At 42.1% G+C, this 99,690-nt stretch carries 97 protein-coding genes, 1 other RNA gene, 2 pseudogenes and 1 riboswitch (2 of these 101 running past the window's edge); of the genes and pseudogenes, 77 read left to right on the top strand and 23 right to left on the bottom strand.

Annotated features, from left to right (window positions below; all coding sequences use genetic code 11):
- The 4 genes from IGK14_RS09090 to IGK14_RS09075 form a co-directional block, all read left to right on the top strand.
- Window positions 1-776, top strand: the 3' portion of a protein-coding gene (locus IGK14_RS09090; protein WP_010748453.1) for a hypothetical protein. 136 nt of this gene lie to the left of the window's left edge; only the last 776 of its 912 coding nucleotides appear in the window; its start codon lies beyond the left edge, outside the window; its stop codon occupies window positions 774-776.
- Window positions 748-1,809, top strand: coding sequence for a hypothetical protein (locus IGK14_RS09085; protein WP_010748452.1), 1,062 nt, complete (start codon window positions 748-750; stop codon window positions 1,807-1,809). The genes IGK14_RS09090 and IGK14_RS09085 overlap by 29 nt, the downstream gene beginning before the upstream one ends.
- A gap of 71 nt (window positions 1,810-1,880) precedes the next feature.
- Window positions 1,881-2,888: a zinc-binding alcohol dehydrogenase family protein gene (locus IGK14_RS09080; protein WP_438712089.1), complete on the top strand. Its 1,008-nt coding sequence runs from the start codon at window positions 1,881-1,883 to the stop codon at window positions 2,886-2,888.
- Entirely contained in the window at window positions 2,889-3,602 is a 714-nt protein-coding gene (locus IGK14_RS09075; RefSeq protein ID WP_010748450.1) for a methyltransferase domain-containing protein, read from the top strand.
- A gap of 132 nt (window positions 3,603-3,734) precedes the next feature.
- Here IGK14_RS09075 and IGK14_RS09070 read toward each other — a convergent pair whose 3' ends face one another.
- The gene (locus IGK14_RS09070; protein ID WP_010748449.1) at window positions 3,735-4,838 is read right to left on the bottom strand and encodes an SLC13 family permease; all 1,104 of its coding nucleotides are present in this window, start codon (window positions 4,836-4,838) and stop codon (window positions 3,735-3,737) included.
- A gap of 162 nt (window positions 4,839-5,000) precedes the next feature.
- Here IGK14_RS09070 and IGK14_RS09065 point away from each other — a divergent pair, with 162 nt between their 5' ends.
- From IGK14_RS09065 to dat, 20 genes are all read left to right on the top strand, one after another.
- The gene (locus tag IGK14_RS09065) at window positions 5,001-6,470 is read left to right on the top strand and encodes a helix-turn-helix domain-containing protein (RefSeq protein ID WP_010748448.1); all 1,470 of its coding nucleotides are present in this window, start codon (window positions 5,001-5,003) and stop codon (window positions 6,468-6,470) included.
- Window positions 6,467-7,831 carry an FAD-dependent oxidoreductase gene (locus IGK14_RS09060; RefSeq protein ID WP_005226235.1) on the top strand — a complete coding sequence of 455 codons (1,365 nt, stop codon included), beginning with the start codon at window positions 6,467-6,469 and terminating at the stop codon, window positions 7,829-7,831. The genes IGK14_RS09065 and IGK14_RS09060 overlap by 4 nt, the downstream gene beginning before the upstream one ends.
- Before the next feature lie 637 nt (window positions 7,832-8,468).
- Window positions 8,469-9,419, top strand: coding sequence for an iron chelate uptake ABC transporter family permease subunit (locus IGK14_RS09055; RefSeq protein WP_438712086.1), 951 nt, complete (start codon window positions 8,469-8,471; stop codon window positions 9,417-9,419).
- Entirely contained in the window at window positions 9,416-10,360 is a 945-nt protein-coding gene (locus tag IGK14_RS09050) for an iron chelate uptake ABC transporter family permease subunit (protein ID WP_438712084.1), read from the top strand. Before IGK14_RS09055 ends, IGK14_RS09050 begins: the two co-directional genes overlap by 4 nt.
- On the top strand, window positions 10,357-11,115 hold the full coding sequence (locus tag IGK14_RS09045; RefSeq protein ID WP_005226231.1) for an iron ABC transporter ATP-binding protein: 759 nt from the start codon (window positions 10,357-10,359) through the stop codon (window positions 11,113-11,115). Before IGK14_RS09050 ends, IGK14_RS09045 begins: the two co-directional genes overlap by 4 nt.
- Before the next feature lie 24 nt (window positions 11,116-11,139).
- Window positions 11,140-12,111 (top strand): siderophore ABC transporter substrate-binding protein, encoded by a 972-nt coding sequence (locus IGK14_RS09040; protein WP_010748446.1) that lies wholly within the window; start codon window positions 11,140-11,142, stop codon window positions 12,109-12,111.
- 189 nt (window positions 12,112-12,300) lie between these two features.
- The gene (locus IGK14_RS09035) at window positions 12,301-12,633 is read left to right on the top strand and encodes a PadR family transcriptional regulator (protein ID WP_005226229.1); all 333 of its coding nucleotides are present in this window, start codon (window positions 12,301-12,303) and stop codon (window positions 12,631-12,633) included.
- Window positions 12,630-13,589 (top strand): permease prefix domain 1-containing protein, encoded by a 960-nt coding sequence (locus IGK14_RS09030; RefSeq protein WP_010748445.1) that lies wholly within the window; start codon window positions 12,630-12,632, stop codon window positions 13,587-13,589. Before IGK14_RS09035 ends, IGK14_RS09030 begins: the two co-directional genes overlap by 4 nt.
- A 152-nt stretch (window positions 13,590-13,741) precedes the next feature.
- Entirely contained in the window at window positions 13,742-13,945 is a 204-nt protein-coding gene (locus IGK14_RS09025) for a hypothetical protein (protein WP_010748444.1), read from the top strand.
- 306 nt (window positions 13,946-14,251) lie between these two features.
- Entirely contained in the window at window positions 14,252-14,815 is a 564-nt protein-coding gene (ahpC, locus tag IGK14_RS09020; RefSeq protein ID WP_005226227.1) for an alkyl hydroperoxide reductase subunit C, read from the top strand.
- A 9-nt stretch (window positions 14,816-14,824) separates the two neighbouring features.
- Entirely contained in the window at window positions 14,825-16,354 is a 1,530-nt protein-coding gene (gene ahpF / locus IGK14_RS09015; protein WP_154694501.1) for an alkyl hydroperoxide reductase subunit F, read from the top strand.
- 348 nt (window positions 16,355-16,702) lie between these two features.
- Window positions 16,703-18,598 (top strand): endonuclease MutS2, encoded by a 1,896-nt coding sequence (locus IGK14_RS09010; protein WP_010748442.1) that lies wholly within the window; start codon window positions 16,703-16,705, stop codon window positions 18,596-18,598.
- 287 nt (window positions 18,599-18,885) lie between these two features.
- Window positions 18,886-19,061, top strand: a riboswitch (M-box (ykoK) riboswitch).
- Window positions 19,062-19,187: 126 nt separating this feature from the next.
- Window positions 19,188-20,342 carry an FtsW/RodA/SpoVE family cell cycle protein gene (locus IGK14_RS09005; RefSeq protein ID WP_074933644.1) on the top strand — a complete coding sequence of 385 codons (1,155 nt, stop codon included), beginning with the start codon at window positions 19,188-19,190 and terminating at the stop codon, window positions 20,340-20,342.
- Entirely contained in the window at window positions 20,320-21,513 is a 1,194-nt protein-coding gene (locus IGK14_RS09000) for an FtsW/RodA/SpoVE family cell cycle protein (protein WP_010748440.1), read from the top strand. Before IGK14_RS09005 ends, IGK14_RS09000 begins: the two co-directional genes overlap by 23 nt.
- Entirely contained in the window at window positions 21,510-22,163 is a 654-nt protein-coding gene (locus IGK14_RS08995) for a phosphatase PAP2 family protein (RefSeq protein ID WP_010748439.1), read from the top strand. Before IGK14_RS09000 ends, IGK14_RS08995 begins: the two co-directional genes overlap by 4 nt.
- A gap of 1 nt (window position 22,164) precedes the next feature.
- Entirely contained in the window at window positions 22,165-23,088 is a 924-nt protein-coding gene (locus tag IGK14_RS08990; protein ID WP_010748438.1) for an LCP family glycopolymer transferase, read from the top strand.
- Between the two features lie 211 nt (window positions 23,089-23,299).
- Window positions 23,300-23,716 (top strand): GNAT family N-acetyltransferase, encoded by a 417-nt coding sequence (locus IGK14_RS08985; protein ID WP_438712079.1) that lies wholly within the window; start codon window positions 23,300-23,302, stop codon window positions 23,714-23,716.
- 76 nt (window positions 23,717-23,792) lie between these two features.
- Entirely contained in the window at window positions 23,793-24,221 is a 429-nt protein-coding gene (locus tag IGK14_RS08980) for a hypothetical protein (RefSeq protein WP_010748436.1), read from the top strand.
- A gap of 162 nt (window positions 24,222-24,383) precedes the next feature.
- Complete coding sequence (locus IGK14_RS08975; RefSeq protein WP_010748435.1) at window positions 24,384-25,484, top strand: AI-2E family transporter; 1,101 nt, start codon at window positions 24,384-24,386, stop codon at window positions 25,482-25,484.
- Window positions 25,485-25,605: 121 nt separating this feature from the next.
- A complete protein-coding gene (gene dat, locus IGK14_RS08970; RefSeq protein ID WP_154694500.1) occupies window positions 25,606-26,463 on the top strand; it encodes a D-amino-acid transaminase in 858 nt (285 codons plus the stop codon).
- Between the two features lie 96 nt (window positions 26,464-26,559).
- Here dat and IGK14_RS08965 read toward each other — a convergent pair whose 3' ends face one another.
- Window positions 26,560-26,733: a hypothetical protein gene (locus IGK14_RS08965; RefSeq protein WP_005226215.1), complete on the bottom strand. Its 174-nt coding sequence runs from the start codon at window positions 26,731-26,733 to the stop codon at window positions 26,560-26,562.
- Window positions 26,733-27,398 carry an NAD(P)H-dependent oxidoreductase gene (locus tag IGK14_RS08960; RefSeq protein ID WP_010748433.1) on the bottom strand — a complete coding sequence of 222 codons (666 nt, stop codon included), beginning with the start codon at window positions 27,396-27,398 and terminating at the stop codon, window positions 26,733-26,735. The genes IGK14_RS08965 and IGK14_RS08960 overlap by 1 nt, the downstream gene beginning before the upstream one ends.
- 165 nt (window positions 27,399-27,563) lie before the next feature.
- Here IGK14_RS08960 and IGK14_RS08955 point away from each other — a divergent pair, with 165 nt between their 5' ends.
- Together IGK14_RS08955 and IGK14_RS08950 are read left to right on the top strand one after the other, a co-directional pair.
- Window positions 27,564-27,746 carry a hypothetical protein gene (locus IGK14_RS08955; RefSeq protein WP_010748432.1) on the top strand — a complete coding sequence of 61 codons (183 nt, stop codon included), beginning with the start codon at window positions 27,564-27,566 and terminating at the stop codon, window positions 27,744-27,746.
- Between the two features lie 244 nt (window positions 27,747-27,990).
- Window positions 27,991-28,152: pseudogene (locus tag IGK14_RS08950) on the top strand (MalY/PatB family protein); the annotation flags it as partial.
- 59 nt (window positions 28,153-28,211) lie between these two features.
- On the opposite strand, the gene IGK14_RS08945 reads toward IGK14_RS08950, so the two are convergent.
- On the bottom strand, window positions 28,212-28,382 hold the full coding sequence (locus IGK14_RS08945) for a hypothetical protein (protein ID WP_010748430.1): 171 nt from the start codon (window positions 28,380-28,382) through the stop codon (window positions 28,212-28,214).
- 185 nt (window positions 28,383-28,567) lie between these two features.
- Window positions 28,568-29,968, bottom strand: a complete 1,401-nt coding sequence (locus tag IGK14_RS08940) for a C69 family dipeptidase (RefSeq protein WP_010748429.1) — start codon at window positions 29,966-29,968, stop codon at window positions 28,568-28,570.
- Window positions 29,969-30,133: 165 nt separating this feature from the next.
- On the opposite strand from IGK14_RS08940, the gene IGK14_RS08935 reads away from it, so the two are divergent.
- The 3 genes from IGK14_RS08935 to IGK14_RS08925 all read left to right on the top strand — a co-directional run bounded on the left by IGK14_RS08935 (window position 30,134) and on the right by IGK14_RS08925 (window position 31,622).
- Entirely contained in the window at window positions 30,134-30,553 is a 420-nt protein-coding gene (locus IGK14_RS08935) for a DUF4430 domain-containing protein (protein WP_005226209.1), read from the top strand.
- Entirely contained in the window at window positions 30,537-31,082 is a 546-nt protein-coding gene (locus IGK14_RS08930; RefSeq protein ID WP_010748428.1) for a hypothetical protein, read from the top strand. The genes IGK14_RS08935 and IGK14_RS08930 overlap by 17 nt, the downstream gene beginning before the upstream one ends.
- A gap of 168 nt (window positions 31,083-31,250) precedes the next feature.
- Complete coding sequence (locus IGK14_RS08925; protein WP_005226207.1) at window positions 31,251-31,622, top strand: hypothetical protein; 372 nt, start codon at window positions 31,251-31,253, stop codon at window positions 31,620-31,622.
- Window positions 31,623-31,710: 88 nt separating this feature from the next.
- Here IGK14_RS08925 and IGK14_RS08920 read toward each other — a convergent pair whose 3' ends face one another.
- A complete protein-coding gene (locus IGK14_RS08920) occupies window positions 31,711-31,983 on the bottom strand; it encodes a hypothetical protein (RefSeq protein ID WP_005226206.1) in 273 nt (90 codons plus the stop codon).
- 246 nt (window positions 31,984-32,229) lie between these two features.
- Window positions 32,230-33,417, bottom strand: a complete 1,188-nt coding sequence (locus IGK14_RS08915) for an IS110 family transposase (RefSeq protein ID WP_010748702.1) — start codon at window positions 33,415-33,417, stop codon at window positions 32,230-32,232.
- Window positions 33,418-33,738: 321 nt separating this feature from the next.
- Here IGK14_RS08915 and IGK14_RS08910 point away from each other — a divergent pair, with 321 nt between their 5' ends.
- On the top strand, window positions 33,739-33,936 hold the full coding sequence (locus tag IGK14_RS08910) for a hypothetical protein (protein WP_010748426.1): 198 nt from the start codon (window positions 33,739-33,741) through the stop codon (window positions 33,934-33,936).
- Window positions 33,937-33,972: 36 nt separating this feature from the next.
- Here the strand turns inward: IGK14_RS08910 and IGK14_RS08905 are convergent, their stop codons facing one another.
- The 3 genes from IGK14_RS08905 to rsxC are packed head-to-tail and all read right to left on the bottom strand — an operon-like array spanning window position 33,973 to window position 36,970.
- Window positions 33,973-34,545, bottom strand: a complete 573-nt coding sequence (locus IGK14_RS08905) for a hypothetical protein (RefSeq protein ID WP_010748425.1) — start codon at window positions 34,543-34,545, stop codon at window positions 33,973-33,975.
- Between the two features lie 24 nt (window positions 34,546-34,569).
- Complete coding sequence (locus IGK14_RS08900; RefSeq protein ID WP_010748424.1) at window positions 34,570-35,640, bottom strand: RnfABCDGE type electron transport complex subunit D; 1,071 nt, start codon at window positions 35,638-35,640, stop codon at window positions 34,570-34,572.
- Complete coding sequence (rsxC, locus tag IGK14_RS08895) at window positions 35,633-36,970, bottom strand: electron transport complex subunit RsxC (protein WP_010748423.1); 1,338 nt, start codon at window positions 36,968-36,970, stop codon at window positions 35,633-35,635. Before rsxC ends, IGK14_RS08900 begins: the two co-directional genes overlap by 8 nt.
- A gap of 185 nt (window positions 36,971-37,155) precedes the next feature.
- Here rsxC and IGK14_RS08890 point away from each other — a divergent pair, with 185 nt between their 5' ends.
- Window positions 37,156-39,090, top strand: a complete 1,935-nt coding sequence (locus IGK14_RS08890) for a heavy metal translocating P-type ATPase (protein ID WP_438712072.1) — start codon at window positions 37,156-37,158, stop codon at window positions 39,088-39,090.
- 32 nt (window positions 39,091-39,122) lie between these two features.
- Here the strand turns inward: IGK14_RS08890 and IGK14_RS08885 are convergent, their stop codons facing one another.
- Both IGK14_RS08885 and IGK14_RS08880 read right to left on the bottom strand, forming a co-directional pair.
- Window positions 39,123-39,566, bottom strand: a complete 444-nt coding sequence (locus tag IGK14_RS08885) for a hypothetical protein (protein ID WP_005226200.1) — start codon at window positions 39,564-39,566, stop codon at window positions 39,123-39,125.
- A gap of 120 nt (window positions 39,567-39,686) precedes the next feature.
- Window positions 39,687-40,214 carry an HdeD family acid-resistance protein gene (locus tag IGK14_RS08880; RefSeq protein ID WP_005226199.1) on the bottom strand — a complete coding sequence of 176 codons (528 nt, stop codon included), beginning with the start codon at window positions 40,212-40,214 and terminating at the stop codon, window positions 39,687-39,689.
- 137 nt (window positions 40,215-40,351) lie between these two features.
- Here IGK14_RS08880 and IGK14_RS08875 point away from each other — a divergent pair, with 137 nt between their 5' ends.
- Window positions 40,352-40,846 carry a hypothetical protein gene (locus IGK14_RS08875; protein WP_005226198.1) on the top strand — a complete coding sequence of 165 codons (495 nt, stop codon included), beginning with the start codon at window positions 40,352-40,354 and terminating at the stop codon, window positions 40,844-40,846.
- A 63-nt stretch (window positions 40,847-40,909) separates the two neighbouring features.
- Here the strand turns inward: IGK14_RS08875 and IGK14_RS08870 are convergent, their stop codons facing one another.
- Both IGK14_RS08870 and IGK14_RS08865 read right to left on the bottom strand, forming a co-directional pair.
- On the bottom strand, window positions 40,910-41,506 hold the full coding sequence (locus IGK14_RS08870; protein WP_005226197.1) for a nitroreductase family protein: 597 nt from the start codon (window positions 41,504-41,506) through the stop codon (window positions 40,910-40,912).
- Window positions 41,507-41,618: 112 nt separating this feature from the next.
- Window positions 41,619-43,070 carry an NAD-dependent succinate-semialdehyde dehydrogenase gene (locus tag IGK14_RS08865; RefSeq protein WP_010748421.1) on the bottom strand — a complete coding sequence of 484 codons (1,452 nt, stop codon included), beginning with the start codon at window positions 43,068-43,070 and terminating at the stop codon, window positions 41,619-41,621.
- Between the two features lie 214 nt (window positions 43,071-43,284).
- Here IGK14_RS08865 and lepB (IGK14_RS08860) point away from each other — a divergent pair, with 214 nt between their 5' ends.
- From lepB (IGK14_RS08860) to pheT, 6 genes are all read left to right on the top strand, one after another.
- Window positions 43,285-43,833, top strand: a complete 549-nt coding sequence (gene lepB, locus IGK14_RS08860; protein ID WP_005226195.1) for a signal peptidase I — start codon at window positions 43,285-43,287, stop codon at window positions 43,831-43,833.
- Window positions 43,834-43,955: 122 nt separating this feature from the next.
- A complete protein-coding gene (locus tag IGK14_RS08855; RefSeq protein ID WP_438712068.1) occupies window positions 43,956-47,573 on the top strand; it encodes a PD-(D/E)XK nuclease family protein in 3,618 nt (1,205 codons plus the stop codon).
- On the top strand, window positions 47,566-51,243 hold the full coding sequence (gene addA / locus IGK14_RS08850) for a helicase-exonuclease AddAB subunit AddA (RefSeq protein WP_010748419.1): 3,678 nt from the start codon (window positions 47,566-47,568) through the stop codon (window positions 51,241-51,243). The genes IGK14_RS08855 and addA overlap by 8 nt, the downstream gene beginning before the upstream one ends.
- A 67-nt stretch (window positions 51,244-51,310) precedes the next feature.
- Window positions 51,311-51,631, top strand: coding sequence for a winged helix-turn-helix transcriptional regulator (locus IGK14_RS08845; protein WP_005226192.1), 321 nt, complete (start codon window positions 51,311-51,313; stop codon window positions 51,629-51,631).
- Window positions 51,632-51,984: 353 nt separating this feature from the next.
- Window positions 51,985-53,031, top strand: coding sequence for a phenylalanine--tRNA ligase subunit alpha (gene pheS / locus IGK14_RS08840; protein ID WP_005226191.1), 1,047 nt, complete (start codon window positions 51,985-51,987; stop codon window positions 53,029-53,031).
- Entirely contained in the window at window positions 53,032-55,452 is a 2,421-nt protein-coding gene (gene pheT / locus IGK14_RS08835) for a phenylalanine--tRNA ligase subunit beta (protein ID WP_010748418.1), read from the top strand.
- A 400-nt stretch (window positions 55,453-55,852) separates the two neighbouring features.
- Here the strand turns inward: pheT and trpS are convergent, their stop codons facing one another.
- Complete coding sequence (gene trpS, locus IGK14_RS08830; protein WP_005226189.1) at window positions 55,853-56,860, bottom strand: tryptophan--tRNA ligase; 1,008 nt, start codon at window positions 56,858-56,860, stop codon at window positions 55,853-55,855.
- 267 nt (window positions 56,861-57,127) lie between these two features.
- Between trpS and IGK14_RS08825 the strand changes: the two genes are divergently transcribed.
- The 8 genes from IGK14_RS08825 to cbpB all read left to right on the top strand — a co-directional run bounded on the left by IGK14_RS08825 (window position 57,128) and on the right by cbpB (window position 63,547).
- Window positions 57,128-57,865 carry an amino acid ABC transporter ATP-binding protein gene (locus tag IGK14_RS08825; protein WP_005226188.1) on the top strand — a complete coding sequence of 246 codons (738 nt, stop codon included), beginning with the start codon at window positions 57,128-57,130 and terminating at the stop codon, window positions 57,863-57,865.
- Between the two features lie 18 nt (window positions 57,866-57,883).
- Window positions 57,884-58,693 (top strand): transporter substrate-binding domain-containing protein, encoded by an 810-nt coding sequence (locus IGK14_RS08820; protein ID WP_005226187.1) that lies wholly within the window; start codon window positions 57,884-57,886, stop codon window positions 58,691-58,693.
- Window positions 58,694-58,704: 11 nt separating this feature from the next.
- Complete coding sequence (locus IGK14_RS08815; protein WP_005226186.1) at window positions 58,705-59,352, top strand: amino acid ABC transporter permease; 648 nt, start codon at window positions 58,705-58,707, stop codon at window positions 59,350-59,352.
- Between the two features lie 17 nt (window positions 59,353-59,369).
- A complete protein-coding gene (locus IGK14_RS08810) occupies window positions 59,370-60,026 on the top strand; it encodes an amino acid ABC transporter permease (protein WP_005226185.1) in 657 nt (218 codons plus the stop codon).
- A 230-nt stretch (window positions 60,027-60,256) separates the two neighbouring features.
- Window positions 60,257-61,072 carry a glutamate racemase gene (racE, locus tag IGK14_RS08805; RefSeq protein WP_010748417.1) on the top strand — a complete coding sequence of 272 codons (816 nt, stop codon included), beginning with the start codon at window positions 60,257-60,259 and terminating at the stop codon, window positions 61,070-61,072.
- Complete coding sequence (rph, locus tag IGK14_RS08800) at window positions 61,073-62,425, top strand: ribonuclease PH (protein ID WP_010748416.1); 1,353 nt, start codon at window positions 61,073-61,075, stop codon at window positions 62,423-62,425.
- Window positions 62,422-62,934 carry a metallophosphoesterase gene (locus tag IGK14_RS08795; RefSeq protein WP_005226182.1) on the top strand — a complete coding sequence of 171 codons (513 nt, stop codon included), beginning with the start codon at window positions 62,422-62,424 and terminating at the stop codon, window positions 62,932-62,934. Before rph ends, IGK14_RS08795 begins: the two co-directional genes overlap by 4 nt.
- A 109-nt stretch (window positions 62,935-63,043) precedes the next feature.
- Window positions 63,044-63,547 carry a cyclic-di-AMP-binding protein CbpB gene (gene cbpB, locus IGK14_RS08790; RefSeq protein ID WP_010748415.1) on the top strand — a complete coding sequence of 168 codons (504 nt, stop codon included), beginning with the start codon at window positions 63,044-63,046 and terminating at the stop codon, window positions 63,545-63,547.
- A gap of 35 nt (window positions 63,548-63,582) precedes the next feature.
- Here the strand turns inward: cbpB and IGK14_RS08785 are convergent, their stop codons facing one another.
- Together IGK14_RS08785 and fabI are read right to left on the bottom strand one after the other, a co-directional pair.
- Complete coding sequence (locus IGK14_RS08785; protein ID WP_010748414.1) at window positions 63,583-64,500, bottom strand: mechanosensitive ion channel family protein; 918 nt, start codon at window positions 64,498-64,500, stop codon at window positions 63,583-63,585.
- A gap of 147 nt (window positions 64,501-64,647) precedes the next feature.
- Entirely contained in the window at window positions 64,648-65,403 is a 756-nt protein-coding gene (gene fabI, locus IGK14_RS08780) for an enoyl-ACP reductase FabI (protein WP_005226179.1), read from the bottom strand.
- 206 nt (window positions 65,404-65,609) lie between these two features.
- Here fabI and fabZ point away from each other — a divergent pair, with 206 nt between their 5' ends.
- A complete protein-coding gene (fabZ, locus tag IGK14_RS08775) occupies window positions 65,610-66,050 on the top strand; it encodes a 3-hydroxyacyl-ACP dehydratase FabZ (RefSeq protein ID WP_005226178.1) in 441 nt (146 codons plus the stop codon).
- 50 nt (window positions 66,051-66,100) lie between these two features.
- Here fabZ and IGK14_RS08770 read toward each other — a convergent pair whose 3' ends face one another.
- The gene (locus IGK14_RS08770; RefSeq protein WP_010748413.1) at window positions 66,101-66,850 is read right to left on the bottom strand and encodes a peptidylprolyl isomerase; all 750 of its coding nucleotides are present in this window, start codon (window positions 66,848-66,850) and stop codon (window positions 66,101-66,103) included.
- A 182-nt stretch (window positions 66,851-67,032) separates the two neighbouring features.
- Between IGK14_RS08770 and IGK14_RS08765 the strand changes: the two genes are divergently transcribed.
- Both IGK14_RS08765 and IGK14_RS08760 read left to right on the top strand, forming a co-directional pair.
- Window positions 67,033-68,124, top strand: coding sequence for a DUF871 domain-containing protein (locus IGK14_RS08765; RefSeq protein WP_010748412.1), 1,092 nt, complete (start codon window positions 67,033-67,035; stop codon window positions 68,122-68,124).
- A 178-nt stretch (window positions 68,125-68,302) separates the two neighbouring features.
- Window positions 68,303-69,253, top strand: coding sequence for an alpha/beta hydrolase (locus tag IGK14_RS08760; protein ID WP_010748411.1), 951 nt, complete (start codon window positions 68,303-68,305; stop codon window positions 69,251-69,253).
- A gap of 50 nt (window positions 69,254-69,303) precedes the next feature.
- On the opposite strand, the gene gap is transcribed toward IGK14_RS08760, so the two are convergent.
- On the bottom strand, window positions 69,304-70,314 hold the full coding sequence (gene gap, locus IGK14_RS08755) for a type I glyceraldehyde-3-phosphate dehydrogenase (protein WP_005226174.1): 1,011 nt from the start codon (window positions 70,312-70,314) through the stop codon (window positions 69,304-69,306).
- 248 nt (window positions 70,315-70,562) lie between these two features.
- On the opposite strand from gap, the gene obgE reads away from it, so the two are divergent.
- The 7 genes from obgE (at window position 70,563) to IGK14_RS08720 (ending at window position 77,854) form a co-directional block, all read left to right on the top strand.
- A complete protein-coding gene (gene obgE, locus IGK14_RS08750; RefSeq protein ID WP_010748410.1) occupies window positions 70,563-71,876 on the top strand; it encodes a GTPase ObgE in 1,314 nt (437 codons plus the stop codon).
- A 180-nt stretch (window positions 71,877-72,056) separates the two neighbouring features.
- The gene (locus IGK14_RS08745; protein ID WP_010748409.1) at window positions 72,057-72,632 is read left to right on the top strand and encodes a DUF456 domain-containing protein; all 576 of its coding nucleotides are present in this window, start codon (window positions 72,057-72,059) and stop codon (window positions 72,630-72,632) included.
- 72 nt (window positions 72,633-72,704) lie between these two features.
- On the top strand, window positions 72,705-73,661 hold the full coding sequence (gene rnz / locus IGK14_RS08740) for a ribonuclease Z (protein ID WP_010748408.1): 957 nt from the start codon (window positions 72,705-72,707) through the stop codon (window positions 73,659-73,661).
- Entirely contained in the window at window positions 73,645-74,433 is a 789-nt protein-coding gene (locus IGK14_RS08735) for an SDR family NAD(P)-dependent oxidoreductase (protein ID WP_010748407.1), read from the top strand. The genes rnz and IGK14_RS08735 overlap by 17 nt, the downstream gene beginning before the upstream one ends.
- A gap of 12 nt (window positions 74,434-74,445) precedes the next feature.
- A complete protein-coding gene (locus IGK14_RS08730) occupies window positions 74,446-74,883 on the top strand; it encodes a lipopolysaccharide assembly protein LapA domain-containing protein (protein WP_005226169.1) in 438 nt (145 codons plus the stop codon).
- 146 nt (window positions 74,884-75,029) lie between these two features.
- Entirely contained in the window at window positions 75,030-77,330 is a 2,301-nt protein-coding gene (recJ, locus tag IGK14_RS08725) for a single-stranded-DNA-specific exonuclease RecJ (RefSeq protein WP_010748406.1), read from the top strand.
- Between the two features lie 11 nt (window positions 77,331-77,341).
- Complete coding sequence (locus IGK14_RS08720) at window positions 77,342-77,854, top strand: adenine phosphoribosyltransferase (RefSeq protein WP_005226167.1); 513 nt, start codon at window positions 77,342-77,344, stop codon at window positions 77,852-77,854.
- Between the two features lie 76 nt (window positions 77,855-77,930).
- Here the strand turns inward: IGK14_RS08720 and IGK14_RS08715 are convergent, their stop codons facing one another.
- Both IGK14_RS08715 and lexA read right to left on the bottom strand, forming a co-directional pair.
- Window positions 77,931-78,143 carry a hypothetical protein gene (locus IGK14_RS08715; protein WP_005236082.1) on the bottom strand — a complete coding sequence of 71 codons (213 nt, stop codon included), beginning with the start codon at window positions 78,141-78,143 and terminating at the stop codon, window positions 77,931-77,933.
- 129 nt (window positions 78,144-78,272) lie between these two features.
- Window positions 78,273-78,893 (bottom strand): transcriptional repressor LexA, encoded by a 621-nt coding sequence (gene lexA, locus IGK14_RS08710; protein WP_005226165.1) that lies wholly within the window; start codon window positions 78,891-78,893, stop codon window positions 78,273-78,275.
- Window positions 78,894-79,029: 136 nt separating this feature from the next.
- Between lexA and IGK14_RS08705 the strand changes: the two genes are divergently transcribed.
- The 16 genes and pseudogenes from IGK14_RS08705 (at window position 79,030) to IGK14_RS08630 (ending at window position 93,126) form a co-directional block, all read left to right on the top strand.
- Window positions 79,030-79,269 carry a DUF896 family protein gene (locus IGK14_RS08705; protein ID WP_005226164.1) on the top strand — a complete coding sequence of 80 codons (240 nt, stop codon included), beginning with the start codon at window positions 79,030-79,032 and terminating at the stop codon, window positions 79,267-79,269.
- A 100-nt stretch (window positions 79,270-79,369) separates the two neighbouring features.
- Window positions 79,370-81,367 (top strand): transketolase, encoded by a 1,998-nt coding sequence (tkt, locus tag IGK14_RS08700; protein WP_010748405.1) that lies wholly within the window; start codon window positions 79,370-79,372, stop codon window positions 81,365-81,367.
- A gap of 374 nt (window positions 81,368-81,741) precedes the next feature.
- On the top strand, window positions 81,742-82,620 hold the full coding sequence (locus IGK14_RS08695) for a glucosaminidase domain-containing protein (protein WP_010748404.1): 879 nt from the start codon (window positions 81,742-81,744) through the stop codon (window positions 82,618-82,620).
- Between the two features lie 198 nt (window positions 82,621-82,818).
- On the top strand, window positions 82,819-83,748 hold the full coding sequence (cysK, locus tag IGK14_RS08690; RefSeq protein ID WP_005226159.1) for a cysteine synthase A: 930 nt from the start codon (window positions 82,819-82,821) through the stop codon (window positions 83,746-83,748).
- Between the two features lie 170 nt (window positions 83,749-83,918).
- Window positions 83,919-84,359, top strand: a complete 441-nt coding sequence (locus IGK14_RS08685; protein WP_010748403.1) for a Fur family transcriptional regulator — start codon at window positions 83,919-83,921, stop codon at window positions 84,357-84,359.
- Window positions 84,356-84,742 (top strand): RidA family protein, encoded by a 387-nt coding sequence (locus IGK14_RS08680; RefSeq protein ID WP_010748402.1) that lies wholly within the window; start codon window positions 84,356-84,358, stop codon window positions 84,740-84,742. The genes IGK14_RS08685 and IGK14_RS08680 overlap by 4 nt, the downstream gene beginning before the upstream one ends.
- A 111-nt stretch (window positions 84,743-84,853) precedes the next feature.
- On the top strand, window positions 84,854-85,555 hold the full coding sequence (locus IGK14_RS08675; protein WP_010748401.1) for a DnaD domain protein: 702 nt from the start codon (window positions 84,854-84,856) through the stop codon (window positions 85,553-85,555).
- Between the two features lie 24 nt (window positions 85,556-85,579).
- The gene (gene nth, locus IGK14_RS08670; RefSeq protein WP_005226155.1) at window positions 85,580-86,236 is read left to right on the top strand and encodes an endonuclease III; all 657 of its coding nucleotides are present in this window, start codon (window positions 85,580-85,582) and stop codon (window positions 86,234-86,236) included.
- Window positions 86,237-86,833: 597 nt separating this feature from the next.
- Window positions 86,834-87,208: an LPXTG cell wall anchor domain-containing protein gene (locus tag IGK14_RS08665; protein WP_010748400.1), complete on the top strand. Its 375-nt coding sequence runs from the start codon at window positions 86,834-86,836 to the stop codon at window positions 87,206-87,208.
- 14 nt (window positions 87,209-87,222) lie between these two features.
- Window positions 87,223-88,026 carry a WxL domain-containing protein gene (locus IGK14_RS08660; protein WP_010748399.1) on the top strand — a complete coding sequence of 268 codons (804 nt, stop codon included), beginning with the start codon at window positions 87,223-87,225 and terminating at the stop codon, window positions 88,024-88,026.
- A gap of 40 nt (window positions 88,027-88,066) precedes the next feature.
- Window positions 88,067-88,879, top strand: a complete 813-nt coding sequence (locus tag IGK14_RS08655) for a WxL domain-containing protein (RefSeq protein WP_010748398.1) — start codon at window positions 88,067-88,069, stop codon at window positions 88,877-88,879.
- 13 nt (window positions 88,880-88,892) lie between these two features.
- Window positions 88,893-90,020 carry a DUF916 and DUF3324 domain-containing protein gene (locus IGK14_RS08650; protein ID WP_010748397.1) on the top strand — a complete coding sequence of 376 codons (1,128 nt, stop codon included), beginning with the start codon at window positions 88,893-88,895 and terminating at the stop codon, window positions 90,018-90,020.
- Window positions 89,995-91,587, top strand: a complete 1,593-nt coding sequence (locus IGK14_RS08645; RefSeq protein ID WP_438712056.1) for a pectate lyase-like adhesive domain-containing protein — start codon at window positions 89,995-89,997, stop codon at window positions 91,585-91,587. Before IGK14_RS08650 ends, IGK14_RS08645 begins: the two co-directional genes overlap by 26 nt.
- A pseudogene (locus IGK14_RS08640) lies at window positions 91,581-92,129 on the top strand (CHAP domain-containing protein); the annotation flags it as partial. The gene IGK14_RS08645 and the pseudogene IGK14_RS08640, both read left to right, overlap by 7 nt.
- A gap of 18 nt (window positions 92,130-92,147) precedes the next feature.
- Entirely contained in the window at window positions 92,148-92,585 is a 438-nt protein-coding gene (lepB, locus tag IGK14_RS08635) for a signal peptidase I (RefSeq protein WP_010748394.1), read from the top strand.
- Window positions 92,521-93,126 (top strand): hypothetical protein, encoded by a 606-nt coding sequence (locus IGK14_RS08630; RefSeq protein ID WP_225000867.1) that lies wholly within the window; start codon window positions 92,521-92,523, stop codon window positions 93,124-93,126. The genes lepB (IGK14_RS08635) and IGK14_RS08630 overlap by 65 nt, the downstream gene beginning before the upstream one ends.
- Before the next feature lie 78 nt (window positions 93,127-93,204).
- On the opposite strand, the gene IGK14_RS08625 is transcribed toward IGK14_RS08630, so the two are convergent.
- Complete coding sequence (locus IGK14_RS08625) at window positions 93,205-95,526, bottom strand: PBP1A family penicillin-binding protein (protein ID WP_010748392.1); 2,322 nt, start codon at window positions 95,524-95,526, stop codon at window positions 93,205-93,207.
- Window position 95,527: 1 nt separating this feature from the next.
- Window positions 95,528-96,154 carry a Holliday junction resolvase RecU gene (gene recU, locus IGK14_RS08620; protein ID WP_010748391.1) on the bottom strand — a complete coding sequence of 209 codons (627 nt, stop codon included), beginning with the start codon at window positions 96,152-96,154 and terminating at the stop codon, window positions 95,528-95,530.
- 70 nt (window positions 96,155-96,224) lie between these two features.
- On the opposite strand from recU, the gene IGK14_RS08615 reads away from it, so the two are divergent.
- The 5 genes from IGK14_RS08615 to IGK14_RS08595 all read left to right on the top strand — a co-directional run.
- Window positions 96,225-96,770, top strand: coding sequence for a DUF1273 domain-containing protein (locus IGK14_RS08615; protein WP_010748390.1), 546 nt, complete (start codon window positions 96,225-96,227; stop codon window positions 96,768-96,770).
- A 71-nt stretch (window positions 96,771-96,841) separates the two neighbouring features.
- Window positions 96,842-97,252, top strand: coding sequence for a cell division regulator GpsB (gene gpsB / locus IGK14_RS08610; RefSeq protein ID WP_005226142.1), 411 nt, complete (start codon window positions 96,842-96,844; stop codon window positions 97,250-97,252).
- Window positions 97,253-97,276: 24 nt separating this feature from the next.
- Window positions 97,277-97,642: RNase P RNA component class B (gene rnpB, locus IGK14_RS08605), an RNA gene on the top strand.
- Window positions 97,643-97,708: 66 nt separating this feature from the next.
- Window positions 97,709-98,872, top strand: coding sequence for a THUMP domain-containing class I SAM-dependent RNA methyltransferase (locus IGK14_RS08600; protein WP_010748389.1), 1,164 nt, complete (start codon window positions 97,709-97,711; stop codon window positions 98,870-98,872).
- Window positions 98,869-99,690: the 5' portion of a carboxypeptidase M32 gene (locus IGK14_RS08595; RefSeq protein ID WP_010748388.1), read on the top strand. Its footprint extends 693 nt past the window's final position; only the first 822 of its 1,515 coding nucleotides appear in the window; it begins with the start codon at window positions 98,869-98,871; the stop codon falls past the right edge of the window. The genes IGK14_RS08600 and IGK14_RS08595 overlap by 4 nt, the downstream gene beginning before the upstream one ends.

Genomic DNA, 99,690 nt, shown 5'->3' with positions numbered 1-99,690 from the left:
TGCAAGATTTTGAAGTAGCGATCGAAAAAGAGGATATTCCTGAAATTTATCGTATATATAATGGTCGATTGCATAAACAGATAAAAGAAACATCAAATCAAAATCATGAGATTGACGAATTACTATCAAGAAAGTTCCATGATAACTTCACCCAAACATTTCCTTTCATGATGCATTGTGCCAAAATATCTCCTACCGTGCATTACTATAAGTTAGGGACCTATTATCATGAGCGAGCGACGATTGGTATCGATGCGAGCATTCCAGAAATTTTTGTTATCCCTGAGATAGACGAAGAATGGGAGAAGTTTCAACGAGGCGATCGTGAGATGCTGACAGCCATCGAACAACAAATGGATAAGCTGGAAGCCAAACGGATCACTGCCCTATCAGAAGTAAAGGAAATCCAAAATCAGATCGATAAGCTTACGGCATCTGTAAATGAATTGAGTGAGTCAAAGGGCTTTTTCAATCGGACAAAAATCGATGAAGAACTAGAGCAGTTGACTTCTGAGCGAAAAGCATTAGAAGCCAAACGTCGGGAATGGGAAAGATATTCAAATAATGACGAAGAGGTTTTTGCTGAAAAAGAGCGTCTGCAACAGCAATACCAAACATTGCGCTTAAAGAAAGCAATCGTGGAAAAAGAATTCCGTCAAATTGATACCTTTTTTGGATCATTTGATGAATTTACGGCAAAAATAATGGCTTTCTTAGCTCACTATACTGGAAAGGAGCTGACTGAAGTTGACGAAAGAAACGCAGACGAATCCTGAGGAATCACAGCTGCTGGAGCAGGAACCGACTCTAGAGGTCCAAACAGAAGGAGTTAATGAAGTCGAGGAAAACGTATCAACAAATGCGACGGACTTAGTGAATGACGGTCCTTTAGTAGAAGATAGTGGAAATGTAGTGGATGATTCTTTTGATTCAGCAAAAGAAGAAACTGACTACGAAGATGATTATTATGCTGTAAAAGCGCAAGATCACCAACGAATCGAATCGCTTATTGAGCAAGCCGAAAACGAACTAGCTGATTTAAAATTGAGAAAATCAATTATGGAAGCTGATTTTTCTGGATTACTTGCTCATTACCGCCAGTTGATTTTAACAGATCAAGATATTTCGGTGATCGCCAAAAAGACATTGCTTGAATACTATGCCTATGAATTCTTGAAACCATTAAAAACGATTCATTTAACTGCTACTGATAACTATGACACATGGAAGACAAAGCATTTCAATGTCCGTTTTCGTTTAACAGAAACAAAGGAGCTCGAGTTTAGTTTCAAACTTAATCCAGTCAATTCTACGTATCAATCTAATTATTTGCCATTGTTGACTATCAATTCAAACTCCCAGTCGGTGGTTGTCAATGATGAACAGATATTGCATTTAATCAGTCAATGGCATGCGGAGAATATTTTCTCGGTCAATCAGCTTTCGCTCTTTAATTATGATGTCAACTTGGTATTGGCGCATTTAAAAGAATTAGGCTTTACGGTTTCACCAAGCTTGATCGACAATACCCAAACATTGGCTGTCGATATGGAGACGGACTTTGCTGTTGCAGCAGAAGTTCTCGATCAAATTTTCATTATTACAATGGAGAATCAGCAATATGATTTTATCACAGAAAACAAAGGCGAAATTCTTGTTTTACTTGATAAAAATCAACGATTGACGATCCATTTGTATACAGAGTCCACTTTACTAACGATTGATTCAGATCAATGGAAGCGATCCTTATTAGATTTCTTCACAAGCTATCCATTTTTGGTTCCGCTTGTCGTGGAAGGTGAAGAATAAATGTTCTAAATTCATTAAAAGTGCTAGAATGGTTTTTATAACTATTCAGCACTTTTTTTGGAAGGAGCAGTATGATGAAAAACAAAGCACTAGGTTTTTATGAAGGACGATCTTTAGATGAGTCAAATGTATTTATTGAAAAGGAAATTCCGGTACCCAATTGCCAAGCAAATGATTTATTGGTGGAAGTACAGGCAGTTTCGGTCAATCCAATCGATACAAAAAGACGGCAGATGACTGCTTTAAGTGAAGCGTTCCAGATCCAAGGGTATGACGCCGTTGGGATCGTTAAAGAAATCGGCTCAGCAGTTAATGGCTTTGCCGTTGGTGATCGGGTGTTTTATGCTGGAACCACACAACGACCTGGTGCGAATCAAAGGTTCCAAACAGTTGATTCTCGGATCGCAGCAAAGGCACCAGCCGGCTTTTCTGATGGCGATCTTGCAGCTATGCCATTAACGAGTATTACAGCGTGGGAATTGCTTTTTGAAAAATTTGGGTACGTGCCTGAAGAAAACGCGAATGAAGGATCGATTTTATTGGTCAATGCCAGCGGTGGTGTTGGCTCAATTGCGGCGCAACTAGCAAAATGGGCAGGATTGACAGTCTATGGCACTGCGAGTCCTAAGAACGATCAGTGGCTTAAAAACAATCAAGTGGATCAAGTACTTAATCATCGCTTGCCGTTAGCTGAACAAATCACTGAGCCTTTTTCAGCCGTTGCAATTTTTTATGACGCCTCGGCCTATTTGCCACAATTAACGAAAGCAATCTTGCCGTTTGGCAAAGTCGGAATGATCGTGAATACGAAAGAAGCGCTAGATTTAAATCCATATAAAAACCTCGGCATCGATTTTTATTGGGAGTATATGTTCGCAAAAACAGATGCTCAGTTGATGATTGAAACACAAGGGAGCATTTTGCAACGGATCGCCTCGTTACTCGCTGACAAAAAGATCCATACGACTGCGGTCCAAACGTTTGATGGAGGAATTACGATCGAGACCTTAAAGCTCGCTACAAAAGCGGTTGAGCAAGGAACAAAAGGAAAGACAGTGATCACTGGAGGCGTCCGCTAGATGGAAGAAGAGGAAGCGATGCTGTTTTGGGATGAATTTGCCCAAGAATATGCACAGATTCAAAGAGAATCTCAATTGAAAATTGCCGAAGAGGTAGCAGCTTTTTTGGTGGAGCAGAAAGTGTTCCCGATATCGGCCTTCGTTGACTTTGCTGCGGGGACTGGCCGCTACATTTCAGCATTTTATCCTTATGTAGATGAGTATTACGCAATTGATTTTTCAAAAGAAATGTTAAAAATCATTGAAGAAACGACGGAAGATCCGATGAACAAGCTCCATCTGGTTCAGCAGAGCCAAAAAGACTTTTTATCTGCAGACCAGCACTGGCCCTGTATTTTTATGGCAATGAATCCAGCAGTCAGAGACAAAGAAGCATTGCTTCAGTTTCAAAAAAAGGCCCATCAATTGATTATTCTAAGAATGATCGCAGAAGAAGAAAACGTGTTTCAGCCTTATGAAAAAAATCTTTCAGCGAAGAATGACCTGAACTTAAACACTTTGTACAAGAAGTGGTTTTCAGAAGAAGCGATCGATTGGCAGAGTCGGCAATTCGAGTATATTTTGAAGGAAGAGATCGATCAAGAAATATTTCATCTTTATTTTGAGGAGGAGTATTCATTGAAACAACGGCAACAAATGGTTCAACATGTCTTTGGTGAGGCATTGACTGTCGAAAGCCAAACGAAAATCACTTTTGAGCTTCTTTTAGCTTAAGTAAAATCACACAATGGGTATCAAAAAAACGAGATTCTGACATAAGATCAAGAAACAGGTACAGGAGCTAGGCTTCTTTTGGCTGCTGACTGGAAACATCTTATGCTGGAATCTCGTTTTACAGTGAATTTGCTACAATAGAAGGTATACGATGCTGCCTAATAACAGTAAAAAAACGATGTTGACGATAAAAAACAGCTTTTGAAACGTTCTCGCTTCTTTTGGTCTGGCTTGTTTCAATAATTTGTACCCAATCAAATTTGCCAAAGAAGCAATCAATGTACCCAAACCACCAACATTGACGCCCAAAAGAACGGCTTTTTCTAAATCGGTGAAAGGAGCAATCAAAATTGCTGCTGGAACGTTAGATATTCCTTGGGAGAGTAAAATACTACCTAAAAAAGCGCGATGCGTTTCTTGAAAATACGGTCGAATGTGATCGGTGACCAGAGATAGGTCTTGAATATTCCCGACGATCAAGAAGAAACAGAGAAAGGTAAGTAGTAACCGATAATCAACTTTTGCAAATAATCGTTTATTGCTAAACCAAACCACGGCTGCGACGACAAGCACGACGATTGAAATAGGGAGAACACTAAAAATACCAAGAATCATAAGGACAAATAATCCTGCATTAAGCAGCGCTGGCTTTTTTTCAAAGGGTTCTTCTTGCAGGGCGATTTCCAATGGAGTCTTTGGGATGAGCTGGATCGAAACAAGGAGTAATAGTAATGAAAGTCCCACAAAGGTGCCGGTAGTCCACATGAATTGTGGCAGCGAAATCTGATAGTAAGAAAATAAAAATAGATTTTGCGGATTTCCAAATGGAAACAGGCTGCTTCCTAAATTGGCTGCTACGATCAAATAGACAGCGCCTAATAAGACACTGGTGTGCTGTTGTTCTTTCCTCGTTAAGAGTAAATAGATGGGCAATAAAGTTAAGATAGCCACGTCATTTGTTAAAAACATCGAACTGAAGAAGCTTAGCAAGACGATTGCGCGGATCAAGTCACGCAGATTGCGACTTTTTTCCACTAATTTTTGTCCAAATGCTCGTAAAAGACCAGCTTCTTCTAACCCATTGATTACTAACATTAATCCAAACAGTGATAAAATCACTTTAAAGTCAATAAACGACCAACGGAAGGTGCCGAAAAAACACACAATAAGTGCTAGTAGCAGGGAAATCGAAAATAATCGATCCGTTCGAAAAAATGCTAACATTCGTTTTCCCATAGTTCACCACCTTTCTTCTCAAGAATTTTACCATTCCTATGCTTTAGGAACAATAAATAACGCTTTTTCCATCGAACTCAAAGACATTCAGGCAATTTTTATAGTTGACAAACGACTCATTAATTGGGAAATTAGTATGTGAAAGGTGAAGGAGGTTCAAGAATGAATGTGATGCAGCTGCTTGAAAAAAATCAGCAGGTACATTTTCAAATTTTGGCTGTTTTTTTTCAGAATGGCTCAGAAGTCTCTTATAAAAAACTTGCAAAAACGTTATCCATTTCCGCGCCCACTTTGCAAAAAGAACTTCAAAATCTTCATCAAAATTTAGCTGCTTTCCATGAAGACGCAGCTTTGATCTATTCAGAAAATGATCAAGTGCAATTGGTATTGCCTCTTGATTTTTCCCTGAAGCAATTTTTTTATGCGTATCTTTCAGAAGCAATCGATTTTCAGATATTGTCGTATTTGTTTTTTCATCGAGATGAGTCAACGACGAAAATGATGTTAGAACTGATGTTGAGTGAAGCTTCATTGTTTCGTCGATTCAAAGCGATCAATCAGTTATTGAAAGAATTCGACATCCAATTAAAAAATAAAAAATTGATTGGGGATGAAAAACAGATTCGCTTTTTCTATTATCAGTTTTTTTCACAAAGTTATCCCAATGAAGAATTGATCGCTCGCTTGAATGCACCAGCCATCAACAATTTGATTCGAGTCATTGAAAAACAGTTGCAGACAACGTTTAGTCAAGCAGAGCGTTGGAAAGTCGGGCTTTGGTTAGGCATTATGGAAGCCCGTTTTGATTATCGCGGCTCGCAACAGCATGAAGCCTCGTATCCATTGTTGAAGTCATTGGAAAATGAAGCGATGTTCCAGCTTTTGCGGAATATATTAGGGCGCTATCTCAGTCGTTTTGCCGTATCCTGGAGCGATTATGAAACGGTATATTTCTATTTATTTTTATTAGCTGAAGGCTTGATTCGCCCTTCACTGGATGACTCCTTGCAAAAATCACTTTTCTTCCAAGAGATCGATGCGTTAAATGGGGAGCTGCTGCAGGCCATTGGTGATAGTGAAAGAAAGACTACAGAAACTTCTACGGAATTACGCGTCTTCTTGACGAGTGTGACGATCCAAGCGTTGTATATTCATGGCGGCATTATTGCCTTTGCTGAATTTCAGCCGCAAAGTGTTGCGAATGAGAGCTTGATCGAAGTGGCACAGCAAGCAATCGAACAGTTGGAGAAAAACGTAAACCAGTCCTTTTCTCTTGAGAAAAAGCAGCATTTGACCAATGAATTGCTTTTGATCCGTCAATGGATTCAAGTAAAACAGGAAAAAGCATTTACGGTAGGGATTTTACTGACTCAATCACGATTACGCAGTGGCTTTTTACGGCGCTTTTTGATCAAAGAATTGGCTGGCTATCCGAATATTCACTTCGATGGGACGAAGGAGAAGGACTATGATCTATTGATCGTTGATCATTCTGAGATCTCGGAAGGCTATCGTTATAAAAAACGATTGATTTTAACAGGTGGTGCAACCCCATTTGAAGAAGAGCGGCTTCATCAAATCGTGGATGAAATACGAAATGAGAACCTTGAAAGCGAGTTGGAAAAGATATGAGAATAGTGATTATTGGAGGCTCTCATGCAGGAATTGCTGCTGCCCGTCATTTAAAAAAAGTTGACCCAAAAGTCGATGTGATAATTATAGAAAAATCAAGCGTTCTTGGTTATGTTGCCAGCAGTTTGAATTTAGTACTGGAAGGTTACATTCAGCGTTTGGAAGATTCCAAAACGGCAACTGCCAGTGAACTTCTTTCAGAAGGAATCAATGTGATGCTAAACAGTGAAGTCACAAAAATCTTTCCGCAAGAACAAACGGTTCATTTTGTCACATCAACGGAATCTTATCAGCAAGAAGATGAAGTGAGTTATGATGGCTTGATTTTGGCGATGGGATCGAGTACTTTCCGTTCGGAGTTTGCCTCAGATGTCGAAGCACATATAACGACCTACAAAACCATTGGTCAATCAAAGCAAGCATTAGAAAAAATCGAGAATGCCCAAACCGTTGCGATCGTCGGCGCTGGTCTGATCGGGTTTGAATTAGCGGAATCTTTAAGCGGACAACAAAAAGCCGTTCATTTGATCGATCGCATGGATACGCTGTTGTTCCGTTATTTTGATCATGAAATTGCCAAAATTTTGATGGAACGCTTTCCTAAAAATTTGCAGATCTATCTTAACAGCAATGTCGCTCATACGATCAAAAATGAGAAAGGCGATTATCAAGGAATTGAGCTGTCAAATGGAACGAAAATTCAAGCTGACGTGGTCGTTTATGCTGTCAATCCACGTCCAAATGTTGCGCTAGTAGAAGATTTTCTGAAATTAAATCTGGATGGCACGGTATCGACAAATGAGTATTTGCAAACGTCTGACCCAGCGATTTATGCAATTGGGGATCTTGTTTCGATCCCATTTAATCATTCGGATAGCTCCTTGTATATTCCTTTAGTAACAAATGCTTACCGCACCGGGATCGTTGCTGCCACCAATTTATTGGCAAATGAACGGGGAACAACGAAAATTCCTTTTCCAAAAATGCAACGGACCGTCGTCAGTAAATTGTTTGGCTATTTCGTCAGCAGTTCAGGTATTAATGAGACCGAGGCACCGTATTACGGCTTTGAAGTAGATTCAGTGACGCAAACATTTCATTCTCGGACATTTTTCGCGACAGATGAGGATTTTGAAGTAACGTTAAAACTGATTTTTGATCAGCAAACGAAAGTGATCATGGGGGGACAAATCATTACGAGTGATCGTGGAAGTTTGGAGATCATCAATACGATCTCAACCTTGATCAATAGCAAGACGACCTTGCACCAGTTAGCAACAATGGATTATTTTTTCAATCCAACCATCTCATTTCCACTGCACTTTTTGAATCAATTGGCCCTTGATGGCTTGTTAAAGTAAAATAGTAAGTCTTGATAAACCTGCGATGATCGCAGGTTTATTTTTTTGAATTGACGTTATTCGGAAGAAAATAGCGATGGCACGATGAAAGGTATCGCGTATTAAAAACAGGTGGGGTTGTGCTGAACTTCGATGCCAACTGGTATCGCTATCTTTTTGATGAAGAAACTCGTAAAATATGACGATGCTCATTTTATGACTGAACGATTTTCGGTAAAGGATTGTTATTGGCAGACGAATGTTCCTTGGATGGACACGTTAGCTCAACAGTACCCTTTATCTGAAAAGCTACACCCAGCTTGGGATGAGCATGTGTGAACTACACAGGGGTTTCAACAGATTGAAACGAATAAACGTGTGAATGATTTGTTATTGAATGAAACTCAGAAGTTGAATCTAACCTTCTCAAGTATTTATTTGATTAAAGCGATTAAATAGACTCCATTGAGAAAAAAAGACGTGCTCGCAGTCTTTTATAAGAGAAAAATATCACATAATCCCTTGCCTTCGCAGATTCGTTTTCACTGAAATTGCGTTGGTAAAGGGATTTTTTTAAAAAACTTCTTGTGATTTTAAGTGAAATACGGTACCCTATTAAAGAGAGTGAGAATCATTCTCAATAAGGAAGGGGCGGGGCATGTTGAAAAAAATCGGATTACTGCTGATCTTGATTCTTCTTGTGGGCTGTTCTTTACTGGTAGGTACCCATGAATTATCATTAAGTGGTTTACAGCAGGGTGATCCGAATCATTGGCTTGTTTTGGTAAAAGTTAGGCTCCCACGGACGATCAGTTTGATCATTGCAGGTGGAATCATTAGTTTATGTGGGAAAATCATGCAGCATATGATGCAAAATAAATTTGTGGCATCAGAGTCGATCGGGTTATCTGATAGTGCTCGTTTAGGAATTTTGCTAGTCATGCTTTTTCTGCCAAATGCTTCAAACTTGATTCGGACAACCGCAGCATTTGTGTTTGCTTATGCAGGTGTTTTGTTCTTTTTATTTTTAAGCCAATTTCTACCAAAGAAAGATCCAATGATGCTCCCTTTGACCGGGGTGATGTTCGGTAATATCATCGGTGCCATTAGCAGTTTCTTGGCCTATTGCTTCCAATTGGTTCAAAATGTCTCTTCTTGGCTTCAAGGAAACTTCGCTACTATTATGGCTGGCCAATATGAACTTTTGTATTTGACGATTCCAGTATTCGGTCTGTTGTATTTCCTAGCTTATGAGATCACGATTGCTGGTTTAGGAGAAAGTGCCGCCAAGAGTCTAGGGATCAATTATCTGTTTTTACGCTTTGCTGTGTTCGCTCTGGTGGCGTTTGCCAGTAGTGTCGTTTTATTGACCGTTGGACAAATCCCTTTTCTGGGGATCGTTATCCCAAATATGATCGGCATGGTGTTTGGGGATCATTTGAAGAATAATCTACTGCTGATCAGCTTTGCTGGAAGTGCATTTTTACTTTTATGTGATGTATTGGCACGCATCGTGATTGCTCCGTATGAGATGCCCGTAAGTGTGGTTGCCGGTGTACTAGGTGGTTGCTGCTTCTTGATTTTGCTGCTGGGGAGGAAGTTTCAATGAAGAAAAAACTCTTTCTTTTGTTCTTTCTGATCCTTTGTGCCGCTACTGCCTATCTGACCTATAACACCTATGGTAATTGGTCATTTGCTTTTGCATTGCGGGGCCGTCGGATCTTCGCCTTTGCTCTGGTGGCGATCGCAATTTCCTTTAGTACGATCACCTTACAGACTGTTACGAGCAATCGCTATTTAACACCAGGAATCTTAGGCTTGGATCAACTATATGTCCTGGTTCAGACCCTGTGTTTCTTTTTTATCGGCGGGATCCAGATGCTAAGCCAAGAAACAGCAGCGATGTTTTTATTCTCTGTCAGTCTGACTGCCATTCTAGGAAGTTTATTGATCGGTTTTTTCTATCAAAAAGCCGTCAACGGATTGTTTTTGTTGTTGATGGCTGGAATGGTATGCGGCACGATGTTCAGTAGTCTGAGCACGTTTTTGCAAGTCTTGATGGACCCGAATGAATATGGTTTACTGCAAGGACGCTTATTCGCTAGCTTTGGCAATATCAATACGCAACATCTCTTAATTGCTGCTGTGATCATTTTGATCGGTAGTAGCTGCCTGATTCTGTTGATTCCAGAATTGAATCTATTACATTTAGGAAGCGGGCAAGCCAAAAGTCTAGGCGTTCCTGTTCAATGGCTTCATAGAGGTATTTTATTTTTGATTGCGCTTCTGACAGGTACCGCTACGGCACTCGTAGGTCCAGCTGTTTTTCTCGGCTTTGTAGTGGCAACGATCACCTATCAGCTTTTTCCCACCTATCGCCATGGGTGGTTGTTTGCTGGTGGCAGCCTGATTGGTTTTCTCCTGTTAGTAGGAGGGCAGTTCTTAGTGGAACAAGTGTTTCAATGGCAAACGACCATTGGTACGGTGATTCAATTATTGGGTGGCGTCTTCTTTATAAGCAAATTGCTGCTGGAAAGGAAAAAATCATGATCGAAACAAAAAACGTATCCAAAAATTATGCGAAAACACAGGTGTTGACCGAGTGTTCTTTAGCATTACCTGAGCAGAAAATGATTGCCTTTATCGGGCCAAATGGTGCGGGAAAAAGCACCTTACTCTCCTTGGTCAGTCGGATGCTGGACCAGAGAACTGGTGATATTTATTTAGATGGAACTGAGATTCGCCAATGGAAATCCAAAGAGCTAGCCAAAAAAATGGCTTTTTTGCAACAAAGCAATCGCTATGCAGTCAATCTGACTGTAAGAGAACTGGTGGCATTTGGTCGCTATCCGTATAACCGCGGGCGACAATCGGCAGCGGATGATAGGATCATTGATGATTCTTTGGCTAAGCTATCCCTTACCGAATACGCCGATCAATCGATTCATGAGCTTTCTGGTGGTCAGCTACAACGAGTTTACTTGGCGATGATCTTGGCTCAAGATACAGATTATCTGCTGTTGGACGAACCGTTAAACAATCTAGATTTGAAGCACGCCAACCAGCTGATGAAGCTATTGACCACCTTGGTGGAAGACTATCAGAAAACCGTTGTGATCGTTTTGCACGACATTAATTTTGCCGCTCGCTACGCCGATCACATCGTTGCCATGAAAGACGGTCAGATTTTTAAAGCGGCCGACACTGAGGCTGTGATCCAGGAGCAAGTGTTGGCATCATTATATGAGATTCCAATCAAACTGGTACAAGTGGATGGTCGGCAATTTTGCTATACCTTCCAATAAAATGTATTTCTAAGGAGGAAAAAAATGAAAAAAATTGTAGTAAGCTTTATGAGTATTTTCGTATTAGCGGGGTTGACCGCATGCGGATCAAATAATACTGGTACAATCGAATCGACAGGGACACAGCAAAGCCAAACTGCTCAGAGTGAACAGACACCGACAGAGGTTGAAATCACTGATAGCAATGGAACTGTTACTGTTCCTTATGCACCAGAAAAAGTGGTGGTTTTTGACAATAGTGCCTTAGACACGATGGATGCGCTTGGCCTTGGGGATCGAATCGTTGCTGCTGCGACCAGCAATTTACCAGATTATTTATCAGCGTATGCAGATGTTGAATCAGCAGGGGGAATCAAAGAGCCTGATTTAGAAAAAATCAATCAACTGCAGCCAGACCTAATCATTATTTCTGGGCGACAACGTGATTTCCAAGAGGAATTGTCTGCAATCGCGCCAACCGTTTTCTTAAGCGTTGACAATAGTGATACTTGGGCATCGATCGAAGCCAACATTACGACCATTGGTCAAATTTTTGGTAAGGAAGAGGAAGCGCAAGAACAACTAGCATCGTTACAAGGTCAGATCGATACCTTGAAGGAGCAAGCGCAAAATGCTGACGAGAAAGCCTTGGTTGTTATGGTAAATGAAGGCAATCTTTCTGCTTTTGGGCCAGGTTCTCGTTACAGTATCTTGTATGATACGTTTGGTTTCCCTGCAGTAGATGAGGATTTAGAGGCGTCGACACATGGACAAAGTATTTCTTATGAGTACTTGCTTGAAAAAAATCCTGATATCATTTTCGTGATCGACCGGACAAAAGCGATCGGCGGCAATGAAAGTGAAAGTGAATTTGTTGCAAATGAAATCGTCCAAGAAACAAATGCTGGGCAAAACGATCAAGTCATTGAATTGGATGCTGCGGTTTGGTATTTAGCAGGTTCAGGCTTGGAGTCGATCCAACTAATGATGGACGATGTCAAACCAGCCGTTGAATAAATAGGTGAGAAAAGCAATCAAGTAATTAGGACACGCGTATCAGTTTACTGAGAATGCGTGTCCCTTTTTATTTTCCTATTTTCTAAGACCTACGACTGATTTTTGATAACTTTCCCTGCTTTACTTTACCTGTCGTAGTAATTGTTTTATAATTAGTACGACAGATGAAGTAATTTAGGAGGCGATTGCGTGATCTCGAGTGACGGAATTCGCGGCTATAACGACGCAATCATTTTATCCATTCTTTCCAATGAAGATTCTTATGGATATGAAATATCCAAGCGTATTCGCGAAGGAACAGATGCTTTATATGTGATCAAAGAAACGACATTGTATTCCGCTTTTACTCGGTTAGAAAAACAAGGATTGATCCGCTCATATCCTGGAGAAGTGACGCATGGCAAAAAGCGGACGTATTACCAGATAACTGCAGACGGAAGAGCAAGCCTTACGGAGAAACTATTGGAGTGGCAGCAGACAAAGATCGTCGTTGACCAGTTCTTACAAGGAGGAGACAAATGAAAACCATTCATGACTATCTAGACAGCTTATTTTTATCAGTACCCATCACACCGGAAACCGAAAAGGCGAAAGAAGACCTCTTAGCGATTATGGAAGACCACTACTTAGAACTGATTCACCAAGGGAAAAGCGAGCATGAAGCCATCGGTGCAGTAATCAGTGAGTTTGGTTCCGTAGATGAGCTGTTGCAAGAGTTAAATGTTTCAAAAGAAGAAGCGCCGATTGATGATTGGTCCGATGCCATCACAGAAGACGATGCGTTTGATTATTGGGGAACTGTGCGACACTTTGCTTTCTCGTTATCTATAGGAATCGGTTTTTGTATCGCATCCCTAGCAGCCTTGATGCTCTTTGTTAGTATATATGCTGAGACCTTTGGAATAATGGTGATGTTTCTTTTTATCGCCATCGGGGTCGGTTTTATTATCTCTAGCAGTTTGCACTTTTCCGGTGCTCGTAAACAGTTGGATGATCGACCAATCAAAAGAGATGCCAAACGAGAAGCCGCTCAGCAACTCGCAAATTATGAAAAAAGTTTTCGTATTGGTCTTGTTTTAGGAATTGGTGCCTGTATTTTATCAATTGCGCCTGTACTTTTAAGTGAAGTGTTTTATTATTCTGTTGAGTTTGGGATTTCCTTGTTTTTCTTGACGGTTGCAGCAGGTGTGTTCTTTATTATTTATGTAAGTATTATCCGTACAGGCTTTGCGAAGCTGGCAACTGAGACGTATTTTATTCGCGACGAAGACCATCCTGGGGATCGAGCAACACGTCATAAATATGGCGAATCCGCTGGTAGAGTTACCTTTTTTCGAACAGTCTACTGGCCAGTGATTTTGGTCGTTTACATGCTTTGGTCTTTCATGTTTCATGCATGGGCTTACTCTTGGGTCATTTTTGTTATTGGTGGTGTCTTAGAGGACTACTTTATCGGACATACGAAAGCTAAAAAATAGAAGACACTTCAATCGAGAGTGCTTTCTTTACTTTTAAAAAAAGGAAGATTATAATACGCCTTGTAACTGAACCAATCAAAATAGAACAGCGAGAAATATGGTTCTCTCAATGCTTTTTTAAAGTTCAGAATACAAGAAAAGAGGCAATGAATATGTTAGAAATTCATTATCTGAAAAATGGCAGCAAAGAAATAGCAACAGTCGAATCTCCGGAGCGCTTTCTCGCAAGTCAATACTTGGAAGTTCCACCTTTTCAAGACCATTACCCAGTCGAAGAAGTTTTTTTAGACGGTAAGCGGATTACATTGAGGGATCGAACGATCAGTGGATTGTTCAACTATTTAAATACTAAATAAAAAATTGCCTTTTTCTATGGCTCACTTTACTTGGTGAGGAATCATAGGAAGAGGCAATCTTTTTTATTTAATTGAGAATGAGAGGTGTAATTGAGAATCTAACAAGTAGGGAATTGAAATGGAAACGATTAGTCAAACTTACAACTATACTCTATTTGTATTGGATAGGAAATAAATATGCTCATTTCTGAGGAGGATAACATTTTTTTTGACTATTTCTGAATAAACTATTGCTTTTTATAGTTAGATATACTAATAATTAATAGAGATTATTCTCAAATAATTATTCTAATTGGAGGAAATGATATGTCATTAATTGGAAAAGAGATTGGTTCATTCGAAGCGAAAGCTTACCACAATGGAAAATTTATCGATGTTTCATCAGAAGATTTTAAAGGAAAATGGAACGTTGTTTGTTTTTACCCTGCAGATTTCTCATTTGTTTGTCCGACAGAGCTTGAAGATTTGCAAGATCAATATGCATCATTAAAAGAATTAGGCGCAGAAGTTTATTCTGTATCAACAGATACTCATTACACTCATAAAGCATGGCATGATCATTCTGATGCCATCAATAAAATCGAATATATCATGATTGCAGATCCTTCTCATGTGATCTCAGAGATCTTTGATGTACTAGATGAAGCTTCTGGGTTGTCTCAACGTGGAACATTCATCATCGATCCAGATGGCGTAGTCCAAACAGTTGAGATCAATGCGGACGGTATCGGTCGTGATGCTAGTGGCTTGATCGATAAAATCCGTGCTGCACAATATGTCCGTACTCATCCAGGTGAAGTATGTCCTGCAAAATGGAAAGAAGGCGAAGAAACTTTAACGCCAAGCTTAGACCTTGTAGGCAAGATTTAGGAGGCTCTCATGGCATTAGATAAGGCAATCAAAGACCAACTGACGCAGTATCTCGCGATGCTAGAATCAGAGGTTGTTTTTGCGGCAACTTTAGGTGAGGATGATTCTTCCACGAAAGTACGTGAATTCTTAGAAGAAATCGCAGAAATGTCGCCAAAAATCACTATCCAAGCTGTAGCAAGTGAACGGACACCAAGCTTTTCGATCAATCGTCCCGGTGAAGAAAGCGGCATCGCTTTTGCTGGTTTACCATTAGGACATGAGTTCACTTCGTTTATTTTAGCGTTGCTTCAAGTAAGCGGTCGTCCGCCGAAAATTGACGAAGCACTTCAAAAGCGCATCAAAGCGATCGATAAGCCATTACATTTTGAAACCTATGTCAGTTTGACCTGCCATAACTGTCCTGATGTTGTTCAAGCGTTAAATATCATGGCAGTGCTAAATCCTTCCATCAGTCACACCATGATCGAAGGTGGGATGTTCAAAGAAGAAATTGACAAGAAAAAAATTATGGCTGTGCCAACCGTCTTTTTAGACGGTGAAGAATTTGCAAGCGGCCGTCAAACGATCGAACAGTTGTTGGAAAAAGCAGCTGGTCCGACGAGTAAAGATGACTTTGCTGAAAAAGAGCTTTTCGATGTGTTAGTTGTCGGTGGCGGACCTGCAGGCGGAAGCGCAGCGATTTATGCAGCGCGTAAAGGCATCAATACTGGGATGGTCGTCGAAACAATGGGTGGACAAGTAATGGAAACCCTGGGGATCGAAAATATGATCGGTACTCCTTATACCGAAGGACCAAAATTAATGCGTCAGGTAGAAGAGCACATCAACGAATACAATGTAGACGTGATGAAAGGGCAGCGTGCGAAAGATATTCGTCGCAATGATGTCATCGAAGTTGAATTAGAAAATGGTGCAGTATTAAAAACCAAAACGGCCATTTTAGCAACTGGCGCTCGCTGGCGTAACATCAATGTTCCAGGAGAAAAAGAATTCAAAAATAAAGGTGTTGCCTATTGTCCACATTGTGACGGCCCGTTATTTGCTGGGAAAGAGGTTGCTGTCATTGGCGGCGGAAACTCTGGGATCGAAGCAGCGATCGATTTAGCTGGCATGGCAAAACACGTCTATGTTCTTGAATTTTTACCGGAACTAAAAGCGGACCTTGTGCTACAAAACCGTTTGAACACGTTAGAAAATGTGACTGTTATTACGAATGCGGCAACGAAGGAAATTGCTGGATCCGATCATGTCGAACAATTGACCTACGTTGATCGTGAAACGAGTGGTGAATTCACATTAGCTGTTGAGGGTGTCTTCATCTTGATTGGCTTGATGCCGAATACCGAATGGTTAAAAGATCGCATCGTTTTAAACGAACGCAATGAGATCGTCGTAGACAAACACGGCGCAACCAATATTGAAGGGGTCTTTGCAGCAGGGGATTGTACCGATAGTGTATACAAACAGATCATCACTTCAATGGGTTCAGGTGCGACTGCGGCATTAGGTGCCTTTGATCACCTGATTCGCTCGTAAGCGCCTTGCATCATTTAAAATCAAAAAACGTCTCAGGGGCTTCTAGGAGCTGCTGAGCGTTTTTTCTTTTTGTAAGGGCAGTTTGGGTGCAGTTGACAGAAGGACAGCTTCTATATTACAATGAAAAAAACTCGTTCAAAAAAGAAAGAGGTATATTGATGAGTGTCGTAGGTATCTAATCAGCCAATTAAAACAAATAAGCAAAAACAGACTGTTTATTTGTTGTGCCTGTAGATACCGATAAAAATCGTTATTGATGAATCAGGTGATGGGAGACTATCGCTTTTTTTGTACACTTTTTTGGACGGGGATCTGATCGGAATCCTCAGGCACAAGAAAGGATAACTCATGAAGATACCTCAAGCAACTGAATTTGAACAAATTAAAGAACAAGTAAGTAAAAAAATAATCAGCGATTACGGCAAAGCGCGCTTTGCGAATGAAAAACCAGCAGCGACGATCCACTCTGCCCAAAAACGAGTGACAGAGACCACTGAAGCGATGGCACTATTAGCTGCTGGTCGTCAAGTGCCTTTTATGGGGCTGCAGCATGTCTTACACCATACGGAGAAAATTGAAAAAGGGTTTGTTTTGGAACCACAGGAGCTTATCGAATATGGAGACTTTTTACGGTCTTTTCGAATCATCCGTCAATTGTTCGAAAAGAATCAATCGATTGCCCCAAGATTACATCAATATGCACAAGGTTTAGAAGACTTTTCTGAAATCGCCGAAATGATTTTCCAAAAGATTCGCAATGGTCAGGTTGATAGTAATGCCAGCCGAGAATTGCGGAAAATTCGCGGTACGATCGAAAAATATGAAGCTGATCTGAAAAAAGTTTTTGCAAAGTTTTTTAAGGAAAGTCGCTATTTACAAGAAAATCGTGTCATCAAAAAGAACGACCGATATACGTTACCTGTGCGTGCTGAATTTCAACAGCAATTTAACGGAACGATCATCGAACGTTCCAATAAACGAGCGACTGTCTTTATTGAACCGGAGGCAGCTGCCCGTTTAAATGATCGATTGATCTTGGCGCAAGCAGAAGAAACAGCCGCTCAATACCAAGTGTTGTCAGAGTTGACAGGGGCGATCGCCGAACAAATGAACGCCGTGTTTACCTGTCTTGACATTTTAGTTGTGCTGGATATTATTTTTGCTCGGGGAAAATATTGTCGAGAAATCAACGGGCAACCGATAACTATGACTGAGGAAGAAGTTTTGCTTCTTGATCAAGTCCGTCATCCTTTCCTGGGACGTGATGCGGTTCCTCTTTCTTTAAAACTTGGCGAAGAAAACCGCTGCATGGTCATCACGGGTCCCAATGCTGGAGGCAAGACCGTCGTCTTAAAAACCGTTGGACTTGTTTGCGCCATGGCTCATTATGGCTTATTTCCAGCGCACAATGGCAAAAGTACTGTTCCGTTTTTAAAAAGTCTTTGGATGGATATTGGCGATCAACAAAGTCTGGAAAATTCTTTAAGTACCTTCTCTGGACACATGTCGAACATTGCTCAGATTATGAAGAATGCTACCCGACACAGTATTGTTTTATTGGATGAAATCGGCAGCGGCACTGAGCCCAATGAAGGGGCTGCTTTGGCGATCGCCATCATGGAATCCATCTATCGCTCAGGAGCTTTAATGATCGCAACAACGCATTATGGTGAAATCAAGCAGTTTGCCGTCGATCATCAAGATTTCGAAACAGCGGCAATGGCTTTTGATGCCAAAACCTTGACACCAAAATATCGTTTGCTGACGAATGCAGTCGGTGATAGTAATGCGTTTTGGATTGCCGAGAAGATGGCGATCCCCGTTGACGTAGTCCAAACGGCCAAGGAATATTTAAAGCATAAAACCTATTCTTTTGAGAAGCAGCCTTTTGAAAAGGGGAAGAAACAACCCCCTCAACAAGAAGCCAAGATAGATTTTATTTTTCAAAAAGGAGACTTGGTCTTTTCAACAGAACATAACCAGCGCGGACTTTTTTATGAGTATTTGGAACAAGGACAAGCGAAAATTTCAATAGAGAAACAATTTTTTGTTGTTGCCGCACGTCGCTTGCAACTCCTCACAAAGCGAGAGGTGCTCTATCCCGCAGGTTATGATCTTGATCAGCTATTCGTTGAGTTTGCGCAGCGCAAGTTTACTCGAGATATTGAACGAGGATCTAAAAAAGCGCAGAAGCAGTTACGAAAAGCAGCGCAAGAACGGCAAACCAATCGACCAGTGGATTGATAAATCAAGAAAACTTTCAATCGATAGACCAAAATCAAGCAAGCAGTCCTTTTTCAGCACCTAGAAAAAGGACTGCTTTTTTAAAATGATCGTTTTTTTAATAACGTCCTTTATCGATGCCGTTCCTTTGTTTGGATGATTATTTTGGTTGTTTTTTCTTTATAGAGCAGAAAATATTCGAAATATCTAAATTCTTTAAGAAAAGTTAAAGAAAAATAAAAATAACAGAGAATTGGTTGTATCTTTATTCGAGGAAGGGTACCATTCATATTGGATTGAAAAATAACATATAACCTTGTTAGGTGAGGCTCCTATACAAACACAAGCTATTGCGCAGAAACGTCGAAAGACGCCAATGTGTAAAACAGGAATTGTCGGATTAAGGCTTTTCATAAAATAGCTAAGAGAGCAAATGACTTTCTTTACGTTGTATAGTGCTAAAACTCGGACGATGAGATTGCTGCTAAAGTCTGACGTCCTAAGAGAAGTGAGACTTTTTTGCTTTTCTTTCTGATGGATGACGAAGCTCATAGAGCAAAATAACTGGTACCGTCTGAACACCTACTCCAAGGCAAGAGGAGTGGAAGCAATGATAGAAAAAAAGAAGATCGATTGGCTGCTGATCATAGCTTATTTGCTATTGAGCCTTATCGGTCTTTTAATGATTTATAGTGCAAGTTCATACCGTTTATTAACGAGAGATCAACCACCAGCGTCGCTATTTATCCGTCAATTGGTCTTTTTGTTACTTAGCTGGGTTCTTTTATTCATTATTCAGCGGACGCGAAGAGAGATTTTGCTTAGCAAATACTTAGCGATCGGTCTGCTAGCATTTGGGATCTTTACCTTGCTCTTAGCTCGTTTGCCCTTTTTCGGTGTCTCTGTTAATGGGGCACAACGCTGGGTCTCGATCGCAGGGATTCAATTTCAACCATCAGAGATTGTGAATGTAGGGATGGTCTTGTACCTTGCTCATTACTTTCAAACTGCAAAAACCACCTTGCAGGAAATGAAACGTCCGCTTTTCGTTTTGTTTTTGTGCTGTGTGTTGATCCTGATTCAACCGAAAGTAGCCGGTGTGATGATTTTACTCTTTTTAGCATTTGTCATGATAACTACGGTACAAGTTCCCGTGAAGCTGACGGCTCTTTTATTTGGTGGCTTAGTGATCAGTCTATTCCTGGTTGCCCTGTTGATCATGTTTTTAGGTGACAATGATTTATTGCCCCACATGTTTATGCACGTATATAACCGAATTCGCTTAGTAGGCGATCCATTCTCCGACCCTTACAATCAGGGGTTCCAAATGATCCATTCTTACTATGCTTTATTTAATGGAGGGCTTACTGGTCTCGGTTTAGGAAACAGTATTACGAAAAAAGGCTTTTTACCAGTTGCGGAAACCGATTTTATTTTTTCCGTTTTAGTAGAAGAGCTTGGCTTGCTTTTCGGGATTTTTGTTATTGGCTTATTATTCGTAATCATCTTACGTTTATTTATTCGTTCCGCAGCTATTGAAAACCCTCAGATTGGGTTGATATTGCTAGGAACAAGTACATTACTTTTGTTGCAAACAAGTATCAATATAGCCAGTATTTTAGGGTTGATGCCGATGACGGGGGTACCGTTGCCATTTATCAGCTATGGTGGCTCCAGTTACTTTATTCTTTCATTTGCCTTTAGTATGTGCCTGAAATTAGAGCGAGAGGAGGGCAAACGAAATGAAGTTCCTCAAACGACATGATGCAAACTATGCCTTGCTGCTACCCGTTTTTCTACTTTTTTTGCTAAGCATTTGGGTCCAGCATCAAGCTTCTGTGATGGATGGCAATGATCCTTCTGAAATCGTTTTTCGACAGATCGTTTTTTGTGTTCTATCCGCCATCGCGCTCTTCGTTACAAGTTTGATCCCAACCAATTTGCTCTTACGCTTTTCGGGTCTTTTGTATGTATTGGCGCTAGGTTTGATGGCTTCTCTTCATTGGTTCTACGATCAAACGATGTTTGAGCAGACTTCTACCAAACGCTGGATCAGAATCGGCGACTTTACCATTCAGCCCTCAGAGTTTATGAAAGTGGCCTTTATGCTTTTTATGGTCTATCTCACCTTAGTGTATGAAAAGCGAAAAGCCGAACGGACCATTAAATCTGATTTGATCTACGTCACTAAGATCTTGCTTTATAGTATACCGACATTTCTATTGATGTTTATGCAACGGGACTTTGGTACGAGTTTAGTGTTTATTGTGATGTTAGGGGCTTTATTTATTATCTCGGGTGTTCATTGGAAAATTTTGACCGTAGTGATCGGTTTGATCGCAGCCCTCGGCGCTATTTTATTGCTACTCGTGTTTACGGAATGGGGCAATCGTGTCTTGTTTCGACTTCATTTCTCGCAGTATCAATTAGACCGAGTGCGAGCTTGGGCAGATCCCCTAGCGTACCAAGACTCTATCGCGTTCCAACAAGTTCGCAGTATGTGGGCGATTGGCTCAGGAGGCTTATTGGGAGCGCCTGACACCCATACGACAGTGTACGTGCCGGTTCGTGAATCAGATATGATTTTTACAGTTATTGGTGAAACCTATGGCTTTTTAGGAAGTACCTTAGTGATCTTCTTGTATTTTTATCTCATCTATCAAATCATCTTCGCTGCGTTAAAAACGAATAACAAGGCGTCGGTCTATATCGCCATCACGTACGTTTTTGGCTTAGTCTTTCAGATTTTTGAAAATATCGGCGCGGCGATTGGGTTGCTGCCATTAACGGGAATTCCTCTGCCATTCTTAAGCCAAGGAGGAACCTCGTTGATTGCGATCAGTATTGCGATGGGAATTATTTTCGGGTTAGAAAAATTCCCGACTAAAGCGAAGAAACGATCGTACGCATTAAAAGAAAGTAGGGGATTAACATGAGCAAGACAGCAAAACAAGGGGTGATAGGTGGACTGCTTTGTAGCTGTTTCGCATGGTTGTTTTTCCTTGTAGCATTAGAGCCGCAGTGGTTCCAAACGCTTGATACCCTGTTTTCCCACGTGCCTCAATGGCGGACGGCTACAGTAGAAGCGATTTTTGTTCCGCTTGCTAGCACGGCAACGATCGTCCCGATAGCAGCTATTCATTTTCTATTGGCAGCAATTTTGTTTTTTCGGAAGAAACGGATCGAGAGTTTTTGGTTGATGGGAAATATGATCATAATCAGTGGTGTTGGCCAAGTGATCAAGAAATTCGTTGATCGCCCAAGACCGGAGTTTGCTGACAGTATGGAACGGGCGTCCGCCAGTTTTCCAAGTGGCCATACACTATTAGCGACCACGCTAATTATTTCTCTCCTCTTTTTCTTCGCACAAACAGCGCCTGGCCAAAGAGGCAAACGTCCTATTAGCCAAAAACTAGCTATGTTTTTGGGATTGGTTTATTTACTGCTTATTATGATGAGCCGCTTGCTATTTGGGGTTCACTATCCTAGTGACTTGTTAGCGAGTATCTTGTTGGCAAGTGGAATCAGTTTTATCACATCTGCTTTTGTATTTTCGTTCAAAAAAAGTGTGCGTAGGGGGAAGTAAAATGAGTACAGCGAAAAAACTGATAATTGTCTTCTTAGTACTGTTGATGGGCATCGTATCCGCCGGAACCGCCTATGCTATTAGGGTGTATTTTCAAGTAGAGGATGTCGTGGAGTCTATCCATCGACCGATCGAAGGGCGAGAAGAGGCGGAGGTTATCGAAAACGCCGAGCCCTTAAGTCTTCTCTTGTTAGGGATCGCCAATGACTCTCGTCGCAAAACGGATTACCGGGCAAACACGATCATGGTAGCGACGTTGAATCCTGCTACACGCAAAACGACCCTCACAAGTATTCCTCGAGATGCTTATGTGGAGATCGTTGGGCAAGGCTATCAGGATAAGATCAATCATGCCCATTCATTCGGTGGCGCAAAAATGATGATCGAAACTGTCGAACAATACTTGGATATACCGATTCATCATTATTTCTCCTTAAACATGGATGGGATGGCAGATCTTGTCGATGCGATTGGTGGAATCACGGTTGAAAATGAGTTTGCTTTTACGGCAGAAAAAATCGATTATCCAGAGGGAACGCTCGAATTAGATGGCTGGGAGGCACTTCAATATACTCGTATGCGCAAAGATGACCCCGAAGGTGACTATGGACGCCAACGTCGTCAGCGAGAAGTGACAGAGATTTTGGCAAATGAATTAGTTTCTCTATCAAGCGTGATGCGGATTCAGGATCTGTTAACGATTATTGGGGAAAATGGTGAAACAGATTTAACGTTTTCTCAGATGAGTCAACTATTCACCCAATATCAATCGGCACTCGTTACTGTCGAATCTTACCAAATGGCGGGTACTGGGTTCACTGGCGATGGCTTTAGAGGTGAATACGGTATCTCTTATCAAGAAGTGTCGCCTGAAGAACAACAAGCGACGAGTCAGCGTTTAAAAAGCGAATTAATGCTTGATTAAGTAATCCTTAAGTTTAATTAGTAACAACACCACTTCCTCTTTGTTCCTCTAGTAAATCGTGATTAGAGTTGACAGCTGCTTTTCCTCAGGATACTCTTTAGTCAAGCAAAGCAATTCGGCTTGAAGGGTAGCAAGAGCCTGTTCGGAAAAGGACTGTTAACTCTTTATTTGTTGCTGCATCGTTTGGTTAAAAGTAACGAGGAGGAAAAGAATGACTATCATCTTTAAAGATCAATTACCAGAGGATTCAAATCAGATTCTCGCTTTATATAAATGTGTTGGCTGGGTCGCCTATACGAAAGAGTCAGAGCGACTATTAAACGGCCTAGCTCAGTCACAGGTGGTCACTGCCTATGTTGAAGAGCAGCTAGTCGGACTTATTCGATGTATAACCGATGGACAAACCATTCTTTATATTCAGGATCTATTAGTAGCGCCAGCGTTCCAACGTCAAAAAATTGGCCAGCGATTGCTCAAAAAAATGCTGGCGAGATATCCATCGATTCGACAAAAGGTTTTGATCACGGACAACACAGAGAAAACGCGCCGATTTTATGAGTCTTGCGGCTTTTCCTCTGTAGAAACACAGCAAATTGCAGCATTTATTTATTCACCTAAAAACGAGTGAATAGCCAGAAACCCCATAGCTAGTTGAAAATGGTCAATTTATTAACGGTTTTTTGTTTGATGAAGGAGTGGGAGAAATGAAGCTGCGATTTGCGTTATTTGTGTTAAGTTTAGTGATAGGTGTTGGCGCATGTGGAGGAAGCATGCTGGCGTTTATGAGTATTGAGCCATTAAGGAAAGGACAGTCATTTGCTGGGTTGGAATCGTCCATGCTCCAAGGAACGCCATTTACAACATTTTTGATTCCCGGGGTGTTTTTGCTAATTGTGTTAGGACTGGGCAATTTATTGGCAGCTATCCGATTGTGGCGCAACCAAGGGTATCATGGCGAATTGCTTTTAGGCATCTGTTTAATTATCTGGATCATTGTTCAAGTGATTTTATTAAGGGGCGGGAATGTTTTGCATCTGATTTTCTTAGTGTTAGGTTTACTCCAGCTCGGTGTGGCAGCTTACTGTATCAAACACTTGCAACTCTCGGTTCCTTTTTCTGCTCATCAAAATTGATTAGGCAGAAGGGTTTTATGGGGGAAATAATTAAATTACTCAAAAGTTTCCTATGTAAAACGTGGATTTTTGAAAAAATATTCGCAAAAGGATCATTCGCTTAAAAAATTATGATAAACTGAAAGAAGTGAACCTATTTTCTAGAATCAGGAGGATCAATTATTGGAGTTTCTTAAAAAATCAAAAATTTTTGCAGGTCTGGTGATCGTCTGCCTTTTAGGGATCGCCGTCTGGATCTATTCAAATATACTGTTTGTTTTTCGACCATTAGAAGCAATCTTTTCTAGTGTCTTTTTACCTGTACTGATATCCATTTTTATTTTTTATATCTTTTTGCCTTTCTTTAATTGGGTAAAAAGAAGGACGAAAAAGAAAAGCATTGCGCTGTATGCGACACTGTTGTTGATCGTTTTTGCAGCCTATTTGATCATTCAGGTGATTGGACCCGCATTAGCCTATGAGATGGGACGCTTTATCAATCAAATACCCGTTATCATCAATTTGGTGATCGATAACATCGATCATTCCTATTTGGAGGAACTTTTCGGTCCTTTCATTGATTCGATCGATATTTCGCAAGCGAGCAATTTCGCTTTGCAGTTTATTACAGGGGCAACGAATAGTCTGACGAGTTTGATCTCCATCGTTTCTCACTCAGCGATCGTCTTGTTTACGATCCCACTGCTCTTAGTCTATATGTTTAAAGACGGTGAGAAAGTGCCAGACTTTTTAGCAAACAAAACACCGAAAAAGTACCAAGGATTGATGCGTCAGTTATGCAGTGATTTCCACCAAGCAGCGTCTGCTTATATTGGCGGGAAATTGCTTGTATGTTCGTACGTTGCCGTTTCCAGTTATTTGATTTTTTCTTTGCTAGGTTTGCAGAATGCGTTGCTTTTAGGCCTGATTTGCGGTGTCTTGGATATCATCCCATACTTCGGACCATTTATTGGAGCGGCACCCGCATTTCTATTTGCTTTAAGTTTAGATATCCGGACTGCCATTTTATTGGTAGTGGGCATCACGATCATTCAATTGGGTGAATCGTATCTAGTTTCACCTCTGGTAATGAATAAAGTGTTGCATATCCATCCGATTATTGCGGTGTTCTTATTATTGATCGCCGGCAACTTGCTGGGATTTGTTGGTATGATCGTTGCACTTCCAGTGTATTCGATCATTATGGCGATGTCTGGCACGCTACTCCGTTTTTTCCAGGAACGCAAACTAGAACGTTCTGTGATCGATAAGGAGTCATTGTAACAATAAAACTTGCTGTTGAAGAAATCTTCATCAGCAAGTTTTTTGTTTTAGATGACACATAGCACGGTACAAAGACTCATGCTATACTGATTGAAACGAAAACGACGATAGGAGTGAGGAAATGAAGGTTTTGTGGAATGATCAGATCGTTGATCGAGAGGTAGTGAGAATTGATATCGAAGACCGTGGCTATCAGTATGGTGATGGGATCTATGAAGTTATCCGAATATATAATGGCCGCTGTTTTATGTTAGCGGAGCATATGGCTCGATTGGAAAGCAGTGCACAAAAAATTAAGCTAACGTTACCCTATTCGATTCCCCAATTGACTGAAAATCTAAAGTTACTCATTAAGACTGAAGGAATCACAGAAGGAGAAATCTATCTTCAGATCACCCGAGGAATCGCTTCTCCGAGAAATCACGAGTTTCCACCAGCTGGATCGGTCAAAGGGGTGGTGACGGCAAATGTGATCCCCTTTGAACGACCAGATGAAATGCAGCAAGCTGGGCTTTCGGCAACCGTCCTTCCTGATGAACGCTGGTTGCATTGTGATATCAAATCATTGAGTTTGTTAGGGAATCTTTTGGCGCTGGATCAAGCGATCGAAGCTGGTTTCGATGATGCGTTACTGCAACGAGATGGCTTTTTTACAGAAGCATCTGCATCCAATCTCTGGTTTGTCATTGATGGGATCGTCTATACTCATCCGGACGGGCGCTTGGTGTTACCGGGGATCACGAAAATGAAGGTCCTTCAGTTGTGTCGCCAATTAGAAATTCCCTATCGAGAAGAACCCGTCCCGATTGAGGCACTACGCGACACGCAAGAGTGTTTCTTGACCAACTCAGTTTGGGAAATCGTTCCGATCGTTGCCATTGATGGGAAACCCGTTGGCACTGGCGAATTGGGTTCAATCACGAAACAATTGCAAGCAGCGTATATCGCTGCCACAAAGAATAAAAGCGATTCATTGTGATTATGCAATAGAAACCACCTAAAAAAGCTTTGGCAACACCCAGTATTTTTAAGGCTGGGTGGGACCAAAGCTTTTTCTTGCGTTGAAAATTATTTCTTACCATTCACTAGGGTTCCACAACTTCCCGTCAAGTTCTCCTTGTTTCAATTCGATGCGGGTTTCTTGCTGCTGCAACAACTGTCCCAGCTCTTGCAAAAATGCTTTTTCATGGTAATCAGTGGTTTCTTGAATGGATTGTTCTATCAGCGGTGTTAGCCAATCATGCCCCATCAAAGCACCTCCAATTCAGCTAAAGCATCTTCTAATTCGGTCAATGTTTCATGGTTTTCCTGCAACAGGGATAGCAAAGGAGCAAGCTGCGGTTTTTTAGAAACCAAATGTGTCAGTTTCTCAGCAAACCATTGTTGCTTTTGGTCAAACGTAAAGGGAGCGGGCATCGATAATAATTGCTGATAGGCAATGACAAAGGCACGCTTTTCTTTTTCCGTTTTATACATCAGTTGGTCAAGGACAACGATGGGTAACACGGTCATTTGGTGTTTTTTTGCCATCAGTACGAGTGGATGCAAAATTTCGTTAAAGGTCGTATTTTCTCGACCGCCTAACTGAAATTCTTTGGCAGCAACACCAGTAGAAACGGCGAAACTGATTTCTTTTCCCATCAAAGCAGGCGCACAATTTTCCCAAACCGTATCGATCCAAGCTTTCATTTTTGCTGGAACACTGTACCAATATAAGGGGAATTGTAAAACCAAACGGTCACAGTTTTGCAGCAGCGCCTGTTCATCGGCAAGAGAAAAGTCAGAAAAATCATCAAGAAAGTGTATGGTGACATTAGAAAGTTTGGCACTTTCACTGAAAAAACGTTGGGAAAGAGAGTTGTGGAAATCTGGGTGGCTAGCCACCACTAAGGTTTTTATCATGAGATTGATCATCCTTTCCTACTACATGTACCATATTTTACCAGAAAGGGAAACTAGTCTGCTTTGCTTTTCGTAGTGTTGGTCCTCTTTTAGTTTGATTTAAGGTACCTCGTCTATATTCATTGTTAAGGAAGTGTCAGTAACAACTTACACGTGAAGGAAATGGGGGAATAGAGGATGGAACCAAACGATCCCTTGATCAAAGGTCTAGCAACTATAATAAAGTTCGTTGCAAATGCACTGAACTATGTCGAAAATGGACTTGCCAGTTGGAAACAACGAATTGGTGGAAAGCATCATACGAAAGAAAATGATTACGGCAACGGGCAAGAGTTTACAGAAGTGACTGTCTACAGATGACCGATGCAGAGAAAATAACTAAGATAGCTCACCCCTCATAGGGTGAGTCCTTTTTTTTCAGGATGGCAAGTTTCTTCAACTTGGGTGTTTGCTTTGATAAAGGTCGATAAAGAAGTAAAAAGAATCGTAGAGAGAAAATCGCTGAAGAAACAATGTGATGTGGAAATTCTTCTAATTATCATAGGAATTGAGCCAATGAATGTAGTCAGCCTTTTTAGTATCTTAGTCCAACTGAAAAAAACCGATGGCGGAATTGCAGCAACGAATGATTCGAAAGGGGAAAGTCGCGATTATGTCAGGAGAGATCTATGGGAAAGAGGGGAGAAATTTTTTGCGCCTAAACATTGGCTGTTCGCGAGAAAAACTCATTGATGGCTTGAAGCGATTCACATTGAGTTTGACATAAAAAAGAACCCACTGAGCGATCAGAAAGATCCTGTATTCTTTCTGATCGCCAGTGGTTTTTTAGTCTTTCGTCGTGCGGGGAGTCATTGCAGTAGTAACGGGGATTGGTTCAACGACATGGAAATAACCTTCTTTGTCTTGAATGATCAGCATATCTTGCTGACTCTTGCTCTTGATGATCTCACCTTTAACAATTTCGTTGGTGACAGTCCGATAAATGCTTGTAGTCATGTTCATTCCTCCCAACGGTTTTTACCAATTGATCTTCAATAGGGGGACTAGTACAAATCAATTGCTTGATTTGTACCAGCAAGGAAAAAGAAAACGAATTGGTATCTTTAGTATAGGAGAGCAATGTTTAGATTGCTGCAATTCCATGTAAAGTTTTTGTTAATCCTTTTATTTTCAGCGATTGACTAATCGGCTAAAGAAAAACGCAAGGCCATTTTATTACTGCCAGACTCCACCATTTTTCCTAGTAACGTTGTTGCATTTTTTAAATACAGTTCGGCCATCTCAGCGTTGGCTTCTTCAAGCAGACGAGTAGGCTGCTTGTCAACGGAAGCTTTACGATCAGTTTCTTGTTGGATGCGGCGACAAGCCGCCATCGTTTCCATTTCAAAACGGTTGGCAAGATCACTATAGCGATCGTAGTCGCTGTCTCCAATCAACGCCAAGGTGCGTCCTAACCAATAGCTATTTGATGGATCGTAGGTCTTTGTCGTATCACAATAGCCAAGTGGGGTCTTAGTGATAGCTGCATAAAAGGGCACAACGCCATTGAAGGTATTGGGGCCAAAAGCAAGCCAATGAATGCCAGCGATTGCTGCGGGCACGTGGTTGCGGATCTGTAAAATATGGACTTGCTGGTTGCGATTGAGAGCAATCGATCGGAATTGTGTTTTTTGTGTCTCGCTCCCTGTACCGTAAGGGTCAAAAGGCGTATTTTGGAAGTGGGAGCTCAATGCCCATTTTACATCTTCCACGGATAGCTTTTGTTTTGGGTAGCATACAAACGGGAGCTCTTGATCGATCGGTTCAGCGGCTGTTCCGCTAAAGTGTTTTTGAATGTACCATGCCCGCGGGTTATTGTAACGGGTATCTTTTTCTGAGGAGCTGCCAAAAATATGGCGTAGATTAATGCCTTCAAAATCAGGATTTAATTGATAGTCTTCAATCAACTGTTCGAGATCCTGCGAACACAACGTCATTTCTGAGGCGAAATCGAAGTGATCAATGTTTAAGCGATTTGGTGCCACGACATAGGCATCATCTGGTATGCGAACAGCTGCCCAGTGATGTCCACCGATGGTTTCCATATACCAGATTTCCTCGGCATCAGAAAAAGCGATCCCGTTGGCTTCATAGGTCCCATAGGTTTCTAAGAGTTCCCCTAAGCGTAAAACACCTTCTTTAGCGGAATGGATGTAAGGCAGTACGATGCTGACGAAATCAGCTTCCCCGATACCATCTTCCACATATGGATCAATAGCCAAAACGCGCGAATTGGTTGTGATCGTTTCTGTTGCAGTCATGGCGATATTTTCTTCATTGATTCCTGAGGCTGCCCAAACTCCTTGCGATTCATCTGCTTCAGGGGTTGAAGTATAGCGTAATGATTTTGCTGGCAAACTGATTCGACAGTCGCTTAAAACGGCGTAAAATTCATTTCCTTGCCGTTCTGGAGTGATGACGACGAATTTTTGCGGTTCCGAACCGCTTCCAGAATCTTCATTGCGGGCAATCATGGTCGAGCCGTCGATCGATGCTTTTTTTCCTACTAGTAAAGTGGTACAGGACGCTTTTTTTCTATCCATCTTTCCAACACTCCTTCATTTCTTCTTACGAATGATTGAAGCTAGTATACCCATAGTCTCATGGTTTTACAATGCTTTCTATAGAGAGGAACAAAAAAATTTCGCCTTTTTTATTAATTTTTAGTAGAATAAGGTGTTGTAAAAAAAATCAAAGGAGCCATTATTATGAAGAAAACAGTTGTTTTTAGTTATATTTTTTTACTAAGTCTGGTTTTTGCCGGCTGTGCCAAACCATCGATGGATGCGGGAAACTCCTCCAGTGAATCTTCGTCAGTCCAACAAAACGCCGAAGAGCGCACTGCCCAAATCAGCTTCAATAATAAAAGTGAAGAGCAAGACCAGGAGATCGAAACCAAAACGGTCACTTTTAAAGAAGGGGTTTCTTTGATGACTATCATGAAAGAGAACTTTGACTTGGAAGAAAATCAAGGGATGATCACCAGCATTGACGGTTTAGCGCAAGATGAAAAAGCTGGCTATTATTGGACATATACGATCAATGATGAAATGATTACAACTGGGGCAGATGATACCTTTTTAGGAAACAACGATAAAGTGGTTTTCACCTATGAAAAATTCGAATAAACCACTTGCATTTGCTGGAAAAGAAATTGCTTATTTAGGGCTGCTTGTGGCAGCGGCCGTCGTCGGCAGGTCACTTTTTCAACCCTTACCCAATGTTCAACCAATGACGGTGATCTTTTTATTAGTAACCATCCATTTAGGTCTTAGTCGTGGATTGATCGTTTGTCTGCTCTCGATGCTGATTACCAATTTTTACATGGGAATGGGAATATGGACGATTGCTCAATTAGTTAGCTATGCAATCATTATTTTGGGGATGTATCTGTTGTCAAAAAGCAAGCTGTTTATGAAACAGTTGCTTTTACAAGTCAGCTACAGTGTATTTGCAGGGTTTGCTTATGGCTTTGTGATATCTTGGATCAGTGTCAAACTTTATGGGTTTCCTAGCTTTTGGGCTTATTATTTTCAAGGATTGAGCTTTGATGCCCTGCACGCCATAGGCAATGGCATTTTTTATCTGTTACTAGCACCGATCTTTCTGCGGCTTTTCCAACACTACTATCCAAAGAACAACAGCGAAGGGCACTAAGCGCTTCGCTTTTTTTGTTGAGTTAGCTAGTGTAGGGCAAAACGTCCATGACTAGAGGAAAAGTCTTTGACGATCAAACGAGGTGAAAGGGGTTATGTGAGGAAACAAGCAGGCATATTGTTGTGCAAAAGCGGTTTCTGCAGGTATCCTTAAGGTATCTAAGGAAGGATGTGGCTTTTGATGAAATGGATCGTGAAAAAAGATGATTTAGAAAGCTACCGTGCGAAGTTCCATGGAAAACTGGCTGGTTATGCCGAGGAAGCCAAAATGATTGCCCTGCCAACACCAAAGTATTTTATCGTGGTGGTTGACGAAGAAAAAATCCACTTGATTCAGTTAGATCTGCAATTTCATGAAAAAGGGATGCAGACAATTATGATCCACGAGATCACAAAATTACAACTAGGCGGTGTGGTAAATAAAAAAGTCCAGATTCAGACACCTTCGACCACTGTCAAACTAATGATCAAACCGTTGGCGATCGGTATCAAAGAGGAGCAAAAAGCCTTGATCGATCGGTTTACTAGAATGTCGCGATAAACATCGGAGGAACACGCGGGAAAAATCAGCTGGATTTTTTCAAAAAAAAGCAAGGGCAGTTGTCTGCACTTGCTTTTCGTGAGTCCTGTTATTCTGGCGTACCGACGATTTTAATAAACTCATCGATATTCTTGATTTTCATATGCTTGATCACTAACTGTTCCCGCTTGTTCCATTTTCCTTCGACTTCTAATTGGTATTTATTTAAAGGAAGGCGTAAGACATAACTGGCTAAGTAGCGATCCTTAATAATGCAATTCACGATTTTGTGGTCTTCTAAAAGTTGGATACCTGTTAGCATCATTGGCGTTTCTTGAAAAACACGGCTATTGACTAACAATCCAGTGTGGGTTTCGTTCATGGGATCTTCCTTTCTGATAAACCTGGGATAAATCATCTTTCTGTCTGTTATGTTACCTGATTTGCATCAGAAAGGCAATTCCTATAATAAATCCTCGTTATTATGTGTCACGTAAAAAGAAAGACTAACTATATAGAGTCAAGTGAAAATTAGCTAAATCAAAAAAATATTTTATAACAGTTAAGTCCAAAAAATGAGTACAACAAATAGACCTTTCACTATTAGATTTTTTTGATTGTTCAATAGCTAATCGGAAACAATCTTATAAGGTTCATTTTTAGTTAAAATAGCATGAATCACATAACAAAGCTTACGAGAAACAGCACCTAAGGCCGTCAGATGATGCTTTCCCTCAGAAATTTTTTTCTGATAAAACGCGCGAAAAACAGGATCACATCGAGAAGCAACTAGAGCAGCTGAAAACAAGGCTTTTCGTAAGTATGGAGATCCACGCTTGCTCATAACATTATGTGTTGCTTCGTTTTGCCCAGATTGGGACACAGACGCGTCTATGCCAGCATAAGCAACCAGTTTTTTCGGATTAGAAAATTTGCGAATGTCTCCAATTTCACCAAGAATTGTCGCGCCATTTATAGGGCCGATTCCAGGGATTGTGAGAATAACAGAGTCTAAATTACTCATTATGCGCTTAATTTCTTTTTCAGTTTCTTTTACTTGGCTTTCGATGAATTTCAATTGTTCAATCATGGAGCGTAATTGAAATGTAAAAGCTTCTTGAGCAAATTTCACTCCAAAGGAGTTAGAAGCTGCTTGCTTCAATTGATCTGCTTTCTCTGGCTTTATTCGGTTCCTGCTTAACTCAGCTAAGTATTGAGCCAACGTTTCTGCCGAAATTTCTTCTAGCTCTATAGGAGAACTAAACTCAAGCAATAACTCTTTAGACGCTTTTCCGAAAATACCTTGTTTAGAAAAAATTGATGCATATTCAGGAAACACTTGATCTAGTACAGCTATGATTTTTCGTTTGAAGTCGCTTGCGGTACCTACTAAATAGGTTCGGTAACGTGAAAGTTGTTTTAACGAAAAAACATTTTCATCAGACAATACTGTTTCTACAAAGGAACCATAACGCATCAAGTCAGCAATCAAAACAGAATCAATAATATCATTTTTTCGTTTTCTGATTTCTGTTCCTTTGCGCCAGCCATCGGTTTGAAGAGGATTCACAACGTGAATCAAAAAGTCTGATTCGTGGAGGTATGAAAAGATGGAGAGCCAATAATGACCCGTAGCTTCCATTCCGACAATAAAGTCAGCGGGAGTCTCTGAATATTTTGAAAGCCGCTCAATCAGGGAATCAGCTCCTTCAGTAGTGTTAGGGAAAGAAAAACCTTTTAGGATCACTTTACCTTCTTCACTCATTAAAGAAGCCACGTGAGTTCGCTTGCCGATATCAATTCCTAAGAAGTACATACATTTGACCTTTCTAAAAAAATATTTTGGATTGAAACCCGCTCAACTGAAAAGCGTCACTACCTTGTACGAGATACGGAGTAAAGCAAAAACTTTCAACATCTAACTCATACGTAATCCACTTATCAGAGAGAGGTGCCAGTCTTTCGATTACGAGCTTCAAAACTCAAGGAGGCAACGGCATAGCCTCTCAATCCAATAAATATATTATCTCAAAATGAATGAGTTAATACCAAATTAAAATAACGATGGTTCATAGGGTTATCCAATCAAAACCGGAAGGTTAAAACCCTAACTCTAATATACAAGGAGGCAAAAGGAGTGGTTAGGTATAACCGTTTCTCAAAAGAGTTTCAAAAGGCTTCGAAAGAACTCCGTGAAGGGAAGAAGTCCAAAAATGCCAATAATGGGCTGCGAACACGACAAAAAATCGCTGCTGAAAAAGAACAAAAAGCACAAAATGCTTTTTCGACTGGTTTTTTGATCGGTTCCTTCAGAGAAATATTCCGCAAGAAATAAGCAAGTTCCGCTGCCAAAGCGGGACTTGCTTTTTGTTTAGAATAAATAATTGAAGAAGACACCGTTGAGAAAGGAAAAGCTCAGATAAAATAGAAAAAGTGTCACGATGTCCAGGGGTAGGCCTTTCAGAATTGGCGGAATTGCGGCAATTTGATTTCGTGTATGAACCCCTGACAAAGCACAGGAAAAGAGAAAATACATGCCTACAGCAACAAATAAATTGGTTAAATAATCGGTATAGGGAAATTGGGTCACAGTGGCGATCGTCAGCAAGATGACACTGACTAGGGTCGTCTTTTTTAGATCATTCGTCAAGAAACGTTTTTTTGCTGGAACGATCAGTAAGCATAAACTGGCAGTAATCAAGGCGATGATGGCAGCACTTACCAAATTGGTGACCACTTGATTGCCATAGACAAAGCGATTTTGAAGCAAAAGATAAAAACTTAAACCGCTCAACAAGTATGCGACTGCAATGATCCCTGACAGGAAAACCACCCGTGTCGTCACGTTCGGTTTTTTTTCTTTGACGGTCGGCGCCAAATTTTGACAGGCGTAATTTGTGAGTAGAATGACTAGGAAGACCACTAGTTGATTGGCGATCATCATATGAGAACGCTCCTTTCTTGCGTTTTAGCTCATGATTTTAAGGTTGAACGGGGTCTTTTTTCCTTCCCCTAAAATGCGAAGGCGTAAGAAGCGATCGATGAGTGGAGTAAAACAATTCATGATCAAGATGGCATAGCTCATGCCTTCGTTTGTGAAACCAAAGAAACGGAAGAGGACAACGAGAAGCCCCACGCCTAAGGCAAAAAGATTTTCTCCTGCTTTTGTTCCTGGAGTCGAAGAATAATCAGTCGCCATATAGATCGCACCCAACATGGCACCACCGCTGATGATATGCCCGATCACCGTTTGCCAACTGCCAGTAAAAAGTCCTTCTGGACCAAGGATAAAAGCAAAGAGCCCGATCGTTGCAAAAATAATCAGTGGGATACGAGGGGAGATGATTTTCTTGTAAACGAGAAAAATTCCACCCAGAAGTAAAAGCAAGGCACTGGTTTCACCGATTCGTCCCCCAGTAAATCCTAAAAAAGCATCCAACAGATCAGAACCGCTTAAGGTGTCCCCGGCCTTCATGACAGCTAACGGCGTAGCACCGGAAACGACATCGTTCGCCGTAGCTTGCGAAACCACATCAGGAGCAATGCTGCCAAAAGGTGGATCTGGCCAACTGATCAAAAACATCTGGTTATAAAACAAGCCAATCAACAAGGCGCGACCGCCAAGGGCTGGATTTAAAAAGTTATAGCCGATACCGCCAAAAAATTCTTTGACGATGATCACGGCAAACGCCACCCCGATCACTGGGAAATACCAAGGTGCGGTCGGTGGAAGATTCATAGTTAAAAGCAATGCCGTCACAACGATACTTAGATCGAAACGAAATGGCCGTTTGATGAGGTAAGACCAAATTCCGTCGGCGGAAAACGCCGTGGCTAACGCAATGAAAAACAACCCATATACCTTGAGCCCGAAAAGGTAGCCCGAGAATAAAACTGCTGGTAGTAAGGCTAGTACTACACAGCCCATGATTTTGACTGTTTCGTCATTGCTGCGAATATGTGGGCTTGGTGGTGTTTCTTGGTTTTTTCGTTGCTGAAAGAGGCGCTCGCTATCGGAATCCTTGTAGTAATCAGGCACTTTCCTTCGCCTCCTTCTGCAGCTGTGCAACCTTGCCTTTTGCGGCAGTGATGTTGGCAGCTAAGGAACGTTTGGCTGGACAGACAAAGGTGCAAGCACCACAATTGATACACGCTTCTGCCAGCAATTCTTCACATTTTTGATAATCGCCTGCTCGATAGAATTGATCGATCTCCATCGGCATCAGGCGCATCGGACAAGCTTCGACACATTTATTGCAGCGAATGCAGGGGTTTTCGGCATATAGCCAATCGGTTTCTTCATTAAAAACAACGATCCCGTTGCTGCCTTTGGTGACCGGAACCTTTAATGTTTTGACGGATTTCCCCATCATGGGGCCGCCAAGAATCAGCTTGCTGGGCGCACCTTGAAAGCCGCCAGCAAAATCGATCAACTCTCCTGCGAGTGTTCCTAAAGGATTTTTGACGATGCGTGGATGTTGAACATCACCAGTCACGGTTGTATAGCGTTCAATCAGCGGTTTGTCATAACAGACCGCTTCAGCGATGGCAAAGCTGGTGGCAACATTGATCAATACGATCCCAATATCGGCAGTCAAGCCGCCTAAAGGTACCTCCTGATCGGTCAATAACTCTACTAACTGCTTTTCACCACCGGTTGGATAAACAGTTGGGACAGTAACGACTTCTATCGTGTCATCCTCTGCACTTGCGGCTTGCATCGCTGAAATGGCTAGCGGTTTATCATCCTCGATGCCAATGATGATTTTTGGATTAGCTAACAATTTTTGGGCAATTTTTGCCCCTTGGATGATTTTTTGGGCTTCTTTTTGCATTAAGAAGGCATCACTGCGCAAAAAGGGCTCACATTCAGATCCGTTTAAGATCAAGGTATGGATTTTTTTATTTTCATCAATACTGAATTTGACATGGGTGGGAAACGTTGCACCGCCTTTGCCGGCGATACCGCCTTGACGGATTTTTTTGAGGATCGTTTCGTTAGCAGCAGATTGCCAGTTGAATGGGGTAGACAAAAAATCATTATCGAAGGCATAATCGTTTTCAATGATGATGGTTTTTCCTTCTTCATTGTTTTGATTTGGCCAATCGACAATATCGACGATTTTGCCCGAAACAGATGCATGGACTTTCGCAGATACAAAGGCATCTGCTTCAGCGATCACTTGCCCTTGCTTGACGTACTCACCAACGGAAACCGTCGGTTCGACAGGGGCACCAATATGTTGTGCCAAAGGGATAAAGACCATCGTGGGTGAAAAGGTAAGGATTTCATCTTGTTCGATCATTAATTTTTCTTTTAACATTTGTAACGGGGGACTTAGTGAAATTCCACCAGTAAATGTTCTCATAGCCAACACTCCTTTTTTCTCCTAACTTTATTCTAGCATGCCATCCGCATTCTCAAAACCATAAACGCTTACATTTCACAAGGAAAACTTATTTCGGTTGACATATGATTGTTTGTTCATATATAATCAGGGTATAAACATGATTGATCGTTCATATGTTCGATGGATTAGAGGAGGTTTTGATGATGGCTGAACATACTTGTCAACACGAGCACACAAAAACGAAGGGACATACGCATACCCATGATCATGGGACGTTTCCTCGTAAAGTTTACTTCGCGGGGGTAATCTTCTTTATAGTGGCGCTGTTTATTTCGAATCAATGGGTAAAAGACGGGGTTTATTTTGCTGCAGTTTTATTAGCGGGCTACCACATTTCGTGGGAAGGGATCGAGGATACCGTAAAAAGCACAAGAATCAATCGGCGCTTTACGCCAAATGTACATCTATTGATGTTATTAGCAGCGATAGGGTCAATGATCATAGGCAATTTTAATGAGGCAGCCTTACTGATTTTGATTTTTGCTGGTGCTCACTTTTTAGAAGAATACGCGGAAGGGCAAAGCCGACGAGAAATCACCAATCTTCTCAAATTGAATCCAACGGAAGCACGTTTGATGGGCCCAGATGGGAAAGCCAAAAAAATTGCTGCTTCAGAGATAAAAAAAGGGGATATTTTACAAGTTTTGCCTGGTGATCAGTTAGCAACAGATGGGGTGATTCTTTCTGGCACGAGTGCCATCAACGAAGCTTCCATCAATGGCGAGAGTATACCGCGAGAAAAAACAGCGGGAGACGAAGTTTATGGCAGTACCATCAATGGCAATGGAACATTTTTGATGGAAGTCACAAAAGACAGCTCGGAAACGGTCTTTGCCAAAATTCTTTCAGTCGTTGAAGCGGCACAGTCGAATCAGTCACCAACAGAAACACGAATCAAAAAAATCGAACCAATCTATGTAACCATTGTTTTCATTGCAGTCCCTTTGTTCATCTTAACAGCACCGTTTCTACTTGGTTGGGATTGGTATACCAGTTTTTATCGCGGGATCGTGATGATGATTGCAGCGTCTCCTTGTGCGTTAGCGGCAAGTGCGGTACCTGCTAGTTTATCTGCGATTTCAAATCTAGCGAAAAAAGGGATTCTTTTTAAAGGCAGCAACTACTTAACGAATTTTGCTCAGATCAAAGCGGTGGCATTTGACAAAACGGGCACGTTGACCGTCGGAAAACCAACGGTCACGGATGTCATTTTCGCTGAAGCCATCGATCAAGCAGAGGCCGCTTCCATCATCGTTTCGCTGGAAAAACAAGCCAATCATCCATTGGCAGATGCGATCGTTACTTATTTTGAGAAGAACAATAAAGAGCAGCAAAGCGAACAGCTGACGGTTACGAATGAGATTGGTTCCGGTTTAGTAGCCGTCTCAGGAACAAAAACCTATCGATTAGGAAAAAGAACCAAAAACTCCCAGTTAACAGGTTCGTTGGAGCAACAGTACCGTCACCTGGAGGCGCAAGGAAAAACGATGGTCGTTTTTTCCATTAATGAAGAGGTTGTCGCAATCATCGCTTTGATGGATGAGCCGAACGAACAGGCAGCTTCTGTGATTCGTTATTTAAAAAATGAAGGGATCCATACCGTTATGATCACCGGAGATAGTGCGTCTGCTGGGGAAGCCATCGGAAAGCGGCTAAATGTTGATCAAGTGGCGGCTAATGTGTTGCCTGAGAACAAAGCGGAAGCGGTTCGAGCACTCCAAGAAGCCTACGGACAAACCGCCATGGTGGGGGATGGCATCAATGATGCGCCCGCACTTGTTCAGGCAGACATCGGTTTTGCGATGGGGGAAGGGTCAGATGTTGCTATCGAAGTGGGGGACGCCGTGATCATGAAAAATGATCTTTCACGCTTCGCGTATGCCTATCGCTTAGCGAAGAAAATGGATCGAATCATTTGGCAAAATATTTTCTTCTCCATGTTTATCGTCGCATTACTAGTCGGGTTGAATCTATTTGGAAAAATGAATATTGGACTGGGGGTATTTGCCCATGAAGGAAGTACGTTGATTGTATTGTTTAACGGGTTGCGCCTTTTGCGCAAACTGCCAGATGCATAAAAAAAAGCGGCTATCGAAGGATAGCTGCTTTTTTAATGACTGAATTGTGTCGAAGTTGGAAAATCAAAGGCATCGATTTTTTGCAATCGATTTTCGATCCTTCTTAAAATCCCTTCAGAGGAATCCAACGGTTTGATTGCATGATAAGCAGTCAGTAACAGGTCTTTTTCTTTAGCGGGACGGTTTTCGATGCGGTAGATATTTGCTAGTCGTTCCACGTATTCATAATGACTATAGTCTGTTTTGTTGATCAAGAAATGCAAGAGATCTTTTGCTTTTGCGTAGTCTTCTTGAAGATAAAAACTGATTGCTTCACGATACAATTTGATATCAAGTTCTTCGATCTGGTCAGGGGTTGCTTTAAGCGCACGCCACTCATTGATCGAGATTTTTCGTACGACTTTGCCAGTTGCATCGGTCAAAAAAATTACCGGTACATCGTTTGGATGTTTTGCTTCTTGCTTGATTTTCTTCATGTCGCACCTCCCGCGTGTCAATGGACTGACTGTTTGATATCTCCTATTTTAAAAGGAATAGCGGGAAAAGTCTACATGTAGATGTTAGATTCGTAGGAAATTTTAAAACATTCTCATTTATTAGGCTCTTTTTCGTTGAAAATGGTTGACCGCATCGGAGGCACCCATGAAAATCAAGATCCCGCCAAAAATTTGGAAGAATAACAACCAAGTGGCGAAGGGATTCAATACTAGGATGATCCCTGCAGCAATGATCAATAGACTGATGATCAAGCTAGTGATATAAGGTAAACCAATGCGTTTTTGGTTAAAGCTTGCCATCAATCGGGTGCAACCGCTGATGGTGATCATGATTCCTAAGAAAAATGGCACGATGGCAAGTAATCCTTTGGCAAAAACTAAAATCGCAGCTGCCGCAATCAACAGTAAGATACCAGAGACGGATTGCACATTGCGATAGCCCTTTTGTTTTTCTTTGTAGCTCGTATACAAGCTAATGATCCCTAAACATGCAATATACCCGGCAACAAGATAAACGATCGTGTTGAAGACAGATCGTGGTGCAATCAAGATGATGAAGCCAAAGACGATATATACGACGGCACGAAGTAAATCATAGCGTTGTAATTTATCAAAAAATGCATTCATGATAATTCCTCCTTTTTTTCCTATTGTACCGAATTCTTGTTAAAATAGATATCAAAAAACCTACGAAATAGGCTAAGCCTTTTGTATCAGATGGTTTTTTGGTAGAATAAGGAAAAGAAAACAGAACGGAGAGTATTATGAGTGGGTTAACGCTAGTGATGTGTGCCTTTACGATCGTTTTATACCTTTATTTATTCGTGGTAAGGAAAGACATTCAATTTCTTGCTGTGGAGCGCAAACTAAGCAAGGTCGCCATTACGATTTTTTCAGTAATGATTATCCTATCTATGGTGATGATGGAAGAGGCACTTGATAATCGGGTGCGAGGGATCGTTTCGGGTTTGGTCTTTTTGAGCTTTGTTTTAGATAGCCGCGGCTTAGCACTTGATCGAATCATTGTCCATCCAATGAGTATCAAAGGGGTACTATACCAAGAGATCGATCGAGTCGTTTTATTTCAAGAAAAGGAAGGGCAGCCCATCAAGATGAACTATTTTCGAAGAGGGATGAGAGGCCCATTAATGAAATTCAAGCAGCCATTAGCAGAATTGGTTGTTTTCTTGTCAGAACACTTGAATGAAGGGACACCGATCGATATTTTAGTCGATCATGATCAAGGAACAAAGGACTAAAAGACCCTCGATTACTGCCAGTTTAAGGCGTAATCAAGGGTCTTTTTTTAGGTCGAAAATTGATTAATGGAACACGCGGAAGCGCTCATCGTCACTTAGAAATTCTTTTTCGTTCGGTTCGCTTTCTTTTGAACCAAAGACTAGTTGCGCCCGCAGTTGCCAATTTCCAGGAATTGACCATTCAGCTGCAACAGCGTCATCGATGACAGGGTTGTAATGCTGTAAGTTGGCACCTAATCCAGCTTCTTCTAAAGCGGTCCAAGCGTTCGCTTGAGCGATCCCATTCGATTGTTCTGCCCAAACGGGAAAGTTCTCTGCATATAGAGCAAATTGCTCTTGCAAATTTTTCACGGTATCCGTGTGAATAAAGAATAGAACGGTTCCGTAACCCGCTTTAAAACCAGCAAGTTTTTGTTTTGTCGCTTCAAACGCTTCGGGTGGTGTCAATGGTTCTAACGCAGCCTCTGTTAATGTCCACAATTTTTCGTGGGCTTCGCCAAATAAAATCACGGCTCTTGGTGATTGTGCGTTAAACGCAGTTGGACTATTTTTCACTGCTTCTTTCACAATGTCTTCGATTTCAGTGTCGGAAAGAGCCACATTTTTACCTAGCCCATAGATTGAGCGGCGCTGTTTGATTGTATCAAGAAATTTTGTCATCGTATTCCCACCTTTTCTATTGTCATAGAGTGAAGTATACATTCTTACTTAATGTTAGTAAAAGAAAATGCTTGGGACGTCAAAAAGTCAGGCAAACGCACCTGACTTTTTCTTATTGGGCATCGATAGCAATGAATTTAACGGTCACGTATTCTTCAGGGCCATATTTGCCGTTTTCACGACCAAAACCGGAATGCTTGACGCCGCCGAAGGGAGCCGCCGGATTTGAGATCGCAATGTCATTGACCCCAACCATCCCATATTGGAGGTTTTGGGCTACATTCGAGATCGTTTGCAAATTCGTTGAAAAGAAGTAGGAAGCTAGTCCAAATTCCGTATCATTTGCCGCAGCGATGACTGCTTGTCGATCCGTAAATGAGATCAATGGAATCACAGGTCCAAAGGTTTCTTCATAGTAGATAGCCATCTCAGAAGTAATCCCATCGATGACCGTTGGTGCGAAGAAGTTGCCTTTTTCGTATTCACCTTCAGTAAGCTTTTTACCACCGAGTAAAACTTTAGCTCCTTTATTTACCGCATCTTCCAACTGCTCGATGACTTTTTCAACGCCTGCTTGGTTGATCAAAGGACCAACAGTAGGGTTTTCCAGACCATTGCCGACCGTTACGGTTTCCATTTTCGCTAGTAATGTTTTGGTAAAGGCGTCTTTGATGGACTCTTCGACAAAAATTCGATTGGGGGATGTACAGACCTGACCGTTGTTGCGGAATTTTGCTGCAATTAATTTTTCAGCAGCTAAATCTAAATCAGCATCAGCAAAAACAAGAAACGGGGCATGACCACCTAACTCCAATGAAACTTTTTTCAGAGTTGGTGCTGCTTGTTCATATAATTTCATCCCAACTTTCGTGGAGCCGGTAAAGGTGATTTTTTTGACTTGTTCATTTTCGGTCAGTTCTTTCCCAATCTCAGAAGAATCACCTAAGACGATATTGACGACCCCGTCTGGAAGTCCTGCTTGTTGAAAAAGCTCGCCTAAAGCTAATGCGGATAGTGGGGTTTCTTTTGATGGTTTCATAACAAGGGTACAGCCAACGGCCATAGCAGGTGCAATTTTTCTTGCAATCATGTTAGAAGGAAAGTTCCAAGGTGTGATCGCGCCAACAACCCCGATCGCTTCTTTGCGTACCAGCCAATGATTGTGTTCAGGGGCTGGAATCACTTCGCCATAGACCCGTTGCGCTTCAGCTGCATTCCAACGGAAATTGTCAACGTTGGATTGGATTTCTGCCTCCGCTTCTTTTAATGGTTTTCCTTGTTCCATACTCATGATTTTTGCTAAACGATCGCTTTCTTCCTCCATCAAATCAGCAATGACGTTCATCAAATCGGCACGTTCTCGAGGGGAGCGTTTTGACCATTCGGGAAAAGCAATCGCTGCGGCATCGATTGCTTGCTTGGTTTCCTCGATCCCTCCTTGACTGACTTTTACGAGTTCTTCATTAGTGGCAGGATTGGTAACCGAAACCGACTCTTTTGTTCCTTCAAGCCATTTTCCGTTAATCAATAACTTTGTTGGTACTTGTGGTAACTGTTGGTTCATCTTGGCACTTCCTTTCAATAATGGGTTCTTATTTAACCCTAGCACGGATCAGAAAGGATGACAATTCATATGCAAGTCTCTTGATTCTCCAAATTTTTGTAAAGAACCAAAGGGGAAATGTCCTGCTCCTATCATTTTATGGTAGAATAGAAAAATAAGAATGTTTGTTCGATTCTTGGAAAATATAGTAAAATATTCAAGGAGTGAGGGACGCGTGCAACAAGTAAAAGAGCTTTTAAAAACAGTAGGATTTGTCGTGATCTTCACTTTATTCCTCTTGTTATTAAGACAGTATGTCTTTACTCCTGTGATCGTAAAAGGAGATTCGATGGACCCCACATTACATGATGGTGAGCGGGTGATTGCTTTGAAAAATACCGAGATCGAACGTTTCGATATCATAACGTTTGAAGCACCGGATGAAGCAGGCAAAAACTATATCAAACGCGTGATCGGTTTACCTGGCGATCAGGTTTCCTATCAAAACGATACCCTTTATATCAATGGACAAGCATATGATGAACCCTACTTGGATGAATTCAAAGCAGCTGTCACAGATGGCTTTCCATTGACCAGTGATTTTGATATGGGGTTATTTGGTGTTGAAGTCATTCCTGAAGGTCAAATTTTAGTGTTAGGGGATAACCGCCGAATTTCCAAGGATAGTCGTCAATTAGGTTTGATCGATGAAGCAACGATTTTGGGTGATGTAAAATTTGTATTCTGGCCAATTGCCGATTTTGGTATGCTAGGCAAAGAGTGAAATTCTGCGACCGTTTTTTTGTTTTTAAAGAGATTCTTTTAAAAACAAAGACGCATTTGAAGAAGCGTGTCGCTGATTTTTAGTGTTTTTTTTAAAAGACGATGGAGAGAAGGAGTCCTTTCATGAGTTTACGATTTATCCTTGGCGATGGCCGTTGTCGTCATGATCAAGCAGTGATAGAAAATGCAAAAAGTTGGTTAGAAAAAGACCATCAAGAAGTATTTTTTCTGGTACCTAACTACAACAAATTTGAACGAGAGCGCGAGATCCTTCAATTACTGAAAGAGGATCGCGTAGAAGATTTTGCTTCTATTCGCGCGCAAGTGTATAGTTTTCACCGTTTGGCTTGGTTTTATCTGCAGCAAACCGGCTTGCTTTCTCAAAATGCCATCACTGAAAATGGTGCCTCCATGATCATGCGTAAGCTGCTTTTGGAACTAGAAGAAGAACTCGTCTTATACCGTGATGAGATCAACAAAGCGGGTTTTATCCTGCAATTGTTGGCGTTCTATCAAGAAATGCATACAAGTCGATTGGGGATCGAAGATTTATTGGCAGGTGGTGCTGCACCAAGCGCAACCCAAGACGAGGAGAAAAAATACAGTGAATTAGCGAAAATATTTCAACGATTTGAACAAGAACTTCTGGAGCGTGCATTGCAAGTCGAACAACCGATCACCTTGTTGACACGCTTTCTTGAAGGTTCCTTGCTGGACGATTCTCCAGTGGAGCAAGCAATACCTAACGCGGTGTCAATGAACAAAGCACCAGATCTTTCCCATGCCTTATTTATTATCAGTGGGTTTTCCGCTTTTTCAACACAGGAACAGCAGCTGATTCAAGTGTTGATGAAAAAAAGTCATGTCATTATTGATCTTTTTCTGGATCGTGGGTATCCACAAGAGCTGCCTTCACCGTTAAATTTGTTTTATGAAGCAGGGCGAACCTATTATCAATTGATCAGTTTTGCCCGAGAAAATCAAGTGCCGATTTATTTGGATCAGAAACTTTCGGTCAACCAAGAGGTAGACAAGGAAGCGAAGGGATCGATGCAACAGGCGTATAATGAAATTGAAACATTTTGGCGGCAGACTCAGTCACAAGTCAACTATCAGCAACAGTCCTCTGTGAAGGACTTTCTGGCAATTTGGAAAGTTGGGAATCCAGAAGAAGAGATCCGTCAGATTGCAGCGTCGATCCGTGGGATGATGAGCGATAAGAAACGGTACCCAACATTACGATACCGAGAGATCCAATTATTGATCGCCGAACCAGAAATCTATCATCAATATATCCCTAAAATTTTTACTGAGTTTGAGATTCCTTTTTATATCGATGAAGAGCAGATGATGGCGCAACATCCATTGGTTGAGTTTTTGAATGCTTTTTTTGCTTGTCAATCCTATGGCTTTCGCTTAAATGATATTTTACGGTTGCTTAGAACGGAACTTTACTTACCGGCAGCCTATCGCTCCGAAGCAGATTGGCTCGTTGGGCGTGACCAGTTTCGTAAGTTGGTGGATATTACCGAGAACAAAGCGTTGGCTCATGATTTCCAAGGAGCGAGTTGGACGAGAAACGAAGATTGGGAACTGATCGAGTATTTACAATCGGAAGAAGAGCAGACGGATAAAGTGGATTTGACAGCGTATACCAACCAGTTGCGCAGGGCCTTTAAACAAGATGTTGCTGATACTCTAGACTGGCTGACGGCTGCTAGAACGAACCGCGATGCGGTCGAACTGCTGTATCGCTTTTTACTGAATACCGGTGTTGAAGAACAACTGCGGCATTGGCGAGATCAAGCGATCCAGCAAGGGAAGTTGGATCAAGCCCGTAATCATGAACAAGCATGGCAAGCCTTGATGGATTTGCTGGATGAATATGCTGCGATTTATGGGGAAGAGTCCTTTGATTTTGCGCTCTTTGAGGACGTCTTATTGACTGGCTTAGAAAATGTCACATTCGGGAAGATCCCAACAGCGATCGACCAAGTCAACATCAATCGCCTTGATCTGGCACGTCCAAAGCAAGCAAAGATCACATTTGCACCGGGATTGAATGAAACGGCGTTACCAAGAAAAATAGAGAACAAAACGTTGTTGACGAATGAAGAACGTCAGCATTTCAATCAGTTGTTCAATGGTGAAAAATACCTTAGAGATACAGTGGTGGAAGGCAGTGTCAAAGAGCCATTTGCCTTTTATTCTGTCTTGCTTTCAGCAACGGAACACTTATCACTGTCCTATGCCGTTAATTTTGATACCCAGCAAAACATCAAAATGTCGCCTTATTTAGATCGCGTGGTCAAACGTTTGGATGTCCCACTGCAAGAGCGAGGGATATTGACGCTAGTCAGCGATCCAAGAAACTATGTCGGCAGTTACCGTGGCCTGATCTATCAAATCAATAACCTCAGTCAGCAAGCGCAAAAAAACAAAGAGAATTTGCCTAGGGTCTGGGAGCAGCTGAAACAAGCACTGCTGCGTTCGGAATGGACAGATTTAGCTGCCCAAGTATTTGAAAGCCAAACTCATCAAAATATTCCGATTCCTTTGTCTCAAGCACAAGCTGCGGCACTATATGGACCATCGATCTACAGTTCCATTTCTCAGATGGAGACGTTCTTTCAGTGTGAATACAAGTATTTCGTCAGCTACGGATTACGGTTAAAAGAACGGGAAGTTTATGGCTTAAATCCAGCAATGACCGGTGAGTTTTTCCATGATGCGTTGGACCGCTTTGTCAAAGTCCTGATTGCTGAAAATATTTCCTTGACCCAGTTAACTGCTGACCAACGCGTGCAATTTGTGGAAGTCGTTTTGCAGGAAATTTTTGGCGAAAGCCGTTATCGCTTACTGACGAGTTCTGCTCGGATGAATTTTATTCGGTATCAATTAGGCAAGACGATTCAGCGAGTAGCGTGGGCATTAGCGAAACAAGGACAAAAAATGCATTTTAGTCCTGAAAAGACGGAGGTGCTATTCGGTCAGATCGCTGGCTCAAATGGGATCAATGGGATCGAATTGCCATTAAGTTCTGGCGGGAAACTGCATGTGCGGGGGAAGATCGATCGTGTCGATACGGCGAAAACGGAAGAAGAACAATGGCTTTCTGTTGTTGACTATAAATCTAGCAGCCGAGATTTTGACCTTTCTGAAGCATACTACGGACTTGCGATGCAGTTGATCACCTATCTCGATGTCGCATTGACGGATGCTGTCCAACTGGTTGGTTCGCCAAATGTGCGACCAGCGGGGGCTTATTATCTGCATGTGCATAATCCGCTTTTGGACGGACAAGAAGCCAGTGAAGAAGAACGTTTAAAACGTTTCAAGTATGACGGGTTGTTTATTGACGAACCGGCTGTTTTCCCGTTGCTAGATGAGGATGTTGAAGCCAGCAAAAATTCACCGATATTCCCTGTTCGAAAAGACAAAAACGGCAATTATCAAAAAACAACGCAGGCGAAAAACAAGTTTTATACAGAAGAAGAGCTTGAACTGTTAAGAAAACACAATCGTAAAAACATGCAGCAAAGCGGTGAGAAGCTGTTGAGCGGTGAAATCGCCTTAAACCCGTCTTATAAAATAAAAGACAAAAAACGGGCGTGTGAATTTTGTCCGTTTCGCAGCATCTGTGACTTTGATGTATTGTTGAAAGAAAATGAGTACCACCGTTTAGAAAACTTATCTAAAGATGAGATTATCCATCGCTTAAGGGAGGAAGAAGATGAGTAAGATCCCTTTAAAACCGCAAAATGAAACCTTTACGGATACCCAATGGCAAGCCATTTTTGATAAAGGGGATAATATCCTCGTTTCCGCTTCAGCGGGTTCAGGCAAAACCACCGTTTTGGTTCGGCGAGTGATCGAAAAGCTAAAAGCAGGAACGACGATCGATTCTTTACTGATCGTAACCTTTACCGAAGCAGCTGCTCGAGAAATGAAAGAACGGATTCAAGTGGCATTGCAACAGGCCATCAATCAAGAAAGTGACGAGCAAAAGCGCCAGCACTTCGTTCGTCAGCTGCAGCTGTTGCCGACAGCTAACATTTCTACCTTGCATGCGTTTTGTTTAACTGTGATTCGGCGTTTTTATTATTTGATCGATTTAGATCCCAATTTCCGCATGATGACCGATGAAACCGAAATTTTATTGATGAAAGAAGAAATATGGACACAGCTGAGAGATCAACAATATGAAGCCAATGATGAAGCCTTCTTTCGTTTGACGGAAAATTTTTCAAGTGATCGTTCTGATGAAGGCGTCGGGGATCTGATCCTGTCTCTTTATGACTTTGCCCGAGCCAATCCAGATCCAGTCAACTGGTTAGCCCATCTAAGTGATCACTATATCGGCAAAGAAACCTTTGCTGAAAATATCCTGTACCAATCGCAAATCAAACCGACTTTGCAAGAAAATTTGAAGACAGCGGCGCATTTGCTGCAGGCGGCGCAAGACTATGCCCGTTCTGATGAAGCGATGGAAAAAGCGGCACAGTTGATCGATACCGAATTGGGCATGGTGGAAACCTTAAAGGCTCTGCTGGATGCAGACGATGTCGATGGCTTCTATGAGCAGATCCAAACATTGCGTTTTGGTCGTTACCCAGCTTTTCGCAAACCAGAACAAAAGGAATTGTCCCAAGAAATCAAGCCCTTACGCGATGATGCGAAAAAATTGGTCGAGCAATTGAAAGCCACCTTCCCGTATCCACCAGCTGAAATGATGGAGCTGCTTCATCGATCAGCACCTGTCGTTGAAAAAATGGCAGCGATGACCGAAGCATTTATGAAAGCATTTCAAGAAAGAAAGCTTTCAAAAGGCCGTTTAGACTTTAATGATTTGGAACATTTCACCTTGCAGATTTTACAAGGAGATGGCAGTGGAAGTGAGGCGTCGACCTATTATCGTGATCGCTTTGAAGAAGTTTTAGTCGATGAATACCAAGACGTCAATCGGCTACAAGAGGCAATTTTATATTGGGTCAGACAAGTCGATCATAACCCTGGCAATATGTTTATGGTGGGGGATGTGAAGCAGTCGATCTATTCGTTTCGACTAGCAGATCCGACGCTATTTATCGAAAAATACTTGGCATTTGAAACAGAGAATGGTGGGCGAAGAATCGTCTTAGCAGAAAATTTCCGTTCTCGTTCCGATGTATTGGATTTTACGAATCTAGTTTTTCAACAACTGATGGATGAAAGGGTTGGACAAATCCCTTACGATGAGGCGGCAGCCTTGATTACCGGTTTTCCTGATTTTCCAGAAAGCGAGGCCTTTGCCACAGAGCTCTTGTTATATGAAAAAGAGCATGAATCCGAAGAACAATTGATCGATGACAAAACAGAAGGTGAAATGCAGATCACTGCCTTGAAGATTCGAGAGTTGATTGAATCAAACTTCATGATCTATGACAAAAAAGCCAAAACAAATCGACCAATCACTTACAATGACATCGTCTTATTGACCCCCACACGTAAAAACAATCTTGTCATTTTGGATGTCTTTAAGCAGTTTGGGATTCCGATGGCGGTCAATGATGCTCAAAACTATTTTCAGGCAACGGAGATCCAAACCGTCGTTTCTTTGCTGCAGATCATTGATAACCCGTACCAAGATATCCCACTTGTGGCCGTTTTGCGTTCGCCAATCGTCGGCCTAACAGAAGATCAATTGGCTGAGATCCGTTTGGCGAATCGTTCCAGCGACTACTACGATGCAGTATTGGATTACCATGGGCAACAAGAAGCGTCACCCTTGTGGCAAACGGTGGATGGGTTTTTAACAAAACTGGAACAATGGCGAGAGGAAGCACGACGATTACCAATCCCGACCTTACTTTGGCAAATCTATGAAGATACTGCCTATTTGGATTATGTCGTGGGACTGCCTGCAGGTCAGCAGCGCTATGCCAATTTAGCGGCATTGGTCCACAGAGCGGAGAAATACGAAAAGAGCAGTTTCCGTGGGTTGTACCAATTCATTCGCTTCATCGAAAAGATGCAAGAAAAAAACAAGGACTTGGCAGAGCCATTAGCTACACCAGTAGAAGATGCGGTTCGTGTGATGACCGTCCATGCAAGTAAAGGTTTGGAATTTCCTGTAGTCTTCTTATTGGATACAACAAAATTCTTTAATTACCAAGATTTTCAAAAACGCTATATCTTTGAAGAACAGCTGGGGGCTGGGATCCAATATGTGGAACCCGCAGAAAACCTTAAATTTGAAACACTACCGTTTCAAGCCATCAAGCAAGTTCGTTTGAAAAAAGCCTTGTCAGAAGAGATGCGAAAATTATATGTAGCATTGACACGAGCAGAGCAGAAGCTTTTCTTAGTAGGCTCCTATAAAAATCAAGCGGATGCCTTCAAGACATGGCAATCTGGCTTGACACAATCCGAGATGGTTCTTGATCCAGCGTTGCGCTTAGTGGCACGGGGGAGCTTGATGGATTGGGTCGGACGGACCCTGATGCGCCATCCAGATATGGAAGCAGTATTCTCCGAAGCGTCAGAGCGCAAGCGGACGATCGATCATCCTGCTCATTTTCGTCTGTCATGGTGGAATCAAGAAACGATCACGCAAGAAGTCCAAGAGACGCTTGCGCCAGTCGAGGAGCCTAAACGATTGATTGCGCCAGATAGCAATATCGATGATCTTTTGAAACGCCTAGCCTATCGCTATCCTTATCAAAAAGCGACCCAAACGACTAGTTATCAATCTGTTTCAGAATTGAAAAGACTCTATAACGATCCTGATGATCAACAGACCACTTTGTTGGAATGGCGGTCGGTTTCCGAGAAGACGAATCCTCAGCAATATCGCTACGTACAAGATGAATTGGCGAAACCCAAATTTCTGCAAGAAACGAAGCCTCTCGCCAGCAGTATCGGAACCGCAACACATACGGTTTTGCAAATGATCCCCTTAGGAATGAAGCCAACACAAGATACTTTGGCGCTCCTGATTGCTGAACTCGTGAAAAAGCAATTTTTTTCTGATGAAATCGCCAAAAAAATTGACCGATCGAGTATTTTATGGTTTTATCAAACTGAACTAGGTGAACTGCTGAACCAATCCTCTGATGTGGTGAAGCGGGAGCAGCCGTTTTCGATGCTAAAAGAGGCCGATACGATCTTTGAAGGGTTTGACGAACCAGATGCGCCGCTTTTGATCCATGGTATTATTGACGGCTATATTGAATTGGCGGATGAAATCATTTTGTATGACTTTAAAACAGATGATGTGTTCGGCAGTCAGGCTCAGATTGAACAGAAAATGCGCGAACGATATTATGGTCAATTAAAACTCTATTGCCAAGCATTGGAGAAAGCATTGAACAAACCAGTGAAACAGACCTATTTAGTGCTGTTAAAACCTAAGATGATCGTGGCATTCTAGCTGATCGATCCTAGTTTCTTACATTTCGTAAGTCATATGCTATAATAGGTAAAAGAGGTGATGGAGAATGATAAAAGTAGAATCGGATTATGCCCTTTGTCCTAAATTTGAAAAAGCTTTTTCTATTTTAGGCAAAAAGTGGAACGGCTTGATCATTGATGTCCTTCTTGAAGACGGCAAACAAAGATTTGTTGAGTTAGCAAACAAGATTCCTCAAGTGAGTGATCGGGTGTTAGTCGAACGCTTGAAAGAATTAGAGCGGGAAGAAATTGTCTGCAAAGAAAACAATCTTTACTGCTTGACGCCAAGAGGTATTGCTCTTGAAAAGAGTATGATGAGTGTGAAGCGTTGGGCAGAAACCTGGGTACGTGAGGAAGAATGCAGTTGATTTCTCAACGGAAATTAGGTAAACTAAGCTTAAATGAATAGTAAAAAAAGCGTTGATAGAAACTAGTAATTTGGCTGGATCAGAAAAAGGGAGACTTGTCACAGACTGAAAGCAAGTCCTGTATTCGAAAAATGAATTTCACTTCTGGAGCTTGCTGAGAACAATCAGTCGGCAGTGTTGCTGTCGTTAGCCGAAGTGAGTGCGCGGAACTTTCCGCGAATGAGGATGGTAACACGAGACGTCGTTCCTTTTTTAAGGGATGACGTCTTTTTTTTGTCTTTTTATCAAAAGATCGTCACTTTTTCCAGTCAAATCGTTTTTTACACTATTCACTGTATAGAAGGAGGAAACACATGTCTTTACAAGAAAAATTAGAAGCATTGAAGGAAACGACATTGCTTAAAATCAAAGAAAGTCCAACCATGAATGACTTGAATCAGATTCGAGTGGAAGTGCTTGGAAAAAAAGGTCCCATTACTGAAGTTCTACGGGGGATGAAAGATCTTTCGGCGGAAGAACGGCCGAAGGTGGGGAGCTATGCCAACGAGATTCGTGATATCTTGACAGAAGCGATCGAAGAAGCAAAATCGTCTATCGAAGCAGCAAACTTGGAAAAAGCCCTTGCTGAAGAATCCATCGACGTGACTTTGCCTGGTAAAAAGATGGACCGAGGAACACGCCATGTGCTAACGCAAATCATGGAAGAAATCGAAGATATCTTTGTTGGTATGGGCTACCAAGTAGTTGAAGGCTACGAAGTGGAAAAAGATCATTACAACTTCGAACGGATGAATCTGCCAAAAGATCATCCAGCCAGAGACATGCAGGATACTTTTTATATTTCAGAGGAAGTGCTGATTCGGACCCATACGTCACCAGTGCAAGCGCGAACAATGGAGACTCATGATTTTTCTAAAGGGCCGCTGCGGATGATCTCACCAGGGAAAGTTTTCCGTCGTGACACAGATGATGCGACCCATAGCCACCAATTCCATCAAATTGAAGGATTGGTGATCGATAAAAATATTACGATGGGTGACTTAAAAGGAACCTTAGAAGTCATGATGCAAAAAATGTTTGGTGAAGATCGCCAAATTCGCTTGCGACCAAGCTATTTCCCTTTCACAGAACCATCGGTCGAAGTTGATGTCAGCTGCTTCAAGTGCGGTGGTGCGGGTTGTAACGTTTGTAAACAAACTGGCTGGATCGAGATCCTCGGTGCTGGAATGGTGCATCCTAACGTCTTAGAAATGTCAGGGATCGATCCAACCCAATATTCAGGATTTGCTTTTGGTTTAGGTCCTGATCGAGTGGCAATGCTGCGCTACGGCGTAAACGACATTCGCCAATTCTATCAAAATGATGTGCGTTTCATTCGCCAGTTCAAGGGGGAACAATAAATGTTAGTATCGTACAAATGGTTAAATGAATACCTTGATCTGTCTGAGATCACACCAAAAGAGCTGGCGGACAAAATGTCAGTGACTGGGATCGAAGTCGAAGGTATTGACGTGCCTGAAGAGGGTTTAAAAAAAATCGTTGTCGGAGAAGTGACCGACTGCCGACCACATCAAGATTCTGATCATCTATCGATTTGCCAAGTAAATATTGGTGAGGAAGAAGACACGCAAATCGTTTGTGGGGCACCAAATGTCAAAAGTGGCATCAAAGTCATCGTAGCATTACCAGGCTCTCGAATCGTGGGCAATGTAAAAATTAAAAAGAGCAAGATGCGGGGAGAAGTTTCGAACGGCATGATTTGTTCATTGCAAGAACTAGGGTATGCTGATAGTGTAATCCCCAAGGAATACGCAGAAGGAATCTGTTATTTACCAGCAGAAGCAGAAGTAGGAACACCGGTTTTTCCTTATCTCGATATGGATGATCATATTATCGAATTATCGATCACACCGAACCGTGCGGATGCGTTGAGCATGCGGGGGGTTGCTTATGAAGTCGGTGCGATCTATCGGCAAACACCGAAGTTTCCTGAAATTGCGCTTAATGAAAGTGAAGTAGCTGCTGCCGATAAAATTCAGGTGAAGGTCACGGAAGCAACCGATGCACCCGCCTACCAAATTCGAATCATTGATGGTGTAACGATCGCCCCAAGTCCACAATGGCTGCAAAATCGCTTGATGAATGAAGGCATTCGTCCAATCAGCAATGTTGTGGACGTGACAAATTATATCTTGTTATTATTTGGCCAACCATTGCATGCTTTTGATTATCAAAAGCTAGACAGCAAGGAAATACTGGTACGTCGCGGCAAAGAAAATGAAAGCCTGGTTACCTTAGATGGAGAAACACGTCAGCTTTCATCAGAAGACATCGTTATCACCAACGGAACGACACCCGTTGCGCTCGCAGGCGTCATGGGAGGGCTTGATTCTGAAATCACGGAAACAACGACCACAGTCGCTTTAGAAGCGGCGTTGTTCGATCCATTAGCGATTCGTTTAACCTCAAAGAAATTCAATTTAAGAAGTGAGTCCTCTGCTCGTTTTGAAAAAGGGATCAACCAAGCAACGGTTGCAAAAGCTTGTGATGCAGCAGCAGCACTGATTGCAGAACTTGCTGGCGGAACGGTCTTAAAAGGGGCAGTAATAGGTTCCCAAGTAGCTGTAGAACCTGTGGAGGTTACAATCACTTTAGCTCGAATCAATAGCTATTTAGGCACAGAAATCACTGATGAAGAAGTGCAAGAAATCTTTGATGCATTAGGCTTTGGTCATCGTCAAGAAGCAGACAGCTATATTGTTTCTGTCCCACCTCGTCGTTGGGATATTACGATCGAAGCAGATATCATTGAAGAAGTGGCGCGTATTTACGGTTATGATCGTTTGCCATCGACTTTACCGCAAGGAGAAACGGTTGCCGGTCATCTAACCAAAGCGCAACGTCTGACTAGAGAAGTTCGGACGCTATTGGAAGGCAACGGGGTCAGTGAAGCCATCAGCTATGCTTTGACCACTGAAGAGAAGGCACAACAATTTACGGATAAATCGAGCCAAGTGACTCGATTGGATTGGCCAATGACCGAAGAGCGTGCCGTCTTGCGCTTGAATCTGATTTCAGGCTTGTTAGACGACGTTGCGTACAATTTGGCACGTAAAAACAATCGTGTTGCTTTGTATGAAATTGGTCGCGTCTTCTATCAAACAGGCGACAGTAAGCACGAGCTGCCAACAGAAGTCAATCACTTAGGGCTAGCTTTGACAGGAAATATCCATGAGAAAGACTGGCAAACCCAAGCTCAAAAAGTTGATTTCTTCCATTTGAAAGGCATTTTAGAAAATCTATTTGATTCGTTGGCATTAACCGACCGTATTCGTTATCAAAAAACGGCAGCTATCAAAGAGATGCATCCTGGCCGTACGGCAATGGTCCTGCTAGATGACCAAGAAATCGGCTTCTTGGGACAAGTCCACCCATCGATCGCCAAAGATTATGAAGTGAGTGAAACCTATGTTGCTGAATTGAACTTAGATCAACTGTTAGCAGCGAAAACAGAACAATTGGTCTATCAACCAGTTTCTAAGTTCCCATCAGTCACCCGAGATATGGCACTCTTGCTTGATGAAACGATCGATAACCAGTCCGTGATGGAGATCATTCGCGAAAGTGCCGGTCGCTTCTTAAGTGCGATTCGTTTATTCGATGTTTATCAAGGGAAAAACATCGAAGCAGGCAAAAAATCATTAGGGTACAGCCTGACCTTTAGCAATCCAGAAGCTACCCTGACGGATGAAGAGATCAATCAAGCAATAGCGAAAATTACTCGTAACTTAGAAGAAAAAGTTCAAGCAGAAATCCGCTAATCAAATAAGTAGAAAAACGTTCTCCACCATACAAAGAAGTTGGGTGGGGAACGTTTTCTACTATTATAATAGATGCTCAGATGACACAAGAATGTGAGGAGTTGAGTGAAAGCCGTAAAAGATTTCTCTATAGAAGGCAATCCAGCTTTTTTGGTACAACTTTTTTTAAACACTGGCAAGGTTGAAAAAAGGATTTTCTAATCCGCATTTTATGAGGTTATTTTTTAGGACAGCTCTCTTGGTTTTTGTGCAAGAAACAGCATCAAATCAATTTACACGAAGTGTCAGTCTGGGGAGGAAGGGTTCTCGTGAAATCTAACACAGAGTTGACACATAGGTTTTGTATGAAAGAATTCATTCCGATTTGTAAACAAAAAAACAAGCCGTAAAGGCTTGTTTTTTAGGCGAAGTAATTGATGCCCATTGCATTTTTGACTTCAGCTAACGTTTGGGCGGCAACTTGTTCTGCTTTTTCACTACCAATTTTTAATAAGTTCATCACTTCACCGGGATCTTTTGCAAAAGCTTCACGGCGTTCACGAATCGGTGCAAATTCGGCTTCTAGAACATCGATCAAATAGCGTTTGATTTTGACATCGCCTAATCCACCACGGGTGTAATGTTCTTTTAATTCAGCAATTTTTTCTTTTTCAGTGCCAAATACATCAAGATACGTAAAGACCATATTGCCTTCAACTTGTCCAGGATCGTTGACATGAATGTGATTTGGGTCCGTATACATGCTCATCACTTTCTTTTGTAATACATCGGCTGGATCAGCTAAGTAAATACCATTGTTCAGTGATTTGCTCATTTTCCCGTTCCCATCGATCCCCGCTAAACGTCCCATGCCTTTTGGCGGTAAAACCGCTTTTGGTTCGACTAATACTTCACTATACGTAGAATTAAAACTATGCACGATTTCTTGCGTTTGTTCCAGCATTGGTTTTTGATCTTCTCCAACGGGGACTAAATTTGCTTTAAAAGCGGTGATATCCGCTGCTTGAGAGACAGGATAGATGAAGAACCCTGAAGGGACGCCTTCGCCAAATTTTTTTTGTTCAATTTCGGCTTTAACGGTTGGATTTCGTCGTACTCGAGCAACACTGACTAGATTGAGATAATACATCGTCAATTCAGAGAGCTGAGGGATTTGCGATTGAATAAACATCGTTGTTTTTGCTGGATCCAATCCAACGGCTAAATAATCCAAAGCAACTTCTAGAATATTCGCTGAGACCTTCTCAGGTGTTTTCGCGTTATCTGTTAGTGCCTGCATGTCAGCGACCATGATATAAAGCTGATTTTCAGGGTCAGCTTGCATTTCGACCCGTTTTTTTAAAGACCCCACATAATGGCCAAGATGCAATTTGCCAGTTGGGCGGTCGCCAGTTAAAATCGTATTCACTTTTTTTCCACCTTTTCCTTTGTTATATGGTTTATCTTACCTTTTTTTAGCAAAAGAAACAACCGGTTCTCCTTGTGATCTGATGGGGTGAGAAAAATTTTCATGGACAAAAACCTCACATCAAAGTAAAATAGCACTTGTCTTTTCAGAAATAAGGGGGGAACATTGGAAAAGCACCTTTACAAATGAAAAAAGATTGAGCTATAATATGAATCAAATCTTTCCAATTACTCATTTAATTTTAAAAAAAGCTAGGAGTGTGAATCAATGGCAATGATCGAATTTAAGAACGTAGAGAAATATTACGGAAAGTTCCATGCATTAAAAAACATCAACCTTGAATTTGAAAAAGGTGAGGTCGTTGTTGTTATCGGACCTTCAGGATCTGGTAAAAGTACAATGCTCCGTACGATTAATGGTCTAGAAACCATTTCAGGTGGTCAATTATTGGTCAATGGCAAGAACTTGTTTGACAAAGATGTCAAAATGACAGAAATTAGAAAAAACATCGGCATGGTGTTTCAACATTTCAATTTGTATCCAAATAAAACCGTGTTAGAAAACATTACGTTGGCACCGATCAAAGTATTAAAACAAAATGAGCAAGAAGCCATCAATTTGGCGGAAAAGCTTCTTGATCGGGTAGGGATGTTAGATAAAAAAGATTCCTATCCTTCCATGTTATCTGGCGGACAACAGCAGCGGGTCGCAATTGCCAGAGGGCTTGCGATGAAACCAGAAATGCTGCTTTTTGATGAGCCAACGTCAGCATTGGATCCAGAAATGATTGGTGATGTCTTGGATGTCATGAAAAAAATTGCCAGTGAAGGCATGTCCATGATCGTTGTTACCCATGAAATGAGCTTTGCCCGTGAAGTAGCAGATCGAATCGTCTTTATGGCGGAAGGACAAGTCCTAGAGGATCGGCGCGATGTCGATGGATTCTTTGATGCACCAAGAGACGAACGTGCAAAACAATTCTTGAGCAAAGTCAGCAATCATTAAGCAATAGGAGGAACCCTTATGAGAAAGAAAATCTTTTCCTTTCTAGTCTTAGCCTTTGCCCTTGTGACTTTCTCAGGTTGTAAAGGACAAAGTGCCGCAGAGATCGATATTTTAGAAAACAGCAAAGAGACGAATCAGATCGTTTGGGGCGTAAAAAACGATACCCGTCTTTTTGGATTAATGGATATCGCGACCAGAGAAGTACGAGGATTCGATATTGATATCGCTCGTGCAATCACTGAGAAAATTTTAGGTCGTGATGGCAATGCCATCTTTGTTGAAGTTACCTCAAAAACCCGGATTCCTCTTTTGAAAAACGGCAACATCGATGCAATCATCGCCACGATGACTATCACGGAAGAACGTAAAAAACAGGTCGATTTTTCCGATGTCTACTTTGATGCAGGACAATCTTTATTAGTCGCAAAAGATAGTCCAATCCAAGGGATCGAAGATTTGACCGCAGACACCACTGTATTGGTCGTGAAGGGCTCTACTTCAGCTGTCAACATCCGTGAAGCAGCACCAGAAGCGCAAATTTTGGAACTTGAGAATTATGCGGAAGCCTTTACCGCTTTACAATCTGGTCAAGGGGATGCTATGACCACGGATAATGCGATCTTATTAGGGATGGCGAGTGAAAATCCCAATTACCATTTAGTTGGCGAAACTTTTACAGAAGAACCTTATGGTATTGCCATCAATAAAGGACAAAAGCCGTTTCTTGATGCAGTGAATCAAGCCTTGCGGGAAATGCGTGAAGATGGAACCTATGATGAGATTTACAACAAGTGGTTCCCTGAAGACGAATCAGGAAAAGTAGAGTAGGAGGAAACTGAATGGTTGAATTATTTCAAACGTATACCGGTCAGTTTATTGAAGGCTTTAAATACACAGTCATGGCGAGTTTGATCGCACTGTTTTTTAGTCTTTTGATCGGAACCTTAATGGCAATTTTTCAGTTGTCAGACAATCGCCTCATCAAAGGGATTGCCAAAGCGTATGTTGAGTTTTTTAGAAATATTCCCTTATTGATCATCGTGATGTTCTTTTATGTCGTTGTGCCAATGTATTGGGTTTCTTTTGACGGCTTTCAAGCAGGAACGATCGGCTTAACGATCTATACATCGGCATTTATCGCTGAGACGATCCGTTCAGGGATTCAAACGGTCCCTAAAGGCCAGATGGAAGCTTCCTTGTCTTCTGGTTTTACTTACAGCCAAGCGATGCGCTACATTATTTTGCCTCAAGCATTTAAAATCGTCGTACCGCCGTTAGGCAATCAATTTATCAATCTTGTCAAAAATTCATCAATTTTGGCGATGGTCGCAGGATTAGATATTATGTATCAAGGCGATTTGATCGCAAGTGAGACCTTCAATACATTTGATACGTATATCATTGTTGGTCTTTTCTATTTGATCATTACCCTACCATTGTCTTATTTGATGGTTTACTTGGAACGGCGTTGGGCTGTCCGCTCATAGAAAGGAGCTAACGAACTATGGACTTTTTTGAAGCTTTTTCAGCGATTAACATTCGCTTCTTGATCGATGGCTTGCGGGTAACAGTTGAAGTGTCGATCCTATCGATTTTATTTAGCTTTATTATCGGAGGGATCGCCGGTATTTTGCGCTTCAGCTCGATCCCAGTCTTTTCTAAAGTATTAGGTGTCGTGATCGATGTTATTCGTAACTTGCCTTTGCTCTTGATCATCTTTTTCACTTACTTTGCATTGCCGCAGATCGGTATCCGCTTTAATATTTTTTGGTCAGCGGTTGTGGCGTTGACGATTTTTGAATCAGCGATGCTCTCTGAAATCTTTCGTGCTGGTTTGAATTCTGTGCCAAAAGGGCAGATGGAAGCTGGTTTGTCTACAGGGTTGAGCTATGTCGAAGTATTGCGGAGCATCGTCGTGCCGCAGGCATTTAAAGCGATGCTGCCAGCGATCGTCAGTCAGTTGATCTCTTTGATCAAAGATACGTCATTAGCCGTGATTATTTCTTTACCAGAGCTGACTCATCATGCTCGAATCATTTATGGCCAAAATACAAACTATGTTTTGCCTATGTTTTTGGCAATGACTGTTTTATACTTTTTGGTTTGTTATGCCTTGTCATTGCTTTCTGGCTTTTTGGAAAAACGTCAGTACGATTACTAAAAAGAATAATCAACAAAAACATCCCCACGATCGGTCTTTTACCCATGCAAGTGCAACTTGTGGGGTGTAAGCCAATCGTGGGGGCTTTTTTCTTTTTGACCGTTTCGTGCTTTTTGGGAATGCTTTTTTAGCAAACGAAAGGAATACTTGAAAAATAGTCAAAAAAAGTCCAAAATGAATAAGAGAGAAAAATGCACCAAACTCTTTCTTTCATGTAAAGGATGGAAACTATGACAAACAACAGACCAATTGGTTTTATCGATTCTGGTGTTGGTGGGTTGACGGTCGTCAAAGAAGCAATCAAGCAATTACCCAACGAATCGATTCTTTATCTGGGAGATACAGCCAGATGCCCGTATGGTCCGAGACCTGCTGAGCAAGTCATCGAGTATACGTGGCAAATGACCCGTTTTTTATTAGAAAAAAATATTAAAATGTTGGTGATCGCTTGTAATACAGCGACAGCGGTCGCCCTTGAAGAAATCAAAGAACAACTAACGATCCCAGTGATCGGCGTGATCCTGCCTGGCAGTCGAGCAGCAGTCAAAGCAAGCAAAAACCAACGAATCGGTGTCATCGGGACAAACGGAACGATCAAAAGTGACTCTTACAAGCGCGCGCTTCATGGCAAAGCGCCCCATGCGTCCGTCGTCAGTTTGGCTTGCCCGAAGTTTGTGCCGATCGTAGAAAGCAAACAATACCATAGCTCGGTCGCCAAGAAAATCGTGGCAGAAACGTTGCGTCCATTGAAAAACAAACGGCTAGATACAGTGATTTTGGGTTGTACCCATTATCCTTTATTGCGTCCTTTGATCCAAAATGAATTGGGCGCTCATATCCAGCTGATTGATTCAGGGGCAGAAACGGTGGGGGAAGTCAGTACCTTGTTGGACTATTTTTCCATTGCTGCAACGAGTCAGGACGATCCGCATCCGCAACATGCATTTTTTACTACTGGTTCACCGAAAATGTTTGATGAGATTGCCAATGATTGGCTTGATTTAGACACGATCTCATCGATTCACACTGATTTAGGAGGCTTTTAAATGCGACATGATGGCAGAAAAGAAACAATGTTAAGACCAGTTAAAATTCAAACCAACGTCTACAAACACCCCGAAGGATCGGTTGTGATCTCTTTTGGTGACACAACCGTGATCTGTTCGGCAACGATTGAAGAGCGGGTCCCTCCGTTTTTACGAGATACGGGAAAAGGCTGGGTCACAGCCGAATACAGTATGCTCCCACGAGCGACCAACACTCGTAATCGTCGAGAAAGTGCCAAAGGCAAGCTTTCTGGTCGGACGATGGAGATCCAACGGCTGATCGCTCGTTCCTTGCGGGCAGTAGTCGATTTAGAAAAATTAGGGGAGCGCAGTATCGTGGTCGATTGTGATGTCGTTCAAGCAGATGGCGGTACCCGAACAGCTAGTATTACCGGCGCATTTGTCGCGTTGCGTTTAGCTATCGATACCTTGTTGCGTGACAAAGCGTTGACGGAAGATCCAATCAAGGAGCATTTGGCAGCAATTAGTGTCGGGATCTTACCAGATGGCACCTGTGTGACCGATCTCGATTATCAAGAAGATTCTTCAGCTGCTGTTGACATGAATTTGGTGATGACGGAATCTGGTCGATTTGTCGAATTGCAAGGAACTGGGGAAGAAGCGACCTTTGATGGTCAGCAGTTGAATGAGATGCTGATCTACGGAAAAACAGCTATCGAAGAATTGATCGCCTATCAAAAAGAGGCACTGTTTTTACCAGATGAACCCCCTTATGAGATTCCCGAAAAAACGATCGTCATTGCTACAGGCAATCCAGGAAAAGCCAAGGAATTTAAAGCCGTATTTGGCGCAGCAGGTTACGATGTCCGTACCTTAAAAGACTATCCTTCCTTACCAGATGTTGAAGAAACCGGCACCACCTTTGAAGAAAATGCCCGCCTTAAAGCGGAAACCATCGCCAGAATTTTGGGAAGACCGGTGTTAGCTGATGACTCAGGACTGAAAGTCGATGCACTAGGGGGACGACCAGGGGTGTACTCTGCTCGATTTGCTGGTGAGCAAAAAAGTGACGCTGCCAATAATGCAAAATTGCTCTATGAATTGACGGATGTCGAAGATGACAAACGCAGTGCCCAATTTCACTGTACGTTAGTTTTCGCAGCACCAGGAAAAGAGAGTTTGGTGGTTGAAGCTCAATGGCCGGGGAGAATCGGCCGCATCCCTCGTGGAGAAAATGGGTTCGGCTACGATCCATTGTTTATTCCTGATGGTTCAGAGCAAAGTGCAGCCCAAATGAGTCAAGAAGAGAAGAACCGAGTGAGCCACCGTGGTCTAGCAATCAAAAAACTGCAGGAACAGTGGCGGGAGTGGTTAGAAGGAGAAAATGTATGAAATACTTAGTTGTCAGTGACAATCATTCAGATCGTGAGATTCTTGTTGATCTTAAAAATGAATTCGAAAATCAAGTCGATTTGTTCCTTCACTGTGGGGATTCAGAACTTCCTGAAACGGATCCTTTATGGGAAACATTCCAAGTCGTTTGTGGCAATTGCGATTACGGTGGTGGTTTTCCGAATGAACGTATCGTTAAAACGCCACTGGATACCATCTATATGACCCATGGCCATTTGGCGGATGTTCGTTTTGGCGTAACCAAATTAGGCTTAAAAGCGCAACAAGCAGATGCTTCGATCGCTTTGTTTGGTCATACGCATCAAATTGCTTGTGAGAAAGTCGGGAATCGACTTTTCTTGAATCCTGGCAGTATTTCTCAACCGCGAGGGCAAATCCAAATCAAAAGTTTTGCGATTATTGAAAGTACACCAGAACAATGGGCAATCCAATACTATGATCGTTCCTTTCATAAAGTCCCAGAGCTAGCTTTCGTTTTCACACGTTAAGTAAGCGGAATCAAAAAGTAAAAATTTCATTATAATTTTGCAGGTTTCTACTTTCTATTCTCATTTTCAAGTAAAATAGAAGAGTAGCTGTGAAATGGAGGCAATTAGATTGATAGGACAGACCGTAGAAAAAATATTACTCGAGAATCAAGAAAATTTCTTGGTGCCGGCAGAGAATGTGGCATCGGTATTTTATAACCACCCTTTGAGTCACGCATTGCTTGTTTTATCAAAAGTGGGCTATTCAAAGATCCCAGTACTAGATAGTGAGGACCATTTAGTCGGCTTAATCAGCCTCTCAAACATCGTAGAACGAATGATGGATCTCACTGGCTTCAGTATGGAAAATATTGAAGGGCTGGCTGTGGCAGATGTCATGGAAGTCAATGTGAATTGCATCAAAGAAAACGATGAGTTGGAAAGTATGCTGCATCTGTTAGTGGATCAAGCATTCTTGCCGATCGTTGATGATGACAATGTCTTTGTTGGGATTATCACCCGCAAAGAGATTTTAAAATCCGTCAATCATTTGGCGCATGAAATCGAAAGACGCTATTTGCTGATTTCGAAAGAAGATGCCCCAAAGATGACAGATGAACTGCATGTGGTATAGAAAAAAGGTTATCCCAGTTTCGGGATAACCTTTTTTTAAATACCGACGATCGGCGCATTGGGGATCGTATAGCCTTTGGCAGTTAATGCATCAATCGATGCGGCCAAAAATTCCTCTTTGATTTTCCATTGCGTACCGTTGGTCACATACATGGTCGTGCGAATTGCAAAGTTGTTGTTTCCTAGATCCACCAGACCGAAGACCGTAGGGGCCGTTTGAATCTCTTCTTCGTGCTGCTGAGCAATCTGTTCATTGACTTCTTCAATGATGGCACGTATTTCATCTAAGCCTTCAGATGGTAGGATACGTACGTCTACCACGACTTGCATATTGGCTCTTGATGTATTACTGATGGTTGTGATGTTACGATTTGGGATATAATGAACGGTTCCATCAACGGATTTTAATTGAACAGTCCGAATACCGACGGCCGTCACCGTACCCTCAAGCGTCAGATTGGTCAAGCGGACGTAATCACCAACGTTGATTTGTTGTTCGGTAATAATAAAGAAGCCAGTAATCAAGTCATTCATAAAGCCTTGGGCACCGAGACCGAGGGCGACACCGACGACTCCGGCACCGGCTAGTAGCGAGCCTACAGGTACGCCGATGGTTGAAAGGAGTGCATAGACAAAAAAGAAGCCTAATGTGTAATGAACCGTATTGCGGATCAGGGTATGGATCGTGTTGATTCGACTCACATTGAAGGTGGCTTTTTTTTCATAGGACCGATAGATCCGGTCAATGATCATGTTGCTTATTTTTAATAAAATTCCGAATAAGATACACAAAAAAAGCAGCATCAGTGCTTTTTGGATCAGTAGGCCAATGATCGATTCCCAGTCGATCGATGCCCACCATTTTTGTAATGCATTGAGCTGAGCAGCTGCTGGTTCGGTAATGCTGGAACCACTTGAATCGGTCGTGCTAGCTGCAATTAGCAGTTGTTTCATAAAATCCCTCCAAGTCTTACTGCATCTATTTTAACGAAGATAAAATAGAAATGCAAAGGAGGTTTTCTGAAATATCTGTTTTTTTCAGAAAAAGCCTGCTTAGCCAACGGAGAGGCAAATAGCAGACTTTTCTATGACAATCATTGATTAAGATAAATGAACGCCTTTATCAACGAAAATCACTTCGCCGATAATCCCGCTTGATAATGGACTGATCAAGAAGGCACAAGTATTGCCCACTTCTTCAATCGTCACACCAATATGATCAGGTGTTCGATCCTCTGACAATTGGATCAGTTTTTGATAGTCTTTTACACCAGTTACTGCCAGCGTCTTGATGGCACCAGCTGAAATCGCATTGACGCGGATTTTTTGCGGTGAAAGTTCGGCAGCTAAATAGCGAACGCTTGATTCTAAAGCGGCTTTTGCAATCCCCATCATATTGTAGTTCGGTACTGCCCGTTCGGCACCTAAGTAGGAAAGGGTAACGATTCCAGCATTTTCAGCTAAGATTGGTTTGGCATATTTGGTGACGGCAATCAATGAATAACTGCTGATGTCTTGCGCCAAAGCATAACCGTCACGAGAAATATTTAAAATATCGCCAGATAGATCTTCTTTATTGGCATAAGCAACGGCATGGACAACACCGTGGATCTCACCTGCATATTCTTTGATCGTTTCAAAGGCGGAAGCAATGCTTTCGTCATTGGCGACGTCACATTCCACTACAAATTCATCAGATTCCAATAAGCGCTCTAAAGGCTTTTTCATGCGGTCGTTTTGATACGTGTAGATCACTTCGGCTCCTTGTGCTTTTAATGCTTGTGCACAGCCCCAAGCGATACTGCGTTTGTTAGCAACGCCCATGACGACAACTTTTTTACCGGTTAAAAAACTCATAATTCCACTCCTTAATAAATTCAACAATAATAAAATACGTATAATGACAAATAGTAAATCAAACTATCTTGATTTCTAATTATTAAGCATAATTGTTTGATTGTCAAACTATTTTTTTCTTAATAAATATTTAGTTGCGAATTTCGCTGAACTATGATACTTTGATAATCAAACTATAATAAATTCTTAAGCAAGGAAGGGAAACCATGAAAAAACTATTGACTGAAACAGAAGTCATGGATTTGATTCCAAATCGCTACCCAATTATATATATTGATTACGTCGATGAAATCGAGTCTGGCAAAAAGATTATCGCAACGAAAAATGTCACCATCAACGAAGACTTTTTCCAAGGACATTTCCCAGGAAATCCAGTAATGCCAGGTGCCTTGATTTTAGAAACATTGGCACAAGCAGGATCGATCCTGATCTTGAAATCCGAGGAATTCCAAGGTAGAACGGCGTATATCGGCGGCATCAACAAAGCCAAATTCCGTCAAAAAGTTGTTCCGGGAGATACCATGAAACTTGTTTTCGAGATCACTAAAATCAAAGGCTCTGTAGGAACTGCTGATGCGGTCGCTACAGTGGACGGCAAAAAAGCTGCGGAATGCGAATTCACCTTTATCGTTGGCGACCAAAAATAAAAGAAAACCGCTGAAATTCCCGATTAACGGAGACTTCAGCGGTTTTTTATTTATTCTTTGGCTTCTTGCAAGACCTTGATCGTTTCGATCTTCACTGGCTCAACCGGTTGAGAATTCTCACCATTGCCAGAGTCTTGGGTTTCTGCTTGCGCAATTTTATCTACGACATCCATGCCTTCGATCACTTGACCAAATACGGTATAGCTACCGTCCAATCGTGGTGTTCCACCATTTTTGTAGGCTTCGATGATTTTTTCAGGATAGTGTTGGATCGCTAGACCGTCAGATACATCCTGATCATTTTGAACGATGTAGAATTGACTGCCTTGGCTGTTTGGCGCACTTGATTTTGCCATTGCTAATGCGCCTCGCAAGTGATAAAGCTGGTTGGAGTATTCTTCGCCGAATCCTTCGCCCCAAATGCTTTCTCCGCCAGTGCCATCACCATTAGGGTCGCCCCCTTGGATCATAAACTCTTCTACGACACGATGGAAAGTCAAGCCGTCATAATACCCATCTTTGGCATGGGTCAAAAAGTTTTCGACTGCTTTGGGCGCGATCTCTGGGAAAAGTTTGATTTTGATCGAGCCTTCTTCCGTTACCATTTCAACTAAAGCTTCATTCTCTTGCACATCCGTTGATAATTGCGGCAATTCCAGGGCATTCAAGTCAACAGATTCTGAGGTTGACGTGCTTTCTGCCGAATTGCTTGATGAGGGATCGGTGGTACTTGAACCTGTACAAGCAGCTAATAATAAAAGGCTAGCAGCTGCTGTCAGTGTGAATAGGATTTTTTTCATTCTTTCATTCCTTCCAGTTTTCTTAATGATAATCATAACAAAAAAGAGACATAGAAGAAAGCGCAGATTTTGTGGAATGAGAAAGAAACAGACGGAAAGGTGTAGACCACTTTTTAGATGTTTGCTATAATGAAAGAGGATTCATTATAATAAACGGATAGAATTTACAGGAGGTTTTTTTGATGGGAAAATTAGGGATATCGATTTATCCAGAGCGCTCAACGTTTGAAAAGGACAAAGCGTATCTAGACTTGGCACACAAATACGGCTTTAAACGGGTATTTACCAGTTTGCTGCAAATCAACTATGACAAAGAAAAAGTCTTGGCAGACTTTAAGCAAGTCGTGGATTATGCCAATCAGTTAGGAATGGAAGTCATGGTAGATATCAATCCTGGTTTATTCGAACAGTTAGGTATTTCTTATGATGATTTATCCTTCTTTGATGAGATGGGGGCTTACGGTGTTCGGTTAGATATTGGTTTCACTGGTTCAGAAGAAGCCAAAATGACCCGTAATCCTTACGGGATCAAAATCGAAATCAATATGAGCAGCGGCACGAGCTACGTGGATAACATCATGAGTTATTCACCTAATACTGAAAATTTACTCGGTTCGCATAACTTCTATCCTCATCGCTATTCAGGGTTAGGCTATGACCATTTTGTTTTTTGTTCGGAAAAATTCCGCAAATACAATTTAAATACGATGGCTTTCGTGAATTCTCACGAAGCTGATTTCGGTCCATGGCCAACACAAGATGGTTTATGCTCTTTGGAAGACCATCGTGATCTGCCACTAGCTACACAAGTCAAACATTTAGTGTTGACTGGTTTGATCGATGATATCTCTATTGGCAATGCCTATGCTTCAGAAGCAGAATTGGCAGCAATGGCTGAAGCGTTTCATGCTGATTATCCGACATTAAGAGTCGATGTCGTTGACGGAATCACTGAAGATGAACGAATTTGTCTCTTCGATAATCTGCACAGCTATCGAGGAGATCGCTCAGAGTACATCTTGCGTTCAACGATGACGCGGATCTATTATAAAGACAAGGAATTTCCACCTCATGATACCCGTGATATGGTAAGAGGGGATGTCTTGATCGATAATGCTGGCTATGGACAATACAAAGGTGAGACGCAAATCGCCTTGAAAGCAATGAAAAATGACGGTCGTGTCAATGTCGTTGGTAAGATCGTTGATGAGGAACTATTCTTATTAGAATTTTTGAAACCTTGGTCAAGTTTTAAATTGGTCGAAAATAACTAATTATCACGAAAAATCAACCATTGCCAACAAAGCGTGTTGGCAATGGTTTTCTTTTTGGGCGCTTGCAATTGACAAACACGAGCAAAAAACGGTAATTTATGTAGTGGGTTCTTTCCATGAAGAACGATGAAACCATAATAATATTATGTAAACTATATAACAAGAGGACGTGACAAGTGTGAAATTGCGCTGGAAGATTGCCATCGGAGTGGCTGTATTAGCAATTGCAGGATTAGGGTATGCAGGAAACTATTTTTACGATTATGCGGTGGTTCCTTCAGAAAAAGATTTTTTGGAAGGAGATACCCCTGGTACGGATGAAAATCAGACAGGAAATGAATCGCAAAATTGGTTTACAGATCCCGCAAATCGTGAGATGTGGCAGCTGACATCTGAAGATGATTTAAAATTATCCGCCATTTATCTACCGGCGGAGGAGAAGAATCGAGGAAAAACGGCGATCATCGCGCATGGCTACATGGGGAATGCAGAAACGATGGCGGACTATGCTAAGATGTATCATGATTTAGGCTATAATGTCTTGGTTCCAGACGCTCGAGGGCATGGTCAAAGCGAAGGAGATTATATTGGTTTTGGGTGGCACGAACGTAAGGATTATCTGCAATGGATCGATGAAGTACTCGCAAAAAATGGTCCTGAAGAAACGATCACTTTGTATGGCATCAGTATGGGGGCTGCCACGGTAATGATGACCAGTGGGGAAGACTTGCCGAAAAATGTCACTTCTATCATTGAAGATTGTGGGTATACCAACGTCAATGAAGAATTGGGTTATCAACTCGATCAATTGTTTGGTCTACCTGCCTTTCCATTGATGAATGTCACTAGCCTTGTCACAAAAATCCGAGCGGGGTATTTCTTTGGTGAAGCAGATGCAGTCAAACAACTGCAAAAGAATACGCGTCCAATCTTTTTTATCCATGGCGATGCGGATACGTTTGTTCCTTATTCGATGCTGGAAATTTTGTATAACGCGACCGATGCACCAAAAGAAAAGTGGGTTGTTTCAGGTGCCGAGCATGCGAAAAGCTACAAAACAGATCCAGACCTTTATAAAGAAAAAATTGCAGCTTTTTTGGACAAATACGATCACCCAGCAAGTGAATAAAAAAGTGCCGGTTCAAAAAAAGAACCGGCACTTTTTGCTTGACCCTTGGCTTATAAACGAGCAAATTCTTCTAGCAAACGAATCATTTGGCAAGTAAAGCCATATTCATTATCATACCAAGCGACGGTTTTCACCAGTTGGAAATCGCCAGCCGTGGTTACTTCTGTTTGTGTCGGATCAAAGATAGAACCTTGAGTGGTACCAATCACATCTCCAGAGACGATCTCACGGTCATCGTAACCGAATGACGGATTATCGACGGTGTGTTTTCTGATCGCTTCATTGACTTCATCGGCGGTTACTTTGGTTTTCAAAATTGAGACTAATTCTGTTAAAGAACCATCGACGACAGGAACCCGTTGGGCGTGTCCTTGTAATTTGCCATTTAATTCTGGGATAACTAGACCGATCGCTTTAGCAGCACCCGTCGAGTGAGGGATCGTGTTATCTGCAGCGGACCGAGCGGCTCTTAAGTTTCCGCCTTTTACCGGACCATCCAATAGCATTTGTGTAGAAGTATAGGCATGTACCGTCGTCATCGTACCAACTTCGATCCCGAATTCCTCATTTAAGAAGTAGGCCATCGGAGCTAAGCAGTTGGTCGTACAAGAACCTGCGGATATGATAGTATCCTCTGGTGTTAACGTGTCGGAGTTGACATTGTAAACGATCGTTTTCATATTACCAGCTGGTGCGGAGATAACGACTCGTTTGACACCCGCATCAAGATGGGCTTGTGCTTTTTCTGCGGAAGTGTAAAAACCCGTGCATTCTAAAACGATATCGACGCCATTTTCTTTTGCCCAAGGGATTTTGCTTGCGTCTGGTTCAGCGTACACACGGGTCTCTTTGCCATCGACAACGATAGCATTATCCGTTGCAGTAACAGTTCCAGGGTACGTGCCGTGGGTCGAGTCAAATTGCAATAAGTGTGCTAACATGACTGGACTCGTTAAATCATTGATTGCCACAACTTCAATATCGGCAGAAACTTCTTTGATCCTACGAAAAGCCAAACGTCCAATTCGTCCAAAACCATTGATTCCAACTTTTACTGTCATTTCTTGTCTCCTCCTTTGATTGTGTCTGGTACACTTAAAAGTTTGCTACGATTTCAAGTGACTGTCAAAGAATAACCCTTAAGAATTCGCGATTTCTTACGGAAACCCATGAGAAAAGATAGACAAAAGACGTTTCGGTCGTTACAATAAAATAGACTTTCTTATTAGAGAAATAGTAACCACTTAAGGTGAGATAACTGATAATCAAAAAGTATAGAAGGTAGTAAAAAAAGAATGGAGGACAAATAATGTCCATGTTTTTAGATCAAGTGACAATCGATGTCAAAGCAGGAAAAGGCGGCGACGGAATGGTTGCTTTTCGCCGAGAGAAATATGTCCCAGACGGCGGACCCGCAGGTGGTGACGGTGGACGTGGTGGTGATGTCATTTTAGTCGTAGACGAGGGTCTGCGTACATTAATGGATTTCCGTTTTAATCGTCATTTTAAAGCGCAACCCGGGGAAAACGGCATGAGTAAAGGAATGCACGGTCGTGGCTCAGATGATACCTACATCAAAGTACCACAGGGAACGACCGTTCGTGACGCTGAAACAGGTGCCTTATTAGGTGATTTGATTGAGCAAGGCCAAACATTAGTGATTGCTAAAGGTGGCCGTGGCGGCCGTGGCAACATTCGGTTTGCCTCTCCGAAAAACCCAGCCCCAGAATTAGCTGAGAATGGAGAACCTGGTCAAGAAAGAAAAATCGAGCTCGAATTAAAAGTTTTAGCAGATGTTGGTCTAGTTGGTTTCCCTTCAGTTGGGAAGTCTACATTACTCTCTGTGATTTCCTCTGCTCGACCAAAAATTGGTGCATATCATTTTACCACGCTGGTACCAAATTTAGGTATGGTAACAACTACTGATGGCCGTAGTTTTGCGGTCGCTGATCTGCCTGGTCTGATCGAAGGAGCCTCACAAGGGGTTGGTTTAGGGACTCAGTTTTTACGCCATATCGAACGGACCCGCGTCATTTTACATGTGATCGATATGAGTGGCATGGAAGGACGCGATCCATACGAGGACTATTTGTCCATCAACAATGAATTGTCGACCCATAACTTGCGCTTACTAGAGCGACCACAAATCATCGTTGCCAATAAGATGGATATGCCGGATGCTGAAGAAAACCTAGCCTTTTTCAAAGAGCAGCTGGCAAAAGAAAAAACGGATGAGTTCGCGGATGAACCATTGATTTTCCCAATCTCTGGTGTCACTCGTAAGGGAATCGATGCCTTGTTGAATGCGACAGCGGATCTATTGGAAGTCACCCCTGAGTTTCTTTTATACGATGAAGAAATGGAAGAAGATGTAGTTCATTATGGCTTCCAATCGGATGAACCAGAGTTCTCAATTGATCGCGATCCTGATGCAACTTGGATCTTGAGCGGTGAAAAAATCGAGAAACTATTCCAGATGACGAATTTTGATCATGATGAGACCGTGATGCGTTTTGCTCGTCAGCTGCGTGGTTTAGGTGTCGATGAAGCGTTACGGACGCGCGGTGCCAAAGACGGCGATATCGTTCGGATCGGCAACTTCGAGTTCGAGTTTGTCGAATAATCGTTTAAAAGAACATCATTTGCCTAAAAAATACCTTTTTAGCTGCAGTGTATTTGACTACTGATCATTGATTTTCACTAAGAAATCAATGATTGGTAGTCTTTTTGGTTTCTTTTTTCATTTAAATGATTTACTGTTAAAATAAAGAAGAGAACAAATAAACCAAAGGGAGCGATTTTTATGTCAAAACGTGTCATTGTAATGAATTTTGATGCCAGTGCCAAAGCGTACCAAGCCTTTTCGGAAGTGAAACGGATGCATATGGAACGGAAGATCAAAGGGGAACAAATGGCAGTTCTTACCCACACCAATGAAGGCGTGCATCAATTTAAAGTCGAGGACTTTCTCGATTTTACTGGGAACAATAAGACATCAACTGGTGGATTGATTGGGATGCTCGTTGGTGTGCTAGGCGGACCTTTAGGAATCATGCTGGGCTGGTTTGGTGGCAGTATGATCGGTGCTACTCGTGATGCAAAAGAGATCCAAAATGCGCAAATGCTTTTTGAACATGTCGGAAACCAAATTGGTGTTGGTGATACGGGGTTATTATTGATCGCAGATGAAGAAGACAATCGTCCTTTGAATCAATTGATCATGAATGAATTAGGCGGTGACATCACGCGCTTTGACTACGATGAAGTGGAAGCAGAGATTGAAACGGCTAAGAAAGTCGAAGAATCCACCAAAGCACGCGTTCAAGAAGACTGGAAAAACTCTCATAACGACGCAGAAGATCGCCAATCTGAGAAATAAAATCCACAAGCTTCAATTGCAACTTGATTTCTTTTCCGCTAAAATTGGAAAGAGATGAAAGGAAAGAAGCTTATGGAATTAGAATTTTTAGGAACAGGCGCGGGTGTGCCTGCGAAACATCGAAACGTGACCAGCATTGCGTTACGACTTTTAGATGAACGGAATGCCGTTTGGCTTTTTGATTGTGGCGAAGGGACGCAAATGCAGATTTTGCATTCTACGATTCGTCCACGAAAGATTGAAAAAATCTTTATCACTCATCTTCATGGTGACCATATCTATGGGTTGCCAGGATTGATCAGCAGCCGCTCCTTTCAAGGAGGCGACACGCCTCTAGAGATTTATGGACCCAAGGGGATCAAAGCATACGTTCAAACCGTTTTGCGGATTTCTCAGACCAAAGTCAGCTACCCCTTACATTTTTTCGAGATTGAAGAAGAAGGGATTCTTTTTAAAGATCAGCAATTTGAAGTATCGTGTCTGCGTCTTGATCATGGCATTGACAGTTTTGGTTATCGGATTGTTGAAGCAAGCCATCAAGGGGAATTGCAAGTGCAGGCTTTACTGGAACTTGGGTTGAAACCTGGGCCGCTCTTCGGTCGTTTGAAAAAAGGTGAAGTAGTTACCCTTGACGATGGACGTCAAATCAATGGGGCTGATTTCTTGGGCCAAGCGAAAAAAGGTCGGATCGTGGCGATATTAGGTGATACGCGTAAATGTCAAAACGCCGTACTGCTAGCAGAAGATGCGGATGTATTGGTGCATGAAAGTACCTTTAACAAAGAAGAAGCCAAGTTGGCTCGCGCTTATTTTCACTCGACGACGCGGCAAGCTGCCGAAGTGGCACAAGAAGCTCAAGCTAAGCGTTTGCTGTTGACCCATATCAGTGCGCGTTACGTTGGCAAAGATATTACAAATTTAGTAAATGAAGCAAAAGAAGTATTTCCGAATACGTTGATCGTCAAAGATTTTGATATTGTCGAGATCCATTTTGCCGGAGAGGAAGAAACAGATGAATTTAGAGAATAAAGTTGTCGTTGTAACAGGTGGCTCTGCTGGACTTGGCGAACAAATCTGTTATGAAGCCGCAAAACGTGGTGCGATCGTCGTGACTTGTGCCCGAAGAACGAATCTGATTGGAAAAGTCAAAGAACAATGTATGGAATTAAGCGGCAAAGAAGCGTATGCGTTTCAATTGGATGTAGCAAATCCTGAAAGTGTGGAGCGCTTACTAGAAAAAATCAATGAAAAAGTTGGTAAGATCGATGTCTTCGTCAATAATGCTGGCTACGGGATCTTTCAAGAATTTACAGAGATGGACCCGGCGGTCATCCGCAATATGTTCGAAGTCAATGTGCTTGGCATGATGGTTTTGACCCAGCAAGTAGCGATCCAAATGGCTGAACAAAAGCATGGTCATATCATAAATGTTGCTTCGATCGCAGGTAAGATCGCTACGCCAAAAACGGCCGTCTACTCTGCAACAAAATTTGCTGTGCTCGGTTTTTCTAACGCATTACGTTTAGAACTAAAACCATTAGGGATCAACGTAACAACGGTCAATCTTGGACCGATCGAAACGGCATTCTTTGACCAAGCAGACCCAAGCGGTAGTTACTTATCGTCGGTGGGCAGCCTAGTGCTCGAACCGAACAAATTAGCGCAAACGATCGTCAAAGCGATGATCCATCCAAAACGAGAAATCAATCGCCCACATATTTTAGGCGCTGCTGCGAAACTATATACCCTGTTTCCTTCAATCGGCGATTATATGGCGGGAACGATGTTCAACAAAAAATAGGAGTTGAAGCCCATGAAAAATCAATGGCGTGTTATCGTTGGTATTTTACTGATTTTAGTGATCGTTTTATTTGCCGTTGCAAACAATATGACTGTCCCGATCAACTTTGGCTTCACAACGATTCAATCGCCACTGATCTTAGTCATTATTGGTTCTGCTTTGTTAGGCGCATTGATTTTGCTGCTGGTTTCCACAAGCGCAATGTTCCGCCAAAAAAAAGAACTAAAGCAATTGAGAAAAGAGCTCTCAGATTATCGTTCGAATAACGAGAAGGTTCTCCAAGAACAACGAGAAGCTTTGGAACGGGAATACACGAACAAGCAGGCGGAGTTAGCGGCAAGACAGCAGCAGCTCGATGATCAAGAAGCCCAGCTTTCCTCACGTGCTGCGGGCGCATCCACGCCGCCAACGATCGATGAGGAAATGAAGTCTTTTGAATCGCAAGCCTAAAAGAGCGACATTTCACAAAAAAAGAGTTTGCTAGTGCAAGATTTGCTGCAAGCTCTTTTTTTGTGTTGTAAAACGAGTGCTGTTTCTCTCGTTGTTTTTCTTTTTTGCATAAACTTTGCTATAATATCCTAGTTAGGAGTGATTTGGTGAAACGTGCAAATTTTCATTGGGTGCGTCCGCAAGAAAGCGAAACGACCCCAGTATTTAAAGAGCTGATCCAAGAAAGAAAGATCCCTGAGCGGATCGGCGCTTTGCTATGGCAGCGAAATATTCGAACAGCAGAGGCGCTCGATGCTTTTTTATCAACGGACCTGCAATATCTTCATGATCCGTTTTTATTTCATGATATGGCTAAAGCCGTGGAACGAATCCATGAAGCGATTTTAAATGGCGAACGAATCTTGATTTATGGTGATTACGATGCGGATGGGATTACGAGCACTACCGTGTTAAAGGAAACGTTGGAATTGCTAGGGGCGGAAGCTGAGTATTATTTGCCTAATCGTTTTACAGATGGATATGGGCCCAATCTAACTGTCTATCAAGATAAAATTGCAGCAGGGACGCAATTGATCATCACCGTCGACAATGGGGTGTCTGGTCATGAGGCGATTGCTTATGCTCAAGGACAAGGAGTTGACGTGATCGTCACAGATCACCATGAACTACCTGCAGAACTACCGGAGGCGTTTGCTATTGTCCATCCCCGTCACCCTCAAGGAAACTATCCTTTTGGTGATTTGGCTGGAGTCGGCGTCGCATTTAAAGTGGCTTGCGCTTTGTTAGAAGAAGTGCCAGTGGAATTGCTTGATCTTGTTGCGATTGGGACGATCGCTGATATGGTTTCTTTAACCGATGAGAATCGGCTATTAGTCAGCAACGGGTTGAAAATGATTCAGCAATCGGATCGCATCGGACTGAATGAGTTGCTGTCAGTCAGCGGTTTAAAAAAACAAACAGTCAACGAAACAGACATTGGCTTCGCCGTTGGACCACGGTTAAATGCGATCGGTCGTTTGGAGGACCCCAATCCGGCTGTTCGCTTGTTGACTACCTTCGATGAAGAAGAGGCAGTCAGCTTAGCCAAAACCTTAGATACAATCAATCAGCAGCGAAAAACCTTTGTTGAAGAAATCATGAAAGAAGCACAAGAAAAAATCGATCCTGCGAACCATGTTCATTTGGTGGTGGGAGATCATTGGCACGAAGGCGTTTTAGGGATCGTGGCAGGGCGAATCATGCAAAGTACAGGACAACCAGTGATCGTTTTGACCAAAAAAGAAAATGGCTTAGCCAAAGGGTCGGGAAGAAGCATTGCTGCGTTGAATCTGTTTGAAATGCTGTCGACGATGAAAGACATGTTTACTAGCTTTGGCGGCCATCATGCAGCAGTTGGATTAAGTATCCCCATCGATCATTTAGATATGCTGCAAGCCCAAATGAATCGTTACGTTGAAGAAAATGCCATTGACCTCAGTCAGGGCATCCCATTAGCGATCGATGAGGAGCTACCGTTAACAGAAGTTTCGATCAGTTTTATTGAATCATTAAAAGTCTTAGCGCCTTTTGGAACGGACAACCCCTTACCGAAATTTTTATTTTCTAATCTGATGACTCAAAATGCTCGCCAGATTGGTTCAGAAAATCAGCATTTGAAGTTAGTGATGAGCGATGAGTCTAACACGCAGCTGGATGTCATTGGGTTTGGTTTTGGAAAAGATTTAGTAGCGTTTGAAAACGACCGCTTATCGATCGTTGGTCAGCTTTCCATCAATGAATGGAATGGCAACAAAAAACCGCAGCTCATGTTGGATGATTTTGCAGTGGAAGGGATTCAGCTATTTGATTATCGTTCGAAAAAAAGCCGTCAAGGTGTCTCTCTGGGCAGTCAAACACTAGGCGTTCTTTTCAAGCAGAAACTTCCTCGGGAATTGCAAGGCTTTTGTGGGCAAACCACCATATTTGACTCAGTTACAGCCTTGGAAGATACTTTTCGTGCTGGTCAGTTCCAAGAGATTGCATTTTTAGATTGTCCTGCTGACCCTGCATTGATCAAAGAGATCGTTCAAGCGCTCCAGGCGTCAAGAGTTGCTTTTGTTTTCTACTCGACAGAAGATGCTTATTTAGATGGGGTAGGGACAAGAGAGCAATACAGTCGTCTCTTTCAACTGATCAAACAGCAGCCTCGTTTGGACATTCGTTACAAACTAAAGATGGTCGCTGACTATCTAAAAATTCCACAAAAATTACTTATTTTCATGATTCAGGTGTTTTCTGAGCTGGAATTTGTTACAATACAAGATGGTGTTTTGAATAAAACTGCTGATCCTGTTTCCCGTCCATTGACGGAGAGTCATTTGTATCAGCAACGACAAAAACTGATCAAAACAGAAGAATTTTTATTAATGAGTGATTTATCAACCCTTCGTCAGTGGTTGACAGTCTAGGAGGAAAGAAAATGGATTTAAAAGAGTATATTGCTAGTATTCCTGATTATCCCCAAGAGGGAATTATTTTTCGGGACATCTCGCCATTGATGGCAGATGGAGAAGCGTATCGGTATGCGACACAACAAATCGTTGAGTATGCACAAGAAAAAGGCATCGATATGGTGGTAGGACCTGAAGCCCGCGGCTTTATCGTTGGTTGTCCAGTTGCCTATCAATTAGGTGTCGGCTTTGCCCCAGTGCGTAAAAAAGGCAAATTGCCACGGGAAACGATTGAAGCAGAATATGAAAAAGAGTACGGTGTGGATGTCTTGACGCTGCACGCCGATGCCATCAAACCAGGTCAACGTGTCTTGATCTGTGATGATCTACTAGCAACTGGCGGAACGATCAAAGCAACGATCGAACTCGTAGAAAAACTAGGTGGCATCGTTGTTGGCTGTGCCTTCTTGATCGAACTGATGGATCTACATGGAAGAGACAAGATCCAAGGTGTCGAAATCAAGACGTTAATGGAATACTAAAAAAGCAGAAACAAAAAAGGACTCGCTGGAGTCCTTTTTTGTTTCTGCTGCCTTATGGGCGTATGTAGGGGAAGGATCATGGTTCATAACGATAAAAATCATGATCGTGATAATAATGGCGGTTACGTTTGCGCTCTGCTTGGCGGAATTTCTTTTCATCCCAAAGCATGAACCAAAGCATCATTAGAGGGCAAAAAATCAGAACAGCACTTAAAACGCCAAAATAGCCAATAACAATTCCCATCAATAATACCCACAACATAAAACCAAATCGACGAACTGCTTTCATCTCATTCACTCCTTAAATAATACGAACTTATGTTTGTATACTTATTATACGAATGTTTGTTCGCTTTGTAAAGAGGAAAGAAAAAAAATCTTCGTAAAAACGAAGATTTCCTAGTCAGCTCGTTGAGCATCAAAGCAGATGGCGATACAATCCAACAACCAATCCTAAAATCGTTACGTCAGGCAAAATGATTGGTTCTAAATAATCATTTTCTGGTTGTAAACGAATGTAATTCTTTTCTTTATAGAATCGTTTGCACGTAGCTTCGTCTTCATCTGTCATAGCAATCACGATATCGCCATTTTGAGCACTTTGTTGTTTACGAACGATTACTTGATCACCGTCGAGAATGCCAGCATTGATCATACTTTCTCCTCGGATCGTCAACATGAATAAACTTCCTGTGCTATTCGCTAAATCTGGCGGAATCGGAAAGAAATCGGATGCATCTTCCACGGCTAAAATCGGTTCTCCAGCAGTTACGACACCAAGCATCGGAATGGATGCTGGTTGAACATCGATTTTTTCAAGACCGGAAGCAGTTAATTCAATGGCTCTGGGTTTTGTAGGATCTCGTAAGATCAGCCCTTTTTTTTCAAGTCGGGACAAATGGCCATGAACAGTTGAGGTAGAAGATAACTGAACGGCTTCGCCAATTTCGCGAACAGTCGGCGGATAGCCTTTTTCAGTGACACGTGTATGAATGAACTTAAGAATTTCGATTTGTCGATTTTCTGTTCGTTTTGCCAAAACTGACACCTTCTTTCATTTGATAACCTTAGTGTACCATAGCTATATCGATTATTCAAACAAATGTTCGCTTTTTGTGCTATTGTTTTTGCTCGCTAGTTTGTAGTAAAATCAAGATGGAAAAGGAGGAACAACTATGCTATCTCAAGAAAAATTAGCTCGAATCAATGAACTTGCCAACAAGAAAAAAACAGAAGGATTGACTGAGGCTGAGACCCACGAACAAAAAGTTCTGCGTGAAGAGTATTTAACCGCCTTTCGTGGAGGGATGCGACACCATATCGAAGGAATGAAAATCGTTGACCCTGAAGGTGCTGATGTAACACCAGAGAAGTTAAAAGAGATTCAAAAGAAAAAAGGTCTCCACGGCAGATAATTGTGAATTCCTTTTCATTGCTATTGAAATAAGCTTCTGAATCACGTATAATGAAAGATGTAATAAAGGTAAAAAAAACCTAAATTAGGAGGAACTACCATTGTTTGATAAAATCGATCAATTAGGAGTGAACACCCTTCGTACATTAAGTATCGAAGCCGTACAAAAAGCCAATTCAGGACATCCAGGATTACCGATGGGGGCAGCACCCATGGCCTATGCCTTGTGGACGAAACACTTGAAAGTCAATCCAACGACTTCTCGCAACTGGGTGGATCGTGACCGCTTTGTTTTGTCTGCTGGGCACGGTTCGGCGTTATTGTACAGCTTGTTGCACGTGTCTGGTTACGATGTGACCATTGAGGATCTAAAAAACTTCCGTCAATGGGATAGCCGCACGCCAGGACATCCAGAAGTCGATCACACAGACGGCGTGGAAGCAACCACTGGACCTTTAGGACAAGGGATCGCCATGGCAGTCGGTATGGCGATGGCCGAAGCCCACTTGGCTGCAACCTACAATCGCGACAAGTATCAAGTAATTGATCACTATACCTACGCTTTATGTGGCGATGGCGACTTGATGGAAGGTGTTTCGCAAGAAGCTGCATCCATGGCTGGTCACATGAAATTAGACAAACTGATCGTCTTGTACGATTCAAATGACATCTCCCTAGATGGCCCAACTTCAAAAGCCTTTACAGAAAATGTCGGTGCGCGTTTTGAAGCGTATGGCTGGCAACACATTCTCGTTGAAGACGGCAATGATTTAGAAGCGATCTCGAAAGCGATCGACGAAGCAAAAGCTGAAAGCGACAAACCAACTTTGATCGAAATCAAGACTGTGATCGGATACGGTGCGCCAAATCAAGGCACCTCTGCCGTTCATGGTGCGCCGATCGGTGCCGAAGGCATTTCTGCAGCCAAAGCGATTTATGGTTGGGAATACCCAGAATTTACAGTACCTGAAGAAGTTGCCGCGCGCTTCAAAGAAACCATGATCGATGAAGGGCAAAAAGCTGAAGCAGCTTGGAACGAAACCTTCCGTACCTATGAAGCAGCCTACCCAGAACTTGCTGCGCAATTCAAACAAGCCTTTGCGGGTGAATTGCCAGCAGATTGGGATGCAGCATTACCAAGCTACGAAGTTGGCAGCTCACAAGCTAGTCGAGTATCCAGCAAAGAGATGATCCAAGCCTTATCCCAAGCCGTCCCTAGTCTCTGGGGTGGATCGGCTGACCTTTCAGGATCCAACAATACGATGGTGGCAGCAGAAAAAGACTTTGAACCTGGCCAATACGAAGGCCGCAACATTTGGTTTGGCGTCCGAGAATTTGCTATGGCGGCAGCGATGAACGGAATCCAATTGCATGGCGGTACGCGAATCTATGGCGGAACCTTCTTCGTCTTCGTTGATTACTTGCGTCCAGCGGTGCGTTTGTCTGCAATCCAGCATGCACCTGTAATCTATGTCTTGACGCATGACTCCGTGGCGGTGGGAGAAGATGGACCGACGCATGAGCCAATCGAGCAATTAGCTAGCGTCCGTTGCATGCCAAATGTCCAAGTGATTCGTCCAGCAGACGGCAATGAAACCCGTGCTGCCTGGAAATTGGCTATGACAACAACGGATAAACCAACGGTCTTAGTCTTAAGCCGACAAAATCTACCAGTGATCGAAGGCACGCAAACCGGTGCGGATGAAAATGTCGCAAAAGGTGGCTACGTGATTTCAAAACAAGCTGGTGAAACACCAGCGGGGATTTTGATCGCCACAGGTTCTGAAGTGAATCTTGCGGTTCAAGCACAAGCTAAATTGGCAGAAGAAGGCATCGATGTATCGGTGGTCTCCTTACCAAGCTTTGATTTGTTTGAAGCACAAAGCTCAGAATACAAAGAAAGCGTCTTGCCAAAAGCAGTGAAGAAACGGGTAGCGATCGAAGCGGCTTCCCCATTTGGTTGGGAACGTTACACCGGTTGCCATGGAAAAGTGATCGCGATCGATCATTTCGGTGCATCGGCACCTGGTGACAAAGTCTTAGCGGAATTCGGCTTCAGTGTTGAGAATGTCGTGAATACTTTCAAATCAATCGATTAATTGATCGACAATCAATCAAAAATAGCACGTTCGAGAATCTTTTCGATTTTCGAGCGTGTTTTTTGTCTGGATTCTTGCCACTTTAAACGTGTTAGAGTGACTTATTTAAAGTAATAGTGGCTAAGATTTCCCAAAAATGGTTGTACCGCAAGGCACAAGCACTTGTGAATAGTAAGAGGGAATCGATAAAATAGCAATCTAACAGTTTTTAAAAAAACTTATCAGTAGTTAGCAAACCAAGCGGGATACCCATACAGTTTTTTAAAAGTCTTTTGTTGTTTGCGAAGTGATCATTGTTTGCACTGTTAGATGTTTTTCCGTATAATAGCTGTATTGATTTATTTGAAAAAACGTACAGTTACTGGAGGAAAAAAATGGGAAGTTATCAAACAAGAAGTGAAAGACATCATCAACCAAAGAAGACGATAAAAAGACCTACTAAAAAGGCGGTGGTCTCTTTGATGGGGGCAGGAATGATGTTAGCGCCAATGACGGTCACTTTCGTTCCTCAACAGGTACAAGCTGCTGAGAATCAATATGCGACGCAGGATATTTCAGGTTTTATCGAGCAAATTGGCTGGTCAGCACAAGATGTTGCTGCCAACAATGATCTCTATGCTTCTGTGATGATTGCTCAAGCGATTTTGGAAAGCGGCTATGGTTCTTCCGCGTTATCCAATGCACCCTATTACAATTTGTTTGGGGTCAAAGGCAGTTACAACGGACAAAGTGTCTATATGCCTACACAAGAGTATTTGAATGGTCAGTGGGTAGAGATGAATGAACCGTTTCGTCAATATAACTCTTACTGGGAATCGTTTCAGGATCATGCGAATGTCTTGCGCAGCACGAGTTTCGCGACAGGAACTGCTCATTACAGTGGTGTTTGGAAAAGCCAAACAACCTCATTTTATGATGCAACGAATTACTTGACGGGGCGCTATGCTACCGATCCAGGGTATGCACAAAAACTGAACTGGTTAATTGAAACGTATCAGCTCACACGCTTTGATACTGGGACAACGCAAAGTACCGCATGGACAAGTACAACGAGCACGACTAGCACGAGTACTACGCAAACTACAACGACGACTCAGGTAAACAGCGGATCTACAGCGCAGAGCTATCACGTTGCTTCAGGCGATACACTTTGGGATTTCGCCAATAAATTTGGCACAACGGTCGACGCTCTAATGGCAACAAATGGGTTATCTAGTGAGGTCATTGTTGTTGGCCAAGAATTAATCGTTTAATTATCTGATACCGCCTTAAGAATGATTGCTCTAAATGGCATCATTCTTAAGGTTTTTTTGTAATGGAAAAACAAAATCAAGAAAGTGAATACAAACAAATATAAAAAAATAAGAAAAAAATTGAAATTGCTTACTTTTTATTCGCAACTCGGGGTTATTTTAGGTAGAATGGAAGAATAAGAACGGGAGGGATTTTCAATGACAAAAATCTATCAATCGGTCAATGAGTTAGTTGGGCATACGCCAATCGTCAAATTAAATCACATCGTAGAAGAAGGTTCTGCGGATGTGTATCTGAAATTAGAGTTCTTCAATCCTGGGGGAAGTGTCAAGGACAGAATTGCTTTAGCCATGATTGAAAAAGCAGAAAAAAATGGCTTGTTAAAAGCTGGTGATACCATCATCGAACCAACTTCTGGGAATACTGGGATCGGCTTAGCCATGATCGGTACGGCAAAAGGCTATCGTGTCGTGCTGGTTATGCCAGAAACCATGAGTATTGAAAGACGTAAAATTGTTCAAGCTTATGGCGCAGAGTTGATTTTGACCCCTGGGTCTGAAGGAATCACTGGTTCTATCAATAAAGCAAAAGAATTAGCAGAACAAGACGGCTATTATATGCCATTACAATTTGAAAACCCAGCCAATCCAGAAGTCCATGAAAAAACGACAGGGAAAGAAATTGAGGATGCGTTTGAATCTAAAGGGTTAGACGCTTTTGTTGCTGGGATCGGCACAGGTGGCACGATCACTGGTGCGGGGAAGGAGTTGAAACGCGTCTATCCTAATTTGAAGATCGTGGGCGTTGAGCCTGCAGAATCAGCTATTTTAGGAGGTGGCAAACCTGGTCCCCATAAGATCCAAGGGATCGGCACGGGATTTGTTCCTAAAGTACTAGACACTGAGATTTATGATCAGGTGATTGCCATCGCTAGTGAAGATGCCATGGAAACTGCGCGTCAAGTTGGGATGAAAGAAGGAATCTTAGTAGGGATTTCTTCTGGTGCAGCGATCAAAGCGGCATTAGAGGTTGCTAAGGACTTAGGAAAAGGCAAAAAAGTCTTAGCGATCGTACCAGATAATGGTGAACGCTATTTGTCTACGGCACTGTATCAGTTTGAAGACTAGCAAAGAGGGAGAAAGCAGGCATTCGTTTGTCTGCTTTTCTTTCTCGAAAAACTGAGGGAAGACGGGCTGGGAAAATGCGCTATTCCTTTGAAAAAAAACAAGGAAAGCTGTTTGAATTTTTAGGTTTTACATAGTATGATAGGTAAGATAAGAGAAATGGAGGAACTCCTGTGAGTACGATCTACGATGAAGCGATCAAACGATTAAAACATGAAGATATTCGTATTACACCGCAGCGAGTAGCGATATTAGAATTTTTAGCCAGTCATGATGCCCATCCGACCGCTGAAGAGATTTATCGGGCGATCGAAGTTCATTTTCCTGGTATAAGTGTCGCAACGGTATACAATAACTTACGTTTGTTCACAGAAATTGGCTTTGTAAAAGAAATGAATTATGGAGATGCCTCCAGTCGTTTTGATTTTACAACGGAGCCTCATTATCATGCTATCTGCCAAAAGTGTGGAAAGATCGCTGATTTTTACTATCCAGGATTGGAAGATGTCGAAATGGCGGCTTCGAAATTAACTGGGTATCAAATAAATAACCATCGACTAGAAGTTTATGGTCTATGTCCTGAATGCCAAGTGAAAGAGGAGGAAACAAAATGAAGATAATTTCTACAGATCAAGCACCACAAGCAATCGGTCCTTATGTTCAAGCAAAAATCGCAAACGGCTTTTTGTTTGCTTCTGGTCAAGTGCCATTAGATCCTGTTTCGGGGGAAGTTGTCGGTACGACGATTGAAGTACAGACTCAGCAAGTATTGAAAAATATCAACGCGATTCTTGAAGCGGCGGAACTTACGCCAGATGACATCGTTAAGACGACATGTTTTTTAAAAAATATGAATGATTTCGTTCCTTTCAATAATACGTATAGCACATTGTTCAATGAAGCGTTACCTGCACGTTCTGCTGTCGAAGTTTCTCGCTTACCAAAAGATGTTTTGGTTGAAGTTGAGATCATCGCAGCAGTCAAAGAAAAAGCGTAACCAACAAAGAATCGTGGGACGTCCGCATTTGCGTCGTCCCCTTTTTATTGATTCGATCCTGATAGGAAGAATCTTAATGTTTCAAGTGAGCCAAGGAGAAGAGGATGTAGTATGGTTTCGTTAAAGGAATATTTGGCAAAAGGGCAAACGACGATTTCAAATTTGCTTTTAGAGAATTACCATCATCTTGGTTTGACGAATGATGAATTTTTGTTATGGCTGCAACTGTATCGCAGCCATGAGCAAGGCAATGATTTTCCAGATTTACGTGAGATCGCCTCGGTGATGGGCAGCGACCAAAAAGAGATCTATCATTGGTTGAATCAATTGCTGAAAAAAGATGTGCTGCGAATGGGTTCTAAAAAAGACGACGCAGGAAAAATGGTTGATTATTATGATTTCACTGGCATTTATGAACGGCTCGAGTTTCTTTTGCAGCAGCAATCCAAAAAAGAAGTCGCTGAAACAAATGAAGAGAAGATACGCGAGTTGTATCGCTTATTTGAAGGAGAATTTGGTCGCCCCTTATCGGCGATCGAATACCAACGGATCGGGCAGTGGTTGGATGAGGACCACTATGATCCCGAGCTGGTCCAGTTTGCTTTGCGAGAAGCGGTCTTGAATCAAGCGTATAGTTTAAACTATATCGATCGTATTTTGCTTTCGTGGGAACGCAAGAATATTACCTCAAAAGCGCAAGTAGAAGAAGAGCAAAAAAGAAGAAAAAAACAGTTTCTTCAAAATGAAACCACGCCACAAGAAGATGGCCCAATGCCCAAAATCCCTATGCATAATTGGTTAGAAGGAGAGTAAGATACAAGGAGTTTAATTCGTCCAATGATCAGTAAAGAAAAAACAATGACTGCGATAGAAATAATGTATGAGATGTTTCCTGAAGCACATGGAGAACTAGTGTCAAAAAATGCCTTTGAATTGCTGATTGCTGTCATTCTAAGCGCACAGGCAACAGACGTGTCAGTTAATAAAGTGACACCGGCACTTTTTGAAGCATATCCAACGCCGCAGGCTCTCAGCGAGGCGCCGTTAGAAGACATTATTGAAAAAATCAAATCGATTGGCCTCTATCGAAACAAAGCGAAAAATATCAAAGCTTGTGCCTCTGAATTGTTGCTGCGTTTTGGAGGCGAAGTGCCTCAAACCAGAGAAGACTTAATTTCTTTGCCAGGTGTCGGCAGAAAAACAGCGAACGTCGTTCTTGGCGATGCATTTGGCATTCCAGCAATCGCTGTCGATACGCATGTCGAACGGGTATCAAAAAGGCTGCGCATCTGTAAACTAGACGCCAACGTATTAGAAGTCGAACAAACATTGATGAAAAAGATTCCAGATACGTTGTGGGTCAAAACGCATCACACGTTAATTTTCTTTGGTCGTTATCATTGCACAGCACGGGCACCTAAGTGTGAGGTTTGTCCATTGTTGACAATGTGCCAAGAAGGAAAACTTCGGATGAAGGGGAAGAAAACCATTTAATGGTGAACATAAACCAAAAGTAACTAGGATCAAGACGCTAAGCGAAATCGCTTAGCGTTTTTTTTTGCACAAATTGATAAAAAAAACAGGTAATTAACGTAATACCCTTTATTAAAGCCCTTTCAAGCAACTGGAAAAACAGAAGCTTACCGAATTTTTTTGATTACACCACTCAAAATCAGGTGTTTTTTCACAAAGAGATCGTGTGAGGGGTGATGCTCGATGCGAAATGAACCTTCCGATACGCCTTTTTTTTGAAACTATTTGTAAGCTTAGTATGATGGGTTTTTTTCGCACAATTTTCATCCTTTCTTTTTATAAAACTGCTTATATTTAGTCAATAAAACGTAAAATTTATAAGAAAATTCACCTATTGGTGAAAAATAGTATTTCAAATCTGTGAAAATCATCAGTATAGTGAACTTTGTCAAAGGTTATAAGTCTTTCTCTGCTATTTTACGAATGACAGAAAAAGCGTTGCACAGTTCAAATGATTCTGTAACGATCTCAAAATCATTTTTTGTTAACGGGTCTTAGACAAACGCAGTTTTGAAAAGATCACTTATAAGATGTGGCAAGTATAGAGGAGGAGGGAGAATGAAAGGAGAAAAGGTATGGAAATTAGTTCGTATGGTTCTGTTTTGCACTCTTTTTTATGGGATAACTATTTCTACGGCAGCGGTGAATGCTCAGGAAGTGCAGTCGGTTGAAACAGAAAGCTCTGTGCTTTTTACCGGTGTTTATGAGCCTATTGGGCAACCCGAACCAGCACCGCCAGCAGGCCCTACAGAGAATATCTCGCCACCAAACGAGGTAGCAAAACCAGGTGGTATTTTACCAAAGACCAACGAGACAAGAACTTACGGCGTAATCTTACTTGGATTACTGCTCGTACTGGTTGTATTGTATGTGCAATATACCAAACATCGATCAAAATTTATGATGGTTAAAAAGAAAAGACAAATAATTTGAAAGCAGGGATGAATTTGAAATTCGTAAAATTTGCATCGGCAGCTGTTTTAGCTGCAACTTTATTTACTATTAGCGCGCAAGCCTTGGCTACTGAAAGTGTAACAAACCATGATACAGAAGGGAAAGTTCTCTTTGTACCAAACGATAGCGAAGCGACAGTGGTTCAACCACCAAATCCTGGTCCTAATGGTCCAGATGTAGAGATCGATCCAGTCGGCCCGGAAGGACAAACGGGACCATTGACGATTGCTTACGCACCTACGCTTAATTTCGGTGAGCAAGTGATTTCTAATACCGATCAAGAATATAAGCTAGTGGCTGAATTACACAAGCTAAAAGATGCGGAAGATAGTGAAGAAAGAGTTCCTTATGTTTCTTTTGCCCAAGTCCAAGATACGCGTGGGACAAATGCTGGGTGGGATTTAAAAGTTTCCTTAAGTGCTTTTGAATCAGGAACACAAAATAATGAACTGACTGGAGCAAGAATTCGTTTTAATTCGCCAAAATTGGAATATAACGGAAGCAACCAAGAAAATGAACCACAAATTCATGCGGATGGATTGATTTTAGATGCTACAAATAGTGAGCGTTCGGTTCTGACCGCTGCTCAAACAAAAGGTGCTGGTGTATCGTCAGTCGTTTGGGGCGATCAGGAAGAAATCAATCGACAAGTGGAAGCAGGCGCAGAGGTTGTTGAAAATGCTGGAATCGAGTTACTTGTTCCTGGATCAACAGCGAAAGACGCTGCTCTTTATGAAGCAACCCTTACTTGGACATTGGCTGCAACAGCTGGACCGGACGGAGAAACGGTTCAATAACTTGGTTTTGTACTGAATAAAAAGAAAGAAGGAACTAGAAATGAAAAAGATTCGTTTAGCTACGGTCGCTGTATTATCCACCACTTTACTAGCAGGAGGCGTTCAAGCCTTTGCCCAATCTTCATTAGAAACGACTACCGATAACGTTGTAGGGTTTACCTCAGACGGAAGCGATCTAACAGTGGTACAACCGCCAGTCGTGCACCCAGAAGTAGAAACGATCGAACCAACACCGCCAGGACAAACGGGTCCATTTACCATTGCTTATGCACCACAAACATTCGATTTTGGTCAGAATGCTATTTCTACCAGTGATCGTTGGTATTCAATCGTTGCTGATGAGCGTAATTTGGCTGATCAATCAGGTACGACACCGTATGTATCGTTTGCCCAAGTGCAAGATACCCGAGGAACGCATGCTGGTTGGACATTAAATGTTAGTCTAACTGATTTTACTTCTGAATCAGGGGATGTCTTGACTGGGGCAAAAATCAAGTTGGCAAACCCTGAGATCGTGTTCAACAAAGGCGAGGGTGATCCAGACTTACAGCCAAGTGCCGTTATCAATAATGAAGAACAAAATGCGTTGATCCTAGATGTCAACGATCAAGACATTCCTGTCATGCGTGCTTCGGTCGGTCAAGGCGCGGGCGCTTCATCGATTTACTGGGGAGATCAAGAAAAATTGACGGAACAAAATCTTAATAAACAAGAAGGCGAAATTATCAGAAATGATGATATTCAACTATTTGTACCAGGTTCTACCACGCAGCTAGCAACTAACTATACTGCGGAAATGACATGGACGCTAACTGCTTCTGTTGATAGTGGCGGCGAAACAGTAAATCCGTAAGAAGGATCATAGCTTGCAACAAGAAACAACTGGCGGGAATAGTAAATTATTCCTGCCTTTTTTGGAAGGAGAACCACTTTTGACTGAACAACGTATGAGAATGAAATGGATAAAAACGGTTACCTGTGCGGTCATCCTATTATCATTCTTTTTTTCACCAAGATTGAGCTATGCTCAGACAGAATCAGAATTAAACTTCTATGTGACGCCTATCTTACCGGAAAGTCAGCTGGAAGGAGGGGCATTGGGGTATTTCGATTTAAATCTTGGGGCAGGAGAACGTGATGAATTGGCTTTAGAGATCGGAAATGGTTCTGATCAAGCGATCGAAATAGAAATTTCTGCCCATACGGCATTTACGAATGTGAATGGTGTTGTGGAATATGGTAGGGATGCAGAATCCCCTGATCCGACTTTACCTGCATCAATTGATGAACTGGTAGAGGTGCCTGAAACCGTATCGTTCGATCCATTAGAAAAACGAATCATTTCTTTACCGATTACGATGCCAGAAGAGGAATTTAAAGGGGTTTTGGCAGGTGGCATTCGAATCAAAGAGGTTATTTCGGAAGAGGAGCAAACACAATCTGCTGAACAAGGATTAGGTATTCGGAATGCATTTTCCTATGTCATTGGTGTGGTAGTAAGCAACAATCGGTCCGCAACGGATCCGGGATTGGAACTGCTTGATGTTTTTGCCGATCAAGTAAACTACCGAAACGTATTTAGTGCTGTTATCCAAAATTATACTTCAACATTTGTCAATCAATTGGAAGTAACAGCTGAAATTCGATCTGTTGGCAGTGAGACAATTTTATATGAAACAAGTCAATCAGCGATGCAAATGGCTCCTAATTCACATATGCATTTCCCAATTCCCTTGAATGGCGATCGTTTTCGTAATGGGGAGTATGTATTGAATCTTACTGCGCGGTCAGGAGAGGAAGAGTGGTCTTGGGAACAGACATTTAGCGTAGAGGCAGAAGATGCTCGCCGCTTAAATGAACTCGATGTCACTGTAGATACGTCACTCAATTGGTGGATGATCGCCACGGCTGGTCTAATCAGCTTGTTTCTATTGCTTGCGATCATCCTAATTGTTCGTCAGAAAAAAAATGCAAAGGAAGGTGGGAAAAGTTGAAATGAAGAATACCCCACACAAGGTAATAATTGCGATCATTATTGGATTGCTAAGTGTGCAAACTTTTTTTCCAAGTCTGAGCAGTTTACTATTGCCAGAAATCCACGCCATCGATCACACGATTGAACCATTGGACGAAACGCATAACATGTCCTTGCTTGATAAAGCAACACAACCGATCCAAACAAAAGAATTTGACATCCATACCCCTTTTTTTCAGTTTCCAGTTAGTGTGATTGAAGGTGTCGTGGATCAACCGATCGATGTTTTCGTCGTATCAAGCCAACCGTTAGATGAGATTACGCTGGTTGTAGCGAAAGAAGCAGCGATCGCGGAAGAAGAATTTGCTGCAGAAGTGAAGAGTAAAAAGCTGTCTGAAGAAGAACAGGAATGGACGCTTACCTTTGATGAAGAGCTAATGGAGTTCGAGATTCCTATCGTCTTTAATAAAATAGGCGATTATCAACTGGTTATAGGTGAAGCGGAACTAACGATCGAAGTACAGGCAGAAGATGACGAGGAAGAGGACTCGGATGATGATGAAGATAATGAAACGATCGAGACAGAAGTCTCACCATCAGAGACGCCGCAGGAAGGGGAACGAACCACGCAACCTTCCAATGACGCGAACCTAAACGAGAATCAGCAAGACACAGAAGCTGATCAAGCAGAAGCGATTGCCCAATTGACAGAACCGGTCACACCGTTAAACGAAATCAGTCACCGGGATGTTTCCAACTGGCAAGAATTTATGGCGGCAATCGTGAACAAAGATGTAAATTATATCAATATCGTAAATGACTTTGAATCTTCGGATAATCCTACTCAAGGAGTTTCTGGAGTGGCTGCGGGAAGTGCAACTTCCAACCCTACAAATGGATTAGCCTATATTTGGACCAATGCTTCTGGAATTTCAAGAACGCTTGTGATCGAAGGCAATGGGTATCAAATCGACTTTAGAGCTGTTGCTGTCGGATTTTATGATAGTACCGTCAATAGTGCAACGCCGTGGGACATCACGTACCACAATATCGATATCGTTCATGGCAACTATTATGGCTTCATGAATTTTACGAATATGAGCATTCCACAACAGAATCTATCCAGAATGCGCTACCATAATTTGACCAATGCGGGAAATCAATTGATTCACTCGCACGCAACACCTGTCGTTATGTCTGGCGAGGTAACATCGCATCAATCACCGACGTATACGTCCCGATCAGGACGAGTACAAACGATCAACGCAACGAATCAGGTAAATATGGAAATAACCCAATTAGAAGTTCTCGATAACGCAGTAGTTGACATGTCAACGATTAATGCGGGAAATATTTATTTGTACTATGCAACGGGTCGAATGATTATTGGCGATGATGTGAAAATGACCTTGCGAACAGCTGGCACAGGAGGAGAAGCCTATGGGGCAAATATTTACATTCAAAATGGTCGGATCGATATCGGTAATCGATCAGAGCTTCATTTGAATGCTCGAGCCAACTCCCCCGCAATCAGTATGTACGCTAGCGGCGCCCACTTTGAAATGTCTGAGGATAGCATGCTTTGACGGGCACTTATGCGACCGATGTTAATTATAGTAAAAAAATCAATTCACTGATTGCGGTCTATGGATTGACGCAATATGACCAAGTGATCGCAACAGAAACAGGCTTGTTTATCCAAGGAAAAGAACAAATTCCAGAAGAGTATCGCTCCCTCATGACATTTCCAGAATACAACGGTCGTGACTACAATCTTTCTGGTTCGTATCCTGTTGGACAATGTACTTGGTATGTGTTCAATCGCGTGAGTCAATTAGGCGGTCAAGTAGATGACTACATGGGAAATGGTGGTCAATGGGGCAATACTGGACGACGTTTAGGTTACAACGTCAGTCAAACGCCTAAAGCAGGTAGTATGATCTCTTTTGCACCTGGAACAGCTGGATCTGATCCTCGTTATGGTCATGTCGCTTTTGTTGAAGCCGTTGGTCCAAATGGTATTTTGGTTTCAGAAGGAAATGTCTATGGTGGAACCACAATCTCTTATCGCGTGATCAGCAATGAATTGGCGCACTCATCAAGTGTTTCATATATTATGCCAAAATAAGGATGGAGGGCTGGCAATATGAGTAAAAGGCATAGACAAATAGGTCTTCCTATCAGCGGTATCTTTTTGATGGTCCTTTTGCTTATTGCGTTTCTTCAGCCGTATCGACTGGCGTTAGTCAGAGGAACGTCCATGCTGCCGACGATCGAGGATCGACAAGTTGTGCTGATTCATAAAAAGCACCAGCCAAATCGCTATCAGCTGATCGCTTTCGAACAGGAAGGAAAATTTTTGATCAAGAGAGTGATTGGTGTGCCGGGGGATTCCTTCGTTCGTACACAGGAGCGGTTGTTGATTGGGGCGGAGGATACTGACTTTGATTTTTCATTTATGATCACTGTGAAGGATGAAGCCGTTGAGGCGTTGCCGATTCGGGGGTACCTCAAAGAAGATGAGTACTTTGTCGTTGGCGATGCACTGCTCACTTCAAGTGAAAGTAGATACAGAAAAACTTGAAGTAAAAATCCAGCAATTAGAATCCAAGTTAGCTGTTCAGCAAGAAAAAGAGCAACAAGAGAAACAAACTTACGAAAAGGAACGCGCTGAATGGACCTTGAAGCGGCAAGAAATCCAGCAGCTGCAAGAGGTAATTGCTGATTTGAAACAGCAATTGGCAGAAAAAGAAGAGCTTGCTGCAAATGTATCAGCTAGCGAATCAAATGAAGAAGTCGCAGAGCTTCAGGCGACAATCGAAGCATTAAGGGAAGAAAATGCAGCCCTACAAATCGAAAACGAGCAGTTCCAAACAGAAATCAGTGAGGTCTTAGTCTTTGCTAGAAGAAAAGCGAATCGCACAATTCAGGAAGCGAAAATCGAATCTGAACGAATGATCCGTACAACAGAAATGCGGATCGATGGGATTCATGATCGTGCCAAAGAGATTCTTTTTGAAGTGAACGAGACGAAAGAAAATGTGATTCACTTGTTTGACGATCTGCATAATCAAGTTCATCAGCTTTCCGATAAAAAATTGCTGTTTGAAGAGCTTGAAAAGTAAGCTTCTACATTTATATGGCAGGAATCGCAAAAAAACAGTAGATCAGATTTTGATCTACTGTTTTTTTGCGATTCTCCATTATTCGACACTACCATCGTTTGGTTCCGGCGGGTCCGGTGGTGAGGAAGGATTATCCTCACTGCTGGAAGGTGTTGTTGAACCGGGATCCTGACTAGAAGTAGGAGGCGTAACGACCGATGATGAATCATCCTCATCAGGTGTTGTCACTGGTGGTGTTACTTCGCTTGATGATTCTGTTGTACTTGATGGTGTTGATTCGCTACTTTCTGTAGAAGGTGTCGTTGGTTCAACGTAGGAACTGCTGCTGGACGAACTTGGTGCTGAATAGCTTGGTTGGGTGTACGTCCCTTCAAGATAAAGCTCTCTTCCGATCCGTGTCAATCCGTCAGGCATTGTCCAGTCCGTGTTTTCTACAGAAGCAGAAACATAGCGCATCAATTCACGATAGACATCTGAAGCCACATGGGTACTACTATCAGTGATCGGTGTCATTTTGTCGTTGTAGCCTGTCCAAACCGCCAATGAGTAGGAGGGAGTATAGCCGGCAAAGGTAATATCAGGGTAGGCGCCATTCGATGTATCCAGTTGTGCTAACTGGTCATCGGTGTAGTTGGACGTTCCCGTTTTCCCTGCTTGGTACAAACCATCGATTTGCGCGTTGGTTCCAGTTCCGACAGAAATAACATCTTTCAAGATATCGGTCACCATGTAAGCTGTCGTATCATCCATTGCTTCTTGACCAGAAACTTTAAAGGATTCTTCGTCTTCTGTGCCATCTTGCATGACGATTTTATTGACGTACTGTGGTTCATAATAGGTGCCACCATTTGAAAACGCAGCGTAAGCAGCGGCCATTTTCAGACTGGAGATCCCATACTTTGTGCCATCCAATTTATCCGTATTGCTGGAAATCGCATTGGATTGGGTGATCGTATCATATTCGATTCCTAAACCACTGAGAAAGTCTGCGATATTGTCCGCGCCGACTTCATCAAACAGCTTCACTGCCGGCACATTTCTAGACTCTGCTAGAGCGGTCCGCAAGGTGATATTGCCCATATATTGGCGATCCCAGTTGTAAACAGGAATATTCGTCCCTTTATATGTGTAAGGTTCATCTAAAATCATTCTACCCGTGGAATCTTGTAGAAATTGAAAGGCAGGGCCGTAGTCTGTGATTGGTTTGACGGTCGAACCAAAGTCTCGTGCGACATTGACAGCCAGGTTATTTGCTAGAACATCATCAACATTACGGGCACCGATCTGAGCGGTCACCTTGCCTGTGTTAACATCAACTAAGGTAGCGGCAACTTGCATCTTGTCATCTGGGTAATCAACGTAGTCGTCACTGTTGACGATGTCATATAATCGTTTTTGTGCATCGATATCGACATTAGTATAAATATCTAAGCCGTCAGTATACACATCTTTCCCAGTTTTTTCTTTGACTTCAGCGATCACTTCGTTAAAGTAGTTGTCAAAGTATTTCCACTCTTGGTTTTCACGGGGATTGTCTTGCAAGCCTTCTTGAATATCCTCGGCAACGGCCGCATCATATTCCGCTTGCGTGATTTTTTCATTTTCCAGCATCGCACCTAAAACAACATCTCGCCGACTTTTCGCATTATCAGGATGCGCAAATGGGTCAAAAGCTGAAGGGGCATTTGGTAAACCGGCAATCAAAGCGGTTTGCGCAAGGTCTAGTTCAGCTAACGGCTTGCCGTAAAACTTCATTGCGGCCGTTTGCATCCCATATACACCATTGGACATATATACTTTATTGATGTAGTAAGTGAGGATCTCTTGTTTTGATTTCATTTGTTCAAGACGAACCGCCATCCATGCTTCTTGTGCTTTTCGACGTAGTGTTTGGTCTTCAGCGCTGGTAGAAAAGAAGGACAGCTTGATCAATTGCTGTGTCAACGTACTTCCGCCTTGCATACCGCCGGTTGTGGCATTGGATAATGCGGAACCGACGATCCGAATCGGATCGACTCCGATATGCTGGTAGAAGCGGCGATCTTCGACAGAGACGATCGCGTCTTCCAGCAGTTGAGGAATCTCACTTGCTGTAATTTTTTCTCTGGTTTCACTACCGAATTCAGTGATCAATTCGCCATTTGACGCATAGAAACGAGAAGAAACCGTTGAATCCAAACGTGTTTCATCAAGTGCAGGCGCATCTTTGGCATACCACCAGAATAGCCCCATCCCGGATAGAATCCCGATACAGCCCAAGAAAAACAGCCCCATAAATACTTTTAAAAGAATACTCCCAATGCTTCGTTTGCCTTTTGCCTTAGGAGGCTTTGGTGCTTTTTTAGCTGTACCTTTTTTAGAATCATGCCGAGAGGTCCTCGATTGTGATCCATTTGCCATACTAATCATTCTCCTTCATCGTTAAAAATTGATCAACTGCTTTTAAATAGGGAATACGCGGCGCAATTGAAGGGATGATTTCAATCCCATTCGTTTCAATATAGGCCAGTGTCATTGATTTTTTCCCCGTTTCTTTTTGCAGGTGCCATTGAGAAATTAAGCACTTGCTATCGAGAAAAAAGCAGCGTTGTAGACTAGAAAACCATAAAAGAACGAAACATAAACCCGCTTGTTCCAAACAGTCTTCCATATGCTTGATTTGGTGTGGATGAAAATTTTTAAAGGGAAATGACGTTTTGTTTTGAGTCTCTTTCGCTTCAAAGTCGATATATTGCCCTTGATAAACCCCATTGTAATCAGTGGTGGATGCCTCACGGAAATAGGCTTCTTTGATTACGGCGGCGCTTCTTCTTGGATAATCTACTTTCACGATTTGAATTGGTGTCGGTTTCTTATGAATGACAGCAAGTTTCCGATTCAAATAATAAAGGTTGCTTTCATTGATCGCTTCTTCAAAACGCATCCCACGATTGGCATACGTTTTTGGCTTTATTAGTTTCTCTTGCATTTTTTGTTTTTTGCCGTCATCATAGGTAGTAGATTGTCCATTCGGGTAACGAATAACCATGTTGTTCACACTCCTAGGCAACATTATACCAAAAAGTCGTTTGGAAAGAAAAGAGATGACCAGAGAAACAATGAAAACCTTATACTTTACTGGCTATCGTAATTATGAATTAGGTGTATTTCAAGCAAAAGATCCCAAGATTGCAGTTATTAAGAAAGTAATAATGTCGACTTTGACCAATTATGTCGAAGAAGGGTTAGAATGGCTCTTGATCAGCGGGAATCTTGGCGCGGAGCTGTGGTGTGCCGAAGCCGTTGAACAATTAAAACAAACATACCCAGAACTGAAACTAGGAATTATTTTTCCTTTTGAAGGGTTTGGTGAAAATTGGAACGAAACAAATCAGCAGGCACTGCAAACAGCGAAGTCATTTGCCGATTATGTCAATTCCACCAGCCATAAGCCTTACCAAGACCCCAGTCAATTAAGAAATCACACGGCATTTTTACTGGAGCATACCGAAGGCGCACTTGTGTTATATGATGACGAATTTCCAGGAAAACCTAATTATTTCTTAAGAGATGCCAAAGCTTATAGTGAGCAAAATCCCTACTTTATTCATCAAATAACAATGGATGACCTACAAAACGCAATATTTGATAGTAATTTACTTTGATTTTCGTATATTTTTTGATAGAATGGTCTAGAAAGTGAAAACCATTTGGAATAAACAATGAGGTGTAAATAATGGCAAATTTAATTTATAGTCCAAAAGATATTCTGCAACAAGAATTCAAAACAAAAATGCGCGGGTATGATCCAGTTGAAGTGGACGAGTTTTTAGATAATATCATTAAAGACTACGAAAGCTACAATAAAGAGATCTTAGCCCTGCAAGAAGAAAATGACCGTCTGACAGCGAAAATCGATCAATTGTCGAAAAACCAAGCGATCGCATCTCGTGTTCAACAAGAAGCGCCGAAAAGCCAAACCGTTACAAACTTTGATATTTTGAAACGTTTGTCTAATCTTGAAAAAGAAGTGTTTGGCAAAAAGCTTGATCGTGAATCAGAACCTGTCACTCGTTCTTCTTCCTACAACAGCAACTATACAAATGCTGATTTTGAAGATGACAACGAAAAAACCCGTCAATTCTAATCTAATGTAGAAAAGATAGTTGTGGTTTTCGGGTAATTGCGGCATAACTCGATTATGCTGAGGAAAGTCCATGCTCGCACAAGCTGAGATGCTTGTAGTGTTCGTGCCTAGCGAAACCATAAGCTAGGGTACTTGAGAAAGTAACGGCAGGAAAAATGGCTAAGGTGTAAGCTATGCCAAAGTATCCTTGAAAGTGCCACAGTGACGAAGCAAGGCGGGAAACCGTCTTGGTGGAACGCGGTAAACCCCTCGAGCGAGCAACCCAAACAATGGTAGGGGCACTTTTTGCACGGAAATGAACGGAGCAAGAAGGCAAGTAATTGCAGATAGATAATTACCCAGTGTTTTCTTCTCCCTGAGGAAAATACGGACAAAACATGGCTTATAGAAAATCACAACCTATCAGGGAATCCTTCCAGCAACGGAAGGTTTTTTTATACCAAGAAGGAGAGCGTTATGACTGAAAAAACATTTAATTGTATTGCCACCGCTGCGAGCGGTTTAGAAGCACTAGTGGGCAAAGAATTACGGGATTTAGGGATCGAGTGTGAGGTTGAAAACGGCCGAGCGCGTTTTAAAGGGACGATGGAGACCATTGCTACCGCGAACTTGTGGCTCCGTACAGCGGACCGTATCAAAATCGTCGTCGGGGAATTTGACGTATTGACTTTCGATCAGCTGTTTGAAGAAGTTAAAGCGTTACCGTGGGAAGACTTTTTACCTTTAGACGCTGAATTTCCAGTAGCTGGAAAATCAATCAAATCAAAATTGTATAGTGTACCTGATTGTCAAGCAATTACCAAAAAAGCAATCGTCAATCGTTTAAGAGAAGTATACCATCGTCCAGCAAGTGTGCCGCTGACTGAAACGGGCGCTTTTTTCCAATTAGAAGTCGCTTTATTGAAAGACCATGCGATGATCACATTGGATACGACTGGCCCTAGTTTGTTTAAACGTGGCTATCGTTTAGAAAAAGGAGGCGCGCCGCTGAAAGAAAACATGGCTGCGGCTTTAGTGATGCTGACAAATTGGTACAAAGACAAGCCGTTTGTCGATCCTGTTTGTGGATCAGGCACGTTGTGTATTGAAGCAGCGTTGATCGGTCACAATATCGCCCCTGGCTTTAATCGGGAATTTGTTTGCGAAACGTGGGATTGGTTCCCAGCAGAAGTATTTGAAAAAGTACGGAAAGAAGCAGATGAAGCAGCAGATTATGATGTCGAATTAGATATTACCGGTTCGGATATCAATGGTCGAATGATTGAGATCGCCCGCAGAAATGCGGAAGAAATCGGTCTAGGAGACTCGATCACCTTCAAACAACAAGCCGTTAAAGACTTTAAAACAGAAAAAGAGTATGGTGTCGTTGTGGCTAACCCTCCTTATGGCGAACGCTTAGGAGAAGAAGCGTCCGTTCAGCGACTGTATCAGGAAATGGGCCAAGTGTTTCGGCCGCTTAAAACCTGGAGCAAGTACTTTTTGACCAGTGACTTGACTTTTGAGACCCATTACGGCGAAAAAGCGACAAAAAAACGCAAATTATACAACGGTGCGATTCGTACCGATCTCTTCCAATACTGGGGACAACGTCCGCCACGCAAAAAGGAGTCTGCTGAATGAAAGAACAAGAATTTCTGAAAGAATTAAAAGAAATCGATCTATTACAACAAGCAATGGGGATCTTAGGCTGGGATAATCAAACAGGGATGCCAGAAAAAGCCAGTGATTACCGTGCGGAAGTTGACAGCTATTTATATGGTCTATACTTTGATAAAAAAGTGGGGGAACCAATCCAAGAAGCGATCAGCTATTTCAGGAAACACCCAGATGAATTATCAGAAGTAGGGAAAGCTGCGTATCAATTAGTCAAAGAAGAATATGAATTGCAAAAAGATGTACCCAATGAGTTGGCGATGGCGGCTTCCGCAGCTACGTCAAAAGCACATACTGCTTGGCTCAAAGCCCGTAAAGAAAAAGATTTTTCTTTATTTAAAGACGCTCTTTCTGAAAACATTCGCTTGACGAAAGAATTGATTCCTTATTGGAAGAAAAATGAGCTGACGAACTATGACGTCTTGTTAAACCAATACGAGCCGAATATGACGGTTGAGATCTTGGATAACGTATTCTCACAAGTGAGAGACGGTATCATGGATATTCGTCGTCAATTGGCTGAAAAAGGAACAGCGCCAGATACTTCGATCCTTTCACGTAAGATGACCGAAGCGCAACAACGTAAATTTATCTCAAAAGTGATCGCCGACTTAGGCTATGACTTTTCTCGCGGCCGTTTGGATAATACGGTCCACCCATTTGCTACGGGGATCAACCACAATGATGTACGGTTGACCACACGCTGGAGCGAAACTGACTTTTCGATGGGACTGTTCGGTGTGATTCATGAAGCTGGTCACGGGATGTACGAGCAAAACATCGAT

Origin of the sequence: Enterococcus sp. DIV0970a (assembly GCF_051711265.1) — a bacterium.
GTDB classification, from domain to species: domain Bacteria; phylum Bacillota; class Bacilli; order Lactobacillales; family Enterococcaceae; genus Enterococcus_D; species Enterococcus_D casseliflavus.
This window is presented reverse-complemented; position numbering and strand designations above follow the sequence as displayed.

Bases quoted from the DNA above. Each gene is read 5' to 3' on its own strand.
- IGK14_RS08875 (WP_005226198.1), top strand. From the start codon at position 40,352: ATGAGTGGGTTAACGCTAGTGATGTGTGCCTTTACGATCGTTTTATAC.
- IGK14_RS08845 (WP_005226192.1), top strand. From the start codon at position 51,311: ATGATAAAAGTAGAATCGGATTATGCCCTTTGTCCTAAATTTGAAAAA.
- ahpF (WP_154694501.1), top strand. From the start codon at position 14,825: ATGGCATTAGATAAGGCAATCAAAGACCAACTGACGCAGTATCTCGCG.
- cysK (WP_005226159.1), top strand. From the start codon at position 82,819: ATGACAAAAATCTATCAATCGGTCAATGAGTTAGTTGGGCATACGCCA.
- IGK14_RS08930 (WP_010748428.1), top strand. From the start codon at position 30,537: ATGAAAAATTCGAATAAACCACTTGCATTTGCTGGAAAAGAAATTGCT.
- IGK14_RS08890 (WP_438712072.1), top strand. From the start codon at position 37,156: ATGGCTGAACATACTTGTCAACACGAGCACACAAAAACGAAGGGACAT.
- IGK14_RS08920 (WP_005226206.1), bottom strand. From the start codon at position 31,983: ATGAACGAAACCCACACTGGATTGTTAGTCAATAGCCGTGTTTTTCAA.
- IGK14_RS08795 (WP_005226182.1), top strand. From the start codon at position 62,422: ATGAAATACTTAGTTGTCAGTGACAATCATTCAGATCGTGAGATTCTT.
- rph (WP_010748416.1), top strand. From the start codon at position 61,073: ATGCGACATGATGGCAGAAAAGAAACAATGTTAAGACCAGTTAAAATT.
- obgE (WP_010748410.1), top strand. From the start codon at position 70,563: ATGTCCATGTTTTTAGATCAAGTGACAATCGATGTCAAAGCAGGAAAA.
- IGK14_RS09075 (WP_010748450.1), top strand. From the start codon at position 2,889: ATGGAAGAAGAGGAAGCGATGCTGTTTTGGGATGAATTTGCCCAAGAA.
- IGK14_RS08990 (WP_010748438.1), top strand. From the start codon at position 22,165: ATGAGTACAGCGAAAAAACTGATAATTGTCTTCTTAGTACTGTTGATG.
- racE (WP_010748417.1), top strand. From the start codon at position 60,257: ATGACAAACAACAGACCAATTGGTTTTATCGATTCTGGTGTTGGTGGG.
- rsxC (WP_010748423.1), bottom strand. From the start codon at position 36,970: ATGAGAACATTTACTGGTGGAATTTCACTAAGTCCCCCGTTACAAATG.
- IGK14_RS08625 (WP_010748392.1), bottom strand. From the start codon at position 95,526: ATGGCAAATGGATCACAATCGAGGACCTCTCGGCATGATTCTAAAAAA.
- IGK14_RS09010 (WP_010748442.1), top strand. From the start codon at position 16,703: ATGAAGATACCTCAAGCAACTGAATTTGAACAAATTAAAGAACAAGTA.
- IGK14_RS08600 (WP_010748389.1), top strand. From the start codon at position 97,709: ATGACTGAAAAAACATTTAATTGTATTGCCACCGCTGCGAGCGGTTTA.
- IGK14_RS08915 (WP_010748702.1), bottom strand. From the start codon at position 33,417: ATGTACTTCTTAGGAATTGATATCGGCAAGCGAACTCACGTGGCTTCT.
- IGK14_RS09080 (WP_438712089.1), top strand. From the start codon at position 1,881: ATGATGAAAAACAAAGCACTAGGTTTTTATGAAGGACGATCTTTAGAT.
- addA (WP_010748419.1), top strand. From the start codon at position 47,566: ATGAGTAAGATCCCTTTAAAACCGCAAAATGAAACCTTTACGGATACC.
- IGK14_RS08995 (WP_010748439.1), top strand. From the start codon at position 21,510: ATGAGCAAGACAGCAAAACAAGGGGTGATAGGTGGACTGCTTTGTAGC.
- lepB (WP_010748394.1), top strand. From the start codon at position 92,148: ATGAGTAAAAGGCATAGACAAATAGGTCTTCCTATCAGCGGTATCTTT.
- IGK14_RS08980 (WP_010748436.1), top strand. From the start codon at position 23,793: ATGAAGCTGCGATTTGCGTTATTTGTGTTAAGTTTAGTGATAGGTGTT.
- IGK14_RS08820 (WP_005226187.1), top strand. From the start codon at position 57,884: ATGAGAAAGAAAATCTTTTCCTTTCTAGTCTTAGCCTTTGCCCTTGTG.
- IGK14_RS08925 (WP_005226207.1), top strand. From the start codon at position 31,251: ATGTGGCTTTTGATGAAATGGATCGTGAAAAAAGATGATTTAGAAAGC.
- IGK14_RS08815 (WP_005226186.1), top strand. From the start codon at position 58,705: ATGGTTGAATTATTTCAAACGTATACCGGTCAGTTTATTGAAGGCTTT.
- IGK14_RS08935 (WP_005226209.1), top strand. From the start codon at position 30,134: ATGAAGAAAACAGTTGTTTTTAGTTATATTTTTTTACTAAGTCTGGTT.
- IGK14_RS08680 (WP_010748402.1), top strand. From the start codon at position 84,356: ATGAAGATAATTTCTACAGATCAAGCACCACAAGCAATCGGTCCTTAT.
- gpsB (WP_005226142.1), top strand. From the start codon at position 96,842: ATGGCAAATTTAATTTATAGTCCAAAAGATATTCTGCAACAAGAATTC.
- rnz (WP_010748408.1), top strand. From the start codon at position 72,705: ATGGAATTAGAATTTTTAGGAACAGGCGCGGGTGTGCCTGCGAAACAT.
- IGK14_RS08675 (WP_010748401.1), top strand. From the start codon at position 84,854: ATGGTTTCGTTAAAGGAATATTTGGCAAAAGGGCAAACGACGATTTCA.
- nth (WP_005226155.1), top strand. From the start codon at position 85,580: ATGATCAGTAAAGAAAAAACAATGACTGCGATAGAAATAATGTATGAG.
- IGK14_RS08630 (WP_225000867.1), top strand. From the start codon at position 92,521: ATGAGTACTTTGTCGTTGGCGATGCACTGCTCACTTCAAGTGAAAGTA.
- dat (WP_154694500.1), top strand. From the start codon at position 25,606: ATGAAGGTTTTGTGGAATGATCAGATCGTTGATCGAGAGGTAGTGAGA.
- IGK14_RS08965 (WP_005226215.1), bottom strand. From the start codon at position 26,733: ATGGGGCATGATTGGCTAACACCGCTGATAGAACAATCCATTCAAGAA.
- IGK14_RS09065 (WP_010748448.1), top strand. From the start codon at position 5,001: ATGAATGTGATGCAGCTGCTTGAAAAAAATCAGCAGGTACATTTTCAA.
- pheT (WP_010748418.1), top strand. From the start codon at position 53,032: ATGTTAGTATCGTACAAATGGTTAAATGAATACCTTGATCTGTCTGAG.
- IGK14_RS08885 (WP_005226200.1), bottom strand. From the start codon at position 39,566: ATGAAGAAAATCAAGCAAGAAGCAAAACATCCAAACGATGTACCGGTA.
- IGK14_RS09055 (WP_438712086.1), top strand. From the start codon at position 8,469: ATGTTGAAAAAAATCGGATTACTGCTGATCTTGATTCTTCTTGTGGGC.
- IGK14_RS09045 (WP_005226231.1), top strand. From the start codon at position 10,357: ATGATCGAAACAAAAAACGTATCCAAAAATTATGCGAAAACACAGGTG.
- IGK14_RS09025 (WP_010748444.1), top strand. From the start codon at position 13,742: ATGTTAGAAATTCATTATCTGAAAAATGGCAGCAAAGAAATAGCAACA.
- IGK14_RS08720 (WP_005226167.1), top strand. From the start codon at position 77,342: ATGGATTTAAAAGAGTATATTGCTAGTATTCCTGATTATCCCCAAGAG.
- IGK14_RS08765 (WP_010748412.1), top strand. From the start codon at position 67,033: ATGGGAAAATTAGGGATATCGATTTATCCAGAGCGCTCAACGTTTGAA.
- IGK14_RS09030 (WP_010748445.1), top strand. From the start codon at position 12,630: ATGAAAACCATTCATGACTATCTAGACAGCTTATTTTTATCAGTACCC.
- gap (WP_005226174.1), bottom strand. From the start codon at position 70,314: ATGACAGTAAAAGTTGGAATCAATGGTTTTGGACGAATTGGACGTTTG.
- IGK14_RS08695 (WP_010748404.1), top strand. From the start codon at position 81,742: ATGGGAAGTTATCAAACAAGAAGTGAAAGACATCATCAACCAAAGAAG.
- IGK14_RS08615 (WP_010748390.1), top strand. From the start codon at position 96,225: ATGAAAACCTTATACTTTACTGGCTATCGTAATTATGAATTAGGTGTA.
- IGK14_RS08825 (WP_005226188.1), top strand. From the start codon at position 57,128: ATGGCAATGATCGAATTTAAGAACGTAGAGAAATATTACGGAAAGTTC.
- ahpC (WP_005226227.1), top strand. From the start codon at position 14,252: ATGTCATTAATTGGAAAAGAGATTGGTTCATTCGAAGCGAAAGCTTAC.
- IGK14_RS08870 (WP_005226197.1), bottom strand. From the start codon at position 41,506: ATGACAAAATTTCTTGATACAATCAAACAGCGCCGCTCAATCTATGGG.
- IGK14_RS08855 (WP_438712068.1), top strand. From the start codon at position 43,956: ATGAGTTTACGATTTATCCTTGGCGATGGCCGTTGTCGTCATGATCAA.
- IGK14_RS08735 (WP_010748407.1), top strand. From the start codon at position 73,645: ATGAATTTAGAGAATAAAGTTGTCGTTGTAACAGGTGGCTCTGCTGGA.
- IGK14_RS08705 (WP_005226164.1), top strand. From the start codon at position 79,030: ATGCTATCTCAAGAAAAATTAGCTCGAATCAATGAACTTGCCAACAAG.
- IGK14_RS09040 (WP_010748446.1), top strand. From the start codon at position 11,140: ATGAAAAAAATTGTAGTAAGCTTTATGAGTATTTTCGTATTAGCGGGG.
- IGK14_RS08645 (WP_438712056.1), top strand. From the start codon at position 89,995: ATGCAAAGGAAGGTGGGAAAAGTTGAAATGAAGAATACCCCACACAAG.
- recU (WP_010748391.1), bottom strand. From the start codon at position 96,154: ATGGTTATTCGTTACCCGAATGGACAATCTACTACCTATGATGACGGC.
- IGK14_RS08865 (WP_010748421.1), bottom strand. From the start codon at position 43,070: ATGAACCAACAGTTACCACAAGTACCAACAAAGTTATTGATTAACGGA.
- IGK14_RS08945 (WP_010748430.1), bottom strand. From the start codon at position 28,382: ATGACTACAAGCATTTATCGGACTGTCACCAACGAAATTGTTAAAGGT.
- IGK14_RS08655 (WP_010748398.1), top strand. From the start codon at position 88,067: ATGAAAAAGATTCGTTTAGCTACGGTCGCTGTATTATCCACCACTTTA.
- IGK14_RS08960 (WP_010748433.1), bottom strand. From the start codon at position 27,398: ATGATCAATCTCATGATAAAAACCTTAGTGGTGGCTAGCCACCCAGAT.
- IGK14_RS08785 (WP_010748414.1), bottom strand. From the start codon at position 64,500: ATGAAACAACTGCTAATTGCAGCTAGCACGACCGATTCAAGTGGTTCC.
- pheS (WP_005226191.1), top strand. From the start codon at position 51,985: ATGTCTTTACAAGAAAAATTAGAAGCATTGAAGGAAACGACATTGCTT.
- IGK14_RS09050 (WP_438712084.1), top strand. From the start codon at position 9,416: ATGAAGAAAAAACTCTTTCTTTTGTTCTTTCTGATCCTTTGTGCCGCT.
- IGK14_RS08985 (WP_438712079.1), top strand. From the start codon at position 23,300: ATGACTATCATCTTTAAAGATCAATTACCAGAGGATTCAAATCAGATT.
- IGK14_RS08730 (WP_005226169.1), top strand. From the start codon at position 74,446: ATGAAAAATCAATGGCGTGTTATCGTTGGTATTTTACTGATTTTAGTG.
- fabZ (WP_005226178.1), top strand. From the start codon at position 65,610: ATGAAAAAACTATTGACTGAAACAGAAGTCATGGATTTGATTCCAAAT.
- IGK14_RS08715 (WP_005236082.1), bottom strand. From the start codon at position 78,143: ATGAAAGCAGTTCGTCGATTTGGTTTTATGTTGTGGGTATTATTGATG.
- IGK14_RS08880 (WP_005226199.1), bottom strand. From the start codon at position 40,214: ATGAATGCATTTTTTGATAAATTACAACGCTATGATTTACTTCGTGCC.
- IGK14_RS08955 (WP_010748432.1), top strand. From the start codon at position 27,564: ATGGAACCAAACGATCCCTTGATCAAAGGTCTAGCAACTATAATAAAG.
- fabI (WP_005226179.1), bottom strand. From the start codon at position 65,403: ATGAGTTTTTTAACCGGTAAAAAAGTTGTCGTCATGGGCGTTGCTAAC.
- IGK14_RS09070 (WP_010748449.1), bottom strand. From the start codon at position 4,838: ATGGGAAAACGAATGTTAGCATTTTTTCGAACGGATCGATTATTTTCG.
- IGK14_RS08810 (WP_005226185.1), top strand. From the start codon at position 59,370: ATGGACTTTTTTGAAGCTTTTTCAGCGATTAACATTCGCTTCTTGATC.
- IGK14_RS08770 (WP_010748413.1), bottom strand. From the start codon at position 66,850: ATGAAAAAAATCCTATTCACACTGACAGCAGCTGCTAGCCTTTTATTA.
- IGK14_RS09060 (WP_005226235.1), top strand. From the start codon at position 6,467: ATGAGAATAGTGATTATTGGAGGCTCTCATGCAGGAATTGCTGCTGCC.
- IGK14_RS08665 (WP_010748400.1), top strand. From the start codon at position 86,834: ATGAAAGGAGAAAAGGTATGGAAATTAGTTCGTATGGTTCTGTTTTGC.
- IGK14_RS09000 (WP_010748440.1), top strand. From the start codon at position 20,320: ATGAAGTTCCTCAAACGACATGATGCAAACTATGCCTTGCTGCTACCC.
- IGK14_RS08940 (WP_010748429.1), bottom strand. From the start codon at position 29,968: ATGGATAGAAAAAAAGCGTCCTGTACCACTTTACTAGTAGGAAAAAAA.
- IGK14_RS09005 (WP_074933644.1), top strand. From the start codon at position 19,188: ATGATAGAAAAAAAGAAGATCGATTGGCTGCTGATCATAGCTTATTTG.
- IGK14_RS08905 (WP_010748425.1), bottom strand. From the start codon at position 34,545: ATGATGATCGCCAATCAACTAGTGGTCTTCCTAGTCATTCTACTCACA.
- IGK14_RS08745 (WP_010748409.1), top strand. From the start codon at position 72,057: ATGTCAAAACGTGTCATTGTAATGAATTTTGATGCCAGTGCCAAAGCG.